Source organism: Sodalis sp. RH15 (assembly GCF_047324255.1).
GTDB classification, from domain to species: domain Bacteria; phylum Pseudomonadota; class Gammaproteobacteria; order Enterobacterales; family Enterobacteriaceae; genus Acerihabitans; species Acerihabitans ligni.
Window position 1 is genome coordinate 2,301,356 of record NZ_CP178738.1, and the last position, 113,752, is coordinate 2,415,107.

At 57.4% G+C, this 113,752-nt stretch carries 103 protein-coding genes and 4 pseudogenes (2 of these 107 cut by a window edge); 58 read left to right on the forward strand and 49 right to left on the reverse strand.

Annotated features, from left to right (window positions below):
* The 14 genes from ACL2XO_RS10750 to phnF all read right to left on the reverse strand — a co-directional run.
* Positions 1-936, reverse strand: the 5' portion of a protein-coding gene (locus ACL2XO_RS10750; protein ID WP_243701439.1) for an ABC transporter permease. Its footprint begins 135 nt before the window's first position; the window shows 936 of its 1,071 coding nt (coding positions 1-936); it begins with the start codon at positions 934-936; its stop codon lies beyond the left edge, outside the window.
* Complete coding sequence (xylB, locus tag ACL2XO_RS10755; protein WP_413742667.1) at positions 923-2,380, reverse strand: xylulokinase; 1,458 nt, start codon at positions 2,378-2,380, stop codon at positions 923-925. Before xylB ends, ACL2XO_RS10750 begins: the two co-directional genes overlap by 14 nt.
* A 4-nt stretch (positions 2,381-2,384) precedes the next feature.
* Positions 2,385-3,026, reverse strand: a complete 642-nt coding sequence (locus tag ACL2XO_RS10760; RefSeq protein ID WP_413723895.1) for an SIS domain-containing protein — start codon at positions 3,024-3,026, stop codon at positions 2,385-2,387.
* 355 nt (positions 3,027-3,381) lie between these two features.
* On the reverse strand, positions 3,382-4,338 hold the full coding sequence (locus ACL2XO_RS10765) for a sugar-binding transcriptional regulator (RefSeq protein ID WP_132922400.1): 957 nt from the start codon (positions 4,336-4,338) through the stop codon (positions 3,382-3,384).
* Between the two features lie 163 nt (positions 4,339-4,501).
* On the reverse strand, positions 4,502-5,104 hold the full coding sequence (locus ACL2XO_RS10770) for a DapH/DapD/GlmU-related protein (RefSeq protein ID WP_413742668.1): 603 nt from the start codon (positions 5,102-5,104) through the stop codon (positions 4,502-4,504).
* Positions 5,101-5,655 (reverse strand): ribose 1,5-bisphosphokinase, encoded by a 555-nt coding sequence (phnN, locus tag ACL2XO_RS10775; RefSeq protein ID WP_132922398.1) that lies wholly within the window; start codon positions 5,653-5,655, stop codon positions 5,101-5,103. The genes ACL2XO_RS10770 and phnN overlap by 4 nt, the downstream gene beginning before the upstream one ends.
* The gene (gene phnM, locus ACL2XO_RS10780) at positions 5,655-6,791 is read right to left on the reverse strand and encodes an alpha-D-ribose 1-methylphosphonate 5-triphosphate diphosphatase (protein ID WP_413723898.1); all 1,137 of its coding nucleotides are present in this window, start codon (positions 6,789-6,791) and stop codon (positions 5,655-5,657) included. Before phnM ends, phnN begins: the two co-directional genes overlap by 1 nt.
* Positions 6,788-7,510, reverse strand: a complete 723-nt coding sequence (gene phnL / locus ACL2XO_RS10785) for a phosphonate C-P lyase system protein PhnL (protein ID WP_413742669.1) — start codon at positions 7,508-7,510, stop codon at positions 6,788-6,790. The genes phnM and phnL overlap by 4 nt, the downstream gene beginning before the upstream one ends.
* A 12-nt stretch (positions 7,511-7,522) precedes the next feature.
* On the reverse strand, positions 7,523-8,311 hold the full coding sequence (phnK, locus tag ACL2XO_RS10790) for a phosphonate C-P lyase system protein PhnK (protein ID WP_132922395.1): 789 nt from the start codon (positions 8,309-8,311) through the stop codon (positions 7,523-7,525).
* Positions 8,311-9,177, reverse strand: coding sequence for an alpha-D-ribose 1-methylphosphonate 5-phosphate C-P-lyase PhnJ (locus ACL2XO_RS10795; RefSeq protein ID WP_132922394.1), 867 nt, complete (start codon positions 9,175-9,177; stop codon positions 8,311-8,313). The genes phnK and ACL2XO_RS10795 overlap by 1 nt, the downstream gene beginning before the upstream one ends.
* Positions 9,170-10,252, reverse strand: coding sequence for a carbon-phosphorus lyase complex subunit PhnI (locus ACL2XO_RS10800; protein ID WP_413742670.1), 1,083 nt, complete (start codon positions 10,250-10,252; stop codon positions 9,170-9,172). Before ACL2XO_RS10800 ends, ACL2XO_RS10795 begins: the two co-directional genes overlap by 8 nt.
* Positions 10,252-10,833: a phosphonate C-P lyase system protein PhnH gene (gene phnH / locus ACL2XO_RS10805; protein WP_413742671.1), complete on the reverse strand. Its 582-nt coding sequence runs from the start codon at positions 10,831-10,833 to the stop codon at positions 10,252-10,254. The genes ACL2XO_RS10800 and phnH overlap by 1 nt, the downstream gene beginning before the upstream one ends.
* A complete protein-coding gene (phnG, locus tag ACL2XO_RS10810; protein WP_413723902.1) occupies positions 10,833-11,279 on the reverse strand; it encodes a phosphonate C-P lyase system protein PhnG in 447 nt (148 codons plus the stop codon). The genes phnH and phnG overlap by 1 nt, the downstream gene beginning before the upstream one ends.
* Complete coding sequence (gene phnF, locus ACL2XO_RS10815; RefSeq protein WP_203522067.1) at positions 11,280-12,008, reverse strand: phosphonate metabolism transcriptional regulator PhnF; 729 nt, start codon at positions 12,006-12,008, stop codon at positions 11,280-11,282. It lies immediately after the preceding gene.
* A 519-nt stretch (positions 12,009-12,527) separates the two neighbouring features.
* On the opposite strand from phnF, the gene phnC reads away from it, so the two are divergent.
* The 4 genes from phnC to phnE (ACL2XO_RS10835) all read left to right on the forward strand — a co-directional run bounded on the left by phnC (position 12,528) and on the right by phnE (ACL2XO_RS10835) (position 16,268).
* Positions 12,528-13,361: a phosphonate ABC transporter ATP-binding protein gene (phnC, locus tag ACL2XO_RS10820; RefSeq protein ID WP_413742672.1), complete on the forward strand. Its 834-nt coding sequence runs from the start codon at positions 12,528-12,530 to the stop codon at positions 13,359-13,361.
* Positions 13,362-13,472: 111 nt separating this feature from the next.
* Positions 13,473-14,402: a phosphonate ABC transporter substrate-binding protein gene (phnD, locus tag ACL2XO_RS10825; RefSeq protein WP_132922389.1), complete on the forward strand. Its 930-nt coding sequence runs from the start codon at positions 13,473-13,475 to the stop codon at positions 14,400-14,402.
* A gap of 79 nt (positions 14,403-14,481) precedes the next feature.
* On the forward strand, positions 14,482-15,345 hold the full coding sequence (gene phnE, locus ACL2XO_RS10830) for a phosphonate ABC transporter, permease protein PhnE (RefSeq protein ID WP_132922388.1): 864 nt from the start codon (positions 14,482-14,484) through the stop codon (positions 15,343-15,345).
* Entirely contained in the window at positions 15,345-16,268 is a 924-nt protein-coding gene (gene phnE, locus ACL2XO_RS10835) for a phosphonate ABC transporter, permease protein PhnE (protein ID WP_413742673.1), read from the forward strand. Before phnE (ACL2XO_RS10830) ends, phnE (ACL2XO_RS10835) begins: the two co-directional genes overlap by 1 nt.
* 140 nt (positions 16,269-16,408) lie before the next feature.
* Here phnE (ACL2XO_RS10835) and ACL2XO_RS10840 read toward each other — a convergent pair whose 3' ends face one another.
* Positions 16,409-17,044, reverse strand: coding sequence for a transglycosylase SLT domain-containing protein (locus ACL2XO_RS10840; protein WP_132922386.1), 636 nt, complete (start codon positions 17,042-17,044; stop codon positions 16,409-16,411).
* A gap of 338 nt (positions 17,045-17,382) precedes the next feature.
* Here ACL2XO_RS10840 and dksA point away from each other — a divergent pair, with 338 nt between their 5' ends.
* Complete coding sequence (gene dksA, locus ACL2XO_RS10845) at positions 17,383-17,820, forward strand: RNA polymerase-binding protein DksA (protein ID WP_132922385.1); 438 nt, start codon at positions 17,383-17,385, stop codon at positions 17,818-17,820.
* A gap of 49 nt (positions 17,821-17,869) precedes the next feature.
* Here the strand turns inward: dksA and ACL2XO_RS10850 are convergent, their stop codons facing one another.
* Complete coding sequence (locus ACL2XO_RS10850; protein ID WP_413742674.1) at positions 17,870-18,706, reverse strand: serine hydrolase; 837 nt, start codon at positions 18,704-18,706, stop codon at positions 17,870-17,872.
* 371 nt (positions 18,707-19,077) lie between these two features.
* On the opposite strand from ACL2XO_RS10850, the gene ACL2XO_RS10855 reads away from it, so the two are divergent.
* The 4 genes from ACL2XO_RS10855 to ACL2XO_RS10870 are packed head-to-tail and all read left to right on the forward strand — an operon-like array spanning position 19,078 to position 21,687.
* Positions 19,078-19,218: a hypothetical protein gene (locus ACL2XO_RS10855; protein WP_413723906.1), complete on the forward strand. Its 141-nt coding sequence runs from the start codon at positions 19,078-19,080 to the stop codon at positions 19,216-19,218.
* The gene (locus tag ACL2XO_RS10860) at positions 19,215-19,928 is read left to right on the forward strand and encodes a metal ABC transporter ATP-binding protein (protein ID WP_207917823.1); all 714 of its coding nucleotides are present in this window, start codon (positions 19,215-19,217) and stop codon (positions 19,926-19,928) included. The genes ACL2XO_RS10855 and ACL2XO_RS10860 overlap by 4 nt, the downstream gene beginning before the upstream one ends.
* Positions 19,925-20,812 carry a metal ABC transporter permease gene (locus tag ACL2XO_RS10865; protein ID WP_132922383.1) on the forward strand — a complete coding sequence of 296 codons (888 nt, stop codon included), beginning with the start codon at positions 19,925-19,927 and terminating at the stop codon, positions 20,810-20,812. Before ACL2XO_RS10860 ends, ACL2XO_RS10865 begins: the two co-directional genes overlap by 4 nt.
* The gene (locus ACL2XO_RS10870) at positions 20,809-21,687 is read left to right on the forward strand and encodes a metal ABC transporter substrate-binding protein (RefSeq protein ID WP_132922382.1); all 879 of its coding nucleotides are present in this window, start codon (positions 20,809-20,811) and stop codon (positions 21,685-21,687) included. Before ACL2XO_RS10865 ends, ACL2XO_RS10870 begins: the two co-directional genes overlap by 4 nt.
* A 379-nt stretch (positions 21,688-22,066) precedes the next feature.
* Here the strand turns inward: ACL2XO_RS10870 and ACL2XO_RS10875 are convergent, their stop codons facing one another.
* Positions 22,067-22,945: an NAD(P)H-binding protein gene (locus ACL2XO_RS10875; protein ID WP_413742675.1), complete on the reverse strand. Its 879-nt coding sequence runs from the start codon at positions 22,943-22,945 to the stop codon at positions 22,067-22,069.
* Between the two features lie 93 nt (positions 22,946-23,038).
* Between ACL2XO_RS10875 and ACL2XO_RS10880 the strand changes: the two genes are divergently transcribed.
* Positions 23,039-23,659, forward strand: a complete 621-nt coding sequence (locus tag ACL2XO_RS10880; RefSeq protein ID WP_413742676.1) for a TetR/AcrR family transcriptional regulator — start codon at positions 23,039-23,041, stop codon at positions 23,657-23,659.
* 55 nt (positions 23,660-23,714) lie between these two features.
* Here ACL2XO_RS10880 and ACL2XO_RS10885 read toward each other — a convergent pair whose 3' ends face one another.
* The gene (locus tag ACL2XO_RS10885) at positions 23,715-24,683 is read right to left on the reverse strand and encodes an Rpn family recombination-promoting nuclease/putative transposase (RefSeq protein WP_413742677.1); all 969 of its coding nucleotides are present in this window, start codon (positions 24,681-24,683) and stop codon (positions 23,715-23,717) included.
* Positions 24,684-25,123: 440 nt separating this feature from the next.
* On the opposite strand from ACL2XO_RS10885, the gene ACL2XO_RS10890 reads away from it, so the two are divergent.
* Entirely contained in the window at positions 25,124-26,551 is a 1,428-nt protein-coding gene (locus tag ACL2XO_RS10890) for an aldehyde dehydrogenase family protein (RefSeq protein WP_413742678.1), read from the forward strand.
* On the forward strand, positions 26,548-27,498 hold the full coding sequence (locus ACL2XO_RS10895; RefSeq protein WP_203522059.1) for an AraC family transcriptional regulator: 951 nt from the start codon (positions 26,548-26,550) through the stop codon (positions 27,496-27,498). Before ACL2XO_RS10890 ends, ACL2XO_RS10895 begins: the two co-directional genes overlap by 4 nt.
* Before the next feature lie 144 nt (positions 27,499-27,642).
* On the opposite strand, the gene ACL2XO_RS10900 is transcribed toward ACL2XO_RS10895, so the two are convergent.
* From ACL2XO_RS10900 to ACL2XO_RS10910, 3 genes are all read right to left on the reverse strand, one after another.
* Positions 27,643-29,790: an ATP-dependent helicase gene (locus ACL2XO_RS10900; RefSeq protein ID WP_413742679.1), complete on the reverse strand. Its 2,148-nt coding sequence runs from the start codon at positions 29,788-29,790 to the stop codon at positions 27,643-27,645.
* Between the two features lie 48 nt (positions 29,791-29,838).
* Complete coding sequence (locus tag ACL2XO_RS10905; protein WP_132922375.1) at positions 29,839-30,792, reverse strand: CHAD domain-containing protein; 954 nt, start codon at positions 30,790-30,792, stop codon at positions 29,839-29,841.
* A gap of 116 nt (positions 30,793-30,908) precedes the next feature.
* Positions 30,909-31,469 carry a flavin reductase family protein gene (locus tag ACL2XO_RS10910; RefSeq protein ID WP_203522056.1) on the reverse strand — a complete coding sequence of 187 codons (561 nt, stop codon included), beginning with the start codon at positions 31,467-31,469 and terminating at the stop codon, positions 30,909-30,911.
* 594 nt (positions 31,470-32,063) lie between these two features.
* Here ACL2XO_RS10910 and scpA point away from each other — a divergent pair.
* Genes scpA through ACL2XO_RS10930 form a run of 4 tightly spaced genes read left to right on the forward strand, consistent with a single transcriptional unit; the run spans position 32,064 to position 37,507 of the window.
* Entirely contained in the window at positions 32,064-34,208 is a 2,145-nt protein-coding gene (gene scpA, locus ACL2XO_RS10915) for a methylmalonyl-CoA mutase (protein WP_132922373.1), read from the forward strand.
* Entirely contained in the window at positions 34,201-35,196 is a 996-nt protein-coding gene (meaB, locus tag ACL2XO_RS10920; protein WP_132922372.1) for a methylmalonyl Co-A mutase-associated GTPase MeaB, read from the forward strand. The genes scpA and meaB overlap by 8 nt, the downstream gene beginning before the upstream one ends.
* An 11-nt stretch (positions 35,197-35,207) precedes the next feature.
* Entirely contained in the window at positions 35,208-35,993 is a 786-nt protein-coding gene (gene scpB / locus ACL2XO_RS10925; protein ID WP_132922371.1) for a methylmalonyl-CoA decarboxylase, read from the forward strand.
* Positions 35,994-36,049: 56 nt separating this feature from the next.
* Positions 36,050-37,507, forward strand: coding sequence for a succinate CoA transferase (locus ACL2XO_RS10930; RefSeq protein WP_413726912.1), 1,458 nt, complete (start codon positions 36,050-36,052; stop codon positions 37,505-37,507).
* 142 nt (positions 37,508-37,649) lie between these two features.
* Here ACL2XO_RS10930 and srsR read toward each other — a convergent pair whose 3' ends face one another.
* On the reverse strand, positions 37,650-38,570 hold the full coding sequence (srsR, locus tag ACL2XO_RS10935) for a LysR family transcriptional regulator SrsR (protein WP_413723915.1): 921 nt from the start codon (positions 38,568-38,570) through the stop codon (positions 37,650-37,652).
* A 189-nt stretch (positions 38,571-38,759) separates the two neighbouring features.
* On the opposite strand from srsR, the gene ACL2XO_RS10940 reads away from it, so the two are divergent.
* The 5 genes and pseudogenes from ACL2XO_RS10940 to ACL2XO_RS10960 all read left to right on the forward strand — a co-directional run bounded on the left by ACL2XO_RS10940 (position 38,760) and on the right by ACL2XO_RS10960 (position 43,817).
* Positions 38,760-39,638 (forward strand): NAD(P)-dependent oxidoreductase, encoded by an 879-nt coding sequence (locus ACL2XO_RS10940; protein ID WP_413742680.1) that lies wholly within the window; start codon positions 38,760-38,762, stop codon positions 39,636-39,638.
* Between the two features lie 360 nt (positions 39,639-39,998).
* On the forward strand, positions 39,999-40,538 hold the full coding sequence (locus ACL2XO_RS10945) for a DUF2058 domain-containing protein (protein ID WP_413742681.1): 540 nt from the start codon (positions 39,999-40,001) through the stop codon (positions 40,536-40,538).
* 454 nt (positions 40,539-40,992) lie between these two features.
* Entirely contained in the window at positions 40,993-42,435 is a 1,443-nt protein-coding gene (locus ACL2XO_RS10950) for an IS1182 family transposase (protein WP_413742682.1), read from the forward strand.
* Between the two features lie 213 nt (positions 42,436-42,648).
* Positions 42,649-42,732: pseudogene (locus tag ACL2XO_RS10955) on the forward strand (hypothetical protein); the annotation flags it as partial.
* 374 nt (positions 42,733-43,106) lie between these two features.
* On the forward strand, positions 43,107-43,817 hold the full coding sequence (locus ACL2XO_RS10960; RefSeq protein ID WP_413742683.1) for an RES family NAD+ phosphorylase: 711 nt from the start codon (positions 43,107-43,109) through the stop codon (positions 43,815-43,817).
* 38 nt (positions 43,818-43,855) lie between these two features.
* Here the strand turns inward: ACL2XO_RS10960 and ACL2XO_RS10965 are convergent, their stop codons facing one another.
* Positions 43,856-44,500: a DNA-binding protein gene (locus ACL2XO_RS10965; protein WP_413742684.1), complete on the reverse strand. Its 645-nt coding sequence runs from the start codon at positions 44,498-44,500 to the stop codon at positions 43,856-43,858.
* Between the two features lie 640 nt (positions 44,501-45,140).
* Between ACL2XO_RS10965 and ACL2XO_RS10970 the strand changes: the two are divergent.
* Positions 45,141-45,230 (forward strand): annotated as a pseudogene (locus ACL2XO_RS10970) (hypothetical protein); the annotation flags it as partial.
* Between the two features lie 53 nt (positions 45,231-45,283).
* Positions 45,284-45,757: a hypothetical protein gene (locus ACL2XO_RS10975; protein WP_243701571.1), complete on the forward strand. Its 474-nt coding sequence runs from the start codon at positions 45,284-45,286 to the stop codon at positions 45,755-45,757.
* A gap of 179 nt (positions 45,758-45,936) precedes the next feature.
* Here the strand turns inward: ACL2XO_RS10975 and ACL2XO_RS10980 are convergent, their stop codons facing one another.
* The gene (locus tag ACL2XO_RS10980) at positions 45,937-46,497 is read right to left on the reverse strand and encodes a TetR/AcrR family transcriptional regulator (RefSeq protein ID WP_413742685.1); all 561 of its coding nucleotides are present in this window, start codon (positions 46,495-46,497) and stop codon (positions 45,937-45,939) included.
* A gap of 90 nt (positions 46,498-46,587) precedes the next feature.
* Between ACL2XO_RS10980 and ACL2XO_RS10985 the strand changes: the two genes are divergently transcribed.
* On the forward strand, positions 46,588-47,331 hold the full coding sequence (locus ACL2XO_RS10985; RefSeq protein ID WP_413742686.1) for an SDR family NAD(P)-dependent oxidoreductase: 744 nt from the start codon (positions 46,588-46,590) through the stop codon (positions 47,329-47,331).
* A gap of 140 nt (positions 47,332-47,471) precedes the next feature.
* Here ACL2XO_RS10985 and ACL2XO_RS10990 read toward each other — a convergent pair whose 3' ends face one another.
* Positions 47,472-47,693 carry an isocitrate lyase/phosphoenolpyruvate mutase family protein gene (locus tag ACL2XO_RS10990; RefSeq protein WP_413742687.1) on the reverse strand — a complete coding sequence of 74 codons (222 nt, stop codon included), beginning with the start codon at positions 47,691-47,693 and terminating at the stop codon, positions 47,472-47,474.
* Between the two features lie 300 nt (positions 47,694-47,993).
* Here ACL2XO_RS10990 and ACL2XO_RS10995 point away from each other — a divergent pair, with 300 nt between their 5' ends.
* From ACL2XO_RS10995 to ACL2XO_RS11005, 3 genes are read left to right on the forward strand one after another with little or no spacing between them, the layout of a single operon-like run.
* On the forward strand, positions 47,994-48,227 hold the full coding sequence (locus ACL2XO_RS10995; protein WP_413723923.1) for a hypothetical protein: 234 nt from the start codon (positions 47,994-47,996) through the stop codon (positions 48,225-48,227).
* Positions 48,228-48,236: 9 nt separating this feature from the next.
* Positions 48,237-48,854: an MFS transporter gene (locus ACL2XO_RS11000; RefSeq protein WP_413742688.1), complete on the forward strand. Its 618-nt coding sequence runs from the start codon at positions 48,237-48,239 to the stop codon at positions 48,852-48,854.
* Between the two features lie 3 nt (positions 48,855-48,857).
* Positions 48,858-49,607 carry an SDR family oxidoreductase gene (locus ACL2XO_RS11005; protein ID WP_413742689.1) on the forward strand — a complete coding sequence of 250 codons (750 nt, stop codon included), beginning with the start codon at positions 48,858-48,860 and terminating at the stop codon, positions 49,605-49,607.
* Between the two features lie 479 nt (positions 49,608-50,086).
* Here the strand turns inward: ACL2XO_RS11005 and ACL2XO_RS11010 are convergent, their stop codons facing one another.
* Both ACL2XO_RS11010 and ACL2XO_RS11015 read right to left on the reverse strand, forming a co-directional pair.
* Positions 50,087-50,344 (reverse strand): hypothetical protein, encoded by a 258-nt coding sequence (locus ACL2XO_RS11010; RefSeq protein WP_413742690.1) that lies wholly within the window; start codon positions 50,342-50,344, stop codon positions 50,087-50,089.
* A 288-nt stretch (positions 50,345-50,632) separates the two neighbouring features.
* Positions 50,633-50,815: pseudogene (locus tag ACL2XO_RS11015) on the reverse strand (IS3 family transposase); the annotation flags it as partial.
* 133 nt (positions 50,816-50,948) lie between these two features.
* Between ACL2XO_RS11015 and ACL2XO_RS11020 the strand changes: the two are divergent.
* From ACL2XO_RS11020 to ACL2XO_RS11030, 3 genes are read left to right on the forward strand one after another with little or no spacing between them, the layout of a single operon-like run.
* On the forward strand, positions 50,949-52,412 hold the full coding sequence (locus ACL2XO_RS11020; RefSeq protein ID WP_413742691.1) for an amidase: 1,464 nt from the start codon (positions 50,949-50,951) through the stop codon (positions 52,410-52,412).
* Positions 52,412-52,603: a hypothetical protein gene (locus ACL2XO_RS11025; RefSeq protein ID WP_132922361.1), complete on the forward strand. Its 192-nt coding sequence runs from the start codon at positions 52,412-52,414 to the stop codon at positions 52,601-52,603. The genes ACL2XO_RS11020 and ACL2XO_RS11025 overlap by 1 nt, the downstream gene beginning before the upstream one ends.
* Positions 52,604-52,654: 51 nt before the next feature.
* Positions 52,655-53,407 (forward strand): GntR family transcriptional regulator, encoded by a 753-nt coding sequence (locus ACL2XO_RS11030; protein ID WP_203522045.1) that lies wholly within the window; start codon positions 52,655-52,657, stop codon positions 53,405-53,407.
* A gap of 52 nt (positions 53,408-53,459) precedes the next feature.
* Here ACL2XO_RS11030 and ACL2XO_RS11035 read toward each other — a convergent pair whose 3' ends face one another.
* The 9 genes from ACL2XO_RS11035 to ACL2XO_RS11075 form a co-directional block, all read right to left on the reverse strand.
* Positions 53,460-54,590 carry an AbrB family transcriptional regulator gene (locus ACL2XO_RS11035; protein ID WP_413742692.1) on the reverse strand — a complete coding sequence of 377 codons (1,131 nt, stop codon included), beginning with the start codon at positions 54,588-54,590 and terminating at the stop codon, positions 53,460-53,462.
* Positions 54,591-54,680: 90 nt separating this feature from the next.
* Positions 54,681-55,451: a sulfite exporter TauE/SafE family protein gene (locus ACL2XO_RS11040; protein WP_203522043.1), complete on the reverse strand. Its 771-nt coding sequence runs from the start codon at positions 55,449-55,451 to the stop codon at positions 54,681-54,683.
* A gap of 16 nt (positions 55,452-55,467) precedes the next feature.
* Entirely contained in the window at positions 55,468-56,787 is a 1,320-nt protein-coding gene (locus tag ACL2XO_RS11045) for an amidase (RefSeq protein ID WP_413742693.1), read from the reverse strand.
* Between the two features lie 13 nt (positions 56,788-56,800).
* On the reverse strand, positions 56,801-58,099 hold the full coding sequence (locus tag ACL2XO_RS11050) for an amidase (protein WP_413742694.1): 1,299 nt from the start codon (positions 58,097-58,099) through the stop codon (positions 56,801-56,803).
* Between the two features lie 17 nt (positions 58,100-58,116).
* Positions 58,117-59,016 (reverse strand): ABC transporter ATP-binding protein, encoded by a 900-nt coding sequence (locus tag ACL2XO_RS11055; protein ID WP_413742695.1) that lies wholly within the window; start codon positions 59,014-59,016, stop codon positions 58,117-58,119.
* A complete protein-coding gene (locus ACL2XO_RS11060) occupies positions 59,013-60,092 on the reverse strand; it encodes an ABC transporter ATP-binding protein (RefSeq protein ID WP_203522039.1) in 1,080 nt (359 codons plus the stop codon). The genes ACL2XO_RS11055 and ACL2XO_RS11060 overlap by 4 nt, the downstream gene beginning before the upstream one ends.
* Positions 60,089-60,982, reverse strand: coding sequence for an ABC transporter permease (locus ACL2XO_RS11065; RefSeq protein WP_203522038.1), 894 nt, complete (start codon positions 60,980-60,982; stop codon positions 60,089-60,091). The genes ACL2XO_RS11060 and ACL2XO_RS11065 overlap by 4 nt, the downstream gene beginning before the upstream one ends.
* Positions 60,979-61,926, reverse strand: coding sequence for an ABC transporter permease (locus ACL2XO_RS11070; protein WP_132922354.1), 948 nt, complete (start codon positions 61,924-61,926; stop codon positions 60,979-60,981). The genes ACL2XO_RS11065 and ACL2XO_RS11070 overlap by 4 nt, the downstream gene beginning before the upstream one ends.
* 12 nt (positions 61,927-61,938) lie before the next feature.
* Entirely contained in the window at positions 61,939-63,540 is a 1,602-nt protein-coding gene (locus ACL2XO_RS11075) for an ABC transporter substrate-binding protein (protein WP_413742696.1), read from the reverse strand.
* A gap of 593 nt (positions 63,541-64,133) precedes the next feature.
* Between ACL2XO_RS11075 and ACL2XO_RS11080 the strand changes: the two genes are divergently transcribed.
* Genes ACL2XO_RS11080 through leuD form a run of 6 tightly spaced genes read left to right on the forward strand, consistent with a single transcriptional unit; the run spans position 64,134 to position 70,577 of the window.
* On the forward strand, positions 64,134-64,520 hold the full coding sequence (locus tag ACL2XO_RS11080; RefSeq protein WP_413742697.1) for a VOC family protein: 387 nt from the start codon (positions 64,134-64,136) through the stop codon (positions 64,518-64,520).
* Positions 64,521-64,574: 54 nt separating this feature from the next.
* A complete protein-coding gene (locus tag ACL2XO_RS11085) occupies positions 64,575-65,654 on the forward strand; it encodes an ABC transporter substrate-binding protein (RefSeq protein ID WP_165934138.1) in 1,080 nt (359 codons plus the stop codon).
* Between the two features lies 1 nt (position 65,655).
* On the forward strand, positions 65,656-66,765 hold the full coding sequence (locus tag ACL2XO_RS11090; protein WP_413742698.1) for an ABC transporter ATP-binding protein: 1,110 nt from the start codon (positions 65,656-65,658) through the stop codon (positions 66,763-66,765).
* Positions 66,762-68,558, forward strand: coding sequence for an ABC transporter permease (locus ACL2XO_RS11095; protein WP_132922350.1), 1,797 nt, complete (start codon positions 66,762-66,764; stop codon positions 68,556-68,558). Before ACL2XO_RS11090 ends, ACL2XO_RS11095 begins: the two co-directional genes overlap by 4 nt.
* A complete protein-coding gene (gene leuC / locus ACL2XO_RS11100) occupies positions 68,545-69,975 on the forward strand; it encodes a 3-isopropylmalate dehydratase large subunit (RefSeq protein ID WP_413742699.1) in 1,431 nt (476 codons plus the stop codon). Before ACL2XO_RS11095 ends, leuC begins: the two co-directional genes overlap by 14 nt.
* A complete protein-coding gene (leuD, locus tag ACL2XO_RS11105; RefSeq protein ID WP_413723935.1) occupies positions 69,972-70,577 on the forward strand; it encodes a 3-isopropylmalate dehydratase small subunit in 606 nt (201 codons plus the stop codon). Before leuC ends, leuD begins: the two co-directional genes overlap by 4 nt.
* A gap of 209 nt (positions 70,578-70,786) precedes the next feature.
* On the opposite strand, the gene ACL2XO_RS11110 is transcribed toward leuD, so the two are convergent.
* Positions 70,787-71,719, reverse strand: a complete 933-nt coding sequence (locus tag ACL2XO_RS11110) for a LysR family transcriptional regulator (RefSeq protein WP_413742700.1) — start codon at positions 71,717-71,719, stop codon at positions 70,787-70,789.
* A gap of 129 nt (positions 71,720-71,848) precedes the next feature.
* Between ACL2XO_RS11110 and ACL2XO_RS11115 the strand changes: the two genes are divergently transcribed.
* On the forward strand, positions 71,849-72,622 hold the full coding sequence (locus ACL2XO_RS11115; protein ID WP_413742701.1) for an SDR family oxidoreductase: 774 nt from the start codon (positions 71,849-71,851) through the stop codon (positions 72,620-72,622).
* Positions 72,623-72,780: 158 nt separating this feature from the next.
* Positions 72,781-73,683, forward strand: coding sequence for a lipid A hydroxylase LpxO (gene lpxO, locus ACL2XO_RS11120; RefSeq protein WP_413742702.1), 903 nt, complete (start codon positions 72,781-72,783; stop codon positions 73,681-73,683).
* 3 nt (positions 73,684-73,686) lie between these two features.
* Here the strand turns inward: lpxO and ACL2XO_RS11125 are convergent, their stop codons facing one another.
* Entirely contained in the window at positions 73,687-75,084 is a 1,398-nt protein-coding gene (locus ACL2XO_RS11125) for a PLP-dependent aminotransferase family protein (protein WP_413742703.1), read from the reverse strand.
* Between the two features lie 383 nt (positions 75,085-75,467).
* Here ACL2XO_RS11125 and ACL2XO_RS11130 point away from each other — a divergent pair, with 383 nt between their 5' ends.
* The 11 genes and pseudogenes from ACL2XO_RS11130 (at position 75,468) to tauC (ending at position 86,126) form a co-directional block, all read left to right on the forward strand.
* Entirely contained in the window at positions 75,468-75,950 is a 483-nt protein-coding gene (locus ACL2XO_RS11130; protein WP_132922344.1) for an MSMEG_0572/Sll0783 family nitrogen starvation response protein, read from the forward strand.
* 12 nt (positions 75,951-75,962) lie between these two features.
* Positions 75,963-77,048, forward strand: coding sequence for a Nit6803 family nitrilase (locus ACL2XO_RS11135; RefSeq protein ID WP_413742704.1), 1,086 nt, complete (start codon positions 75,963-75,965; stop codon positions 77,046-77,048).
* A complete protein-coding gene (locus tag ACL2XO_RS11140) occupies positions 77,023-78,117 on the forward strand; it encodes an MSMEG_0568 family radical SAM protein (RefSeq protein ID WP_207918045.1) in 1,095 nt (364 codons plus the stop codon). The genes ACL2XO_RS11135 and ACL2XO_RS11140 overlap by 26 nt, the downstream gene beginning before the upstream one ends.
* A gap of 13 nt (positions 78,118-78,130) precedes the next feature.
* A complete protein-coding gene (locus tag ACL2XO_RS11145) occupies positions 78,131-78,694 on the forward strand; it encodes an MSMEG_0567/Sll0786 family nitrogen starvation N-acetyltransferase (RefSeq protein WP_413742705.1) in 564 nt (187 codons plus the stop codon).
* Positions 78,694-79,653 (forward strand): sll0787 family AIR synthase-like protein, encoded by a 960-nt coding sequence (locus ACL2XO_RS11150; protein ID WP_413742706.1) that lies wholly within the window; start codon positions 78,694-78,696, stop codon positions 79,651-79,653. The genes ACL2XO_RS11145 and ACL2XO_RS11150 overlap by 1 nt, the downstream gene beginning before the upstream one ends.
* A 21-nt stretch (positions 79,654-79,674) precedes the next feature.
* Complete coding sequence (locus ACL2XO_RS11155) at positions 79,675-79,974, forward strand: MSMEG_0570 family nitrogen starvation response protein (RefSeq protein WP_413742707.1); 300 nt, start codon at positions 79,675-79,677, stop codon at positions 79,972-79,974.
* Positions 79,975-79,989: 15 nt separating this feature from the next.
* A complete protein-coding gene (locus tag ACL2XO_RS11160; RefSeq protein ID WP_413742708.1) occupies positions 79,990-81,258 on the forward strand; it encodes an MSMEG_0569 family flavin-dependent oxidoreductase in 1,269 nt (422 codons plus the stop codon).
* A complete protein-coding gene (locus tag ACL2XO_RS11165) occupies positions 81,245-83,086 on the forward strand; it encodes an AMP-binding protein (protein WP_413742709.1) in 1,842 nt (613 codons plus the stop codon). The genes ACL2XO_RS11160 and ACL2XO_RS11165 overlap by 14 nt, the downstream gene beginning before the upstream one ends.
* Positions 83,087-83,316: 230 nt before the next feature.
* On the forward strand, positions 83,317-84,297 hold the full coding sequence (gene tauA, locus ACL2XO_RS11170) for a taurine ABC transporter substrate-binding protein (RefSeq protein WP_413742710.1): 981 nt from the start codon (positions 83,317-83,319) through the stop codon (positions 84,295-84,297).
* 52 nt (positions 84,298-84,349) lie between these two features.
* Positions 84,350-85,120: pseudogene (gene tauB, locus ACL2XO_RS11175) on the forward strand (taurine ABC transporter ATP-binding subunit); the annotation flags it as partial.
* Positions 85,121-85,280: 160 nt separating this feature from the next.
* Positions 85,281-86,126, forward strand: coding sequence for a taurine ABC transporter permease TauC (tauC, locus tag ACL2XO_RS11180; protein ID WP_413742711.1), 846 nt, complete (start codon positions 85,281-85,283; stop codon positions 86,124-86,126).
* Positions 86,127-86,214: 88 nt separating this feature from the next.
* Here tauC and ACL2XO_RS11185 read toward each other — a convergent pair whose 3' ends face one another.
* The 7 genes from ACL2XO_RS11185 to ACL2XO_RS11215 form a co-directional block, all read right to left on the reverse strand.
* Entirely contained in the window at positions 86,215-87,555 is a 1,341-nt protein-coding gene (locus tag ACL2XO_RS11185; RefSeq protein ID WP_413742712.1) for an aminotransferase class III-fold pyridoxal phosphate-dependent enzyme, read from the reverse strand.
* 58 nt (positions 87,556-87,613) lie between these two features.
* On the reverse strand, positions 87,614-88,756 hold the full coding sequence (gene ssuD / locus ACL2XO_RS11190; protein ID WP_132922333.1) for an FMNH2-dependent alkanesulfonate monooxygenase: 1,143 nt from the start codon (positions 88,754-88,756) through the stop codon (positions 87,614-87,616).
* Positions 88,757-89,120: 364 nt separating this feature from the next.
* A complete protein-coding gene (locus tag ACL2XO_RS11195) occupies positions 89,121-90,164 on the reverse strand; it encodes a glycyl-radical enzyme activating protein (RefSeq protein ID WP_413742713.1) in 1,044 nt (347 codons plus the stop codon).
* Positions 90,151-92,625: a glycyl radical protein gene (locus ACL2XO_RS11200; RefSeq protein WP_413742714.1), complete on the reverse strand. Its 2,475-nt coding sequence runs from the start codon at positions 92,623-92,625 to the stop codon at positions 90,151-90,153. The genes ACL2XO_RS11195 and ACL2XO_RS11200 overlap by 14 nt, the downstream gene beginning before the upstream one ends.
* 153 nt (positions 92,626-92,778) lie before the next feature.
* Positions 92,779-93,573, reverse strand: a complete 795-nt coding sequence (gene ssuB / locus ACL2XO_RS11205; protein WP_132922330.1) for an aliphatic sulfonates ABC transporter ATP-binding protein — start codon at positions 93,571-93,573, stop codon at positions 92,779-92,781.
* Entirely contained in the window at positions 93,570-94,361 is a 792-nt protein-coding gene (gene ssuC / locus ACL2XO_RS11210; RefSeq protein WP_413742715.1) for an aliphatic sulfonate ABC transporter permease SsuC, read from the reverse strand. Before ssuC ends, ssuB begins: the two co-directional genes overlap by 4 nt.
* Before the next feature lie 38 nt (positions 94,362-94,399).
* On the reverse strand, positions 94,400-95,338 hold the full coding sequence (locus ACL2XO_RS11215; protein ID WP_413742716.1) for a sulfonate ABC transporter substrate-binding protein: 939 nt from the start codon (positions 95,336-95,338) through the stop codon (positions 94,400-94,402).
* A 389-nt stretch (positions 95,339-95,727) separates the two neighbouring features.
* Between ACL2XO_RS11215 and ACL2XO_RS11220 the strand changes: the two genes are divergently transcribed.
* The 5 genes from ACL2XO_RS11220 to ACL2XO_RS11240 all read left to right on the forward strand — a co-directional run bounded on the left by ACL2XO_RS11220 (position 95,728) and on the right by ACL2XO_RS11240 (position 103,022).
* Complete coding sequence (locus ACL2XO_RS11220) at positions 95,728-96,699, forward strand: aliphatic sulfonate ABC transporter substrate-binding protein (RefSeq protein WP_413742717.1); 972 nt, start codon at positions 95,728-95,730, stop codon at positions 96,697-96,699.
* Positions 96,696-98,150, forward strand: a complete 1,455-nt coding sequence (sauS, locus tag ACL2XO_RS11225) for an acylating sulfoacetaldehyde dehydrogenase (protein WP_413742718.1) — start codon at positions 96,696-96,698, stop codon at positions 98,148-98,150. Before ACL2XO_RS11220 ends, sauS begins: the two co-directional genes overlap by 4 nt.
* Entirely contained in the window at positions 98,147-99,919 is a 1,773-nt protein-coding gene (locus ACL2XO_RS11230; protein WP_413742719.1) for a class I adenylate-forming enzyme family protein, read from the forward strand. The genes sauS and ACL2XO_RS11230 overlap by 4 nt, the downstream gene beginning before the upstream one ends.
* A 59-nt stretch (positions 99,920-99,978) precedes the next feature.
* A complete protein-coding gene (locus ACL2XO_RS11235; RefSeq protein ID WP_413742720.1) occupies positions 99,979-101,271 on the forward strand; it encodes a rhodanese-like domain-containing protein in 1,293 nt (430 codons plus the stop codon).
* Between the two features lie 638 nt (positions 101,272-101,909).
* A complete protein-coding gene (locus ACL2XO_RS11240) occupies positions 101,910-103,022 on the forward strand; it encodes a GGDEF domain-containing protein (protein WP_132922324.1) in 1,113 nt (370 codons plus the stop codon).
* Between the two features lie 10 nt (positions 103,023-103,032).
* On the opposite strand, the gene ACL2XO_RS11245 is transcribed toward ACL2XO_RS11240, so the two are convergent.
* Entirely contained in the window at positions 103,033-105,027 is a 1,995-nt protein-coding gene (locus tag ACL2XO_RS11245; protein ID WP_413742721.1) for an LTA synthase family protein, read from the reverse strand.
* A 532-nt stretch (positions 105,028-105,559) separates the two neighbouring features.
* Here ACL2XO_RS11245 and ACL2XO_RS11250 point away from each other — a divergent pair.
* Entirely contained in the window at positions 105,560-106,255 is a 696-nt protein-coding gene (locus ACL2XO_RS11250; RefSeq protein ID WP_413742722.1) for an alpha/beta fold hydrolase, read from the forward strand.
* A 120-nt stretch (positions 106,256-106,375) separates the two neighbouring features.
* On the opposite strand, the gene ACL2XO_RS11255 is transcribed toward ACL2XO_RS11250, so the two are convergent.
* Positions 106,376-107,392, reverse strand: a complete 1,017-nt coding sequence (locus ACL2XO_RS11255) for a zinc-dependent alcohol dehydrogenase family protein (RefSeq protein ID WP_413723954.1) — start codon at positions 107,390-107,392, stop codon at positions 106,376-106,378.
* Positions 107,393-107,693: 301 nt separating this feature from the next.
* Here ACL2XO_RS11255 and ACL2XO_RS11260 point away from each other — a divergent pair, with 301 nt between their 5' ends.
* Positions 107,694-109,106: an MFS transporter gene (locus ACL2XO_RS11260; RefSeq protein ID WP_413742723.1), complete on the forward strand. Its 1,413-nt coding sequence runs from the start codon at positions 107,694-107,696 to the stop codon at positions 109,104-109,106.
* A gap of 91 nt (positions 109,107-109,197) precedes the next feature.
* Here the strand turns inward: ACL2XO_RS11260 and ACL2XO_RS11265 are convergent, their stop codons facing one another.
* Both ACL2XO_RS11265 and ACL2XO_RS11270 read right to left on the reverse strand, forming a co-directional pair.
* Positions 109,198-110,163: a YhfZ family protein gene (locus ACL2XO_RS11265; RefSeq protein WP_413742724.1), complete on the reverse strand. Its 966-nt coding sequence runs from the start codon at positions 110,161-110,163 to the stop codon at positions 109,198-109,200.
* Complete coding sequence (locus ACL2XO_RS11270) at positions 110,147-111,481, reverse strand: MFS transporter (protein WP_413742725.1); 1,335 nt, start codon at positions 111,479-111,481, stop codon at positions 110,147-110,149. The genes ACL2XO_RS11265 and ACL2XO_RS11270 overlap by 17 nt, the downstream gene beginning before the upstream one ends.
* A 131-nt stretch (positions 111,482-111,612) precedes the next feature.
* On the opposite strand from ACL2XO_RS11270, the gene ACL2XO_RS11275 reads away from it, so the two are divergent.
* A complete protein-coding gene (locus ACL2XO_RS11275; RefSeq protein WP_413742726.1) occupies positions 111,613-113,064 on the forward strand; it encodes an FAD-binding oxidoreductase in 1,452 nt (483 codons plus the stop codon).
* Positions 113,061-113,752, forward strand: partial view of a 4-hydroxythreonine-4-phosphate dehydrogenase PdxA gene (pdxA, locus tag ACL2XO_RS11280; RefSeq protein WP_413723959.1) — the 5' portion only. 313 nt of this gene lie beyond the right edge of the window; the window shows 692 of its 1,005 coding nt (coding positions 1-692); its start codon is at positions 113,061-113,063; its stop codon lies beyond the right edge, outside the window. Before ACL2XO_RS11275 ends, pdxA begins: the two co-directional genes overlap by 4 nt.

The window sequence follows — 113,752 nt, forward strand, 5'->3', positions numbered from 1 at the left end:
CACGCCGAACAGAATGATCAGGCCGATAACCAGCGGTTGCCAGTAGGCGCTGACATTCATGACATTCATCAGGTTGGAGATAGCGGCGATAAGCATCGCGCCTATCATGGCGCCGATAATGCTACCGGTGCCGCCGAACAGGCTGACGCCGCCCACCACGGCGCCGGCGATGGAAAAGAAGAGTTCGTCGCCACGTCCGGCGGTGGGGTAGCCGGTCATCAGCCGGGAACCGTAAATCAGTCCGCCGCAGGCGGCGCATAGCCCGGAAATGGCGTAGACCAAGAGGGTGATGCGCGGGATACTGATTCCCGCCAGGCGCGCCGCGTCGGCATTTCCCCCCACCGCGTAGATATGGGTGCCGGTGACGCTGCGCTTAAGAAAAATGACCGCCATAATCACCGCAATCAATAGAGCCAGCACCGGGAAGGGAATGCCCAGGGGCTTGGACTGGCCGATAAGGCTGTAGCCGATTTGGGTTACCCGGATGGACTCCGCGCCGGTGATGATCTGCGGTATTGATGCCGCCACCCCCATCATGGCGAACGTGACAATAAAGGGCGGTACGCCGGTGCGCTCGATGATTAAACCGTTCACCAGCCCGGTCAGGGCGCCGGCCGCGAGGACAATGGGCACCGCCAGTTGCCAGGGCAGGCCGAAATTCTCCATCAGCAGCGCCGCCAGCACGCAGGTCATGGCGACGATAGAGCCGCAGGAGAGATCGATGCCGCCGGTGAGCAGCACAAAGGATTGGCCCAGGCAAAGAAAACCGATTACCGCGCCGTTAAGCAACAATACCATCAGGTTCGATACGGTAAGAAAGTTGGGGGAGGCGATAAATCCCCCCAGCATAACCAATAGGAACACCGCGGCAATGCCCGCTTCCGGAGGAATACGGATCGGCTGCTTTTGCACCGTCGCTTTATCAGGTTGACGCATGGTGACTCTCCAGGAATGAGTGAGCGCTGCGGACATAATTTTTCAGCACCGGGCCGGCATCCGCCCGCGGCTGCGCCGCCGCCTGCAGAGGCACGCTCCAGCGGCCGGCCATGTCGTCGTTGCTGCAGCCCGCGGCTATCGCCGCCGCCTGGATCGCCGCCCCGGCGGCGGCGGTTTCCGCCACCGGACTGACCCAGACGTCCTGCCCGCTAAGATCCGCCAATATTTGCCGGTATGCCCTGGAGCGCGCGGCGCCGCCGGTAAGCAATAACCGGCCGGACATGTTAAAACCGTAGCCAAGCAGCGTTTCGCGGCCCATTAATAAACCGCATAACACGCCTTCCACGGCGGCGCGAGCCAGGTGTTGAGGGGTGGTGGTGGTGCGCAGGCCATCCAGCCGGCCGTGGGCGTCGGGCAGATTCGGCGTCCGTTCGCCGTCCAGATAGGGCAGCAATACCAGTCCGCCGGCGCCCGGTTCACACGACAGCGCCAGGGAGTCAAAACCTTCGGTGGAGACATTCAGCAGCCGGCGGAAGGTATCCGTCACCTTGGCGGCGTTAAGGGTGGTAATCATCGGCATATAGCGCCCGGCGGCATCGGCATAGACGTTCAGGGTGCCGGTGGGATCGATGATCCCCTGCGGAGTGATACCGTACAGGGTGCCGCTGGTGCCGATGGAAATAGCCACATCGCCGGGCTGCACGTTCATGCCCAGGGCCGCCGACATATTGTCCCCGGTGCCGACCCCCACCAGGGCGCCGGTGAGTTCGGGCAACCCCGCCGCTGCCGTAACTTCCCCCGCCAGGCCGTGGGAAGGAATAATCTCCGGCCAGCGCGCCGGCCAGTCGATATCAGGATTAACCAGTGCGGCCAGCTGCGGCTGCCAGCTGTTGTCGAACGGGTTGAAATAGCCGGTGCCCGACGCGCCGCCGCGTTCCGTAACGCTGCGGCCGCATAACCGGTATACCAGGTAATCGAAGGGCAGCATGATGCGCCGGCTGCGGGCCAGCAGACCGGGGTGATGCTGCTCGGTCCAGGCCAGTTTGGCGATAGTCATTGCCGGGCCGGGTACCGAACCGGTGGCACAGGCCCATTCCAAAGGGGTCAGTTGCTGTAATAACCACCGGGCCTGCGGTGCGGACTCGGTATCGTTCCATAGCTTGGCCGGTCGCAGCGGGCGGTCGTTTTCATCAAGGATCACCAGCCCGTGCCCCTGTCCGCCGACGGACAGGGCGGCGATTCGCGGCCAGTATTCCCTCAGTTCCCCCAGCGCGAGGCATAAGGCCTGCCACCAGGCTTCCGGATCCTGCTCGCTGCAGGGCGGCGTGGTGGGGGGATGGGGCGCCCGCGCTTGGGCTATCACCCCCCCGTCGCCAAGGCTGCGAAGTAAAACGGTGCAGGATTGGGTGGACGAATCAATACCGGCGGCGATATCGCGTATCATGCTGCTACCTCTGTTCGCTTTTTTGCAAACGCTTGAGACTGTCCGCCGCATCTTTGCCTACCGCGCCGGCGGGGTGGGTGAAAAAAAAAGACTCCCACTCATAGCCGCGCAGACGCCGGGAAATCTCCACCAGAACATCCGTCAGCGCTGAAAACGCCAGCGTACAGCCGGTGGCGATAACGCCCCCCAAATCGCAGTCTTCCTCCAGGGGAATCGACAGCGTCATGTCCGCCATTTGGCTCAGGGGCGAGTCGGGGTTTGCCGTGATGACCACCAGATGACTGGCCAGGGTCTGCCCGCGCCGGCAAAAATCGTTCAATTCCTCCGAATTGCCGCCTTTTGAGAAGGCCAGGATAATATCCTCCGCCGTCAACGCGCCCAAACCGCCGTGTAAACCGTCCCCGGGCGAGAGAAAGAACGCGGGCGTGCCGCTGACGGAGAGTAAATGCGCGGCCCGCCGCGCCACGGAACCGCTGGTGCCGCTGCCGGTGACTAAAACCTTGCCATTGCAGGCGGCCAACAGAGCAGTGACGCGATCGAATACCGGCTGGTCAAAGAGTTTTTTAATGGCTGCTACCGCCTGGATGTCCGATTCGGTCACCTGCGCCGCCACGCCGGCGGCATCAAAAAAGTCTCGATTGCTCATATGTGCGTTCACTCCGCTCGATTGATGTACGCAATAAATTACTTTATTCAAATATTCGCGCAATTGCTGCCTGTTATTTATCCGATATCAATCACATTTTTCATCACTGAGGCGTTGTTAGGCACATAAAACAGTGAATCAGGTCTGAATTTTTTTACCATTGCCTTTTTTAGCATCGCTCAAATGAGCATGTTAAAAAGGAGCACACCAATTGCGGGTTTCCACCGGCGGCGCTATATAAAGCGCCGCTTGCCCCGGCCGGCCGGCGGGGGCAGATTTGCAATGTAACAAAAAGTTAATGAGGGCAGCGGCATCAGGGCCGGGGGGAGGGGGATTTCCCTTTTAGAGAAGCGGGCTATTTCAGGGGCAACGGGTCCAGGGCCAGCAGATAGCGTGCCGTACCGGCATCGGTGATAAGCGTAGTGACCCATTTTCCGATCAAGGCCGCGGCAATGGCGCCGTATTTTTCCTGGCCTCCGGCAATGGCCACGACTTCCGGCACGTTGCGCACCTGCTCATCCCTCATGGACAGGCTGAGCTTATCCAGCGGCGAGGGCACCACCTGGCCGTGCTTGTCCACAATGGTGGTGCAGATATCGGCGCAGACGCCGGCGGCCAATACCTGCCGGCGCCAGTCATCCGGAAAGGTGGTGAACATGCATGATGCCGGCGGATTCCAGGAGCCGATGCCGGTTATCAGTACATCCAAGTGATTATAACGCTCGTGCACCGCCGCCACGCTGGGTTCCCGCAGCAGGTTGCGCGCCGTTTCCTCGTTGTCCACCCACATGGGAATATAAATCGGGTGCGCCTTGCCGCCGCTGATATTGGCAATGCGATGTATCAGTTCGATGGAGTTATGGGAGAATTCCATGCCGGGCTGCGCGCCGGCGGCCTGTACCACATCCAACACCGGCAAATGGGTCAGGGCGTCGGCCACCGCCGACAAGACCCGTCCGGAGGCTACGCCGACGCTCATGCCGGGCATCAGCAATTCCTCCAACGCCGCCGCGCCGAGAACACCCAACTGCTGGGTAAGGGCGCTGGCGGGCAGATCCGGCCCCACCATCACCACCGCTTGATGGAGGCCGAATTTTTTTGTCAGTTGCTGGGAAAGGGCAATGTCTATATCTTCCTGCTCGGCGATGACAAATTTTACTAAACCCCGCTCAATGGCGTTATCGAGGATGCGAGCCACGCGAAACCGCGAGATGGTCATTTCATCGGCAATCTGGCTTTTGGTCTTGCGGTCGATAAAATAGGCGCGCGCCACGGTAATCGCCTGGATTTTCTGTAGGGGAAGAAGGGGCATCAAAAGATCTCCCGGCGCAAAGGACACAGGCCGACCACCGGAGGCCGGCCGTTTGTGATAATGTTGATATTGTCCGTTGCGCCGTCTTGTTTGCTCATTTGAGCGTAATCTTAGCTCATTGTATCCTCGCTGTCAGCTAACTTCTGCCGGCCATGGCGTGATATCAGAGGTAACGAGCGATAAATTTTTCCATATCGCGAAAATCCGCCATCCGTTCCCGCAGGGTCTCGTGATCCCAATGCCACCACTGGCTGCGCTCGATACGTTCGATGAGGGAATCTGAGAAACGGCTGCCGATTTGTTTCGCCGCCACGCCGGCGACAATAGCGTAAGGGGCGACATCCTTGGTCACCACCGCCGCGCTGCCCACCACCGCGCCGTTGCCGATGGTGACGCCCGGCATGATCACCGCGTTATGGCCTATCCAGACATCATGGCCGATGGTGACGTGCTGGGCGCGGCGCCAGTCAAAAATGGCTTCGTCGTCCTCACCGAGATCATAGTCCGAACCGCGGTAGGTGAAGTGGTGCTGGGCGATACGCTGGTAGGTGGGATGATTGCCGGGATTGATCCGGACATAGGTGGCGATGGAGACGAATTTGCCTACGGTGGCATAGGAGATCTGGTTGTGGCCGGCGGTATAGGAGTAATCCCCCATCTCCACCTCCTCCAGTATAGCGTCGTCCCCTAAATGGACGTACTGACCCAACCGGGATTGGTTCAGCGTCACGTTATTGCCTATCTTGGGTTGCGCTTCGATATTCATATTGATTCCTGTGGCGGATTAATCAGGGCCAGAAAGGCCGTTACGGTGTCGGCGATGGGGCCGTTGTTATCAAGCCAGGCGCAGCGGTCCGGCAAAGACTGCTGGTACTCAGCCGCTCGGGCCAGCCGCTCGGTAATCTCCTTGGCGGTTTCCCGTCCCCGCTGGCGCAGCCGCTGCCGAAGGTTGGCCGGCGAGACCCGCAGGCAGACCGGCAGCAGGCGCTCTCCGTAGCGTTGCTGCGCCTGGGCAAGATGGGCGCGGGAACCATTCACCACTACATGGCTGTCCCGCAGCAGCCATAAATCGATTTCAATGCCCAGGCCGTAATAGTAGCGGTGCGCCTGCCAGTGCAGCGCGAACAGCCCCGCGGCGCGGCGCTGCATGAACTCGCTTTCGCTCAGGGCAATGTGGTTCTCGCTGCCGTCGCCGGGCGGACGGGTAATGTAGCGATGCGAGACCAGCACAGAAGGCACCGGCCGGCTGCGCATCGCCGCCAGCAGGCTGTCCTTGCCGGATCCCGACGGGCCCATAAGATAAATGAGGCGGCTCATCAGTAAACCTGCCGGCCCTGGCGCCAGACATTTTTCACATAGATATGGCCGTCGTGGCGATTGACCAAAACCAGATCCCCGCGCTTGCCTTCGGCGATCAGCCCGCGATCGCTAAGTCCCAGGGCGCGCGCCGGATTCAGCGTGACCATTTTAGCCGCCTGCGGCAGGGTGTAGGCGTTGCTCTCGTCATGGGCAATGCGAAATACGGCGTCCATCAGGCTGGCGGGGTAATAATCCGAGGAGAGGATATCCAGCATGCCGAGAGTCGCCAGGTGTTGGGCCGCCACATTACCGGAATGGGATCCTCCCCGCACGATATTCGGCGCGCCCATCAAGACCTGCAGACCGTGGCGGCGAGAAGCTGCGGCGGCGGCTTCCGTGGTGGGAAATTCGGCAATGGCCGCGCCCAGGACGGCGGATTCCGCAACGTGTTCCTCGGTGGCGTCATCATGGCTGGCCAGGGCAATGTCGCGCCGGCGGCAGTGTGCGGCAATGGCCGTGCGGTTGGGCGCCGACCAGCGCTGCGCCAGGCCGGTTTGCTCCTCTTCGAACGCAGCCATCTGACCCGGAGTGAAGTGATATTTGCCCTGGTAATATTCGCGGTACTTCTCCAGAGAGGCGAACTGGCGCTGACCCGGCGAATGGTCCATCAGCGAGACCATGGACACGCCGGGTTTATCCACCAATTGCTCGAACAGCGGCAGGGTGCTGTGATGGGGCAGCTCGCAGCGCAGATGCAACCGGTGTTCGGCGCGGTTGCGCCCCGCCTGCTGGCTGTTGATAACCGCATCGATCATTTTTTGCAGGTTGCCCAGCCGGTGGCCGCCTTCGCGGACATCGCCCACCGCCACCGCATCCAGCACCGTGGTGATGCCGTTGGCTATCATCAGCGCATCATGGCTGCTCATGGCGGAATGGGACGGCCAGTCCACCTTCGGCCGCGGATTGAAATATTTATCCAGGTTGTCGGTATGCAACTCGATGAGACCGGGCAGCAGCCAGCCTCCTTCGCCGTCCAGGGCCTGCGGCAGCCGGCTGGGGCTCTCGCCGATGCGGCGGATAATACCGTCTTCCGTCTCGATGGCGCCCTCCACCACCTCGTTTTCCAAAACCAGCTTAACGTTATTGATGATCATTTTGACATCTCCAACCCATGGGGAGGCTGCATGGCATATAAACGGTCGGCTACCCGCGCCCGCACCCCGTCGTCGTGAAAGATGCCGACGATGGCGGCGCCGCGCTGTTTGGCACGTTCAATCAGCCCCACCACCGCCGCGCTGTTGCGGTTGTCCAGAGAGGCGGTGGGTTCGTCCAGCAACAGCACCGGGTAGTCGACGATAAAACCGCGGGCGATATTGACCCGTTGCTGTTCCCCACCGGAAAAGGTCGACGGCGCCAGAGGCCAGAGCCGCCGCGGCACGTTGAGAAGGGCCAGCAGCCCCTCGGCCCGCTCGCGGCAGATGCCCTCATCGATACCCAGCTCCAGCAGGGGCTGCATAACTACCTGCAGGGCGCTGATACGCGGAATGACCCGTAAAAACTGGCTTACCCAGCCGAGGGTATGGCGGCGTACCGCCATGATCTGCCGGGCGTCGGCGGGTACCATATCCAGCCACTGGTCCTGATGACGCAGCCAGATATGGCCGCTGTCGGGCAGATAGTTCGCGTACAGCGATCGCAGCAGGGTGGATTTACCGCTGCCGGAATGGCCGTTCAGCACCAGGCACTCCCCGGCGCTGACCGTCAGATTGGCATCCTCCAGCACCGGCAGGCGTACGCTGTCCTGGTTATGCAGCACAAAGGTCTTGCTCAGGTGTTCCACTTGTAATAGCGCGTTGTCTGGTAAATTTTGCATAAATTCTCTCGTTCAGGACAAAATGGACGACACCAGCAGTTGGGTATAAGGATGATGGGGATCGTCCAGCACCCGATCGGTCAGACCGCTTTCCACCACTTCCCCGTGCTTCATTACCAGCAGCCGGTGGGCCAATAAGCGCGCCACGCCGAGATCGTGGGTCACGATCACCGCCGCCAGCTGCATCTCCACCACCAGGCCGCGCAGCAGATCCAGCAGCCTTGCCTGCACCGATACGTCAAGCCCGCCGGTGGGTTCGTCCATGAACACCAGCTTCGGGTGGGTCACCAGATTGCGGGCGATTTGCAGCCGCTGCTGCATTCCGCCGGAAAAGGTGGTGGGAACATCGTCCAGGCGCGCCAGGGGAATTTCCACGTCGGTGAGCCATTGTCCGGCCTGGCGGCGGATGTCGCCGTAATGACGCTCCCCCACCGCCATGAGCCGTTCGCCGATATTGCCGCCGGCGGATACCCGCGCCCGCAGCCCGTCGAGGGGATTTTGGTGCACCACGCCCCAGTCGGTACGCAGCAGGCGGCGGCGATCGCTCTCGGCCATCCGGTAAAGATCGTGCTCCTCGCCGGCGCCGGGGCGGTAGATAATCCGCCCTTCCTGGGGCGCCAGTCGGGCGGAAATGGCTTTCAGCAGGGTGGTTTTGCCGGAGCCGGATTCGCCGACGATGCCGAGCACTTCGCCGGGGTAAATCTCGAAGGAGACATTGCCGAAGCCCTTGCCGGGGGTATAAAAATAGGTCAGGTTTTCCACCGACAGCAGCGGCGTTGAAGAAAGGGTTGCAACATTCATCAGCGGGACGCCTCATGTGGGGGTTGGGATAACGCCAGTTGCTGCCGGCAATAGTCGGTATCCGAGCAAATGAACATCCGGTTGCCCAGGTCGTCCAGTACCACTTCGTCCAGGTAGCTGTGGCGGGAGCCGCAAATGGCGCAGGGCTCGTCCCACTGCTGGACGGTAAAGGGATGGTCGTCAAAATCCAGGCTTTCCACCTGGGTAAACGGCGGCAGGGCATAGATGCGTTTTTCCCGTCCGGCGCCGAACAGCTGCAGCGCCGGCATCATATGCATCTTCGGATTGTCGAATTTCGGGATCGGCGACGGGTCCATGACATAACGGCCGTTGACCTTTACCGGATAGGCGTAGGTAGTGGCGATGTGGCCGTAGCGGGCGATATCCTCGTACAGCTTCACCTGCATCACGCCATACTCTTCCAGGGCGTGCATCTTGCGGGTCTCGGTCTCCCTGGGCTCGATAAAACGCAGGGGCTCGGGATTGGGCACCTGGTAAACCAGGATTTGATCTTCCGCCAGCGGCGTTTCCGGGATGCGGTGGCGGGTCTGGATAATGGTGGCCTCCACGGTGCGTTCGGTGGTGGCCGCGCCGGCTACCCGCTGAAAGAAGCGACGGATGGAGACCGCGTTGGTGGTGTCGTCCGCCCCTTGGTCGATGACCTTAAGCACATCGGTCGTGCCGATGATGCTGGCGGTCACCTGGATACCGCCGGTGCCCCAGCCATAAGGCATCGGCATTTCGCGGCCGCCGAACGGCACCTGATAACCGGGGATCGCCACGCCCTTTAAAATAGCGCGGCGAATCATGCGTTTGGTCTGTTCATCCAGATAACCCGGATTGTAGCCGGTCAAAATATCACTCATGGTTTTCCCCTCCGGCGGCGTATTCCCGGCGCAGGCGTTTAAGCAGCTCCAGCTCCGCCTGAAAATCCACGTAATGGGGCAATTTCAGGTGGGAGACGAAACCCGATGCTTCGACATTGTCGGCATGGGCCAGTACAAACTCTTCATCCTGGGCCGGGCTGGCGACGGGTTCGTCGTAATCCCCGGCCTGCAGGGCGCGATCCACCAGCGCCATGGACATGGCCTTGCGTTCGGCGCGGCCGAACACCAGACCGTAGCCCCGGGTGAAGTGGGGCGGTTCATCGCCCGGGTCGACAAAACCGTTGACCATTTCGCATTCGGTCAGCAGGATTTCACCCACCTCAACGGCGAAACCCAGCTCTTCCGGCACCCATTGCACGCTGAGATAGCCGCTGCGGATCTCGCCGGCAAACGGATGGCTGCGGCCGTAACCGCGCTGGGACGAATAGCCCAGGGCCAACAGGAATCCCTCATCGCCGCGCACCAGCCGCTGCAGCCGCGCCGAACGGGAGCCGGGATACACCGGCGGATGGCGGGTGATGTCATCCGGTTCGCTGCCGTCGTCCCGCTCGGCCCGCGCCAATCCTTCCCGGTTCAGCAAATCGAATACGTGGGCGCAGCTTTCCGGCAGCGGATCGTCCGCCTGGGGCGCCGTGGGCGCTTCCCCCTCCGCCAGCAGGGCAAAATCCAGCAGGCGGTGGGTATAATCATAGGTGGGGCCCAATACCTGACCGCCGGGCAAATCTTTGTAAACCGCCGAGATCCGGCGCTCAAGGCGCATGGTTTCGGTGCACAGCGGTTCGCTGACCCCCAGGCGCGGCAGGGTGGTGCGGTAGGCGCGCAGCAGAAAAATCGCCTCCACCAGATCGCCGCCGGCCTGCTTTATCGCCAGGGACGCCAACTGCCGGTCGTAAATGCCCCCTTCGGTCATGACCCGATCCACCGCCAGGCCCAGCTGTTGATCGATCTGTTCGCAATCGATGGCCGGCAAAGCGCTATCCCCGCGGCGCAGATGCTCCTGTAATTGATGGGCGGCATCAATGGCCTTCTCGCCCCCTTTCACTGCGACATACATCAGCACACCTCCACGTGGGTGGTTCGCGGGATTGCCAGCAACTGGTCGTCGCACAGCAGGATAAAATCAAGGCCCAAGGGAAAACGCCGGGACGGGGTCAATAAATAGTCCTTTACCGCCGCGGGCAGCGCCGGGGCGATATCGCGCCGTTCCTTGATACCCGGCCCCCTAAGGCGCAGCGGCGTTCCCTCATCCAGGGAGGCCACCTGCACCAGCACCGTGGCTCCCGACTCGGGCGAGGTTTCATCGCCACAGGGCAAGGCCAGCAAATCCGGCCCGGTAATCCGGTCATCGAACAGCGCAAAGCCGGTGCCCGTCAGCGCCTGCACCAGCGGAGCGCCGGTATGAAAACGCAGCGTGGCCTGCACGCTGTCGCTGCACAATGACGGCGTGATATATAAAGGCGTTTCACCGTCAGCCAGGGTCAGCAGCACGCCGGCGGCGGCGGGAACGACGGCGTCCCAGCGGGGACAATCGTCGAGGGTAATACGGTGGCCCGGTTCGCTCAGCGCTTTGAGCAGCAGCCTGAACGACCGCTGCGCCTGGACAACGGGATGGGTAAAGCCGGCAAGAAGCGTCATTAGCTGTCCCCCCTTACCAGAGTAAAGAAATCCACCCGACTGGCGGCGACGGCGCGAGCGCGCAGCTGTTGCTGTTCCCGTCGCCGTGCGGCCAGCGGCTCGATCAGCTGTGACTGCAAACGCTCCCGATACTCTGTTTGCTGCATCAGGGCGTCAATCAGCGCGCACAGGTCGGCGTGGGCCTTGTCGCGTCCGGCGATATAGCCGTAGCCATAGGTACCGTTATCCAGCTGAACAACCGCCCGGGTGACGGTCATATCCCCCAGCACAAAGCGGCGGCCGGTGGCGCCCATACGGGCCTGTAGCTGGGTGAGCCCGATTTCCGGCGCCCGGACGGCGCGATAGGCGGGATGCAGATCCAGTCCCTGCCAATGGTCCCGCAGCAGGGCGGCGGGACTGGACGCCAAAACCGACATCCAGCGTTGCCTGGCCTCTAAGGTATGCATTCAGTGCTCCATGGTCAGTTCAATCATATCGGCGCGCGTCAGGGTGACGGAGTATTCCGCCACCTTGTCGCCGCCGGCGCAGGTGTTGAGGGTGCGAACGCACAACAACGGAGTTTGGTTGGCCGCTTCCAGCAACTGGCTCTCTTTGGCCTGTGCGCGGCGGGCGCTGATGCGCGTCTGGCGGCGCACCAATGGCTGGTGTAATTCCTGCCGGATAAAATCGTGCAGCGAACCGCTGCGAAACCGTTGCAGCGCCGGCCACCAGAGCAGATCCGGCAGATAGTGATCGATGACGCTCAGCGGCACGTTATTCACCCTGCGCAGGGTGCGCAGGTGTATAACGTTTTGCCCCTCTTCGCAGCTCAGCGCGGCGGCGATGGAACCGCTGGCGGGACGCAGCACCGCCAGCAGCAGTTCGCTGGTGGGGTGGCTGCCCTGATCCAGCAGGTTCTGGCTGAAGTGGGCGCGGGCATGCAGGGGATAATCATAAGGCCGCATCAGCACCAGGGTGCCGATGCCCTGCCGGCGCTGCAGCCAGCCTCGATCCACCAACTGATCCACCGCCCGGCGCAGGGTATGGCGATTGACCTCATACCGTTGCGCCAACTGCTGCTCGGACGGCAGATAGTCGCCGCAGCGGTAATGGGAGCGCAACTCCTGCTCAAGCAGCGCGGCGATTTGCTCGTAGCGGGTAGGATAACTGGTCGGATGTCTAGACAAGTGCAGCATAATTAAAATCTCCGCTGACCGGATCATTCAGGTTTATTAAAAGAGGCAAGCCAGATGTTCTCGGGTTCAATGCCGACATAATGCACACCTTGCCGTGGAATGGGATTTATCATGCAGACGCTAAATGACAGCCGGGTTAATGGAATATGACGGAATCATGAACTCTGTAAGCGGGCGAATTTATTTTCTGGTAAGAGTATTAAAGATAAAAGAAAATTCGGAGAAACAATCAAAGTCTCTCTTGTTTAATTAATGATTAATTGCGTTTGAATGATGTCTCATCGGGGTCTAGGGAAGGGGGGGTATTAGCAGGCAAGAATAAAAGACTTTCCTGTTGCATACTTACCGTGATTTTTGTTAAATTTTCATCCCGGAAAAACGTAAATTAATACAATATTTTTTTTATCGCCGGCTGGATCAAGTCATTATTATGTCACCGGCAGGTCATCTTATCATCATTAAGTTGTCATAATTTAATCCGTTAATACCAACCATATCGCTGACCTCCGGAGAAATAATATGGCCCAGCCACTCCTCAAGCTTGCGCAGACACCCATTCCCGGCCAACAGCCGACGCGACAACAGCAAGTACTGGCGGTAAAAGGATTATATAAACATTACAAATCCCAGCAGCCGGTCCTGTCTGATATCAATTTCAATCTCTATGCCGGTGAATTTGTGGCGGTTATCGGCCGATCCGGCGCCGGCAAATCGACGCTGTTGCATGTATTGAACGGCACTATCCCTTCTTCCAGCGGTGAATTGCTGCATTATCGCCAGGAGGGGGATATTCTGGATATCGCACGCCTGACTCCACGGCAAATGCGGCGCTGGCGGGCGCAATGCGGTATGATTTTCCAAGACTTTTGCCTGGTTCCGCGGCTCGATGTTTTAACGAATGTATTATTGGGACGCCTGAGCCACACGTCGACGTTAAAATCCTTTTTCAAGATTTTCACCGACAGCGATCGCGCCAGGGCCATTGAATTACTGCAGTGGCTAAATATTTTACCCCATGCCTTGCAGCGGGCGGAAAATCTTTCCGGCGGACAGATGCAGCGGGTAGCCATTTGCCGGGTGTTAATGCAAAACCCGAAAATTTTGCTGGCGGATGAACCGGTAGCTTCTCTCGATCCGAAAAATACCCGTCGGATTATGGACGCCTTGCAAAGCGTTGCCGAAAGAAATATTGCAGTCGTGGTGAATTTGCATTCCGTGGAATTGGTAAAAGAGTATTGCAGCCGGGTTATCGGCATCGCCCAGGGACAGATTATTTTCGATAATCATCCCTCATTATTAACTGACGGAATATTGCATCGTTTATATGGCGACGAAAAAGAACAGTTACATTGATGGATTTTAAAATACAATCATGGCTATGGAAGAATGCATTTCGGGTGGTAATCAGGGTTAATTTATTGTATCAGCGAACTATTCTCTCTCTTTAAACATAAAGGCTATTTAATGAAAAAAATATCTTCTCTGGCTGCCCTTGTGGTCGGCTCCACCATCATGTTCAACGTGGCGGCGGCCGATGCGCCGAAAGAGCTTAACCTGGGCATTTTAGGCGGGCAAAACGCCACACAGCAAATTGGCGATAACCTCTGCGTAAAAGAATTTTTTGATAAAAAATTACACGTCGATACCAAATTGCGTAATTCTTCCGACTATGCCGGCGTAATCCAGGGTTTATTGGGAGACAAAGTTGATATGGTATTGAGTATGTCCCCGTCGTCCTATGCGTCGGTTTATCTGAATAAACCTGATGCCGTCGACCTGGTGGGGATAGTGGTGGATGATACCGACCAATCCCGCGGCTATTATTCCGTGGTGGTCGTGAAAGCCGACAGTCCCTATAAAAAACTGGATGACCTGAAAGGCAAATCCTTCGGTTTCGCCGACCCGGATTCCACCTCGGGCTACCTGATCCCGGATTTCGTGTTCAAGAAACAGTTCGGTGGCAATACGGATAATAAATATAACAATACCTTCTCCAGCGTGACCTTTTCCGGCGGCCATGAACAGGATATTCTCGGCGTGCTGAACGGCCAGTTCGAAGGGGCCGTGACCTGGACTTCCATGACCGGGGATTACAATAAAGGCTATAACACCGGCGCTTTCGGCCGTTTGATCAGAATGGACCATCCGGATTTGATGAAACAGATTCGCATTATCTGGCAATCGCCGATGATCCCCAACGGTCCGATCCTGGTGCGTCATTCTTTACCGGCGGATTTCAAAGCCAAGGTGGTTGACACCATCAAACAGCTGGACAAAGAAGATCACGCCTGTTTCGTCAAGGCCGTGGGCGGTACTCAGCATATCGAGCCCACCTCTATCGCCGAATTCCAGAACATTATCGACCTGAAAAAAGCGCTGACGCAGAATCGCTAATCCATGTTCGGGTCCGGCTCTTTGCCAACAGCCCAGCCGGTCCTTTTGTCTGGGACCGGCATTTTACCGGTGACGCATATTGAATACCGATTTCAACCACTATTACCATCAGGTGCGGCGCAAGCAAAAACGCGACACCCTGCTATGGTCATTGACCCTGGTGGCGCTGTATCTGGCCGCCGGCAACATCGCCGAATTCAATTTGCATACGGTATGGACCGCCATGCCGCACTTTTTCGATTATCTGGTACAGACCGTACCGATACTGCACTGGCAACAGCTGTTCGGCAATGTGCATACCGCCGGCTCGCTGGCGTATTGGGGCTATCGGCTGCCCATCCAGCTGCCCTTGATCTGGGACACGCTGCATATGGCGCTGGCCTCCACCATTTTATCCGTGCTGGCGGCCACCGTGCTGGCGTTTCTGGCGGCGAATAATACCCGAAGCCCGTTTTATCTGCGCTGGTCCATACGTACGCTGGTGGCGTTCCTGCGCACCATGCCCGAACTGGCCTGGGCGGTAATGTTTGTCATGGCGTTCGGTATCGGCACGTTCCCCGGCTTTCTCACGCTGGCGCTGCATACCGTCGGCAGCTTGACCAAGCTGTTTTACGAAGCGGTGGAAACCGCCTCGGATAAACCTGTTCGCGGCCTGGCCGCCTGCGGCGCCGGGCGGATATCCTGCATGCGTTTCGGGCTTTGGCCGCAGGTGAAACCGGTCTTTTTATCCTATAGCTTTATGCGGTTAGAAGTGAATTTCCGGCTGTCCACCATCCTGGGACTGGTGGGCGCGGGTGGCATCGGCCAGGAACTGATGATTAATATCAAGCTCGATCATTATGATCAGGTCAGTATGACTCTGCTGTTGATTGTGCTGGTGGTTTCGGCGCTGGATTACCTTTCCGGCAAATTGCGCAAATGGGTCGTCGAGGGGAACAACTGATGTTTACCGATACGCTGTCGCTGCAGGCGATACGGGAAATCAAGCAGCAAAACCGGCACATTTTCGCCCGGCAAAAAAAGGACGTGCTCAAGCTGGCTTTGGTCGGCGCGGCGATAATTATTTATTACGTCTTTTTCTTTAATCAGTACGGCATCCCTTGGCCGCGCCTGATGAACGGCTGCCAGCAGATTGGCCACTATTTTTTACGCATGTTTGTCTGGCACGATTTCGCCCAATGGCCGTTCGGCTACTATCTGCAGCAGATTTTCATTACCCTGGCCATTGTCTGGGTGGGCACACTGACCGCGACCGTTGTCGGCCTGGCGATATCGTTCCTGGCGGCGCGCAATGTCATGGTGTCGCCGCCGCTGCGGCTGGTGGCCATCGTGGTACGGCGTCTGCTGGATATTTTTCGCGGGGTGGATATGGCCATCTGGGGCATGGTATTTGTGCGCGCGCTGGGGATGGGGCCGCTGGCCGGCGTACTGGCGATATTTATGCAAGACGTCGGGCTGCTGGGCAAACTGTTTGCCGAAGGCCACGAAGCGGTGGATAAGTCTCCCGGCCGCGGGTTGACCGCTTTGGGGGCCAATAGTCTGCAAAAACACCGTTATGGCATCTTCACCCAGTCATTTCCGGTTTTTCTGGCGCTGAGCCTGTATCAGATTGAATCCAACACCCGCTCCGCGGCGGTGCTAGGATTTGTCGGCGCGGGCGGGGTCGGCCTGGTATATGCGGAAAATATGCGGTTGTGGAATTGGGACGTAGTGATGTTTATCACCCTGATCCTGGTGGCGATTGTCATGGCCATGGATAAAATTTCGGCCATTCTGCGCAAAAAGTACATCGCCGGGGAAGATATTCCGCTGTTCGGTCAACACTCCCAGACCGGCACCTCCCAGACCGGCACTCCACGCAAATAAAACCTTTAATCAACACCACGATGTTTGCCTTGGCGACCACTTGAGATATAAGCCATTCCCCTGGCGCCCCAGGCCGGCCCGAAACGGATTCGGCCATGGTTAAAACCATGGCCGATGGGGATGAAAAGGGTGGCGGCGTCTTAACGCATTGCCAGATAGGCGTTGTTCACTTTCCAGAGATAGCGTGTCGCCTGGGGCGCCGGATGCCGCGTCTGCACATGACGGTAGAATTGATCAGGCGTCATGTCGTTGATCATGGCGATGGCCCGCCCGCGATCGCTGGAGAAGGAACGCAGCAAAGCCCCTGCGCCGTTGACATAAGCCACTGTCAGGGCGTAGCGCAGCGTCTGCGGGTTGGATATGCCGGAGAGCTGTCGCTGCAATATGCCAAGGTAAGCGGTGCCCAAATCGATATTAATCGCCGGATCTTTTAATTCATACGCGCTGGGCTGGCCGTAGCGGCCCTTGAACCGGTAGGCATCGCGCCCGGCGGTTTCCGCTTTAAGCTGCATCAGGCCTATGGCGTTGGACCGGCTGACGGCGGAAGGGTTAAAACCGGATTCAACCTGGATAATGGCTTTCACCAGGTTTTCATCCACGCCATAAACGCTGGCGGAATCATGAATATAGTCGCCATAGGTGCCGCTTTTGGGCGCCGGAGCGGGCAGCATTGTCATCGGTGTGCTGGTCACCAGGCTTATCGTCCGCGGGGGGGGTTGCTTGGCACAACCCGCTAATATGAGCGCGGCCATAAGAAGTATGATTTTCGGCTTCACTGAGGTCTCTCGCGACGGGAACGTTCGCCAGCATATACAAGATTTCAAGTCAGCAGAATAAATTTATTGATTTCTAGGATTAATCCTCAAAAAAATCAGAGCGCTGTCACAGTTTATTTCTTCACCATTTCCTAACGTCGGCTACCGGCTATTTCATTGGCCTGGGCGTCAGGGCAGCACAATCAGGTCATATGCCGATAGATAAAATGGGTTGTTATGTTATACTATATCGCCTTAATTTAGGCCGGGCATTAACGCTGTAAGCCGCTTGCTGCCGTGTCCCCACGGGCAATTGGCACGTCGCTACCGGAGTTTTCAAACGCTGTTGGGAGGGAACTATGACCGATTCAATCCAGATACCTGAAATAGACGAACAGACACTCTTGTCCATGGATGAACGGGAATATATGAACGCAGCCCAGCTCGATTTTTTCAAACGGCGGCTGGCAACTGAACGGCGCGGGCTGTTGGATCATATCGATGGGCTGAAGACGGAAATCAAAAAGAGTAACGACGCCAGCGGCGATGAGGCGGACAAGGCCATGCGCGAAGAGGAGTTACGCTTTCTCTTCCGGCAAATCGACCGGGAAAGCCGTTTACTGCCTAAATATGATGCCGCCCTGCGCCGTATTGAAAACGGCACCTACGGCTATTGCATCGAAACGGACGAACCCATAGGGCTGCCTCGGCTGCTGCTGCGCCCCATCGCGGAAAGAAGCATTGATGCCAAGGTCACGCAGGAAATGCGTGAACCCTTGTACCGTCGGGCGGACTAACGTTGGCCGGGATGTGGCCTTGCGCAGCTTGCATCCCGGTTTGCCGGCCTTAGGCAATATGCGACAGCCAGTTCTTGATATGAATGGCATCGGTGTAGTGGGTATAGGAGCCGGTCCCCCCCATGATGACGATCAGGTAGGTATGCCGGCCGCTGGTGGTCCGGATCAGCAGGCAGTGGCCGGCCTCATCGGTAAAACCGGTTTTCTGCAGTTCGATATGCCATGAGGGATTGTTGATTAACCCATTGGAATTGCGGTAAACCAGAGGCCTGTCCCCCGGATAGACGGTATAGGTCTTGTCCACGGAAAATTGCCTGATAAGCGGAAACCGGTAGGCGTAGTTAAACATCCGCGACAGGTCAAAGGCGCTGGCGGTATTGCGGGGCGTCAGGCCAGTGGGATCGTTGAAATGCGTTTGCCGCATGCCCAACTGCCTGGCTTTTTGGTTCATGCGTTTGACAAACGCGGCGCGGCCGCCGGGATAGGCTCGGCTCAGCGCGGACGCCGCCCGGTTTTCCGATGACATCAGGGCGATATGCAGCATATCCCGCCGCGTCAGCACCGAACCGATGGTGAGTCTGGAATGGGTCCTTTTCAGCACATCGCGATCGTCCGGCCTGACCTCTATTTTCTGTTCGAGCTTCGGCTTGCTTTCCATTACCACGACAGCGGTCATCAGCTTGCTCAGCGAGGCGATGGGATAAGCCTGGCGAGCGTTTTTTTCAAAGAGTATCTTGCCGGTATTCTGATCAATGACCAAAGCGGAGCGGGATTGCACCGATGGTCGGCTTATCATTTGGGCCTGGGACAGAGAACTTATCACGAAACCCAACAACAACAGGGACAGCCGGATATATCCCCGATAAACTGAGTTGATCCTTAACATCGTAATTCTTAACCTGACTTTGTAGAGAGGAATGTCGTATCTAACGCGTTGGATAAACAACGTAATAGACATCTGCTGGCCGTCGCGGAGTCCGGCGGAATGCAAGGGTACAGATCCCGCAGTCACTTGTATAGTAACGTTATAACATACAAAACAATTTAATATGTAACGTAGTATTAGCAATCGTTTATTCGCCGTTTAATCCCGGCGTCCCCCTGCCGCCTTATTATTCTAGCGGCGGGGCGCATTCCCCGCCACAGTTGGTAGCGGAGCAGCGCGCTACCGCAAAAAAGCGCGATCGGCCGATGTGTCTTGGCAAAGAACCCTTTGAGTGTTATGTTATACTGTATCAATAATAATTCGGCCTATTTATGAATCCCATTACTTTTCTTTTACGCCGCCAGGCAAGCCTCAACCTGCTTACCGCTTCCGGCATAACGCGCATGCTGGCCGCCTGTGCGGTGCTGGCCGTTCTGTGGGCCGTCATTTATTGGGCGTCGTTACTGCCATGATTACGCTGAATAATCTCGTTCTGGGCTATCAAGGACAGCGTATCAGCCGTCCTCTTAACGGCACCTTTGAAACCGGCAGTTTGACCGCTATCATCGGCGCCAACGGCACCGGTAAATCCACGCTGCTTAAAACGCTTGCCGGCCTGTTGCCGCCGGTGGCGGGCAATCTGGCCTTCGCTGCCGCGCGGCCGCCGCGCATCGCCTATTTGCCGCAGCAGTCGGAACTGGATCGACAGTTTCCGGTCAATGTTTTTGACGTGGTGTCCATGGGGTGCTGGCCGGCTACCGGATTGCTACGCCGCATCGGCGGGACGGACAAGGCCCTTATTCATCATGCGCTGCAGCGGGTGGGGCTGGAGGACATGCCCACCCGTCCCATAGATGCGCTCTCGGGCGGACAGTTCCAGCGCATGCTGTTTGCCCGCCTGCTGGTGCAGCAGGCTCCGCTGGTGCTGTTGGATGAGCCATTCACCGGCATAGACCGGCAGACCTGCGATCTCCTGCTGGAGGTTATCGGTCAGCTCCACCGGGCGGGGCAAACCATTATTGTGGTGCTGCACGATCACGGCCAAGTGGCCCGTCATTTTCCGCAAACATTGCTGTTAACCCCCGAACAAAACCGGTGGGGACCTTCCGCCGACATCCTGTCCCATCGGACACCGCAATCGGAATCCTGTTTTTGCTTTCAATCCTTTGATCGGGTCGGCTGATAATGCTGCATTTTTTTATTGATCCGTTTAACGCCTACGGGTTTATGCGCCGGGCGCTGGCGGCCTGTTTCGCCTTATCGTTAAGCACCGCCCCTCTGGGCGTGTTTTTACTGCTGCGGCGCATGAGCCTGGTGGGGGACGCCCTATCCCACGCCATTCTCCCCGGCGTGGCCATCGGCTACCTCATCTCAGGCATGTCGCTGATGGCCATGGGCATCGGCGGTTTCGCCGCCGGATTGCTGGTGGCCTTGCTCTCCGGCTGGGTAAGTTCAATGACCCAATTAAAAGAGGATGCCACCTTTGCCGGCTTTTACCTCGGGTCACTGGCATTGGGCGTCACCCTGGTATCGCTTCGCGGTTCCAGCGTCGATCTGCTGCATCTGCTGTTCGGATCGATCCTGGCCGTGGATATCAATGCCATCAAATTTGTCGGGCTGATTGCCGGTTTTACCTTTCTGTGCCTGGCGCTGCTGTATCGCGCGTTGGTAATTGAAGCCTTTGACGTGGCTTTTCTGCGGGTGAACCGCCAGGGCTATCCCCGCGTGATTCACGGCATATTCCTGGCGCTGGTGGTGTTGAACCTGGTGGCCGGATTCCAGATCCTCGGCACCCTGATGTCCGTAGGCCTGATGATGCTGCCCGCCGTGGCCGCCCGCTGCTGGTCAGGACATTTGCCGGTGATTCTGCTGATTGCCGCGGCCATCGGATTGCTGAGCTCCTGGGTGGGGTTGATGTGGTCGTTTTACGCCTCGCTGCCGGCCGGGCCGGCCATTGTCCTGTCCGCCAGCGTGATTTTTTTTCTATCGGTGTTATTGGGCCCGCGCGGCGGCTGTGCGCTGATGCTGCGGCGGCGAAGAGTACTTATCAATGAGGAAAAAGAATGAAACGTTTACCGGTATCCCTGGCGGTGGTGATGATAATGGCAAGCCCTGCGGCGCTGGCCAAAACCGTGGATACGGTGGCCAGCTTCTCCGTGTTGGCTGATATCGTGAAGGAAGTTGGGGGCGATCATGTGAAAGTGACCAGTCTGGTGGGGCCGGATGGAGATCCTCATAGCTTCGAGCCGTCGCCAAAGGACAGCCAGGCGTTGAGCCGGGCCGACGTGGTGTTTGTCAGCGGCCTGGGTTTGGAAGGATGGATGGGGCGCCTGGTGACGGCCTCCGGTTATAAAGGCACCATTATCACGGCCTCTGACGGCGTGACTACGCGCCATATGGATGAGGACGGTAAAACCATAACCGACCCTCACGCCTGGAACAGCGCCAAAAACGGTGCTATCTATGCGAGAAACGTAATGAATGCGCTGATTGCGGCCGATCCGGAAGATGCGGACTATTTCCGCCGACAGGGGGGCGCCTATATCCAGCAATTGGAAAAGCTCGACAGCTGGGCCAAGGCGGAATTTGCCGCTATTCCGCAGTCCAGGCGTAAAGTGATCACCAGTCATGACGCCTTCGGTTATTTTGGCGCGGAATATGGCGTTTCATTTTTGGCGCCGGTGGGTTTTTCCACCGAATCGGAAGCCAGCGCCAGCGATGTGGCCGGATTGATTAATCAAATCAAACAGCAGCATATTAAAACGTATTTTTTTGAAAATCAGACCGACCCGCGCCTGGTGAAACAAATTGCCTCCGCCAGCGGTGCGAAACCGGGTGGTGAGTTATATCCCGAAGCGTTATCTAAAGCGGACGGCCCCGCCGCCACTTATATCGCGGCATTTAAACATAATGTAGAGGCCATCGCCGACAGCATGAAATAAAATATCACGCCTACTCTTTGGCGGATTGATATAAATTCATGACCCTGTACGCCCAAGCGGAATAATAAATACGGAACATATGTTGTTTTTTTGCGTATAACACTATATGTTGCGTTTTATTAGCCCGTTGGGGCTAATATCTTGTACGTCACCGCATTGTCGGCGGGAACCATTCGGGGGCGTTTGGTATCCCGCCAGCAGCGAGGCTCCCCATGCTCCATAGCGAGGGGACAAACGGCGTCCCAATTTAACCGCCAGCACCAGCCCGGTGATGCCGAAAAATATCAATTCAGGGAATGTTATTTTCCGGCATGGCAATGGCATCGTGGCATCTCGCCCGTCAATATTCTACCGGCGAGATGCCGGCCTGGCCTCTGCCCTAGTGAGTGACGGCGGGTTTCAATGTGTCCTCGCACCATTGGCGGAAGCGGGTGGGACTACCGGACTGCGGCGTGCGCTGCACGGTGTTGTCCATGCCCTCGTTCTTGGCCGCCATCATGTCGACCATGCCTTGGACCATGGCCTCAGACATGCCGAATCCCAGGAGCCTGGCCTTAAAGGCATCGAAGGGGATTTGCTGGAAACGCACAAGTTTCCCCAATACCTCGGTCATGATGCCCGCCATATCGTTGAAGGAGAGATCTTCGGGACCAAGTATCGGGACGCTGTCCTGTCCGCTCCAGGAGGCGTCCAGCAGCAAATCGGCGGCAACGGCGGCGATGTCGCGGGTAGCGCAGGTAGGTGATTTACGGTCCCCGTCGATGGGGGAAAAGAACATGCCCTGATTTTTGATGGACTCTATTTGCATTAGCATGTTATCCATAAACGAGGGCATGGTCAGCGCACGGAAGCTCACGCCGGTGCTGGCGATCAGGTCGTCCATTGCCAGCGATGCCGAGACGAATCCGGCGTGGCGGGGCCAACCGCGACCCAGGGCCGATACCGTCACCACCCGTTTGACGCCATGGCGCTTGAGGGCGTCGCACGCCGGCCGGGTGAAGTCCACGTAGGCGGCCTCCAGGCTCGCGGCCTGCATGTTCGGCGGCACCAGCCAGAACACCGAGTCGGCGCCGGCGAACGCCTGATTGACGATGGCGCTGTCCCCATGGGAACCTTGAAAAACCTCCACGCGTTCGCGGAAAGAGGCGGGCAGGCGCGAGGGATCGCGGGCGATAACACGAATAGGTTCGCCGTTGTTCAGGATCTTTTCAAGAACCTGTGTGCCGATGTTGCCGGTGGGGGTTGTTACGACAATCATAATTAAATTCCTCTGCTGGGTAGCCAAGTAAACTATACCGTACCGTTTACTTTTTTGTTTGTCAAGGCAGGGCGAGGTACGTTACAATCAGGCATGGCAAGAAGAGGCGATGAATTACGTGAACACATTCTGTGGATAGCCAAGGATGTGTTTCTGGAGCTGGGGTTCGAGCGGGCGTCGATGGATGTGGTTGCCCGGCGCGGAGAAACATCGAAACGTTCCCTGTATGCTCATTTTGAGAGCAAGGAAAAACTGTTCCTCGCGGTCATAGACCTGGTGCGCGGGCTTTTTCTCGGCAGGCTGAGAATGCCTGGCGACTATTCAAATGAACCGGCGCAAGCACTGGCGATGTTTTGTGGCCGCTATCTGGAAACGTTGCTTTACCAGCCCTCGATACAAATGTGCCGCGTCAGTATGTCTGAAACCAACCGCTTCCCGCAGGGGGCGGCGCAGCATTACGACGTGATGTTTACCGAGGTTGAAAGACGTCTGGGCGCTTATCTGCAGACGACGTTCGGTGTGTCGGCCCAGGCCGGCGCCGAGGCGGCGCACCGGCTTATCGGCCAGGTTATCTATCCGCGATACGTGCGGGCTCTTTTCGGTATTGATGAATTGGCGACAAGCTTCGACGGTGACGCCTTGGCGTCGGATTTTGATTTGGCGCCAATAAGACGCGCCGTCGCTGATTTGATTGAATCATTAACGAAGCAGTAGCATTAGACGGCCGCGGCCGGTACAGGGAGTCTGCCCGGCGGCGGGGGATTATTTCTTATTTAGTCAGCAAACAGTCCAAGTCCATATCGGAAAGCCCCGTCCATTTTTTAACCAGCGCACGATCCGTACCATCTGCAAGAGACTGCCGGGCTACCTCCAGCTTGCCTTTCAAAATACCTTCCTGACGGCCTTCCTGACGGCCTTCTTGCCGGCCTTCTTGCCGGCCTTGCTGCCGACCTTTTCGCTTGCCTTTTCGCAGTCCTTCCCGTTCAAAATGTTGTGCTATGGTCAGCATTTCTTTTCCCTCCACATTAAGCGGCGCATGTTGATACAGCACCTGCACAAAACGCTCGATATCATCGGTTTTCCCCGCTCGCGCGATATAGGTTATCAGGCTTCTACGCAGCTTCCTTGAGGGTTGCCACCGGTTTACCAAGGTGCCGATATCCTTCACCAGCAACGCCATATCCCGCAGCCGGATATGCTTTTGTATCAGTTCGAGTAAAGCTACCCGCTTATGAGTCAAGATCTCCTTATCCGGTATGACCGAGAGATCGATCAGCGGGAAGGGACGTGTATAGATATCCCTGGCCAACTCAATATCGTTAAAGCAGTTAAACCAATCATTGTCATAAGGGTAGCCGCCCTTACGACCGCCTTGATAAAAAAGCAACGGCACCACCACCGGCAGATCTTTATGCCCTTGATCAAGATGCTGCTGCATGGCCGCAAGGCAGTAACGCATTAAACGAAACGCCATTAACCTTTGTGGCGTGCTTTGGTGCTCTACTAGACAATAAATATAGCCGGAACCTTTGCGGGTTTGCACCGAATAAAGCATATCCGAGCAGTGATGACGTAAATTCTCTTCCACAAAAGAACCGGAACACAGGGATAGTGTATTAAAATTGCAGCGCTGTCGTAAAGAAGAAGGTAAATGTATTTCAAAAAAATCACGGGCAGTGGCGGCATCGGTTAAAAACGTCTTGAATATTGCATCATGATGTGAATAATTAATTACCATATAAGATATCTATTTCATTATTAAATGTTTTCCTCGATACTGTGAATATTAACAGTGAGAGAATTAAAGTCTAATCAAAAAAAATATAAAGAATGATTAAAAATATTCGTTCAATAAAATATAAAAGAAGTGTTTTAAAAGTTATTAAACTTAATTAATGGAGAGGGTATTTATCGATTTAAAAATAAAATAATGATAGCCACTAATCGAACAATCCCCACCGCCGCAGGAATACTACAATATCGTGGCCACAGCGTCAGGCTTGCGCCGGCCACAATCTGACAGCTTTAGGCAATCTTGTCATGGGATTGGTCTATCCCCCTCCGCCGATCGCTGCTTAACATTAAAGCCACATCAACTTATATCCCAAGTAATCCGAGTTGCAGGACAGCCAACCTACCTGCAACTTGAAGTATGACGGGTATAGCGGCGGAGCCCATATGAAAACGGTCAATCAGGTCTATATCAACGGTCGGTTCGTCACGCCTCACGGCGAGGAACTGTTCGATTTATACAATCCCGCCACCAAGACGGTTATCGGGCGGGTGCGGTTGGCGGACGAGGTGGACGCGCAAACGGCGATTGCGGCGGCCAAGGCCGCTTACCCGGAGTTCAGACAGACCACCAAAGCCGAGCGAATGGACTATCTGCAGCGGCTGCATGACGCTGTGGCGGAAAAAACTGCCGAACTGGTGGACAGGATGGTGGAAGAGTATGGCGCGCCGCTGTCCATGAGCAGCGGAACGGTGGCCCGTGCCGCCGAGGCTTTCCGGCTCGCTAAAGTCCTGTTGGAGACCTTCGAATTCGAGAAACAGGCGGGCGCCGCCAGGGTAGTGCTGGAGCCGCTGGGGGTGGTGGGCCTGATTACCCCCTGGAACGCCAACTATAGTTTTATCTGCAGTAAGCTGGCGATGGTTATCGCCTCCGGCAGTACGGCGGTCATCAAGCCCAGCGAGATGAGCGCTCTGCAGACGCAATTACTCACCGAATGCCTGCATGAGGCCGGGCTTCCTTCGGGAGTATTCAACATTGTGACCGGGCGCGGCGATACGGTGGGTGCGGAAATCGTCCGTCATCAGGATATCGCCAAAATTTCATTTACCGGCTCTACCCGGGTGGGCAAGCGAATTGCCCGAGAGGCGGTGGAGACCATGAAGCGCGTTACGCTGGAGCTGGGGGGGAAATCACCCAACGTGATTTTGGAAGATGCCGATCTGGAAAAGGCTATTCCCCTGGCGCTCAGCGCGGTGTCCATCAACAGCGGACAAGCCTGTATCGCCGGCAGCCGGTTGCTGGTCCCCGAACGGCTGCTGGATGAGGTCATCAGATTGATTAAACGCCACAGCGCCGATTTAACGGTGGGGGATCCCCGTCAAAAGAGCACCCGCATCGGACCGCTGGTGAGCCAGATTCAATATGATCGGGTACAGGGCTATATCCGCAGCGGCATAGCGCAGGGCGCTGAATTGATAGTAGGGGGCGAAGGCCATCCCGAAGGCCTGGAGCAGGGCTATTTCGTCAGGCCCACCGTGTTTGCCAGGGTGACGCCCGAAATGACCATCGCCCGGGAGGAGATCTTCGGGCCGGTGCTGTCCGTACTGACCTATAAATCAGAGACCCAGGCTATTGAAATGGCTAACGACACCGTCTATGGTTTACAAGCCTATGTCAGCGGCACCGATCTGCAAAGGGCGCGGCGGGTCGCCGAACAGCTGGTGGCGGGGCGCGTTTTTATCAACGGACTGTACGATTTGCCACAGGCGCCGTTCGGCGGCTTCAAGCAGTCGGGCATCGGCCGCGAGTTCGGCGCTTACGGGCTTGAGGAATATCTTGAACCCAAAACCATTGCGGGCCATGAATCATCTTGACGAAAATAATCGGTGAATCAGACGCGGGCGGGCAGGACGGCGTAACGTTGGCCTTGCTATGTGAAGAGGTGCGGGGCTGGTTCGACGGCGTGCCCGTTGAGCAGCGTTTTGTGCACACTGAATTGCCGGGCCTGACCTTTATCCGGTTTTGTCATCCAACTGAGATGGGGCGGGGATTGCTTTCGCCTTCCCTTTGCCTGGTGTTGCAGGGGAGCAAAAAAATCCTGCTGGGTAAAGCCTTTACCGCCTACGGCGGCGGCAGCTATCTGCTTTCCACCCTCGATATGCCCATCTCCGGCCAGGTGGCCGAGGCCACGCCGGCCACACCCTATCTGGGGTTGAGAATCGAGCTGGATGTCAGGGAAATCGCTGCGTTGATTATTGATATGGGCATCGAGGTTGTGCCCCGGGGGGCGGAAACCACCGGGGTCTTCGTGGATAAATCCGACGCCGAACTGCGGGATGCCTTTTTGCGGCTGGTGCGGCTGCTCAAAAAACCCGAGGACAGCGCAGTCTTGTTACCCCTGGTGAAGCGGGAGATTTTTTACCGGCTGCTGAAGGCAAAAAGCGGCTCGGTGCTGTATCAGGCGGTAGTGTCCCACGCCAACGACCGCGGCGTTCATCAGGCCATCCTTTGGATCAAGGATCATTTCAAGGAGCCCATGCGGGTAGATACGCTGGCGAAACTGGCCAATATGAGCGCCTCGGTGCTGCATCGCCGCTTCAAGGAGATGACGGTGATGAGTCCGTTGCAATACCAAAAGCACCTGCGATTGCTGGAGGCCCGCAAGCTGCTGCTTAACGGCAGCCTGGATGCCGCCAGCGCGGCATTCTCGGTGGGATATCAAAGCCCCTCGCAGTTCAGCCGCGAATACCGGCGCTATTTTGGCATTTCTCCCTTACGGGACAGGGAAGGCCTGAAGTCGCGCGAAGCCGATTATGAATAATGCCGCCGGGCGTGAAACCGCCGGATGAGTTTACTTATCTAAGCTTGCTGGGCTTGTTGGCAAAGTGCCCGGACGGTTTACTCTTCTGGCAGCCAGTCCCGCCTTTTTAACTCCGAGGACGGTTGTCAGCAGTCTGGGATCAGTTCACTCACCTTTATGCAATGCGCTGAACTGGATATTGCGCTCGGTAGGCAGCGCATCGAACTTGACCGCATAATAGGCATCCCGTTCATGTACGCTGATAATGACCCCGCCGCCGAACACCGGATGATCCACCCGATCGCTGACATCATAGCGCGCCGCCATGTTCCCGAGCTGTTCATCCCCGGCGGTAATAGCCCGCAGCAGCCCGGTTTTTAAACCCTCTTCGAGGGGAACGACATACTCGATATTCTCCTCGCCGGCGTCAAAGATAAACCTTGAGGGATACTTCACCAGATTATCATTGGCGACCCCTTCCGCATCGCTCAGGTACAGCCGGTCCATGGCCCGGGTCATCGCCACATAGGCCAGGCGGCGCTCCTCCTCCATTTCCTCCAGCGAGCTTATGCGCCGGCTGGGGAAAACCCCCTCGTTCAGGCCGCAGATAAATACATAAGGGTATTCCATGCCTTTGGCGCTGTGGATGGTCATCAGCTTTACCGTATCGGGTTTCTCTTCGCTGTCGAGATTGCTGAACAGCGCGATTTGCGCCAGGAAATCTTCCAAGGTGGCGTCTTCATCCAAGGCGGCGCGCTGCACCGCGCGTTTGAGCTCCGCCACGTTATCAAGCCTATCCTGATCCCCCTGCAGCCGCAGATAGGCTTCATAACCGCTTTGATCCAGCAGGGTTTGCAGGGCGGTATCCATGGCCAGTGTCTGGCGGTGTTGCCGAAGAGCGTCGATGGCCGCAACGTAGCTCTTGGCCCGGGTGCCTTTGAGCATGTCGGTATCGAGGTTTTCCCGCAGGGACTGGTAGAGGGTCAGGCGATGTTGTTCCCCATACAGTGTCAGCGCCTCAAGCTTCTTTTTGCCGATTTTACGCGGCGGCACGTTGACAGTACGCAAAAACGCCAGGTCGTCACCGGCGGTGACCATGCGCAGATAGCAGATGATATCCTTGATTTCCCGGCGCTCATAAAAGGCGATGCCGCTGAAGATTTTATAAGGCAGCTTGTTTTCCACAAACCGCTCTTCCAGCATACGGGTAAGATAATGGGCGCGGTAGAGCACGCCGATGCTGCCGGCGGCAACCCCGGCGGCGCGCAATGTCTGTATCTGTGCCACCACCCAGTCCGCTTCATCTTTATCGCTTTTGGCATGGAAATAACGCGCCCTGGGACCGCTGGCCTTCACCGCATGCAGGGATTTAGGGAAGCGGACCTGATTCTTTTCAATCAGCGTATTGGCGGCGGTGAGGATTTCCGGTGTGGAACGGTAATTGGTGGTCAGCGCCACGGTAACCGCGGCCGGATAGACCTGATTGAAATCCAGAAACAGCCGCAGGTGCGAACCGCGCCAGGAGTAGATGGTCTGATCGGGATCGCCGACGATAAACAGGTTGCCGTGTTTGCCTGACAGCAGCTGCGCCAGTTTATACTGCCGTTTACTGACGTCCTGAAACTCATCCACCATAACGTATTGCATGCGATCCTGCCATTTTTGGCGCACGTCGGGGAAGTGCTCCAAAATCCAGGTGGCGAAGTTAATCAGGTCGTTAAAGTCCACGCCGAAGCATTTTTTCTGTTCATACAGATAACGCAGGAAAATCTCTTCATCACGGTCGCGGGCGTCGGAATAGCGTGCCTTCAGCTGTTCGTTGTCCAACTGGTAAATATCGTCGATATAACTAGTGGCATGGAGCTTTTTGGCTTCCAGCACCTCGTCCAGGGTTCGCTTGATTGTGGTATCCCGCAGCGTCAGCCCCATATCGGTAAAGATTTTCTGCAGTATTTGCTTGAGGTCCTCCATATCCAGGATCGTGAAATTGCGGGGATAATTCAGAACATGGATGTCTTCTTTCAACAACTGCACGCAAAAAGCGTGGAAAGTGCAGATATAGCCGAGATCGCGATCCCCCAGGACGGCGCGCACCCGGCGCTTCATCTCGTTGGCGGCCCGATTGGTGAAAGTGACGCACAGGATATTCTTCGGCGCGATGCCCAGGGTGGACACCAAATAGCAATAGCGTTCGATAAGAGTACGGGTTTTTCCGGTGCCCGCGCCGGCGATAACCCTAACCGCGCCCTCGGTGGTGGTGATGGCTGCCCGTTGTTCGGTATTGATGTCGTTCGGCAGGTGAGTCAAAAACATTACCCCTTTCTATAATAAAACCCGTTTCCCTGCCGAAGGCTCGCCGCCTCAGGCCTGCACCGGGGTTTTCAGCGGTTTAAACGCCTGCCAGCAGCGCTGGATATTGTGGTCCTCGCCCTTAGCTCCGGCCGCCAGATAGCCGCGCAGATAGCTGATGGTCTCCGCCAGCGGCGGATGGCTTTCCTGCAATTGCCGCAATAATCCCCCCGCGGTGGCGGCATCGTTAAGCCGTCCCAGCGTATCCTGCAACCCCGTCAGCGCCGTGACAAACGGCGCCATGGTTTTATCTCCATACAGGGATTGAAAAAACTCCGCGCTGTAGCGGGTTTTTTTGGCGGCGATGCGCACTTTATGACGCTCGGTCGGCGCTGCCCCGGCGAGTTTTTTGCCGTGCTTTTTCAGCCGGCGGCGATAGTGCTTGAGCATCTCGTCGGCAAACGGCGATATGCGGCTTTTCAGCCGCTTTTGTTGCGAGGCGGAGGTTTTGTCGCGCCAGCCGCGCTGGTTGATCCACTGGGTCAGCGATAACACCAGCCGTTCGTAGCGTGGCGAACTGACGGCGGCGGCGGCGCTTTTGTCATTTTTTTTCGCCTGGCGGGAGGCCGCCTGTCGCACATATTCTATGGGCAGCGGTTCATCCAACTCGTCGGTCAGGGCGCTTAACACGGGACCGGCGAGGATATCCCAGTCACGGGCCATGCCCAGTTGCCGGGTCAGCCAATCCAGTTCCTCTTTTAACGGCTCGTTGGGTAGCAGCACCGCTTTGAACAGGCCGATGGCCGAGCGCAGCCGGCGTAATCCCACCCGCATCTGATGAACGCTTTCCCCATCCTGCCGCCGCACGCCGGCGGCGTTGGCCAGTATTTGCGCCAGGCAATTGGCGGCAATCAGCTGGAATACGTGTCCCACCGTCATGGCTTTTTTAAGCTGCAAAGGCGCCGCTTTTACCGCCTCGGCAGCGGGTAATGACCGAACAGGATCGGACGTTGACAGATTTTCCATCGTTTTTTTCCGGCAGTTTAACTGATTGGCCGCACCCTATGTCCGGGGCGGATGATACCGACAGATAGGGCAAATTCCTTGCTGTCCGGTCATTATCCCACCGGACAGGCGCACCTTTACAGCATTTCAGGCCGAAACTGTTGCCGCCGGCTGATGATCTTGCCCGACACCATAAACACCCCGTCACCGGTATAATGCAGCGTTTCGGGGTGTTTGGGCGATGGGGCCGCATGGGCTTTGACAATCTCGAAGATAAAAAAATTATAGCGCTCAATCAGCACGTCGTCGTAGAGGCGGCACTCAAAATTGGCATGGCATTCGCGGATAAGCGGCGCCTTTACCTGCTGTGCAGGTGCGGCGGTCAGGCCGAAATGGCTGAATTTATCGATATCGGCGCCGCTGGTATTACCGATGCCCACCACGGTATCGGTTATGGCGGTGGTGGGAAGATTGATCACGCATTCTCCGCTGTCGCGTATCATGGCGAAACTGTGATTACCGCTGGAGATCAAGCAGCCGATGAGGGAAGGGGTGAATTCAAGTACCGTATGCCAGCCCAAGGTCATGATATTGGTCTTGCCCTGCCAGAATGAGGATACCAGCACAATGGGGCCGGGTTCCAGATAGCGGCGCGCCAGGTTCACCGGAAGGTCTTTTTTAGCGGGAAATGCGGTCATAAGCTCTCCTCCTGCGGATGTCATCTGCCTACTATGACCCTAGCAGGTTTACCGTGATTGTGATCCAAAGCGCTAAATAACCTTGGCATCCCAAGGCGCCGCCTTACGCAATCGGCGGGAAAGGTACAAGGGAATGACAAGAAACCGGTACGGGATTCCCAGACACAAAAAATAAAAAAATAAGCGTGAATTCCATCACGAAACTGAAAATAAGTTATTTTGCTGAATGGTTTTTGCTTTTTAATCGCCATTTAATTAGATCCCGATCACATTTTAAAAAAGGCTTAGCCCTCTACGTCGGGGTTCCTCCAGTGACCTGCGCCATGCGGCAAATAATGATTGCTCAGCGTTCATTTTTTGAGGCGGAAAACCCACCGGGAAAGTGATATTTATAATACCAGGTATTTCATTCAATATTACGCGGATCATAATTAATGAAATAATTTTTCATTTTCATGAATAAAGGTGATTAGTCGCCAAAATATCTTTTACCGGCCGGTACCGATTTCGGTTTATATCGGTAAGGGACACTGCGCGCGCGGAACGTGGACAGGAATGAAATAAAATTTATCATATTCCATCAGGAGTTCAATAATGGCTCAGCTAGAGGCATGGGAAAAACTTGCCAATAAGGAATTGTCCCGGTTAGGGAAAAGCGTTGATGACCTGCATACCCTTACCGCGGAAGAGATCAGCATCAAGCCCCTCTACACGGAGGCTGACCTTGCCGATTTGGAAGTGACCGGTTCATTGCCGGGCATCGCGCCCTTCGTCCGCGGTCCGCGGGCCACCATGTATGCCGCCCAGCCCTGGACCATACGCCAATACGCCGGCTTCTCCACCGCCACCGAGTCCAACGCCTTCTATCGCCGCAACCTGGCGGCCGGGCAGAAGGGGCTGTCGGTGGCGTTTGATTTGCCCACGCACCGGGGTTATGACTCCGATAATGAACGGGTATCGGGGGACGTGGGTAAAGCCGGCGTGGCCATCGACAGCGTGGAGGACATGAAGATACTGTTCGATCAGATCCCGCTGGAGAAAATGTCTGTTTCCATGACCATGAACGGCGCGGTTATTCCCATTATGGCGTTTTATATTGTCGCCGCGGAAGAGCAGGGGGTTAAGCCCGAACTGTTAACCGGCACTATCCAGAATGATATTCTGAAAGAGTATCTGTGCCGTAATACCTATATCTATCCGCCGAAACCGTCGATGCGGATTATTTCCGATATCATCGCCTATTGTTCGGCGAATATGCCGAAGTTCAATACCATCAGTATCAGCGGTTATCATATGGGTGAAGCGGGGGCCAACTGCGTTCAGCAGGTGGCTTTCACCATCGCCGACGGTATTGAATATATCCAGGCGGCGCTGGCCGCCGGTCTGGATATTGATGATTTTGCCCCGCGTCTGTCATTTTTCTTCGGTATCGGCATGGATTTGTTCATGAACGTCGCCATGCTGCGGGCCGCCCGGTATTTATGGAGCGAGGCGGTGAAAAGTTTCGGTTCCACCAACCCGAAATCCCAAGCGCTGCGCACCCATTGCCAGACCTCCGGTTGGAGCCTGACGGAGCAGGATCCCTATAACAACGTGATCCGCACCACCGTCGAGGCAATGGCGGCCGTCCTCGGCGGCACCCAGTCGCTGCATACCAACGCCTTTGACGAAGCCCTGGGCCTGCCCACCGATTTCTCCGCCCGTATTGCCCGTAATACCCAGATTGTCCTGCAGGAGGAATCGGCGATTTGCCGTACCGTCGATCCGCTGGCCGGCTCCTATTATGTGGAAAACCTGACGGATCAGGTGGTGAAAGCGGCGCGGGACATTATCCAGCAGATCAAGGAAGTGGGCGGCATGGCCAAGGCCATTGAGGCGGGTCTGCCCAAACGCATGATCGAAGAGGCCTCGGCGCGCCAGCAGTCGCTGATTGACCAGGGCAAACGCGTCATTGTCGGCGTGAATAAATACAAGCTGGCGAAGGAAGACGCCACCGCTGTACTGGAAATCGATAACGTCAAAGTGCGCCAGGAACAGGTGGAACGCCTGCGGCAAATCCGCGCCGCCCGCGACAACGCCGCGGTGGCCGATGCTTTGGGCCAACTCACCCATGCCGCCATGAAAGGCACCAATTTACTGGAAGCCGCAATCCATGCCGCTCGCCTGCGGGCTACGCTTGGGGAAATCTCTGATGCCATTGAAGAGGCGTTTGGTCGCTACCTGGTACAGACCAATTGCGTCACCGGCGTTATCTCCAACAGCTATCATCAGAGTGCCGAAGGCACCGCGGAATTCGAAGAGATCAAGACCGCTACCGATCGCTTCCTGGCCGAACACGGCCGGCGTCCGCGCATCCTGGTGGCCAAGATGGGGCAGGACGGCCACGATCGCGGCGCCAAGGTCATTGCCAGCGCCTATTCGGACCTGGGCTTTGATGTGGACCTGAGCCCGATGTTCTCCACGCCGGAGGAGATCGCCAAGCTGGCGGTGGAAAACGACGTGCACGTCATCGGCGCCTCCTCCCTGGCCGCCGGTCACAAGACCCTGATCCCGGCGCTGGTTGAAGCCTTGGGCCGCTACGGACGCGAGGATATCAAGGTCGTGGCGGGGGGCGTGATACCGCCGCAGGATTATGACTATCTGTACGAACGCGGCGTGGTGGCGATTTATGGACCGGGTACGCCCATGCTTACCAGCGTGCGCGACGTATTAAGCAAAATAAGTGATTACCATGATTAACGCTGACCGACTCGATGGCGCCGTTGAACGGTTGCTGGCGGGGGATCGGGTAGCGCTGGCCCAGGCGATGACCCTGGTGGAAAGCACCTTCCCCGCGCATCAGGGATTGGCCTCCGACCTGTTGGACCGGATCATGCCCCATACCGGCCGGGCAAAACGGGTGGGGATCACCGGCGTGCCGGGGGCGGGCAAGAGTACGTTTCTGGAAGCCCTGGGCGGCTATCTGCTGACCTGTGATATGAAGGTGGCGGTGATTGCCATCGATCCCAGCAGCCCCTTGAGCGGCGGCAGCATCCTGGGGGATAAAACCCGCATGCTGATGCTGTCCCGGGCGCAAAACGCCTTTATCCGCCCGGTGCCCACCGGCGGCTACTTGGGAGGCACCAGCCGCCGTACCCGGGAGCTGATGCTGCTATGCGAGGCGGCGGGCTATGACGTGGTCATTGTGGAGACGGTAGGGGTGGGCCAGTCGGAAGTGGATATCGCCCACCTGGTGGACTGTTTCCTGTCGCTGCAGCTGGCCGGGGCCGGCGACGAACTGCAGGGCATTAAAAAAGGCATTATGGAAATGGCCGATATTATCGTTATCAATAAAGACGACGGCGATAATCACCCCCAGGTCATGATGACTCGACAAATGTATCAGGCGGCGCTGCATATTATGCGACGGAAATATCCGGCATGGTCACCACCGGTATTAACCTGCAGCGCGCTGCAACAGCAGGGTATTGACGATATCTGGCGCTGTATAGAGGATTTTTACCGGCAAATGGCGCTGGATAATCAGCTCGATGCGCTGCGTAAACGGCAATATCTGGAATCGATGCATAAGCAGATTGAAGAAAATACGCTGCAAGCCCTGTTTGCCCGCGGTGATATTCAGGACCGTTATCAGCAGGCTTTGCAACAGGTGGAAAATCACTGCTTATCGCCGCGAGCCGCGGTGAATAGCGTCGTTAATTATATTTGCGAAAAAATTTCTGACTGAGGGTGACAACGATGGCTTACGACTATGTAAAAGTATTGATAGAAAACCGCGTCGGTATAATTGAATTCAATTATGGAAAAAAATTAAATGCCCTGAGCGCGGTTTTTATTAAGGATATTCTTCAGGCATTGGAAGATCTAAATAATATTGATATCCGCTGCGTGATTTTGCGCGCCCAAAAAGGCACCAAGGTCTTTTCCGCCGGCCATGATATCCATGAGCTGCCGAAAACCCGCCGCGATCCGCTGGCGTATGACGACCCGCTGCGCCAGATTACCCGCGCCATCCAGAAATTTCCCAAGCCGATCATTTCCATGGTGGAAGGCAGCGTCTGGGGCGGTGCGTTCGAGCTTATCATGAGCTCCGATATCATTATCGCCAGCAATCAGTCCACCTTCTCCATGACGCCGGTGAATCTCGGCGTGCCTTATAACCTGGTGGGTATCCACAACCTGATCCGCGACGCCGGATTCCATATCGTCAAAGAGATGATATTCACCGCCTCGCCCATCTCCGCCCAGCGCGGCCTGGCGGTGGGCATTCTCAATCACATCGTCGACCCGCAGGATTTGGAAGAGTTCACCATGAAGATGGCGAATACCATTGCCGAAAAAGCGCCGCTGGCGGTGGCGGTGATAAAAGAAGAACTGCGGGTGCTCGGCGAGGCGCACACCCTGAATTCCGATGAGTTCGAACGCATTCAGGGACTGCGGCGCGTGGTATATGACAGCCAGGATTACCAGGAAGGCATGGCGGCGTTTATCGAAAAACGCAAGGCGAACTTCCTCGGCCATTAATCATTTTTTGTTAACTGGATCATGGAGTATTGACGATGGATCAGGACTTCGCAGTGATGACCGCCGATGAAGCGGCGCAGTTGATTTTGCATGGGAATATGGTGGCCTTCAGCGGGTTCACCCCGGCCGGCGCGCCAAAAGCGCTGCCGGAAGCCTTGGCCCGGCGGGCGATGGCGCTCCATGAACAGGCGATACCCTTCAAGATAAAACTGCTGACCGGCGCGTCCATCGGCGCGCTGGCGGATAATCAGCTGGCGGAGGCCGAGGCCGTTGAATGGCGCGCGCCGTATCAGACCGCGTCGGCGCTGCGGGATAAGATCAATCAAGGAGAAATCAACTTCGTTGACCTGCACCTCAGCGAAGTGGCGCAAATGGTGAATTACGGCTTTTTCGGCCCGATAGATGTGGCGGTTATCGAAGCCTCGGAGGTGACTAAAGAGGGCCGCGTCTATCTTACCAGCGGCATCGGCAATGCGCCGGTCTTTCTGCAAAAGGCGCGGCAGGTGATCATCGAATTGAACAGCTATCATTCGCCGCGTATCAAGGAAATGATTGATATCGTTTCCCTGGGCGCGCCGCCGCTGCGCAGTATGGTGCCGATTTTCCATACCCTCGACCGGGCCGGGGAAAACTATGTGCAAATCGACCCGAAAAAGATCGTCGCGGTGGTGCATACCCATCTGGCGGATCAGATTAAGGAGTTCGGCGACGAGAACCCCCTCTGCCGGCAGATTGCCCGTAACGTCGAGGGTTTTTTGCTCAAGGAACTCCATGCGCAGCGTATTCCCGAGGGTTTTTTACCGCTGCAAAGCGGGGTAGGCAATATCAATAACGCGGTGCTGAAGGCCCTGGGAGAAAATCCGGATATTCCACCTTTTATGATGTATTCCGAAGTGCTGCAATCGTCGGTAATAGACCTGATGGAGCAGGGCCGGATCATCGGCGCCAGCGCCTCCAGCCTGACCGTGCCGCCGGATGTTCTGCAGCATATCTATAAGAACATGGATTTCTTCAACGAACGGATTGTCCTGCGGCCGCAGGAAATTTCCAACAACCCGGAAATCATCCGCCGCCTGGGTGTCATTGCGCTGAACGTGGGCCTGGAGTTCGATATTTACGGCCATGCCAACTCCACCCATGTGGCCGGGGTGAATCTTATGAACGGTATCGGCGGCAGCGGCGATTTTGAGCGCAATGCCTATTTGTCCATCTTTATCGCTCCGTCCATTGCCAAGGGCGGTAAAATTTCCACTATTGTGCCGATGTGTTCCCATGTGGATCACAGCGAACACAGCGTTAAGGTCATCATCACGGAAAACGGCGTCGCCGATTTACGCGGGCTGTCCCCAATACAGCGGGCGCAAACCATTATCGCCAATTGCGCGCATCCCATGTACCGCGATTGCCTTAATCATTATCTCAGCCTGGGCAAGACCGGGCATATTCATCATGATTTGGCCCATGCTTTTGATATGCATATGAGCCTGATTGAACATGGGACCATGCTGTCGTAAAGACGTTCCCGCATTCACCATTCGTGATCGGGGGCCTGGGGCGCCACGCGGCGCCCGGCCTCCTGGCTTGCTAGTAGGTTAACATTGTGTGGAACCTGCTGCCATCATGGCCGCCGCGTCGGTTTGAATACGCACCGGGCTGTTAGAGAGCCGGGGCCGACGCGGCTAGGTTGGTGCCGTTACGATCGTCCTGCACCGCCTCCACCAGCTTTTCAATCATTTTGCAGCTTTTCAGCGAATAGAGGTACTCCGGCATATACATGGGTTGGTTGGGAGCGTCGAAATATTTCAGGCTGGCGGGATTGACGAACCGATAAGCGAAGTGCGGCACCACCGTAATAAATTGTCCCCGGCTGACGGCGCTGATTTTCGCCAGGAAACTGTAGGGCCGGTAGATAATGGTGGGCGTAATGCCGGCGTGGCGGAAGTGGGAGTCGATAAGCGATTCGAAATTCGCCCGATGCTGAAAACGCATTTGCAGCCAGGGCAGGGTATGCAGCAGCACGCTGGCCTGGACATTGTCATGGATACGCGACGCCAGAAAGCCCAGCCGGATGGGCTCCAGCGGGGTGATAAGCATACTGGCGATCTCCGCAATGCGGGTTGATGCCTGCTGGGGTGAAATGATCATATCCACGTCGTGGTCCAGCAAGCCGGACACCAGATCGCTTTCGTTAAAATCAAAGGGTTTGGTGGTGAAACCGTCAAATTTATCCCCCAGGCTGATGAGCTGATCAAAAATCATGGTGGGATAAGCGGTATCAATGCCGATAACGCAGTTTTTCTGGTGGTGGTTTACCGCCAGCATAATATCCGTATCAATGCTGGCCAGCCGCTGATAAATGGGATAGAGCATCTGATACAGTTCCTGCCCGGCTTTATTCAGGCTGATGCTGTTATCAGTACGTGAAAAAAGTTCATATCCCACCATTTCTTCCAGCGCGGCGATGCTTTTGCCAAACGGCGAGGCGGTCATATGCAATTTTTCGGCGGCTTTGGCGATATTATTGGTTTGAGCCAGCACGATAAAATTAATTAACTTCTTTGATACAAAAATGCCCATTTATTGCTACCCGCTTACAGCCACGCATCCATCGATAACGGCCGGATTGCCAAACAAAACCCATAGGAAGAGAGCGACAGAGCCTGCCGCCAACGTTAGAATTATCAAATTACCTTTCCGTGGAAAGAGAATTTCATCACACTCTGCTAATCCCATAAGCAAACAGTACAGTAAATAAGGGTGACATTAATGAACAATCTTCCAGTAGTTGCCGTGCTTGGATTAGGCGCAATGGGCCATGCCTTTGCGGCCAATCTGTTGAAAAAAGGGTTCACCGTGCGGGGCTGGAACCGTTCTCCCCACAAGGGAGACGATCTCGCGGCGGCGGGGTTGACGTTGTGCAATACGCCCCGGGAAGCGGTACGGGACGCCGATGTGGTTATCTCGATGCTGACCAATGCCGCCGCCACGGAAGAGGTGATTATCGGCGATAAAGGCATTGTTGAGCATCTTAAGCCGGGGGCGGTTGTGGTGCAGATGGGCACGATCGGCATTACCTCCACTGAGAAGCTGGATAAAACCATCGCCAAGGCGCGCGCTGACGTAGTCTTTGTGGATGCGCCGGTGTCCGGCACCAAGGCCCCGGCGGAAAATGCCCAGATTACCGTGCTGGCCAGCGGCGATCGCGCACGGGCCGCCGCCGTAGAGCCGGTATTCGGCGCCATCGCCAAGGGCACAAAATGGCTGGGCGGCGCCGGTGCCGGTTCCCGTATGAAGCTGGTGGTGAATGCCTGGCTTATCTCTATGGTGCAGGGAATGACGGAAAGTCTGTTTTTAGCCAAAACCCTGGGCTTTACGCCGGACGATTTTTGGGCAGCCCTGGAGGGCGGTCCCCTGGCCGCGCCTTATGTGAAGAATAAGCTGGAGATGATCAAGTCCGGCGATTATACGCCGCAGATGCAGCTGTCGCTGGCGCTGAAGGATGCGAACCTGGCATTAGACGCGGCGGGTTCCGAGGATCTGCCGGGGCTGAGCGTTATCAAGGAGTTCTGGCAGAACGCCGTGGACGCCGGCTTGGGCGAGCAGGATCTGGCGGTGGTGTATCGGTATCTGAGCAGCGGTAGATAGGCCCCCGCCGAGTGGGAAAACCATGCCCGCTTCGACCACATTGTCACGGTCGCCCTTCAACAGGTTCGTTGCACGGCCGGTGATGGCGGGCCTACCATGCCAAGGGGCGCTCTGGCGGGCGGGAAAACCACGCCCGCTTAGACCCCTTCGGCATGCTCTCCCTTTCACACGCTCGCTTTCACCTTTGGCGATGGCGGGCCGACCTAGCCTGCTGGGGTACTTATGTCGTATAACGCGCCACCCCCTGCGTTATCCTAGGTGAATACTCAAGCTACACTGAGATCAGGTCCTGCAATCTGGTACAGTCTCAAAAATTACGGGTATAATCCCACACATTATTCAACTGGTTTAGAAACGAAGATGACAAAACTCACCTTACAAGAGCAGATGCTGAAAGCTGGATTAGTAACCAGCAAAAAAATAGCCAAAGTCGAAAGAACGGCTAAAAAATCGCGGGTTCAGGCGCGTGAGGCACGAGCGGCGGTGGAAGAGAATAAAAAAGCCCAGCTTGAGCGTGATAAACAGCTAAGCGAACAACAAAAACAAGCGGCTTTATCCAAAGAGTATAAAGCCCAGGTGAAGCAGCTCATTGAAATGAACAGAATCGACGTTTCAAAAGGCGATATTGGTTTTAACTTCACTGATAATAATGTAATTAAAAAAATAGACGTGGATAAGCTTACTCAGGCTCAGCTGATCAGTGGTCGTCTCGCCATTGCTCGTTTGGTGGTTGATAACAACGGTAAAAGCGAATACGCAATTATTCCCGCGAGCGTAGCCGATAAAATTGCGCAGCGCGATGCGAGCAGTATTGTATTAAACAGCGCGCTGAGTAAGGAAGAGCAAGATGAAGACGATCCGTATGCCGATTTCAAGGTGCCCGATGATTTGATGTGGTAATTACCATTTTGCCGATGCTGATGAATGAAAAGTCCCCCGGGGCTTTTCATTAAGATTTATTGTTCTGCCGGTTCAGGGAAAACGCAGGGTTTTTTGGATATTTTTCAACGCCTTTGCTGCCAGCTGCGTGTTTCGCTGATTGCGATCACCGATTTACCCCTATGTCAGGGTAGTTGTCGCCTTATTTTTTCATAGGGACGAAACATGCAGCCAGCCCCCACTGGATGAGGTCTTTTGGCTTCTCGGCTTTATCGTATCTAGGCGGGTGCCTATTGCTGTTCCGGATGTAATGGGGGTGAGCGTCAAGTTTGTGCCCAGGCTGTGTGAAAACGGCTGATCACGTTTTGGTCTAAGCAGTGGCTTTATATGATCAACCATTCTTGATAAACCCATGCGGTAACCTACTTTATTTAATAAAATTAAAAGCATACGATTAAATATTACGGGTGCAGATATGACTCACCACATTAAAGGTCAAGGCAGACATCAGGTGACGTTGCTCCCTGAAGTGCTGGATGATTTTGTCACAGAAGACAACCCTGTCAGGGTTATTGATGTCTTTGTTGATGAATTACAGCTTGATGCTCTTGGCTTCGAGCGCGTTAATTCAAAACAAACCGGGCGGCCAGGATATCACCCCGCAACCATGCTGAAGCTGTACATTTATGGATACCTGAACCGCATTCAGTCATCCCGCAGGTTAGAAAAAGAAGCCCATCGTAACGTTGAATTGATGTGGTTGCTTGAGCGATTAACTCCTGATTTTAAAACCATTGCAGACTTCAGAAAAAGCAATGGTAAAGGAATCAAAAATGCTTGCCGGGCTTTCATTGATCTATGTCGGCAGTTGCAGATGTTCACCGATGTGGTGGTTGCCATTGACGGTAGTAAGTTCAAGGCAGTAAACAGTAAATCGAATAACTTCACGCCCCAGAAAACAAAAGGCCACATCGAAAGGGTAGAGCAAAGTATCGCTCTTTACCTGAATAAGCTCGATGAAGCTGACAAGGCTGCGGAGTCCGAAAAAAATTCAGGTTTAACCGCTGCAAAACTGGCATGGCTGCAAAAACGTTTGAAAGAACTCAAGCAAATCCAGCAGGCCGTTGTGCAGCACCCTGATAAACAGCTATCACTGACAGATCCTGATTCCCGGCTAATGAAGATAAACAATGTTAACCGCCAGGTTAGCTATAACGTTCAGACTGCCGTTGATGCTAAATATCACCTGATTGTTGCGCATGAAGTAACGAATACACCAGACCGTGGGCAGCTAACAGCGGTGACAAAATTAGCGCAAGACGCTGTTGGCAAAGCGGATATTACTGTACTGGCTGATAAAGGTTATTACAGCCGGGGTGATATTAAAGCAACGCAGGACTTAGGTGCCGTAGCCTTAGTACCAAAAGGCGATACCTCTGGCGCTGACCGCAAAGGTCTTTTTAATCGTTCATTGTTCAAATATGACCAGGAAAAAGATATTTATATTTGTCCGATGGGTAGCGAGCTTCAGAACAGATTTACGGTGGTTGAGGATGGTTTAGAGCAGCAAATGTACTTTAACAATATTGCTTGTCGCGATTGCAGTCAGCGGTCAAGGTGCACCACATCAAAACGCGATCCGAGACGTATAAGGCGCTGGGTTCATGAAGCAGAAATGGAAGACATGCAAGCCAGGCTTAACGCATTACCACAAACAGCTGTCGTGCGAAAGCAAACGGTAGAGCATCCGTTCGGGACAATTAAAATGTGGATGGGAGCGACTCACTTCCTGACGCAACGGTTTAAAAACGTCAGCACAGAAATCAGTCTGCATGTGCTGGCTTATAATCTGAAAAGGATGATGTCCATCTGGGGTACCGAAGGATTGGCCATTAAGCTGCGAGAGCAATGTAATTAGCGGGAGTGGCCACCTTAACTCCTAATAACAAACTATTAGCACTCCATATCAAGCCACAAAAGCCTCGTTCTGCCTTTACATACAAATCACAGCGAATACAGTCAATATCAGGAATATCTTGCATCCCTGACTGAGGATAGTACTCAGATACTGCAAAAAACGAGTTTTTACACAGCCTGTGCCAGGAGCGGACGTATTATGCCTGCGACGGCTGCGGAAAACGCTCGGCAAACGGTGTGTCTGGGTCGACAAGATTATCTGTTCTTCGGCTCGGATCACGGCGGCGTTCGTGGCGCGTAGCTGTACGGGTTGATCGGGAGCTGCCGTCTGAACGGCATCGATCCCGAACTCAAACTCTCTTCACTAAAAATACAGTATCCAGTGAAGTTATCATTTCTAATTCTCCTGATAAGGATCTGTATGGTCCTCCTTTCGGTAAAACCCTCGGCGTTGTTTCAGATTTTCAAACCTATCAATACATCGAGAAGGAATGCGAAGTATTTTAAAAAAACCTTTTAAACTTCCGAAACATAAAAAATTTGCTTGGTATAATCGAGATTGAGATGCATGTGGTCTCGCGAACCCTGCCGGGCAAGCACGGCAGGGATTATTTTTCAATCAATATGGAGTGGAGCCTATGGCTTAATCTGTTTGTAGAAGGAGTAGTAAAAATGACCAAATGGAAATTTGATAAAACCGTTATTGCACAAGGAATTGCTGCACAACAAAAATCTGGACGTATTCCGGCGATTGACATTCAACAAGGCCCAGGTCTTTTGATGCGTCATCAAAGGAAGTTGTATGAAAGCGCAATCAACTTCAGCGCGCCAATTGAGAAAGACGACTGTGGGCGATACAACCCTCCCGGGGGAAGTGTGGCGGTATGGTATGCCTCTGACTCTGCGTTAACGGCGGCAGCGGAAGCATACGGGCGCTTGTTCCATCTCAAAGGAAAGAAATCTTATCCTGAATCGGTACTTTCACAACACTATATGTGCTCTGTGGATGTCATGAGGACGGTGAAAGTGATTGATGTTGTAGCACTCTGTGAGTTGTTACATATCCCTTTGGATAGCTTAGAGAACGAGGATTACGCCTTTACTCAATGGCTAATGGAACATCTTTATACGCATTTCGGGCGTGACTATGACGGGATTGCCTATACCTCAAGACATAAACGCTATAAGCGTTGTTATGCCTTTTGGGAACGACCGGGTAGTACATCAGCCTTTACCGATACCCCTCAGGGGATGTGGCCTTATGCCAGTTACGTTGAAACTGACGTAGGCATGTTCCCTAAGGGGTGGCACAAAGGAACGATATCAGGTGAAGAGATGTTCGAAGAGTTGCTTGGATTCGAAATTACGCCAGAACCCATGTAAACCAAAGAGGGGCGGGCTGGCCCCTCTTTTTAAACCAGTTAACTGGCTACATGATTTCCGAACTGTTTAGCAGCACGGATGACCAGACTAAGTTCACTCTTTTTAGCACCGTCCTGCATGATTTGAATCGGCGTCTTTTGCAGGCCTTCGCTATTAACCTCTATCGGTGATTTCAGCACACTCAACCGCAACATTGGATGGGTATCCTCTTCGAATGCCGCCATCACGTCTTCAAAGCCGGGAATCGGCCCATTATCAGTGAATTGAAATTTCGGGAAAATAAAATCACCGTTCTGCTTGAATGCTAAAAGCTTGTTCTTCTTAACGCGAATGTTGATCGCCTGGCGGGTGATGCCAAGGATATCGGCCACGTCGTTCACCTTTAGCGTACCGCCCAACTCCTGGAGCTCACGATAAAATCTTTCCAGATTTTCGCGACGACGGCGCACTTTACGCAGTTCGTAGTCATTGACGCGAGTCTTCTGTTCGAGTTGAACGGTGTAGAGCAATTGCATCAGTGAACCGTCATCCAGCGTGATAGCATTCATAGCCTGGTTTTTGTCTTCAAATTCAGGCATCAGGGAAATAGCGAGGTTGTTAATCCTTTTCAGAAGGGTCAACTGGGACTCATTCAGCTTAGCTAATGTATTGATTTCTCTTTCTGCTGTGGTGTGTTTAATCATTATGCACCTCCATTTGACGATTATAATAATTCATTTTTGAGTAATGGTCAAATTCAGGGTGTTTTTCAAACAATCGATGGCCGAGAAAGGCGTAAGGCTTTGACCTGCTCCCGGTCGATTCATACACCGTGATGTCAGCATGCACACAATTATGGATGTCCGCTCATCGCTCTAAGCGGTCTGTCAGATTAGGCATAGACTGTCTCCATATATCACCGGACACTTAGCCTCTTTTGAATAAAATAAGAAATAGCATTTGAACCATGTTTAACAGCGGTTAGAAGCGAGCGTTATTTCCCAGAATAAGTCTGGCTGTCAAATCATCAAGATGCTGACCTATCATCCAGCGCTAAAGAAACCATAAATTTTATTCATCCACACAGGGGGCATTTGCTGGTCTTTGCTTTTCAGGGGCTAGAACAGTTAGGATCTTTATTCACTAACTAACTGATAAATAATATTAAACTTAGGTTCTTAATAAACGTTTTTCTGCCGAAATTTCTTGCGGTTCATTGCCGTTAACGGTATCTTTTAGCCGCGCCTGCAAAATCAGGCGTCGGGATTAGCCTCCTGCATAACTTCACTGACGACATAAGGCGCGTCTGCGCTTTTTTTGTGTCGTGCGTTCGGCTACCTTTCAATGGTGGGCCGGACGGGGGCGTCGAAAGACGCGCCGGTGTCAGTGAGGCCGGTAAGGCTAACCCCGTTCGGTTCCACCACCCGCGAGATTAGCCTCTCCGGTGGTGGGAAGAATTTATTACTCACTGAGGCTGCCTTATGTCTATGGCTACGATCCCTACACAAACTCACGCGTTACTTTCCATTCCTGTCGATTCAACCACCGATTTCACCGTTCTGGCAGGCCATTGTGAAAACCTGGCCGACGCTTTGTTGCATAGAGACGAACCGGCGTCGCGTCAGGCGCTCTGCAGACGGCTTGCTTATTGTTTGGGGCAGTTGCGTCCCACGTTGGATGACGCGATCCCGCCGCATTTGATTGAAAGCCTGACCGTGGATGAGCGCCCGATGAACTCGCCTCGCTTTGAGCCGGATGCCGATTTGCTCTGCGGGTATACCCATGCGCTGGCGCGACTGTTGACGGAACGGACGTTATCGGCGGAAATGGAGCCCATACTGACCGGATTGCTGTTTGATTTGGTGAGTTATTTCGCTGACGAACTGCGGGCGCCGCGCTGGATACGTACCGCTGATGGGGTAAAATTTATAGAGGAATTAGATATGGTTAAGGAAAACTGAATGCCTTGAACGCAAAGAACCCGCCTGCCTAATGGCGGGTTCTCGCGCATGGTTGCCCGGACAAGGAAATATTCAATTATCTATCAAATGGGTGAGTGGCGGCTGCCCCGATTGCTGAATGACTGGGGGCTGGAAAAGCTGTCACTAAGGAAGTTTTGTGCCGCGAGCGGTCATTTGGCTCACTCATTGCCCTTTTTAATCCCATTCATGAATACTCCAACCAAATGAGCAATATGTGATTGAGGTGAACTGTGTTGCTCAGTAGCGAGTGAAATTGCAGTGGCTATGCATACCAAATCATCAAAACTGATATCAGACCGAATTGATCCCGCCTTTTGCCCGCGCAGTAAAAGCCGGCAGCCCTCCTCGCTGGTAGCAAGACATCCTGGAGTTCCTATCTGTAACACCGTTCCGAGCGACACCGCAATGCCACGATATAAATTTGTATATTGGACGAGTTCTTCGAGATAAAGACGCAAAGCGCTCAGCGGATCAAGCGCAGAAGCTCTTGCGCGGCTGGCCTCTGCAAACTCAAGAAATCGATCACTGTATGTGGCTGCTAATAATACTTCGCGTGTGGGGAAACGTCGGTAGAGCGTTCCAATTCCGACACCGGCGCGCTTTGCGACGTCTTCCAATGAAACGCCAGCTCCTCTCTCAAGAAAGACTTCCTCAGCGGCGGCAAGAATCCGTTCCCTGTTTCGCTGCGCATCGGCCCGCAATGGGGTTTCATTAGCCAAAATTATTTCCTCGCTAAACTTGTTAAATGGAGGATACCTCCACATAATATATGGAGCAACCCTCCACTTCATAGTTAAGCGAGTAGAGATATGACGATGAGATTTGAGAATAAGGTCGTGGTGATTACTGGCGGTACAGACGGTATCGGTTTGACGACGGCCCAGATGTTCGCGGCAGAAGGCGCCTACGTGTATATCACAGGCCGCCGTCAGGAGCGCCTTGATGAGGCGCTAAAAGAAATCGGCAACCGGGCAATCGGTGTACAAGGTGATGTCAGCCGTATTTCCGATCTTGATAAGCTTTATTCAAAAATACGCAGCGATCACGGCCGCGTAGACGTGGTATTTGCTAATGCGGGAGTGTCCGAGTCCGCCCCAATCGGCGGTATTGAGGAAGATCACTTTGATCGGGTATTTGGCACTAACGTCAAAGGGTTGGTATTTACTGTGCAAAAGGCGCTGCCACTGATGTCTGCCGGCAGCGCAATTGTGCTGACCGGCTCAGGCGCGGGTAGCAAAGGCTTTGCTAATCTGTCTATTTACAGCGCAACAAAGGCTGCGATCCGCTCATTTGCACGAACCTGGACGACCGATCTGAAAAGCCAGGGTATTCGCGTGAATGTGGTTTCTCCCGGCATGGTATTGACTCCGGCTATGCAGACGTATTTGCAGAACAATGCCGGATCGGAGGAATGGATGCATCAAGCCATCCCTTTTGGCAGGCTTGCCCAGACCGGGGAAGTCGCCAGGGCAGTACTGTTTCTGGCATCAGATGAAAGTAGCTTCATTGGTGGAGAAGAGCTATTTGTTGATGGTGGCTTCGTGGCAGTCTGAGGGGGCAATGGCTTCGCCGCAAAGTTCTTTCGAGGATATCAAAGCTGTGCGGCGGAGTTTTTATCAAGTAATGGCGCTGAATTTGTCCGTTACTTGTTCGATATTAGGTTATGAACACGTTGAAACGTCCCCTTCTCGCTCTAATAGGGGATTTTTACATGGTCGGTCATAAATACAACAACATCAAGCACCTGTGTCCAAGAGCCTTCGTTGCGATCGGATAGCCACAAAGCTGCAGATATAGTGAGTCCTGAAGCCCATAACCCAGAGAACCCTGCCTGTTCGGCGATTTTGGCACTGAGCGCATTATGGCTTTTCATCAAAAATTCTGATCGGAGCCAACGAACATCTTCGTCAGACATAGTCATTCATCCATTATTGATGTTAATATACAGTTTACCTTTTTTTAAGTTAATCGGTGTCATCCTTATTCGTCAATAATTATTTTTAACATTATTTTTTATTCTTATGTACCAATGATTTGACGAACGTCACAATTAATTATTGATTAATAATTACTTTTTAATATTTGAATGTAATATCATGAATATTTAATAAAAAATGCATATCATGCTTAGAGTTAACATCGCTCAAGCATTACATAAAATCTAAAAAGGAATTGTTCTACCTGTATCTAATGGTAGGCTATTGATGAGAAATATATGAAAAATCGCACTACACCATACAGTGATGTCCTGACAATGAGACAGACCCTGGCCACCTTTCCCGAAAATGTCTCCATCATGCTATTTTTTACGTTGCTCACACGGCTTAGCTACTTTATGGCGTGGCCTTTTCTATCCATTATTCTGACGCGTAATTTTCAATTGTCACCGCTTGTGATTGGAAGCGTGATGTCCGGCTGTGCGTTAATTTCTGTTGTTCTGGGGATTTAGGGCGGTTCTTTGTCAGACCGCTTAGGAAGAAAAAAACTGCTGATATTAGGATGTCTGTTGGCAATAATTGGTTATGCAAGTATTGCGCTATCAGAGAGTGTGTTTTTATTCGCTAGTGGCCTTTTATTGACGGGAATATCGTTTCCTTGGATAGATGCCCCCAGTCGAGCTCTGATGAGTGATTTATTGCAGGATCAGAAGCGGCGAGAATTAGCGCTGCAAATTCGCTACTTGATGGTCAATATTGCTGCGGACAGTGGATCGCTAATAGGCATTATCTGTTATCTGGTTTACGCGCAGAAAGACTCAGTTGTATCGCAATATTTGTTGGCTCTGGACGCTGTGCGTGCAGTCGAGTTAGTGACAGTTATGTTGGTCATCAACGCGATTACCGTACTGGTAGCCCAGTTGTATCTGACCGTTGTTGGCAAATATGTCACCAGAGCAACGCATTATAATTGGGGCGCTGATTTTCGCAACTTCCCAGCTCTTGTTTTGGTTCAACGATACAACGAGTCCACTATGGTGGGGGAAAGGCGTGTTTTTTTCATGGCGCTTCTTTGCCTGTACATTGCTGCACTGATAGTGATAAATAAGAAAAGAATAAGGTTTCGACTGGAAGAATAATTTATGAAAAACAACATTACTTTGATCACTGGCGGGGATCGTGGCATTGGTCGGGCGACTGCACTCTGTCTTGCAAATAGAGGACACAAAGTTTGTATCGGATATCGGACACGTGAAGATTGTGCTCACGAAGTTGTGGAAAATATTCTTCATGCAGGCGGTACAGCCATAGCCGTACGAGCTGATATTTCTCAGGAAGAGCAGGTTGAGGCATTGTTTCAGCAAATAGATAAAGATCTGGGTCCTATTTCAGGCTTAGTCAATAATGCCGGAATGTTGATGCTTCAGGCTTCAATAGAAGAGGTAAATGAGCAGCGTTTAGCCACACTTTTTGCGACTAACGTCAGCGGTAGTTTTCTCTGTGCGCGCGAAGCGGTAAAACGTATGGCGTTTCGCCATGGTGGGCAGGGTGGTGCCATCGTTAATGTTTCTTCTGCCGCATCGCGCCTCGGTTCACCACATGAGTATGTGGATTATGCCGCTTCAAAAGGCGCTATTGATACGCTGACTATTGGCCTTTCTCTGGAGGTTGCCGGGCAGGGTATTCGAGTCAATGCCGTTCGTCCGGGTTTTATCTATACTGACATGCATGCCGATGGTGGTGAGGCGTCCCGTGTCGACCGAGTCAAAGACAGTTTGCCAATGAAGCGCGGTGGCCAGCCGGAGGAAGTGGCTCAGGCCATAGTATGGCTTTTGTCAGATGAGGCTTCTTACGTGACGGGCAGTTTTATAGACTTGGCCGGTGGTAAATGAAGTTCTATATACATACTAATGCATTAACGTTCTGTAAAATCGGGGGGTCTTCCGGAAGCTTTTTTTTTGCTGAACGTAATCTTTCATATGAGAAACAAGGTGGGTTTTGATGAGGTGGTTTTCAATGAAGATGCGTGGTTAAAATTTAGCCTTAACGTACGATAATTTTCGATATCCAAACTGCTCCCTGTTGTCTTTCTAGCAATGATAGTTGTTCCGATTGCCTAGCAGAATTTAATAATCGACGTATTCACGAAAGAAAAGCTTTTGTCCCGGAATTTGTCAAAGCTTGGGCAACCTCTGAAAAACTTGCATAGGTTTAGGACATGCAGGCAAATGACTCCACTAATGTGTGCTCTGCTGCATTGCCTCTCTGGCGGCCTCGAACAATAAAATTCCGCGCGGGGTGAGGGTATAACTGACGTCGGCACGATTGTCCAAGTCTAGTGCTATAGCCACCACGTGTTGTAGTCCTGGGTCTATGCCCCGGTCATTGAGGCGCAGCTTTCAGGCATTGCCAGACGCTGAAGGGTGTCGTCGACTTCCTGTGAAGATGGAGGTATTTTGCGCTGTAAGGTGGGGGAAAGGGTGAGCAATTCAGCCTCTGTCGGCGTCTGCACTTCAATGAAACGGTTAATATGCATGGGCAGAACGGAGGTTATTTTATCTTCGTCCTTGATATAGAGTAAGCGGCTGGTGAACTCACCTTGCCGTTTAATAATGACCGGATAATACATTCCGCGTCTTCGTTAATGCTGATTTGACAACCTTAGGAACGTTAAGGAACCATTTAGACCGGCCATGCCACTCTACAACCTCACTCTTATTCCTTTGCTGGGAGCCTGGGGCAGAGAGGGGGCAACGAAGTGCCGGTCGGACTTTCGGGTCCGACCACCCACGATGGGGGCAGGTCAGGCGGATTCCTTATTGTTTGGGGCAGTTGCGTCCTACTGTCGCCATCGGTGCAAAAGTGATCCATCGGGGGTGCGGATGTTTTCTTGGACTGGTATATATTAAAATTCCCTTTATTGTCGGTATGTTACAGGACTCATTCCACCTAATGACATTTTGATCCTGCGCTCGTTATACCAACCGATATAAGTCCCAACGTTCTGCATAAATCCTTCCAGCGTAATGCCTGTCCAGTCACGGCCGTAATACATTTCATTTTTCAGCCGACCGAAGAAGCCCTCGCAAGCCGCATTATCCTTACACGCCGTCCCAATGAGGCGCTGCATTTTTTTGCTTTGCCATAAGAATAAGGAAGTTGACTTCTTCTTAAAACTCTATAGTTTTAATGATAGTGTTAAAACAAGGTTTATTTTGGCGGAGCAAAAAAGCATGGCGGAAGAATTACTGCAGCTCGGGAGTGCGGAACAGGCCGAGTTGATCCGGCAAAGGAAGATCTCGCCGGTTGACTTGGTTGAATCCAGTTTTCGCTGTATCGAACGTTGGGATCCGGTGCTGCATGCCTGGATAACCACCGATCGCGAGCGGGCGCTGGCGCAGGCGCGCCAGGCGGAGAAAGAGATTGCCGGCGGGCTGTATCGCGGACCTCTGCACGGTTTGCCTTTTGGCGTTAAAGATCAGATGCACGCGCTGGGGTTCCCCACGACCCTCGGCACCAGAGTGCTGAATGAAGATGAGACGGTGGCCCCCTGTAACGCGGCGGTGATTGAAAAACTCACCGAGGCCGGAGCGATTTTGATCGGCAAGCAGAACCTGCATGAGTTCGGCAAAGGGGGAACCATCAACTTTGCTTATGGTGAGCCGCGCAACCCTTGGAATCCCGATTACTCGGCGTCCAGTTCCTCCACCGGTTCAGGCATAGCCGCGGCGGCGGGCATGTGTTCGTTTTCCATCGGCGAGGATACCGGCGGGTCCATTCGCGGTCCCGCCGCGTTCAATGGCGTGGTGGGCCTGCGGCCGACCTTTGGCCGCGTGAGCCGTTTCGGTGCGGTGATGGAAGGCTATACCACCGACGTGCTGGGGCCTATCTGCCGGCGGGTGGCGGATGCCGCGCAAATCATGACGGCGATTTCCGGCTACGACGCGCGGGATAATCTCTCGAGCCGCCATTCGGATCTGGATTTCATGCCGGAACCCGGTAAATCCCTGAAAGGACTCAAGCTGGGCATCGTGCGGGAAATCGCCTATAACGACAGTACCAGCGATGAAGTCAGCGCTGCCTTTGAGACCTCTATCGAGCTGCTCCGGCAGTTGGGCGCAGACGTGACGGTTATTTCGCTGCCCCTGACGCTGTTCGCCGTTCCGCTGATTCTGCTTAGCCTCGACGCCGATGTGGCCGCCTGGTTTGTCAGCAAGTATCTGCGCGATCGCTATGACCGGTTCGATACCGGCACCCGTACCCGGCTGGCCGCCGCATCGCTGATTCCGGCCACGGTGTATAACCGGGCGATGCGCGGCCGGTTCCTGGCGCGGCGGCAACTGCTTGACGCCTTTAACCAGGTTGATATTCTGGTTTGTCCCACCGTGCCCACGGCGCCCAAGCCCATCGATCAGATGCAGGAACGCCTGGATACGGGGGATGATGCCGTAAGGCGGCTGATGGAACGGCGAATCGGGCTCTATCCGTTCAGCCTGGCCAATGTTCCCGCAATTTCTCTGCCGATGGGATTCTCCCGTCAGGGCCTGCCGCTGGCATTGCAGTTCGCCGGCCGGCCTTTTGATGAAAAAACCGTGCTGCAGGTGGCCGACAGCTATGAGCGCGCGGCGGGATGGCACGCCGTCAAACCCGATCTTGCCAAGACAGTGGCGGGATTCATGGCACAGGAGAACCAATAATGCATCTGACTCTTGACTACGTTCGTTCGGCGCTGGCTCTGCAGGGCATTCCGGTGCACGAGGATGAAATCGACAATATTCACCGCCGGCTGATCATTTGGTTCGATGCGCTGGCGGCCATTGAAGCGCACATGGGCAAAGAGATGGATTTGGCCGAACCCATTCCGCCCATTGACGCCGATCGGTACTGATTTTCCGTTTTTGACGTGCAACCGCACTTTAGGGGCGACACTGGGCACATTATGATTGAACAAACCAAGGCATCGGATCCGAAGCAACCCAAACCCCGCAAGCCGATTTATCTGACGGTAAAAGAAGATTTGATCCGCCGGGTGCTGAGCGGCGAGTGGCGGCCGGGGGATCTGGTGCCCAGTGAAATCGCCTTGGCCGAAGAGTATTCCGTCAGCGTCGGCACCGCGCGCAAAGCGGTGGAAAAGCTGGTGCAGGATAACGTGGTGGTGCGCCAGCGCGGCCGGGGCACCACCATCGCCACCTACCGAGGGGGCAAGGCGGCCAAGCCCTATAAGTTTCTGAATTTCTATTCCGAGCAGGGCGAACGTACGGAGCGGGCGACCTATCTGGATTTTGCGGAAGGGACGGCGACGGAGTTTGACGCGCAGCAGTTGGATATTGCGGTGGGATCTCCGGTAAGCCGGGTGACCCGTCTGCGTTCGGCGGGCGGGCGTCCGGCGATTATCGAGCATATCGTGGTGCGGGGGGATTTTTGTCCTAATGCCGCCGAGCGTTTTGCCCGGCTTCGTCCTTCCAGCATCGCCAGTTTTTTTGACCGCCAGTATAATCTTTTGATAGTGAGGGTGGATGAGAAGGTTTACGCCGCCCTGGCGGATCAAGAGGATCGAGAGCATCTCGGATCCGCTGAGGGGGAGCCGGTGCTGGAGGTGATTCGCTCGGCTTATGACCTCGGCGGCTTTGTTATTGAATATCGCTTGATTCATGCCCGGCAGGGTGTGTATTACACCAATACCACGCGTTAAGACAGTTCATGCCTCGGTGATCGCGGGCCTGGCGGGCCTGCCCTCACTCCGATCAGATCTCCTTATCCATCGCCCCTTTGCGCAGTACGTTCTCCATGCGATCGGACAGCACGACCCACAGCGGCACCAGGGCGTTAACCATAATCTGCCGGACAACCTGCGCGGTGACCACGATTTCCAGATGGGTGTTGAGGGTTTTGGCCAGGACAATCATTTCCGCCGCGCCGCCGGGAGCGGTGCTGAGGATGGCGGTTTGCCAATCTACATCCGCCACCAGGCGGAACAAGGCGGCGATAGCCACCGCAAACAACAGCAGCAGGACTATGGAAAACAGGCCGATAATCAGATCCCGCAGCTTGATGAAGAATAAGCGTGAAATGATGCCGTGGCCGATAGTGACACCCAGTAATATTTGAGCAATATGGGACAGTAAGGACGGCATCGTGATGCTTAACTGGCCGGGCATAAGATTATTGACGATGATGGCCAACAGCATCGGGCCAATTAACGACGGCGACGCGATATGTAATTTTTTTCCCATATAATAGCCGGCCATGGCAAACAATAATATCAATACGGCGCTGAAAATATCACGTCCGCTATGGCTTTCGCCATGAATTGCCGGAATGGCGTCAATATCGATATGCAGAAGATTGCGCAGCAGAAAAGGAATAAACACCACCACGGATAATATCCGTACCGACTGTAGTATCGCCACCAGTTCGGCATTGGCGCCATACTCTTTGGCCAGGTTGGCCATGATGCCGATCCCTCCCGGCAGGGTGGAAAAGAATGTCGTTTTGACGGTTTGCCGGGTGGAAATGAGAGAATAGAGTACCGCCAGGACAAAAGAGGAAATGAGGGAGATGACCATCATGAAAAAGATATCGAAAAAAAACCAGCCCAGTCGGCCGATATCGCTGAAATGCAGCAAGCAGCCGATTCCTCCGCCCAGAATGGCCTGTCCCGCCTGGCGCATATTGCCTATATACAATTTCCCGCTTAAGGTCATTGCCGGCATTAAAAAATAGGATGTCAACGCCGCGCCGCACACCCCGCCGAACATCCAGCCCAATTTGAAATCAACGGCTTCCAGCGCGGCGCCTATTAATGCGGATAACAGCAGCATCATGCTTAAATAAGCAAAACGATGGGATGTCTGGGGTATCGTCATATTAACCATTTATAGGGCATTCTCTCTAATAATATAAATACAGCATGTATTGCCGAAACCATTTCACTAAAATATCTTGCCGGCTCAATAGGCCTGGCATCAGGCCTGTTCGATAATAAAACTGTATAAAAAAGATAATCCGCTGAAAAAAATCAATGCCTCAATAATATAGGTATGGATTTTGACGTGCAGATGGCCCAGCAGCCACCGGGCCAGGTAGGTTCCGGGTATCATGCAGAAACCGATTAACAGGCCATATAATAAATAGCGCGTGCTGAGCAATGAAAAAAGCAGGAAAAATACCACTTTGAAAATATTGGTGGCCATGCCGATGCAGGCATCGGTGCCGATGACGCCGCCCCCTACCAGGCCGATACCCAGCAGGATGGGCAGTAATACCACGCCGCCGCCGGGCAGCGCGCCGGAAATAAAGCCGAATAAAACCGACATCATGATGATCATGGCGGGGGTGGGGACGATTTGTTTATGGGCCATATAGCGCCGTAGCGGCAGGATTACCAGCAGGAACAGGCCGATAATCAGTTCGAGCATGTGCTGGGAGAGTATCTTGTAAAGATAGGTTCCCAGCAGCAGGCTCGGCAGGGCGGGAATCATGATCTGCAGGAGGGTATGGGTCTGGATATCCTTTCGGTAGACCCACATCCTGGAGAGATTGCCGAACGTCATGGCCACGGCCATCACCGGCACCACCGCTTTGATGCCGATCACCGGCGTCATGGCGGGCGTCATGATAAGGCTGGCGCCAAAACTGCTGATGCCGCCCAGAATCGCGGAAAAGAACGCTACCCCACCCAGGAAAAAATACTGCAACGGTCCGTTGGACGACAGGTCCATGGAAGACATCAGCATTGAACAATGCCCCTTATTATCTATCGGCAATGTGTTCTTCCACCAAAAGCGCCGCGGCAAACAGCGCTTCGTCTTCGAAACGCCGTCCCACCAGCTGAATAGCGAACGGCATGCCTGACGGGCCGAATCCGGCAGGCAGGGTGATGCAGGGCGTATATAACAGCGTCCAGAGGGAGTTGAAAACGGCTGTACCGGTATCATCCAGCCCTATGGGGGCTTCATTGGCGGTTGATAACGTTAATATAACATCAATATTTTCCATATAATGGTGGATAAATGTGCGTAATGTCTCGGCCTCGCGCTGGGCGGCGATATATTGCTCAAGGGTGATGTTTTCACCATCCCTGATGCGGCCCTGGTATAGCTTGGCGCTGAGCTGGTGGCGATGCACGGTTTTTTCAAACGCCAGGTTGCGCGCCGATTCGAAATTGGCGATGGTGCTGTGGATCCTGAGCCAGCCGTTAAAATCGGCGGGCAGCGCCGGTTCACTGAGGTGATGGCCTTGCTTCGCCAGCAGGGCGGCGCACTCCTCTGCCCGCCGGCGGACGGCGGGGTCGGCCTGCTCCCATTCCGGCGGACGGCAAAAGGCGATGCGCAGGGGACGTTCCGGTAGGGGGGCAGGCCGGTAGTCCGTGCCGATAAGCACGGTGCGCAGCAGTTCGGCGTCACGTACGTTTCTGGCGTACAGTCCCAGGGTATCCAGCGATCCGGACTGCTGTTTTACCCCCACCCGGGTGAATTCGCCGAAGGTGGGTTTGTAGCCGACAATGCCGCAGTAGCCAGCGGGACGAATGACCGATCCGCTGGTTTGCGTGCCCAGGGCCAGCGGGACCTGATAATCCGCTACCGCCGCGGCGGAGCCGGAGGATGAGCCTCCCGGCGTGCGTCGGCGGTCATGGGGATTCATGGTTGGCCCCGGTTCACGATTGGCGAATTCGGTGGTGACGGTTTTGCCCAGGAGTATGCCGCCGGCGTTGCGGATCATCGCGACGCTGCCGGCATCCATGGAAGGGAAGTAGTGGGGATAAACCGGCGAGTTGAACGCGGTCCGCATGCCCCGCACGTCGATAATGTCTTTTACGCCCACCGGGATGCCGTGCAATAGCCCTTTGGATGCGGATCTGTCCGCCTGGCGGGCCTGCGCCAGCGCCTGTTCACGATCCAGATAGGCCCAGGCGCGGACATCGCCGTCCCGTTGTTCTACCCGCTCAAGGCAGGCGGCCACCAGGGTTTCGCTGGTCAGGCTGCCCCGAGACATGGCGGCAAGGGCTTCCGTTACGGACATGCCGGCGGCTGACTGCGCCGGAGGAATGGATGAAGCGGGGTTGTTTTTCATAATATCCCTTGGATTACGACCATAAGCCGGCGACGGAAGAGGCGACGTTTAACAGATGCTGGTCGGTATATTTCCGGCCCACCAGCTGGACGCCTACGGGCAAGCCCAGCGGTCCGGTGAAGTGAGGCAGCGTGATGGCGGGGGTGTATAGGAACGTCCAAAGGAAATTGAACACCACGTTGCCGGTAAAAGCGATGCCGCGGGGGGCTTCCCCCTGGGCGCTGGGGGTGAGGAGGGCGTCAACGCGCCGCTCGGCGAACCACCGGTCCAGCCAGCTCCGGCAGCGCTCCCCCAGCATAATGGCCCCACGGAACATCTCAAGGGTGGTCTGTTCGCCGAGAACCACCCTTTGCGTGATGAAATCATCGCTCACCAGTTCCCGGAACCGGCGCAGCTCATCGGCATAGTTACGCAGGATTTCAAAGGCGCAGATCTGCCGGTGGGCTTCCTCAAGCCCGGCGAACTCCCCGGGCAGCACCAGTTCGGTAACCGTTGCCCCGGCGGACGCCAGCAGTTCGGAGGTCTGCTCCAGGGCGCGGCGGGACTCGTCGGCGGCCCGGTCCCAGTACGGGGTGCGGCACAGGGCAATGGAGAGCGCCGACAGGGGCGGGGTATTAATGGCGATATAGGGCGTTTCGGTGAGAGCCGCCTTGAACAGCGCCAGATCGTCCACGGATCGGGCCATCAGGCCGACGGTATCCAGCGCTTCGGTATTGGTGCGCACCCCGGCGTTGCCGATGAGTTGAAAACTCGGTTTATAGCCATAGACGCCGCAGTAGGACGCCGGGCGAATCACCGAGCCGCCGGTTTGGGTGCCCAGGGCCAGCGGAACATGAAAATCCGCCACCGCGGCGGCGGAGCCGGAAGAGGACCCTCCCGGCGTATGTTCGAGATCAAGGGGATTGCGGGTGGGTCCGGCGTGGCGGTTGGCAAACTCGGTGGTCACGGTTTTGCCCAGCACAACGCCGCCGGCGGCCCGGGAAAGGGCTACCGAAGCCCCGTCCCACTGCGGGTGGTGGTGCTGGTAGATGGGGGAGCCGTAGCGGGACGGCATATCATGGGTGTCGATGATATCTTTGACCCCCAGCGGAATGCCGTGCAGCAGGCCGCGGGACGGGCCGGCATCCAGCTGCGCCGCCTGTTTGCGCGCTCCAGCCCGATCGAGAAAGGTCCACGCCCGGACATCGTCTTCCCGCGCGTCGATGCGCTCCAGGCAGGCTTCCAGCAGCCGGCCGGCGGTGAGCGTGCCGGCATCTATCGCCTGCCTGGCCGCGACCGCCGTTAACCGTTCAAAATTGATTTTATCAGCCATGGGTCTGTCTCTTTATGTTAAACCGGCTGCTGCCGGCCCAGGGTATTTTGCCGGTAATGCCCGTATACCGAGCAGCCGGTGAGCAGTTTGGTGTACTCATGTTCGGGACGGAGCAGCACTTTTTCCGCGCTGCCGGTTTCGATAATCTCGCCGTGGTACATTACCGCCACGTCGTCGGCGATTTCCGCCGCCACTCCCAGGTCGTGGGTGACGAACAGGATTGACATGCCGAACTGTTGCTGGATTTGCCGCAACAGCAGCAGAACCTGCACCTGTACCGTGGCGTCAAGGGCCGTGGTGGGCTCGTCCGCCAGCAGCAGCTTCGGCTCACAGGAAACCGCCATGGCTATCATGACCCGCTGGCGCAGGCCGCCGGACAGTTCCGAGGGATAAGACCGCAGCCGTCGTTCGGCGGAAGGAATCTGCACCAGATCGAATAAATCCTTCACCTTGGCCAGGGCATCCTTACGGTTGATGCCTTTGTGTTTCATCAGCATTTCGGCGATTTGATCGCCGACCCGAAACACCGGATCGAGAGCGGTCATCGGCTCCTGGAAGATAAAACCGACGTCGCGGCCGCGGATTTGCGCCTGCTGCGCGGGGTTCATGGCCACCACATCCCGGCCGTTGAGCATGATACGGCCGCTGACCCGGGTGGTTTTCTGCGGCAACAGCCCGAGGATGGATCGCAAGGTGACGCTTTTGCCCGAGCCGGATTCCCCCAGCAGGGTCAGGACCCGGCCGTGGCCGATGCGCAGATTGATATTGCGCACGATGGACCGCCACTGGCCGCCGGTATGGAAAGCGATATTGAGCTGCTCCAGCGCCAGCAGGTCCGCCCCGTTGCCGGTCGCGTTGTTAGCCGCCGCGCTATCAGTGGCAGCGTCCGCGCCCGTTTTGGCGGTGATATCGGTCATGATGTGGTCTCCTTGCCGCCGGCGGCCAGGCTGTGGCCGGAATCCGGCACGTGAATCCAGCATGCCACCCGATGGTCCGGATGGGATCCCGGTTTGGCCTGCAGATGGGGAGTTTTGGCCGAACAGACCCCTTCGGCAAAAGCGCAGCGGGTGTGGAACCGGCAGTGCCTGGGAGGATTGATGGGGTCGGGGGGATCGCCGGTGAGAGGCGGCGCGGCGATTTTTTCCCGCGGGTCCGGCGAGGGCTTGGAGGCCAGCAGGGCACGGGTATAAGGATGGGCGGCGGAGGAGAACAGCGTATCCGACGGGGCGGACTCCACGATTTGCCCCAGGTACATTACTACCACCCGATCCGAGATATAGCGCACCACATTGAGATCGTGGGAAATGAAGATATAGGTCAGGCCGAGGCTTTCCCGCAGCTCCACCAGCAGGTTCAGCACCTGCGCCTCGACGGACTTGTCCAGTGCGGACACCGGTTCGTCCAGCAGCAGCAGACGGGGACGCAGGGCGATGGCCCGGGCGATATTAATCCGCTGGCGCTGGCCGCCCGACAGCTCGATGGGATAGCGATCGGCAAACTCGGCCGCCGGCATGCCCACCGCATCCATCAGACGGCCGGCGTAATCCACGGCGACGGCCCGATCAATGCCATGGGCCAGCAGCCCGAAGGCCAGGGTATCCACTACCGACATGCGCGGGTTCAGGGAGGAGTGGCTGTCCTGGAACACCATCTGTACCGCGCGTCTGGCTTCGGCGCTGATTTTCTTGCCCGGTTGCCAGAAGGTTTCGCCGTCCAGGCTTATCTCCCCGGCGTCCGCCTGCATCATGCCGGTGATAAGCCGGGCCGTGGTGGATTTACCGCAGCCCGACTCCCCGACAATCCCTAAGGTTTCACCCTTGAGCACCTCGAACGACAGGCCGTCCACCGCGCGCACCTGCTGGCGGCTGCCCAGCCAGCCGTCCTTGAAACGGAAATGCTTGCGCAGCCCGGACACCCTCAGCAGCGGCTGCGCCGGTCCGCCTTTATCAGTAATGGGCGGCAGCGGCGAGTCGTTATAAATCACCTTGTTCATCGACGGATCTCCATGGCTTTGCGCACGCCATCGCTGATGACGTTGAAACAAATCGAGCAGAGAAAGATCATGACGCCGGGCATGGCCGCCACGGCCGGATTGACATAAATCGACTGCCGCAGCGACGAGAGCATCAGGCCCCAGTCGGCGGTGGGCGGGCTGACCCCGAGGCCGAGGAAGCTCAATCCCGAGGCGGTGATGATCGAGATACTGATCTGGCTGGAGGCGAACACGATAATCGGCCCGGCGACATTGCTCAGCACATGCTGCCGGATGATGCGCCAGGTAGAGGCGCCGGACAGCATGGCCGCCATGACGAATTCATAGCCCCGCACCTGGGTGGTGACGCTTTCGGAAATACGGGTGATGGGGGGAATGAAAATCAGCGACAGGGATAAAATCGCGTTCAGCAGCCCCGGCCCCAGAGCGCCGGAAATGGCCACCGCCAGCAGGACGGAGGGGAAAGCATAAAAGATATCCATGCTGCGCATGATGGCGGTATTGACCCGGCCGCCGGCGTAACCGGCCAGGATACCGAGAAAGCCGCCGGCCAGCAGGCCGATCATCACCGGCATAAAAGCCATCAGCAGCGATACCCGTCCGCCGTAAATAAGGCGCGACAGCAGGTCGCGGCCCAATTCGTCGCCCCCCAGCAGCCGATGAGAAGTGCCCATGTCCGCCATCCTCATCAGGATACTGGTGGCATAGGGATCCTCGGGGGCTATCCAGTTGGCGCCGATACAGGAGACCAGGATAATCAGCAGCACCAGGGATGCCGCCAGGGAAACCGGCTGATGTAGGAAGCGGCGCAAGACCCGGGCGCTGTAGCTTCCCGCCTTGGGCCGCCGAACGGCCGGCGCGGTCAGGGTCACTGAAACCTGCTTTATCATCCGATCCTCCTCAGGCGCGGATCGGCCCAGCTTTGCAGCAGGTCGACCAGCAAATTCAGCAGTACAAAGGAAATGGACAGTACCAGCATGGTGCCCTGCAGCAGAGGCAGGTCGCGCTGGAAAATGGCGGTGGCCATCAAAAAGCCGGTGCCGGGCCAGGCGAAAACCGTTTCCACCAGGACCGATCCCCCCAGCATATGGCCGATTTGCAAGCCCATTACCGCCATGGAACCGGGCAATACGTTACGGATCACATGCCAGAAGATACGGGAGCGGGTGAGTCCTTTCGACCATAGGGTGGTGATGAATTCCTGATCCATCACTTCGGCGACGTTGGCCCGTACCGTGCGGGCAATCACCGAAATGGGAATGGCGGCCATGGTCACCGTGGGCAGGATCATATGCTGAACATGCACCCAGTCCAGCCGCCACTCATTCGGCCCCATGCCCAACGGCGGCAGCCACATATGGTTTACCGAGAAAATGATCACCAGCACGATGGCCAGCCAGTAGTGGGGCACGCTGACCCCCGCCAGGGTAAAAAAGCTGATGGCGTGATCGGGCAGGCGATCCCGCCACACGCCGGCGGCGATCCCTAAGGTAAACCCCAGAACGCAGCTCAGCAAACCGGCGCTTACCGCCAGCACCAGGGTGTTTTTCACCGCGGTCATGGTCTCCGTCGCCACCGGCCTGCCGGAGCCCAGCGACATGCCCAGGTTGCCCCGCAGGGCGTTGCCCAGCCAATAGAAGTATTGCACCGGCAACGGTTTATCCAGCCCGTACTCATGGCGGATCTGATCCACCAGTTCCTGCGACGCCTCATCCGGCACCAGGGCGTTTATGGCATCCCCCGGCGCCAGGTGCACCAGGGAAAACACCACTATCGTGACCGCCAGTGAAATGGGGATGGCGTACAGGAGACGACGAATAACATACGACAACATGGCTGTGCCTCGTTACTGCTTCATTGATACCGGTGAATAATCGGAATACCAGCTCTGCGCATGGACATAACCCTGTACATTGGGCGACATGGCGCGGGAACCCACATCATGTACCACCCAGATGAAGTAGGCCTGATCCACGAAGCGGGTATGGATTTGCGCCAGCAGCTTGTCCTGTTTCGCCGGATCGAATTCACCCTGCACCTGCCGGATGAGCGGCGTAATCACCGGATCGTTGATGCCGCCCCAGTTGGTGCCTTCCGGCGGGACTTCTTTCGGATCCAGGTAGCGAATCAGGGCATAATAAGGGTCGGTGGTGGACCAGCTGTTATTGATGCCGTCGATGCCTTTGTTTTCAGGCGCCGCGGCCCCGCCTCTTCTGCGGCCGCGCAGGGCCTCCCACTCAAAGACATCAAACTGCAGATCGACGCCGATCTTGCGCATGTCTTCCTGGATGAATTCATTCATCATCAGCGGATACATTTGGCCGGAACCGGAGGTGGAAATGGCGATTTTCAGCTTCAGCGGATGGTCCGGGCCGTAACCGGCTTCTTTCAACAGGCGCTTGGCTTCTTCCGGGTCATACTTGATCTTGAAGCTGGGATTGCCGTACCAGGGATTGCCTTCGGCCATTTGGGCGGTGGCGGGGGTGGCGAGACCATGCAGCAACTGCACCATGCCGTCGCGATCGATGCCGAGGTTAACGGCTTTACGTACCCGGATATCGGCGAACGGGGAACCGGGCAGCACGCTGACCGTATAAGGCCAGACATGGGGAATGGTATTGGTGGAGATCACCATGCCGGATTTTTTCAGGCGGTCCACGGTATCCGGCGCCGGGCTTTCGATCCAGTCCACGGTACCGGACAGCAGGGCGGCGGTGCGGGCGGACGGCTCGGGAATCGGCAACAGGACCAGCCGGTCAAGCTTGGGTTCGCGGGCCTTATCCCAGTAATCCTTGTTCGGCACCAGATCGGCTTCCTGGTGCGGTATCAGCTTATCCAGCTTCCAGGGGCCGGTGCCCGACGGGTGCTGGCGGAATTGCGGCCAGCTTTTGCCCATTTTTTCCCACTGCGCCGGCGAGGCAATCAACAGCCGGGTCATCTGGTAAGGGAAAAACGCATCGACCTTTTTGGTTTCGATTTCAATCTTGTAGTCATCCAGCTTCTTCCAGCTTTTAACGTCATTGATATAAGGCACCATCTGCTTTTGTATCGACACGTCATAGGCGGGAAAATCTTTATTGAACACCCGTTCCAGGTTAAAAATTACCGCATCGGCGTTAAAATCCGATCCGTCATGAAATTTCACGCCCTTTCTTAATTCAAAAATCCAGTGTGAATTATCCTCCGGCGAGATATACCATTTGGTGGCCAAACCCGGCCGCAGCACCGAGGCGGCATCTCTTTTGGACAGATCCCATTCAATCAGCGGATCGAATACGGTGTATCCCCCGAAGGACACGCCTTCGGTGCCCTGATCCGGCGCGCCGTCCATTACCGGGATATCCGCCAGCGTCATGGCGATCCTGAGCGTCCCGCCGGCCTGGGCCCATTGCGAACATATCAACATCGCGCCCATCAATGAAAAAGGCAGCAATTTTTTCAATGACATAATCAATCCTCATGGTAAGGGAGTGTGAGTTTGTGGGTACCCGCCGTCAGGGACAGCGACTTATAGTTTTAATACTATATAGTTTATACTGTACTTTTTTAGACGGTACAAGATGCTGGGTACGGATAAAATAGCGGCAAATATTGGATGTTTATATCGTGGACGCCCGGTTGAAGACGGGGAAAAAGAGAGGCTAAAATCGTATTAATCTATTGAAATTAAATAGTTTTTTGTTGATCGGCGGCGTTTTGAGCAAAAGGGCGGTCATTTAGCGAACCGTAATTTCCTCCGGCGGAGGGGGATGGGTGATAGCAAAAACGTATGGTTGGCGGATTCGGCGGCAAAGAAGTCGCCGTTTATGCCGTGCCGGATCCGTCCTAGAACGGACCCAGGCTTATGGCGTTATTTAACTATCGTTATCTCAAATTGTGCGTTAACAGTCATGACCCCAACTGTTAGTCTATTTTTGCCGGCATTTAAATTAAGCGTTAACGGCTGAAAATAATCCCGAAATGTTTTGTCCACCTAAAAGAAAATGCTGAAAAGGCGCGATAAATAATGATGCCTTTCACCTTACGGATCAGGAGAATAATATGGCCGCTTCGCGCATCGTTCATCTCGCACTTAAAGTTGATGATCTTGATTATGCCACCAAATTTTATGAACAGGTGTTCGGTTTTAAACAAATCAAAACGGAACATAAGCGCCAGCATACCTCCCGGCATCTGACCGACGGGCATATTGATTTTACGCTGGTGCAGTACGATAACGAGGATCACGAAGAGGCATTGCTCTCCGGGCCGGGGCCGCGTCTGCATCATTACGGCGTATCGGTGGATGATCAGGACGAAATAGCGGAAAAGATCAGGGCGCTGGGGGGCGAAATCCTTTCACCGCCGGGTTCCGGGGCGCTGAAGTTCCGGGCGCCGGACGGCACCCTAGCCGAAATAGTAAAAGAAGGGCGTTATTCCATCGAATGAGTTCCGATCAAATATAAATCTGTGTATCAGATGTTTAGCAAAGGCATTCTTATTATGGCGTTTACAGTCGTGAAAAATATCCTGCTGGGGACCGCACTATTGTTTTCATTATCATCCGCGGCGTTGGCGGCGGATAATCTGAAATTAACCGGCGGCGTGTATGAACAGTTATATACCTCTGCCATTGCCAATAATGAAAAAGAAGTTATTTTTTATTCTCCGGCCAGTCGCGAGGAATCAAAGCTGCTTAGCGAGTTATGGAAAACCAATTTTCCCAAGATTCATCTGACCATCGTCGGCAAAAAGGCGCCGGACCTGATTACCCAGATAGAAGCGGAACGCGCGGCGAAACAATACCGTGCCGACGTGACCGCCATGAGCCAGCCTTATGTCGCTGTTTTATGGAAACAAAAGGGGTATTACCTGCCCTATAAAGTCTCCACCTTCGATAAGCTGAGTCCGGATTATGCTGATACCGACGGCGCCTATTATTCCATCGGCGTGTTTTTGCTGCCCGCCGCCTATAACAGCCGCGCTGTGCCGGATAAAGCCAATCTGCCCCATTCGCTGGCGGATTTTCTCGATCCAAAATGGAAAGGAAAAATCGTTCTGGCGGATCCTTCCACCGCCGGCAATAGCCTGACCTTCTTTTTAGCCCTGCTGCAAACCGGCAAAATCGACTGGTCTTATATGGAAAAGCTGGCCAAACAGGACGTGCTTTTCGTGCGCGGCAATCCCGAAGCGGCGCGGATACTGGCTTCCGGCGAGCGCAGCGTGTCCCCGATGGTATCTTCCTTTAATGTCATGACCTCCAAAGAGCAGGGTCAGGCCATCGATCTTTACAACCTGGACGAAGGGACGCTGGTGACACAGCAGCCAAGCGGCATCATGTCCAATCCGCCCCATCCGACGGCGGCCAAGCTGCTGATGGAAGTTCTCACCAGCGCCCAGGGCCAGGAACTGCGTGCCGAAGCCGGTAAATTCTGGCCTACCAATGCCGATGCCGGCTCGGTGGACGGCCTGCCCAAGCTGGCGGACTTCAAGCCTTATAACGTTGATCTTTCCAAACTGTCCGATGAGAAGACCACGCAGGATTTCCTGGCCCGTTTTAATAAAATTTTCGGTCGCGAGTAATATGATGGCTATTGATAATTCCGTTCCACGTCCGGCCCGTCTGGAGCTTATCGGCCTGAGAAAACAGCTGGGGGATACCCCTGTGGTTGACGGGGTCGACCTGAGGGTAAACGAGGGGGAGAGCCTGGTATTGCTGGGGCCGAGCGGCTGCGGCAAGACCACCACCCTGCGGATGGTGGCCGGTTTTATCGAGCCCGACGGCGGGGAGATCCATCTTTCCGGCCTGCTTGCTTCCGGGCGCGGCGCCTTTGTGCCGGTGGAGCGCCGCCAACTGGGCATGGTGTTCCAGAACTATGCCGTCTGGCCGCACAAAACCGTTTATGACAACGTGGCGTTCAGCCTCTCCATCGCCGGCGACAACCGGGCCGCCATCCGGCGCAAAGTTGACGACGTGCTGAAACTCGTTCATCTGGACGGCCTGGCCCAGCGTTATCCCGGCTTTCTGAGCGGCGGCCAGCAGCAGCGGGTGGCGCTGGCGCGGGCCATTATCGCTGAGCCGAGCCTGCTGTTATTCGATGAGCCGCTGTCCAACCTGGATGCCGGTTTACGGGAAGAGATGCGTTTTGAGCTTAAGCGCCTGCATAGCCAAAACGGCATCACCATGTTTTATGTCACCCACGATCAGGAAGAAGCCTTGGTGATAGCGGACCGGATTGCGGTCATGAACAAGGGACGTATCGAACAGTGCGACGTGCCGGAAGCCATTTACCGACGGCCCCGCTCGCGCTTTGTCGCCTCCTTTGTCGGCACCACCAATCTTATTGAGGGCACGGTGGCGGGACTGGATGCCAATACCCGCCGCCTGCTGGTTCAGTCCGCCCTCGGGGAGCCTTTCTGGGCCGCCGCGTCGGATCAGGTCATTGCCACCTGCCGCACCGGCGACGGGGTGGCGGTATCGGTACGGCCGGAGAATGTCTCTTTCGATCCGGACGCCGCTGGCGGCATGCGCGGCCGGATTATCGATTCCGCGTTTCTGGGCAGCCGCTACGACCTGGTGATTGACGTGGCGGGCCATCCGTTGCGGGTGCAAACGCCGCGGCAATGGTCCGGCTCGGTTGCCAACGGCGTGACCGTTTCCTTCCATCCCGATGAGGCCTGGGTAATACCATGATGAAATCGAGCACCGCGCCGGCGCCGAAACAGATGCGCCCCTATGCCGGATCCGCGACCCTGGCGCAAAAGGTCACCGGCCGGTGGCGCCGGGTGGCGGCGGAGCCGGGAAAAATCATCATTCTCACCGCCGCGCTGCTGGTGCTGGGCGCGCTGATACTTTATCCCATGGCGAGGCTGGTGCTGCTGGGCCTTGCCGGCGATAGCGGCGCGGGCGCCCTGCGGCCGTTGATAAACGCGTTTTCCGACCCGGGCATGGTGAAGGCGGTGGGGAATTCAGCCTTGCTGGCGATAAGCGTTACCGGCGGATCGCTGGCCCTGGGGCTGCCCATGGCCTGGCTGGTGTCGCGCACCGATATGCCGGGAAAAGCCTTGATCCGCATCAGCGCCGCCATTGCTTTTGTGGTGCCCTCGTTTATCACCGTTATCGCCTGGATTTTCCTGGCGGCGCCGAATTCCGGCTACCTGAACAAGCTGCTTAACGGGCTGTTGGGCACCACCACGCCGTTTTTCAATGTCATCAGCTTTAGCGGACTGGTGTTTATCGAGATAGCCCATTTGTATCCCCTGGTGTTTTTCACCGTCTGCGCCGCGCTGGTGAACATCGATCCCGGCTATGAACAGGCCGCCCGCGTGCTGGGGGCCGGACGGGTGCGTACCGCCCTGCATGTGACCCTGCCGCTGGTGAGGCCGGCGGTATTATCCAGCGCCATCCTGGTGATACTGGACGCCCTGTCATCCTTCGGCGCGCCGGCGGCTATCGGCACCATGGCGAATTTCTCGGTTATCACCACCAAAATCTACAAGCTGCTGACGTTCCCGCCCCATTTCGAACAGGCGGCGGCGCTGGCGTTTCCCATTGTGGTCTTCACCCTGGCGAGCCTGCTGCTGCAACGCCTGCTGATTCGGGATATCCGCTACCGCACCCTCTCCGGCAAGGCCGGGGCAAAGGCCCTGCCGGTGCGCCTCGGCCGGGGACGCTGGGCGGCGGCGGCCTTTTGCGGTACGGTATTTTTTGTTACCGCGTTTTTACCGCTGGCGGCCCTGGTGCTGCTGTCATTATTAACGGCGTTTGGCGACGATGTGACCTTTGCCAACCTGACGCTGGATCATTTCGCGATGATCGTGGATTCCACCTTCGGCGTGTTCGATACCGTTAAACACAGCCTGTTCCTGTCCGCCGGGGCGGCGTTTATCTGCGTTATCCTCGGCGTGCTGTTCGCCTGGTTTGTGGAGCGGACGACCATTATCGGCCGGGGTCTGGTGAGCGCGACGATTTTCATCGCGTACGGCTTTCCGGCCATTACCTTCGCGGTGGCCATCATGCTCGGCTATCTCAACTGGTTCTACGGCACCTTCACCATCTTGTTGATTGCCTATGTCGCCAAGCAATTGCCCATTTCCTTCGTGCTGTCCCGGTCGGTGCTTAAGCAGATTGCCCCGGAACTGGAGGAGGCCGCCCGGGTGGCCGGCGCCGGCTGGCTGCGCACGCTTACCGCCGTGACCCTGCCGCTGCTGAAGCCGAGCATGTGGGCCGGGGCGCTGCTGGTGTTTGCATTTGGCCTGCGGGAATTGACCATGTCGGCCATTTTGGCGCAGCCGGCCACCCAGGTGATGTCCACCAAAGTGATTGAATATCTGGAAACCGGCGAGGTGGAGCAGGCGGCGGCGATGGCGCTGATTATCGTGGTGCTGAGCCTCGCCTCCCTGGTTCTGTATCGCCTGGTGTCCGGCGGAAATTTGATCGATATGAAAAAAGTAACCTCGTGGAGCAAAAAGCATGGGCACGATTGACAACGGGCAGGGCAAGACCCTGGCGGAAAAAATCTGGGATCGCCACCGTATAGTGGATATCGACGGCGAGCAATTGCTCTATTTGGACAATCTGCTGGTGCATGAAGGGTCCAGTCACGCCTTTGAAGCGCTTAACGCCCTCGGCAAGCACGTTTACCGGCCGGATCAGATTATCGCCTGTTCAGATCACTATCTGCCTACCGCCGGTCGGGAGCGGGGAGTGGAGGGTATCGCCGATCCGGCCATCCGCAACATGATCCTCAGGCTCGGCGAGAATGTCCGCCGCCACGGCATCCGTTATTTCGGACCCGAGGATCCCAACCAGGGCATTTTGCATGTGGTGGCGCCGGAGCAGGGTATAACCCAGCCCGGACTGCTTATCGGCGGGGCGGATTCACACACCACCACTCACGGCGCCTTCGGTTGCCTGGCCTTCGGTATCGGCGCCTCGGACGCCCGCCACGTGCTGGCGACCCAGACCCTCTGGCTGCGCCGTCCGAAAACCATGCGGGTACGACTGGTGGGGGAAGCGGCCCCTTATGTATCCGCCAAGGATATCAATCTGGCGCTTATCGCGCTCCTCGGCGCCGGGGGCGCCCTCGGACATATTATCGAGTATGCCGGACCGGCGGTGACCCGCATGTCCATGGAGCAGCGCATGACGCTGTGCAACATGGCGGTAGAGGCGGGAGGACGGGCCGGTATCGTCGCGCCGGATGAAACCACGTATGCCTATCTGAAGGGCCGGCCCTTTGCCCCCGCCGCAAAGGAGTGGCGGCAGGCCGTGGCCTACTGGCGGACCTTGCCTTCCGACGATAACGCGGTATTCGATAGGGAGGTCACTCTTGATTTACATGGGGTCTCCCCTACCGTCACCTGGGGCACCAGCCCCGAGCATGCGCTGGGCATCGGCGGCCATCTGCCCGACCCGGCCGCCATTGAAGACGACGACCAGCGTCAGGAGGTTGCGGCGGCTTTGGATTACATGGGCTTGACCGCCGGCGCCCCGCTGACCTCGATAAAAATCGACCGGGTCTTTATCGGTTCCTGCACCAACGGGCGTATCGAGGATCTGCGGGCGGCGGCCGGTATCGCTTTTCGGGGCCGGGTTAAAGTGCCGTCCTGGGTGGTGCCTGGTTCGACGTCGGTGAAGCGGCAGGCTGAGCGGGAAGGGCTGGACAAGATTTTTATCAATGCGGGATTCGAATGGCGCGACGCCGGCTGTTCCCTTTGTACCGCCATCAACGGCGACGTATTGGCGGAGGGGGAACGCTGCGCCTCTACCAGCAACCGTAACTTTCGCGGCCGGCAGGGGGTTAACGGACGTACCCACCTGGTGAGTCCGGTTATGGCCGCCGCCGCGGCCCTCACCGGCTATTTGACCGATGTTCGCTCCTTTGAGGAGACAACCTTATGACCTCATTACTGGCTATCGACAGCATCGGCATTCCCTTTGATGAACCCAATGTGGATACCAATCAGATCTGTCCCACCCGCTTTAACAAGGTACCGCGCGGTCCGGCCTTTGCCCGCATCGCTTTTCACGATCGGCGTTTTGACGGGCAGGATAACGAGAAGGATTTTATCCTTAACCGGCCGCCTTATCGGGAGGGCGGCATTATCGTGGCGGATCGCAATTTCGGCTGCGGTTCCTCCCGGGAAACGGCGGTGTATGCGCTGGTGGAATTCGGTATCCGCGCGGTTATTGCGTCCAGCTACGGGGATATCTTTGCCAATAACTGCTATAAGAACCGTTTGCTGCCGGTGGTACTGCCGAACGAAACCTGCATTGCGCTGCGCCATCAGCTGCATGACGATATTGGCGCGCGCCTGCGTATTGATCTTGAACATCAGGTGGTTTGGGATCTGAACGGTGAGGGGTATGCCTTCGAGATCCATCCCCTGCGGAAAAAGAGTTTGATTGAGGGTATTGATGATATCGCTCTGACCCAGGGGTATGCCGAGACCATTGTGGCGTTCGAACAAGAGTACCGGGCCGCCTATCCATGGATTAAGTAGCTCGTGGCGCCCCATCAGCGCGGTCTCCCTTTAACACGGCTCGTTTTGCCCTGGGTGATAGCGGGCTTACCGCGCTGTGGGGCGCTCCGGCAGGCGGTAAAACCACGCCTGCTTCGGCCCCATCGGCGCGGTCTCCCTTTAACCGGCTCGCTTTGCCCTGGGTGATAGCGGGCCTACCGTGCTGTGGGGCGCTTGACCCGGTATGTCTGTTAACGTTTCGCGGGATCTGGATTTGGCTCGTTCAGCAGCAGTTTCTCCCTGAGGAGAGGCTCAGCCCAGGTTATAAACGTCTGTAGCGGGCGGGAAAGGTGTTTGCGGTGTGGATAGAGTAGCTGGACCGGAAGAGGGCGGGGGCGGTAGGCGGGCATGACCTCAATCAGGTCTCCTGATTCGAGGTGGGTTTGTACGTCATATTGGGGTATCTGAATCATTCCCATACCGGCCAGGCAGCAGGCGATGTAGGCTTCGGCGTTATTGACCGTTATCCGGCCGCGCAGGACGGCGGACTGGTAGCTGCCGTTTTCCGGCCATTCCCAGCTCTCGACCCGGCCCGTGGTGGGGGAGGCATAGTTTACCGCCAGATGGCGGGGCAGATCTGAAGGCGTATCGGGTCTGCCATGCAGGGCGATATAGGCCGGCGCCGCCACATTGATGAATTTCAGGAACCCGAGTTTGCGGGCCACCAGACTTGAGTCGGTCAGTTTTCCCACACGCAAGGCACAGTCTATTCCCTCTTCCGCCAGACTGACATTGCGGTCAGATGCTCCCATTTCCAGCATCATGTGCGGATAGCGGGTAAAGAATTCAGGCAGTGAAGGCGCGATGATCAGCCTGCCAATGCGTCCCGGCACATCAAATCTGATTTTCCCCACAGGCTGGCTATCGTTTTGTCTGAACAGATTTTCCGTTTCTTCCACGTCCGGTATCACTCTCAGGCAGCGTTCATAAAAAGCCCGGCCATCGGAGGTGAGGGAGACGCTGCGGGTGGTGCGGTGAAGCAGGCGCGTTCCTACCCGGGATTCAAGCTCCGCAACCGCAGCGGAAACGGTGGATCTGGGCATATTCATTACGTCGGCCGCGCGGGTGAAACTGCCGCAGTCCACCACCCGTATAAAAATGCGAAAGAGGTCAATTCTGTCCATAAAAATTACATTGTTCGTGTTTTATGGACAGTATAATCAGAATTGCGGCCTTTATACAGAAAATGCAGGCGCTATTCTCAGGGGGCACCATCTTTGGCTGTTATACCCATAGAGAAGAGGACTGACGTCATGACAGAGCACAGTATCAAAGGCAAATCCGTCATTATTGCCGGCGGCGCGAAAAATCTGGGCGGGCTGATTGCGCGTGATTTTGCCGCGCACGGCGCGAAAGCCATCGCCATACATTACAACAGCGCGGGAAGTAAAGATGACGCCCAAGCCACCGTGGCGGCGATCATAGCCGCCGGGGCGCAGGCTGTGGCCTTTCAGGCCGACCTGACCACCGCCGGCGCCGTGGAAAAGCTCTTTGCGGACGTGACGGCGGCCATCGGCAGGCCGGACATTGCCGTCAATACCGTGGGCAAGGTGCTGAAAAAGCCCCTGTTCGATATCTCGGAAGCGGAGTATGACGAGATGAGCGCGGTGAACGGCAAGTCGGCCTTTTTCTTTCTTAAAGAGGCCGGGAAGCACCTCAATGACAATGGGAAAATCTGTACCCTGGTGACTTCCCTGCTTGGAGCGTTTACGCCTTTTTATGCCGCTTACGCCGGCACCAAGGCGCCGGTGGAGCATTTTACCCGCGCGGCGGCGAAGGAGTTTGGCGAGCGGGGGATTTCCGTCACCGCTATCGGTCCGGGTCCTATGGATACGCCGTTCTTTTATCCGGCTGAAAGCGCCGAGGCGCGGGATTACCATAAGACGGCGGCCGCGCTCTCACCTTTCAGCAAAACCGGCCTGACGGATATCGCCGATATCGTTCCCTGGATACGTTTTCTGGTGACGGAGGGATGGTGGATGACCGGCCAGACCATTCTGGTGAATGGCGGCTATACCACCAAATAACCTCGGCTGGCGATTAACAAGTTATGTAGCACCGCTTCGCTGCGTTCGACTAATATTGCATCACCTCCCGGGACGGGGGGTGAGGATCAGAGTCAATGCCACTGTAAAAGTTCTGTGTGTTCCTGATGTTTTTAACTCATCCCTGATGAGGTATGGATATGAAATACATCATTTTACTGCTGTTGATTGCTTGTGCGGTCTATGTGCATTATCGCGGTCGGGTGCGTTTTGGTTTTTGGCGCCAGTTGGCGGATCACTCTTCCTTTGTATCGCCGATGAATGTCTTTATGTATCTGTTTTCCGCCATTCCCCTCACGCCTTATCTCAAGCCGGATACGCTGCCGGAGCTGGAAATCCTCAGGAACAACTGGCGGATGATCCGTGACGAGGGGCTGGCGCTGATGGCTATGCGCGAAATCAAGGTGTCCGATAAATATAACGACGCCGGATTTAATTCTTTTTTCAAAACCGGCTGGAAGCGGTTTTACCTGAAATGGTACGAGGACAGCCATCCTTCCGCCAAGGCGTTATGCCCCCGCACCACCGAGCTGCTGCGGACGTTGCCTTCGGTGAAAGCCGCCATGTTCGCCGAACTGCCCGACGGCAGCCGGCTGCCGCGCCATCGCGATCCCTATGCCGGCTCCCTGCGTTATCATCTCGGTCTGATGACGCCCCAGGACGACCGCTGCTTTATCGAGGTGGACGGTAAGCGTTACAGCTGGCGCGACGGGGAGGATGTGCTGTTTGACGAAACCTATATCCACTATGCGGAAAATTCCAGCGGTAAGCAGCGCCTGATCCTGTTTTGCGATATTGAACGGCCCATGCGCTACCGTTGGGCTCAGGCGGTGAATCACTGGCTGGGACGTCATGTGTTAAGCGCCGGGGCGGCGCCTAACTGGGACAGCGACCGCACCGGCGGCGTCAGCAAGGCGTTCAAGTATATCTATGCGGTGCGCAAGGTCGGCAAATACCTGAAAAAGAAAAACCGCGCCGGCTATTACCTGATCAAATGGCTGCTGTTCGGCGGTATCGCAGTGCTGGTTTTCACAAATTTATAATGGTTACAGCGCCACCGTGGACAGCCAGGCGGGGTACTCCAGCATGTCAGCCACGTTTTTCAGCATTCCCTCGCACTGCTCGCGGCTGTTGGGGCCTCCCAGGCACAGGCGCAGCGCGTCGGGGGGATTATTGTCGGTACAGAAGGCGGCGCTGGAGACCGCGCTGACCCCCTGATGGCGCAGTTTCACCGCCACATCCGACGGATTCCAGCCCTGGCGGTGCGGCAGCCGCAGCCAGAGATGGAAACCTTCGGCATCCGCCTGCAGGCTGTAATTGCGCAGCAGCCGGGCGGCCATCCGCTGGCGCAGGACCGCTTCTTCCCGCACCGCCAGCAGCATTTTTTCCGCCGTACCGTCGTTAATCCACTGGGCCGCCAGCGCATTGGTAAACGGGCTGGACATCACCGTCAGCGCCCGCATGGCCCCGGCCAGGTGCTGCCCCTGGCGCACCGTGGGGGCGTGCACCCAGGCAATGCGCAAACCGGCGCCGAAACATTTCGACAGGCCGGTAATATACCAGGTCAGTTCCGGCACCAGCTCCGCCATGGCGGGCAGGGAGGCGGAGGGCAGCATGCCATAGGCGTCGTCTTCGATAATCGGTACGCTGTAGCGCAGGGCCACATCCGCCAGCTTTTCCCGCCGGCGCAGCGGCAGCGTCAGGGTGGTGGGATTATTGATGGTGGGATTGAGATACAGGGCGCGGATTTGCCCGGTCTGGCAGGCGTTTTCAAACGAGCGCGGCATCGGGCCGTCCCCGTCGCACTCCAGGGCGTGCAGGGTGATATCCAACTGGGCGGCGATGGCTTTGAGCCCCGGATACACCAAGCTGCCGACGCAGATTTCTCCGCCCCGGCGCGCCAGCAGGGTCAGCAATCCCACCAGCACGCTGTGAATGCCGGGACATACCAGCAGCCGCTCGGGGGCCACCGCCGGTAAACGGCGCCCCAGCCAGCGGCATCCCGCCTCTTTGTCGTCATGGTTGCCGCCGAAATCGTGATAGCGCAGCAGGGGAAACAGATCTTTGTGGGCAAACAGATTCAGGGCGCCCTGGCGGATTTGCGCCACGAGATCCGGCGAATCCGGTTCCACCGGCAGATTCATGGTCATCTCATAGCTGCTGCCGTTGCGGGGCGGGATCGACGGCACTTTGCCGCGGATAAAGCTGCCGGTACCCGGACGGGAATCAATGAGTCCGCGCTTGCGCGCTTCGGCGTAGCCGCGGGTCACCGTGGTGTAATTCAACGAAAGTTTCACCGCCAGGTCCCGCAGGGGCGGCAGGCGATCCCGCGGCTGGAAATCACCGCTTTCAATGGCGTCATGGATCAAATCGGCAATCAGCAGATAAGCCGGACGCTCCGGTCGTTCATGCATATAGTGCGTCCAACGATCGAATCGTTTCATTGTTTCTCTCCAGGTGGCGGACTTCCACTTTAGCGGATCCATCCGTGCCCATGCAATCATTGATGTAATGATTGTGTTTAATGATTGCATCAGATTGTTTGCAGTGCGTTAGATTGGTGCAATCAAAGGTTATACATGCGTTGTCATTGTGCAGCGAATTGGTTAATAGTTGCGCTTATATTTGCCTGTAACCTGAAATGCGGGTCGGTGAAAATTTTTTTTGCTCAGAAGTTGAGCGATTGATTGGCCGATGATTGCATGGTCCCTTTCCGCCCCTGGCATAACCCTTGCTCCATGAATGATGACGCGTCCGTTAGCCGGCGCGATACATCATCCGCCGCGGCTGTCGGCGATGCCAGTAAACCTGCGAAGAGACTAAGACTATGCCAACGGTAACCCTGCCCGCACATCAATCCGGCGATTTCCTGGTGGATTACGAAGAAAAGGTGTTTGAAGACGTGAAGGCCGAACCGGGCCAGAAAGCGCTGGTGACCTTCCATACCGTCGCGTTCGAAGGCTCCATCGGCTTCGTGAATATGCTGCAGGCCACCCGGCTGCAGCGCAAAGGCTTTGAAACCTCGATTCTGTTATACGGACCGGGGGTGACCCTCGGGGTGCAGCGCGGCTTTCCCAAGCTGGGAGACGAAGCCTTCCCCGGCCATATGAACTTCAATAACCAACTGCAAAAATTCATGGCCGAAGGCGGCAAGGTTTTTGCCTGCCGTTTCGCCCTGCAGGCGTTGTACGGCCACGGCGAGCCCTCGCTCATTGAGGGCATCCGCGCCATCAATCCGCTGGATGTGCTGGATCTGAAGCTGCTGCACATCCGCGACAACGCGGTGATTCTCGATACCTGGACCGTGTAAGGAGCCGACGTTATGGCACAGGACCGTATCATCCGTGCCGCCGCCGTGCAGATTGCGCCTGACCTCGGCCAGGCGCAAAAAACGCTGTCGCGCGTGCTGGATGCCATTGATGAAGCCGCGGGCAAGGGGGCCGAGATTGTGGTATTTCCCGAAACCCTGGTGCCCTGGTATCCCTATTTTTCCTTTATCGCGCCGCCCATGACCGCCGGCGCCGAGCACCTGCGGCTTTACCAGCAGGCGGTGGAGGTGCCCGGGCCCATTACCCGCGCGGTGGCCGACAGCGCCCGCCGCCACGGCATGGTGGTGGTGCTGGGGGTGAACGAACGGGACCATGGCAGTTTGTTCAACACCCAGCTGGTATTCGACGCCGACGGCGAGCTGGTGCTGAAGCGGCGCAAGATCACCCCCACCTATCACGAACGCATGATCTGGGGGCAGGGGGACGCCTCGGGGCTGAAGGCGGTGGATACCGCCGTCGGCCGGGTAGCGGCCCTGGCCTGCTGGGAGCACTACAACCCCCTGGCCCGCTATGCGCTGATGGCGCAGCACGAGGAGATCCATTGCAGCCAGTTTCCCGGCTCGCTGGTGGGCCAGATCTTCGCCGATCAGATGGAGGTCACCATTCGCCATCACGCCCTGGAGTCCGGCTGTTTTGTCATTAACGCCACCGGCTGGCTGCGGGAAGATCAGATTGAATCCATTACCGCGGATCCCGATTTGCAGCGCGGACTGCGCGGCGGCTGCCATACCGCCATTATTTCGCCGGAAGGGCGGCATTTGGCACCTCCCATCACCGAGGGAGAAGGCATTCTTATCGCCGATCTGGATATGAAGCTTATCGCCAAGCGCAAACGCATGATGGATTCCGTGGGGCATTATGCCCGGCCGGAACTGTTAAGCCTGCTGATCAATGACCGGCCCGCGGAGTACTGCCGCCAGCAAGCGCCTTATGGCCAAACAGGCCAACAGCAAACTGCGGCGCCTCGGCAAGCGCTGCCACAGCAAATTACCGCGCCTTGGCAAGCCGGCGGGCAGTCCTTTACTTCCGACCCCACAGGAGGGCGCCATGAGCCTGAGCAACCAGCGACTGATTACTGAACTGCAAACCCACGGCCTGAAGGTGGTCAATCCCCAGACCACCCATGTCAATCGCCAGGGCGGAGCCGGTCCGTCGGATCACCAGGCGGTGACCATCGACGGCATGACGGTCATGGTGCCGGTGTATACCCAACAGGCGCACCAATCCCCCTGGAGCGTGACCCACGACGGGGCCGGCGGCAGCCATTTGTTGAGAGACGCCATTCCGGTGCGGGATATCAGCTTTGTCTCCCAGCCGAACTTCTACCGGCTGAGCACCGCCGACGGCGTCCCGTACTCTCATATCGCCACCCTGCACGGCGCCGATGTGCTGGCCACTACCGTACTGCAAACCTGCATCCGTTATGAAAACCGGCGCAAGGCCTGCCAATTTTGCGCCATCGGCCAGTCCCTGGCGGCGGGCAAAACCATCGCCCGTAAAACGCCGCAGCAGCTGGCGGAAGTGGCCAAGGCCGCGGTGGAACTGGACGGCGTGCGGCATATGGTGATGACCACCGGCACCCCGTCCGGCAGCGATCGCGGGGCGCGGGTTCTGTGCGAAAGCGCCGAGGCCATTCGGGCGGCGGTGGATCTGCCGTTACAGGGGCAATGCGAGCCGCCGGGGGATGCGCTGTGGTTTAGCCGCATGAAGGAGGCGGGCATCGACGCGCTGGGCATGCATCTCGAAGCGGTTACCCCGGCGGTGCGGGCGCGCATTATGCCGGGCAAGGCCGCCGTTACCGTGGAGCAGTACATGGCGGCGTTCAAGGATGCGGTGCGGGTGTTCGGCCACGGCCAGGTGAGCACCTATATCCTGGCGGGACTGGGGGATACCCGTGAGGCGATATTGTCTACGGCGCGGGAGCTGATTGATATCGGCGTGTATCCCTTTGTGGTGCCGTTCGTGCCCATCCGCGGCACGCCGCTTGAGGATCATGCGCCGCCGGCAGCGGATTTCATGGAGTCCATTTTGCAGCCCCTGGGCAGCATGCTCCGCGGCGGCGGCCTGCGTTCCGCCGATATCAAGGCCGGCTGCGGCCGTTGCGGCGCCTGTTCGCCGTTGTCCAGCTACGAGCGGGCTTCGGCCTGAGGGGAGTGACAGCATGTTCTATCCCGAATACCGCATCAAATGGGTGACCTTGCCCTGGGAACGCGAACAGGCCTATCTGCTGCGCCAGCGGGTGTTTTGCCAGGAGCAGGGGCTGTTCGAAGGGCATGACCGGGATGCTATCGACGAACGCGCCCGGCTGCTGGTGGCTATCGGCAGCACGGCGGGCTGGCCGGAGCAAATCGTCGGCACGGTGCGCATCCACCGGGAAGAGGGGGATATCTGGTACGGTTCGCGGCTGGCGGTAGACCGGCACTTTCGCCGCCAGGGCCAACTGGGGCCGACCCTTATCCGCCTGGCGGTGTCCAGCGCCTGTGCCTTGGGCTGCAAGGCGTTTTACGCCCGGGTGCAGCAGCAAAACGTGCCGCTGTTCCGGCGCATGCACTGGTCATCCCTGTCCACCGAACGGCTGCGGGGTATCGATCATGAGGTTATGCAGGCGGATCTGGCGTTTTATCCGCCCTGTTTCGACCCCAACAGCGGCATGGTGCTGAGCGGGCGTCCGCTGCGGCCGGCGCGGGAACTGGCGCCGCTGCTGATGAGCCTGGAGGGCGGCTGATGGATGATTTGCACCTGATGCTGGCGGAGGTGCGCCGGTACGGCGGCATCGACCAAAAGCGGGATATCCGGGAGATTGCCGGAGAACTGCGCGAGGCCTGGCCTCTCGCCGGCTGCGACAACGGCGATGACTGCGCCGCCATTTTGCAGGAAGAAGGCTATAGCCTGCTGGCCATGGAGGGGTTTATCAACCGGTTTGTGGCGGACGATCCCTGGTTCGCCGGCTGGTGCGGACTGATGGTTAACCTGAGCGATATCGCCGCCATGGGCGGCACGGCGGTGGCGGTGGTAAATGCCCTGTGGAGCGCCGGTCCGGAACAGGCGCGCCGGTTAATGCAGGGCATGGCCGCCGCGTCACGCGCCTATCGGGTGCCCATCGTCGGCGGCCATACCAATTTACGCAGCGAGTCGCCGCAGCTGGCGGTGGCGGTGCTGGGAAAAGCGAAACGGGTGCTGCGGGCCTCCGGGGCGAAGCCGGGACATACCTTAATCGCCGCCATAGATTTACGCGGCGCCCGACGCGGGCCCTGGCTGAACTGGGACGCCGCGACCCGCGCCGACCCGGCGGCGCTGCGCGACGCCATGGCGCTGCTGCCGATGCTGGCGGAGCAGGGGCTGGTCCAGGCGGCCAAGGATATCAGCCAGGCCGGCCTGCTCGGCACCCTGGTCATGCTGCTGGAGAGCGCCCGGGCCGGCGCGGACATTGATTTAACGGCCATACCGCGTCCGGCGGAGATCCGCTGGCAAGAGTGGCTGTGCATGTTTCCCAGCTACGGGTACCTGTTGACGGTCCATCCCCATCAGGCAGACGAGGTGCTGGCGCATTTTCACCGGATCGGTATCGGCGCGGCGGCCATCGGCGGCATTACCGCCGACCCGAGGCTTTGGGTAGGCCACGATTCACACCGCCACTGTTTCTGGGATCTCGATACGACGCCGCTTACCGGCATCAACCCCTGACTTTTTATTCTGGAGGCGCTTATGCCCGCAATGCATTTTACCGTCCGCTGGCCGGACAGCTCCGTGGACGTGTGCTATTCACCATCCACCGTGATTGAACAGCATCTGGAGGTGGGCAAAGAGTACAGCGTGGAGGAGTTTACCGGACTGGCGCGCCTGGCGCTGCAGGAAGCCAGCGACCGGGTAGCGCTGAAGTTCGGCTATGCCTGTTCAAGCGCGCAGGATCAGTCCGGCGCCATCGAACTCAAGGCCGAGGGTTTTTTGCCCGATGCCCGCCCGGTGCGCGTCGAGAAAATCGAAGCGCTGCCCGTCAATCACTAATTCAGGAACGGCACCATGGAACAAACACACTATCCGGTGATTATCATCGGCGGCGGGCAGGCGGGACTGTCTATGAGCTACTGCCTGACTCAGCGGGGCATCGGGCATGTGATATTTGAGCGCCACCAGCTTGGCTGGGCCTGGCGGGCGCAGCGCTGGGACAGTTTTTGCCTGGTGACCCCAAACTGGCAGTGCAAATTGCCCGGTTTCCCCTATGACGGCGATGACCCGGACGGTTTTATGGTCAATGATCAGATCATCCATTACCTGGAGCGCTACGCCGAGCGTTTCGGGCCGCCGCTGCTCACCGGCATCAACGTGGAGCGGGTCGGCCGCCACGGCGGCGGGGGCTTTGTTCTGCGTACCAGCCGGGGAATTTTCACTGCCGATAACGTGGTCGCAGCGGTGGGCAATTATCACCGGCGGCGTTTCCCCGCCCTGGCGGCCCGTTTGCCGGGGGCGATCCACCAGCTGCATTCGGCGGATTACCGTTGCCCCGCCGCCTTGCCCGAGGGCGAGGTACTGGTGGTGGGGTCGGCCCAGTCCGGGGCGCAAATCGCCGAAGATCTCCATCTCGCCGGACGCCGGGTGCATCTGTGCGTCGGTAGCGCGCCGCGGGTGAATCGTTTTTACCGCGGCCGCGACGTGGTGGCCTGGCTGGAGGACATGGGGCATTACCGGCTGACGGTGGACCATCATCCCCAGGGCGAAGATGCCCGCCGTAAAACCAACCATTACGTCACCGGCCGCGACGGCGGTAGGGATATCGATTTGCGGCTGTTCGCCGGGCAGGGCATGCAGCTGTACGGGCGGTTGCTGGACATTGATGAGGCGCGGAGGGTGCTGGTCACCGCCGACGATCTGGCGGCCAATCTCGATAATGCCGACGATACCGCCCGGCGCATCAGGGAGAGTATCGATGAGTGGATTGCCGCGCAGGGCATCGACGCCCCCCGGGAACCCCCTTATCAGCCGATGTGGTTCCCGCCGCCGGGCCAGGGCGCTATCCCTTTGGACAATCTCGCGGCCATTATATGGGCTGTGGGTTTCCATACCGATTTCAGCTGGATTGACCTGCCGGCGTTTGATGACAAGGGATACCCCCGCCACCGGCGCGGCGTGTCAGTGGAAGAGGGACTCCATTTTCTCGGTCTGCCCTGGCTGTGGACCTGGGGCTCGGGACGGTTTGAGGGGGTGGGGGAAGATGCGGAATACCTGGCGGAACACATCGCCGCCCGCCTGACGGTGCCGGCGCCGCAGGAGGCCCGTTATGCCGTTCGCTAACCGGACTGACTGTTTTCCGCTGGATTGGTCGGCAGACTTCCCAGCGGATTCGCCAGTGTCTTCCCCGTTGGATTTATCGCTGGATCCACCGGCCTCTTCCCCGGTGGATGAGGCTTTCTGGCGGCGTGAGGCGCAGCGCATCCACTGGCAGCGGCCGTTTCGCCAGGTGATGGCTTTAGAGCAGGGCGGACCGCACTGCCGATGGTTTGAGGGCGGCGCCACCAACCTGTGTTATAACGCCGTGGACCGGCATCTGCCCTTGCGCGGCGGCCAAACGGCACTCATTTGCTGTGACCGGCAGGGCGCGGAACGGCGATTCAGCTATGCCGAACTGCACCGGGAAGTGGTGGCCATGGCCTGGATCCTGCAACGGCAGGGGGTGCTGGCGGGAGATCGCGTGCTGCTCTGCCTGCCGGTAATGCCGCCGGCCCTGTTCGCCATGCTGGCCTGCGCCCGGCTGGGTGCTATCCATGTGGTGGTCTCGGCGCAGTTGAGCGCGGCGGCGCTGGCGGAACGCATTGACCTAAGCCAACCCCGTTTGCTGATCCTGGAGGATAAAATCAACCGCGTATTGCTGCAGGAGGGACTTGCGCCGCCCGCCGTTCGCCGGATCATTGTCGGCGACGGCGGATTGGAAGCCATGCGCTATGCTGACGGCGCCGGCGATAGGGAGGCGGGTGAACTCCCCGGCGAGGGTGAACTCAGTTACCGGCGGCTGCGGGCGGCTTATAACAATGAGCCGATACCTTGTCGCTGGCTGCCCGCCGAGGCGCCGTCACAGCTGCTGTTCACCTCCGGCACCACCGGCACGCCCAAAGGCGTCGTGCGGGATACCGGCGGCTACGCCGTGGCGCTGTGCGCTTCGCTACCGCATATTTTCCATACCGGCGAGAATGAGGTTTTTTTCACCACCGCCGATATCGGCTGGGTGACCGGACACAGCTATCTGGTGTGGGCGCCCCTGCTGGCCGGTTTCACCACCCTGGTGGTCACCGGCGGCGGCACGAATACCCCGGGGCGGCGCTGGTGGCAGCTGATTGCCCGCCACGGCGTCACGCGCCTGCTTACCGTACCCGGCGCCATGCGTCTGGCCCGCATGCAAAGTGAAGCCCTTGATCCGCCGCTGCCCTCCCTGCGCGCCGTCTATCTGGCCGGCGAGCCGCTGGACGCCAAAACCCGTCAATGGCTGGAGCAGGGCGCCGGAGTGCCGGTGTATGATCACTATTGGCAAACCGAAAGCGGCTGGCCGATCCTGGCCGGGCAGGGCGGCGCCCTGCGTCCGGTGATGGATCGCCGGGTAAGCATTGTGGATGAGCAAACCGGCCGCCCGGCGGCAACGGGCATGCTGGTGCTGCATGACCATCTGGGGCCGGGGGGCATGCAAACCCTGTGGGGCCATGACGATGAGTTCGTGGCGCGCTATTGGCATCATGACGGCGAGGGCTGGCGCTATCTGACGCAGGATCGCGCCCGCCGTGATGAACACGGCGGCATAACCATTCAGGGACGCATGGACGACACCATGAATATCGGCGGCAAGCGGCTGTCCACGGCGGAAGTAGAGCATGCGGCGCTGACGGTGCCCGGCGTCGCCGAAGCGGCGGCGGTGGGCATAGCGCATCCGCTGTTGGGCCAGATGGTGCGGCTGTTCATCGTCACGACGCCGGAGGTGCCGGCAGCGCGGCATGCCGACATGCGCCGGTGCCTGGCGGCGGTTATCGTGGCCCGCTGCGGCCGCCATGGCCGGCCCCGTAGCGTGATTTTCCTGGACAGCCTGCCCAAAACCTTCTCCGGAAAAATCATCCGGCGCTTCCTGCGGCGCCCGTAACCCTTTCGGTTTTAGTGAATTTTCCGGCAAAGCATAGCGGAAAAAAATCGTTGCCCCGCTTTGAGATAACTCCTTAGAGTAAACAAATACCGGCTGCCCCCTGGATGTTCGGCTCCCCCTTGCCGATACCTATCCGGCGCGGGCCGCCGATTAATGTAAAGAGCGGCTTTCCGGCGTAGTGGTTTCTCTCTGCCGGCAGGCGGGGTGTTGACGAAAAAAAAAGGATATTTATGAACGTTTCGCTATTTTCCCGGCGCTTCTCCGCGGCGGTGATGTTAAGTATACTCGCCTGCACGGCCCATGCCGCAGATGTGACCATCGGCTACCAAACCGTCCCCAATCCGTCCCAGGCCGCGCAGGCCGGCGGCGAATACGAACGGGCCACCCATGCCAAGATCGACTGGCGCAAATTCGACGCCGGCGCTGAAGTCATCACCGCGGTGGCCTCCGGCGATGTCCAAATCGCCTATCTGGGGTCCAGCCCCTTTACCGTCGCCGCCAGCCGCAATCTGCCCATCGAGACCATACTGATTGCGTCTAATCTGGGCACCAGCGAGGCGCTGGTGGCGCGCAATGGATCGGGCATCAACAGCCCGGCGGATCTTATCGGTAAAAAAATCGCCACGCCGTTCTCTTCCACCAGCCATTACAGCCTGCTGGCCGCACTGAAGCATTGGCATATCGATCCCCATCAGGTGACCATCGTCAATCTTACGCCTCCCGCCATCAGCGCCGCCTGGCAGCGGGGCGATATCGACGCCGCCTATACGTGGGATCCTGCGCTGGGCGTCGCCAAAGCCACCGGCAAGGTGCTGATTACCTCCGGCGAGCTGGCCAAACTGGGAGCGCCGACCTTTGATCTCTGGCTGGTGAGAAAGGATTACGCCAAGGCCCATCCGGATGTGGTCAAGGCCTTTGCCAAAGTTACTCTCGACAGCTATCAGACGTTTCACCAGGATCCCAAAGCCTGGCTGGGGGATAAGCAGCACATCGACCAACTGGTGAAGATAACCGGCGCGAAGCCGGAGGACATTCCCGGTTTGCTGGAGGGCAATACCTATCCCCTGGCGGCTGAACAGAAAACCGCCCTGGGCGCGCCCATCGTCAAGGGTATCTCCGATACCGCGCTGTTCCTCAAAGAGCAGGGGCGTATCGATTCGGTGCTGCCGGATTATTCGCCTTTCGTCACGGCGGCTTTTATTCCCCAATAAACCGTTTTCGCGATAAACTGCCGGTAGATAAGGCACTTTCCACAGGACCGCTATGACTCAATTAATCCTGGAACACGTCGCCGCCCATTATCCGGAATCGCCGCAGCCGGTTTTGCAGGATATTTCGTTCAGCCTGGGCCCCCGTGAGCTTTGCGTGGCGGTGGGGCCCTCCGGCAGCGGCAAAACCACCTTGCTTAATCTTATCGCCGGCTTTATCGCCCCCAGCGGCGGTTCCATCACTTTAGACGACAAGCCGGTCACCGGACCAGGGGCCGAGCGCGGAGTGGTATTCCAGGACGATGTCCTGCTGCCCTGGCAAAATGTTCTGGAGAATGTCGCCTTCGGCCTGAAGCTGGCGGGCGTAGCCCGCCGGCAGCGGGAAGAACGCGCTCGGGAACTGCTGGCCCTGGTGGATTTGGAGGGTTTCGCCCCGCGCAGCATCTGGCAATTGTCCGGCGGACAAAAACAGCGGGTGGGCATTGCCCGCGCCCTGGCCGCCGAGCCCAGGGTCTTGCTGCTGGATGAGCCCTTCGGCGCCCTGGACGCCTTTACCCGCGAACAGATGCAGGAATTGCTGCTCCAGGTTTGGCGGCGCACGGATACACCGGTGTTTTTGATCACCCATGATATCGAAGAGGCCATCTTTTTAGCCACCGAGCTGGTGTTGCTGTCGCCGAATCCGGGGCGCATCATCGAACGCCTGCCGCTGGACTTCAGCCGCCGCTATGCCCAGGGCGAAAGCGCCCGGTCGCTAAAATCTGATCCGCTGTTTATCGAGACCCGCGAACATATCCTGGCGCGGGTGTTCGCCACCCGCGATGCCGATCGTCGCGATAAACAGGCCGCCGGGCCGCTGACGCCCGTCCCTTCCGCCGGCGATGAACGTCAGGCTTATGGCGCCGGCAGATGATCCCTGTCCGCAGCGTAGACCAAAAGCATCCGCGCCGCCCTCATACGAAATTCCTGACCCATGGTGTTAAGCGATGACCGATACCCGCCACGTCCATAATGAAGCATCCGGCAACCCCCTGCCGTCGTCACGGGCCAAGGCCGTAAAAAAAGGCTTGCCTCTCAGCGTGCTGGGAATCATCAGCATCGGCAGCCTTTTGGCGATTTGGTGGCTGGTGACCTGGCTGAAATTCATCGATCCGCTGTTTCTGCCATCCCCCTGGGCGGTCATGGGCAAATTCTGGCAGGTAGCGGTGAACGGCTATCTGGATGCCACCCTGTGGCAACATGCATGGGCCAGCCTGCAGCGAATCGGCATCGCTCTGATCGCCGCCCTGTTCACCGCCATTCCCCTGGGGATCGCCATCGGCCGCTACCGGCTGGTGCAGGGACTCTTCGACCCGCTGATTGAATTCTACCGGCCGATCCCCCCGTTAGCCTATCTGCCGCTGATCGTCATCTGGTGCGGCATCGGCGAGCTGTCGAAAATTTTGCTGATTTACCTGGCGATCTTCGCGCCGGTGGTGATTGCCACCGCCAACGGCGTGCGCAGCGTTGATCCGGCCAAGATCAGGGCGGCCCAATCCCTCGGGGCCACCACCGGACAACTCACCCGCTATGTCATCATCCCCGCCGCCCTGCCGGATATCCTGACCGGTATTCGCATCGGGCTGGGGGTGGGCTGGTCAACGCTGGTGGCGGCGGAGCTGATTGCCGCCACCCGGGGCCTGGGTTTCATGGTGCAGTCGGCGGCGCAGTTCCTGGTGACGGACGTGGTTATCATGGGCATCTTGGTCATTGCCGTGGTGGCCTGCATCATGGAAACCGGCCTGCGCTATATCCAGCGCAAATGGGTACCCTGGCACGGACGCTTCCACTAAACCGGCGCCGATAAGCCCGCGATCGCCGAGCGCGCAACGAACGTGTTAAAGGGAGACCGTGCTGACTGGGGCCGACGCCATCCAAATGCTAGGGCTTAATAGTCGATAAGACCCTGGTCAGAATTTCGAACAGCCGGTCGATGCGTTCGGGACCGGTCACCAGTATCGGCGCGATAATCAGCGCGTCGCCGGTGGATTTCAAATGCAGCCCGGCATCAAACAGCTTTTTTTGCACCTCATAACCCCGCTGGCCCGCATTCGCCGCCGGCGCCAGATCGATACCTCCCAGCAAACCGTAACCGCGGATATCCGTCACCAGCGGCTGCCCCTGCAATGCAAACAACCGTTGCAGAAAATGGCCGCTCAGCGCGTCGGCGGCGGCGAACACGTTTTCCTCCTGATAAATCGCCAGCGTGGCCAACGCCGCAGCGCAGGCCACCGGATGCGCGCTCCAGGTATAGCCATGGAAGAACTCGATCTCCCGCTCGCCGCCGGCGTTGATAATGCTGTCATGAATATCCCGGCTCACCGCCACCGCGCCCATAGGCAATGCGCCGTTGGTGATGGCCTTGGCCAGGGTGATGATATCCGGCCGGATATTAAAGGACTGGCTGGCGAAAGCCCGGCCGGTCCGGCCGAAGCCGCAGATCACCTCGTCCATGATCAGCAGAATGTCATGCCGGTCGCAGATCTGGCGCAGCCGCTCCAGATAGCCCACCGGCGGCACCAGCACGCCGGTGGACCCGGCGATGGGTTCCACCACGCAGGCGGCAATATTTTCCGCCCCGTGCAGCGTTATCAGGCGTAAAAGATCGTCCGCCAGGAAGTCGCCGTGCCCGGGCTGACCGCGGCTGTAGCGGTTCTCCGCCAGCCAGGTATGGCGCATATGCACCACCCGCGGCCCGACGCCGTCGAAATTCCGCCGGTTGTTGGGCAGCCCCGACAAGGAGACGCCGCCGAAATTGACGCCGTGATAAGCACGCTCCCGCGACACGAAAATATTCCGGCCACCCCGGCCCTTGGCGCGGTGATATGCCAAGGCGATTTTCAGCGCGGTATCCACAGCCTCCGAGCCGGAACCGACAAAGAAAATCCTGTCAAGTCCGGGGGGCAGCAGCGCCGATAAGGCCTTGGCGGCGGCGAAGGCTCCCGGATGGCCGCGATAAAAGCTGGCGGTAAAATCCAGGGTCAGCATTTGCCGGTGAACCGCCTCGGCAAGCTCCTTACGCCCGTGGCCCAAGGCCGAGGCGAATAAACCCGACACCCCGTCCAATATCGCCCGTCCGTCCGGATCGTAATAATAATCCCCTTCCGCCCGGACGAATAACTTGGGATCGTTGCGGAAATCTTTATTTGGCGTAAACGGCAGCCAAAAATTATCGTTGAGAATATCCTGGTAATGGGCCGTCATCATTGTCACCAAAGTCATCTGCAGACTCGCCCCATGTCGGACTGAAAATAGGCCCGATGGGAACATTAGTCAGCATTTAATGGATTTTATCCGGCGCGAAATCGTTGGCGATCACTTCCCCCTGCGGCCGGATGGCGTCGCTTGCGGCGGCGGGACTGTTCGTCGCCACGTCCAGATGGGGGAAGACCAGTTCCGACACCCGATAGGCTTCCTCCAGATGCGGGTAACCGGACAGGATAAAGGTATCGATGCCTAAATCCGCATACTCGGCGATGCGCCGGGCGACGGTGGGACCGTCCCCCACCAGGGCGGTGCCGGCGCCGGCCCGCACCAGCCCGACCCCGGCCCACAGATTGGGGCTTATTTCCAAATGGTCCCGGCTGCCGTCGTGCAGTGCCGCCATGCGCTGTTGCCCCACCGAATCAAACCGGGCGAACGACGCCCGGGCGCGGGCAATGGTTTCATCGTCCACATGGGCAATCAGCCGCCGGGCATCCTGCCAGGCCTCTTCCGTGGTTTCCCGCACAATCACGTGCAGGCGGATGCCGAAGCGGACTTGCCGTCCCAGCGCGGCGGCCTTCTCCCGTACCTGGGCGATTTTTTCCGCCACCTGCGCCGGCGGTTCGCCCCAGGTCAGATAAAGCTCCACCTGTTCCGCCGCCAGATCCTGCGCCGCATCGGACGAACCGCCGAAATAGAGCGGCGGCCGGGGCTGTTGCACCGGCGGAAACATCAGGCGCGCCCCTTCCACCTGCACATGCTTGCCCTGGAAATTCACCGTCTCGCCTTCCAGCACCCGCCGCCAGACGCGGGTAAACTCCGCCGCGGCTTCATAACGTTCGGCGTGATCGAGAAATACCCCTTCCGCCGCCAGTTCGTCGGGATCGCCGCCGGTCACCAGGTTGAACAGCGCCCGGCCTTGGGACAGCCGATCCAGCGTCGCCGCCTGACGGGCCGCCAGGGTAGGAGAGATAACCCCCGGCCGCAGCGCCACCAGGAACTTTAGCCGCTGGGTGACGGGAATCAGCGACGCCGCCACCAGCCAGGAGTCTTCACAGGAGCGGCCGGTGGGGATCAGTACGCCGCCGAAACCCACCCGTTCCGCCGCCTGGGCAATCTGCTGCAGATAAGCGTGATCCACCGTGCGCGCGCCGCGCGGCGTGCCGAGATAGCGTCCGTCGCCATGGGTGGGGAGAAACCAGAATAGATTGAGGCTCATGGACGGCTCCTGCTGAATAAAACTACGTGTAAACGTTATGATGGACAGCCGGAGCCGGTGCTCCAACTGATATATATGGCATTCCAAATGCGTAAAACATCTATACCCGTCATAATTCACGCTGCAGGTGCGTTGGCTTCCTCGCTCATCCCAGTCACTTACTGGAGTAAGCTCCTGGGAGTTCGCTGCGTCGCCGCCTTCCTGCAACACGAATTATATAGGGTATGCACCCGTCATAATTCACGCTGCAGATGCGTTGGCTTCCTCGCTCATCCCAGTCACTTACTGGAGTAAGCTCCTGGGAGTTCGCTGCGTCGCCGCCTTCCTGCAACACGAATTATATAGGGTATGCACCCGTCATAATTCACGCTGCAGATGCGTTGGCGATACTCGGCTCATCCATGGGCCTCGTCCCGTCGGGGCCGTATCGGCGGCCGAGACGCCGGCGGGTGCGGGTAATGATTTCCTCGACGGTTTCCACCGGCAGTCGGATGTCCCCCGGCAGGTATGGCCGTCCCAGCAGCCGGTATTTGTCGCTGCCCAGCCGGTGATAGGGCAGGATTTCATAGCTGACGTCCGCCAGGGGCAGAATAAAATCAATGATGCGGGCGATATCGTCCCAGCTATCGTTAAACGCCGGAATCAGCGGCGTGCGGACATGTATCGGCAAATGGGGGAAATGCCTGCGCAAAGCCAGCAGATTAGCCAGAATCCGGCGGTTGGAACGCCCGGTAAACCGGCGGTGTGCGGTGTCGTTCAGGTTTTTGATATCAAAATAGACGCCGTCGCAATAGCCCGCCAGCGCCTGTAACGCCGGCCAGGGGCCGTAACCGCAGGTTTCCAGCAGGGTGTCGATATGCCGTTTTTTGGCTTCCCGCAGCAGGGCCAGGGCAAAATCCGCCTGCATCAGGGGTTCGCCGCCGCTGAGGGTAATCCCGCCCCGTGAGCGCGCATAAAACAGGCTGTCCGCCTCGGCAATATCCATCACCCGCGCCGCCGTTATCCGCTGGCCGAACGCATGCAGGGCATGGCTGGAACAGGCGGGCAGGCATTGCAGGCATTGCCGGCAGGTATCCGTGTTCAGCCGGACAATTCCGTCGGCCCCATACGCCAGGCTGTGGGCAGGGCATTGGACAAGGCACAGGCCGCAGTCCCGGCCGAGGCATTTTTTTTCATCCAGCGTGATTTCCGGCAATAGACCCTGGGATTCCGGATTGCTGCACCAGGCGCAGCGCAGCGGACAGCCTTTCAGAAAAACCAGCGTGCGGATGCCGTCGCCGTCATGCAGCGAATAGCGCTGTATATTGAAAATCCAGCCCGCATCAGCCCCGTCGGTCCGGCTCGCCGGAGCCGGCAACGCCGTGGCGGGGATTCGCAGCGGCAATGCCTGCGGATCAGAAGATTTCATGGCCGGTCCTGGCAATCAAATCATCCTGCAGGTCCGGGGAGAGGTCAGTGAAATAGGCGCTATAGCCGGCAATCCTGACAATCAAGCCGCGAAAGCGTTCCGGGTCGGCCTTGGCCGCCAGCAGGGTTTCCCGGTTGATGACGTTGAACTGGATATGCCACAGCTTCAGGTCGCACCAGACCTTGATGAAATCGCACAGCTTGCGGGTGCCCGCCTCGCCGGCCAGTACCGAGGGGGTGAACTTGACGTTGAGCAAGCGGGCGGCGCGCTCGCGAAACCGGTAATTCTTGGTGTGGTAATTGGACAGCAAAACCGCGGTGGGGCCTTGGCTGTCGCAGCCCTGTGAGGCCGACGAACCGTCCGATAGCGGACTGTAGGCCCTGCGGCCGTTGGGGGTGGCGTGCACCACCTTGCCGAACGGCACATGCGAGGTAAACGGCACCAGCCGCAGATCCATATGCACGCCCAGAGAGCGGGAGTAGCGCTGGGTGTATTCCAGACATATTTTATCCAGGGCCTTGCCGATATCATCGGCGTAGGGATCGTTGTTGCCGTATTTGGGCGCGTCCCGCAGCAGGGCGCGGACCACGGGATGGCCGTTGAAATCGTCCGCCAGCGCCGCCAGCAATTGCCCCATGGAAAGACGTTTTTCGTCATAGACCCATTTTTTTATTGCCGCCAGGGAATCAATGACCGTGCCGTAGCCCATAAACTCGAAATAACCCAAATCGATACCGCCGTCGATGTCCGGCTGGTGGATATCCTTACCGGCGTCCATCGCCAGATCGTGCAGGGCGGAACCCAGCGGCCAGGCAAAATGCCGGGCGCGCAAATCAATGATGATTTTTTGCTGGATAAACGCGTGGCGAAGGAAATTCAGATGCTGTTTTACATAGGCCTGCCAGAATGCCTCCCAGTCCGCGAATTCCCCCGGATCGCCGGTTTCGATACCCAGCAATTCCCCGCCGTAGCGTTTCATCCGGCCGTTGTACAACGTCATCTCCAGCGCCGCCGGGAAGTTGATATAGGCGCAGGGGCTGGTATAGGTATCGCGGTTCGGCATCCGGCACTCGGCGCAGCCGGATACCGCGAAATCATAGGCCTCGCTGAACGCGGCTCCCTTCGCCAGCAGCAGCGGCACCACCTCTTCATCGTTGATGAGTTTCGGAAATCCGGCGCCGTCTTTAATGGTTTGCGCCACTTCATAGAGAAAACGCGGCGGGGTGCGGCTATGGATGCGAGCCGCCAGGTCCGGATAGTGCAACGGGAATTCCCGCTTCGAACGCAGGAACAGATAGGATAAGGCATTGACCGCATCCAGGCCTTCCGGCGTCTGGCCGCCGATAGTGACCGCTTCCCAATGGGCGTAGCCTTCGTTGAAGGCGCCGCCGGTGGGGGAGATGTACAAATCCACGAACTGCGCCATGGCGACCCACATGCAGGCCAGCCATTCAAGGGCCTGCTCTTCGGTGAGCAGGCCGCGCTCCAGATCCCGCCGGTAATAGGGGTAAAGATACTGATCCATGCGGCCGTTGGAGATAATGGTGCCGGTTTTCTGCTCCAGGCGGGAAAACATCTGGGTGAACCACTGCGCCTGCAGCGCATCGCGGAAATCCCGCGCCGGATGTTCCGGCACCCAGGCGCAGCGCTCGGCGATGGCCGCCAGCTCCTGGCGCCGAACGGGATCGGGCTCCCGAGCCGCCAGATCCCGCGCCAGCGCGGCATGGCGTCCGGCCCATAGGATCACCGCCTCGGCGCTGAGGATAATGGCCTGAAGGAACGGTGCCTTTTCAACATTGTCCGACGGATCGAAGGGATCCAGCGCCGCCAGCCGGCGCTGTGCATCCTCCTTTATCCCCTTAAATCCCAGCCGCAGCACTTTATCGTAATCATGTACCCACTGAATGGAGGACCGGAACGACGAGGTTTCGTTGACGATAAAACGGGAGGTCAGGGCGTCGGCGGGATCGTAGGTGAGGCGCAGCGTCTCCTCGGGCAGGGCGCGGGCCAGGTCTTCATGGTAGGTTTTGCCCTGCCAGTAGGGGGATACCACCCGTTTGATGATATCCACCTCCGCCGGTTCGACGGTAAACGGCGATTCCACCCGCCGGGGCAACTGCTCCAGCGCCCGCTCCAGAAAATCGCCGTCCAGTTCAGGATAAAGAATGCCGTAGCGGCCGGGTTTGCCGGCCCGGCCGACTATCAGCTGATCTTCATCGATATACACCTGGATATGCCCGGCGATGTGATACATCGCCTTCGCCCAGCGCAGGATCAGTAATTCCCCTTCCGTTTGCGCCATGGACTCGGTGAAATAGCGCGCCCGTTCCACATCGATAGCCGGTTTGGCATGCTGGATACGGGCCAGCAGGCGATGGGTCCTGTCCGTGGCGACGGGCTTGCTGTCGGGATGCAGCAGCCGCGCTTCCTGCGGCGAAAGTACCAGGGCTTCCTGAGTCACGTTATTGCCTGCCTTAATTCGTTAATAATAAAAGTGTATTCTCTAGATAATCCGCGTTGCAGTAACGCCGCTTGCAGCGGCCTTAAAAGGGCGAGGCTTACGGATGAGCCGAGTAACACAGCCAACACGCCTGCAGCTTGAAAGATGACGGGTCTATTGATTGGAACTCCCGGAGCGCAGCGTGCCGTCGCCTTGCGCGCCCTGGACGCCGCTGGAAAAGATGCGTTCCAGGATTTCACTTTCCAATGCCGCCTGCCGGGCCTGCCCGTGGCTGCGGGGACGCGGCAAATCGATGGCGATATCCAGGCCGATATGCCCCTGCTCCAGCAGGATGACCCGATCCGCCAGGGTCACCGCTTCATGCACATCGTGGGTCACCAGCAACAGGGTAAAACCCTGTTCTTGCCACAGGGTCTCAATCAGGCGCTGCATCTCGATACGGGTTAACGCATCAAGCGCCCCCAGGGGTTCATCCAGCAGCAGCAGGCGCGGACGGTGAATCAATGCCCGCGCCAGCGCCACCCGCTGCTTCTGCCCGCCGGACAGGGTGGAAGGCCAGTCGCCGGCCCGCCCGGCCAATCCGACGGTGTCAAGAGCGGCCAGGGCGCGCTCGCGTGCGTCCTTGCCCAGGCCGAGGCCCACGTTATCCACCACCTTTTTCCAGGGTAGTAGCCTGTCGTCCTGGAACATCAGCCGTATATCGTTTTGTCTGGCGCGCAGCGGGGTATTGCCGGACGAGAGGGAGCCGCGGTCCGGCCTGTCAAGACCGGCCAGCAGGCGCAACAGAGTGCTTTTGCCGCAGCCGCTGCGCCCGACGATGGCCACGCACTGTCCGGCGGGGATGGCGAGATCCACATTCCCCAGCACCCGGTGGCCATGGAAAGACTTCTCCAATTGGCGCAATGCCAGGGGGATGCCGCGGTTAACCGGGTAGACATTGACGCTCATGCCGTTGCCCTCGTCTTCTGGTAAGCCGGATGCCAGCGCAGCCAGACGCGCTCCAGCGCCCGGGCGGCGCTGTCCGCCGCCTTGCCGAGGATGGCGTATAAAATAATGGCCACCACCACCACGTCGGTTTGCAGAAATTCACGGGCATTCATGGCCAGATAGCCGATGCCCGAATTGGCGGAGATGGTTTCCGCCACAATCAGCGTCAGCCACATGAATCCCAGCGCGAAACGGACTCCCACCAGTATGGAAGGGAGGGCCCCGGGCAAAATAACCTGATAAAACAGCGAAAATCCCGACAGCCCGTAATTTCGGGCCATTTCCACCAGGCCGGCGTCCACGTTGCGCACGCCGTGGTAGGTATTGAGGTAAATGGGGAACAGCGTGCCGAGGGCCACCAGGAAAATCTTTGCCGATTCATCAATGCCGAACCACAAAATCACCAGCGGGATCAGCGCCAGATGCGGTACGTTGCGGATCATCTGCACCGTGCTGTCCAGCAGCAGCGCCCCCCAGCGGGACAGGCCGGTGATAAAGCCCAGCAGCAGTCCGATGGAGCCGCCGATGGCGAATCCCACCGCGGCGCGCCAACTGCTGATGGCCAGATGCTGCCATAGCTCGCCGCTGTAGATTAACCGCCAGGCCGCGGTGATAACCGCGCTCGGCGCCGGCAGGATCCGGCTGGACAGCCAGCCGGCGCTCACCGCCAACTGCCAGGATGCCATCAACAGCACCGGCAACAGCCAGGGCGCCAGACGTTCGGAAAACTCGAGGGAAATGCGTTTCATCCCGTGCTCCTGTAAAGTGCGCATCGGATGGTCCGCCGCTACTGTGCCGGCGGCGTCCAGACGGCCTGTGAGACATTCAGGCTTTGCGGAATCAATTTCAACCGGGTGAACGTATCCGCAATACGCTGCTGGCCGGCGGTCACCTCCGGGGTGATAAATGCCGCCTGATAATGCTGCCGCTCCACCGCGATGCGGGTGATGTCCTCCGGCAGCCCCAGCAGGGGCGCCACCTGGCGGGTCACCGCCGCGGGGTCTTCGACGGCCTTTTTATCCACCAGCCGGATTTGCCCGACAAGCTCGGTAATCACCCGTGGATGGGCCGTGGCGAAATCCCGGGTGGCGAGGTAGAACTGATAGTTATTCACGATGCCCTGGCCGTTTCGCAGGGTACGCGCCTGCAGCTGTTGCTCGGCGGCGGCGGCGAACGGATCCCAAATCACCCAGGCATCCACGCTTCCCTGGATAAAGGCCGCGCGCGCGTCGGCGGGGGAGAGATAGACCGGGGTAATATCGCCGTAGCTCAGGCCGGCTTCCTGCAGCGCCCGCACCAGCAGGTAATGCACGTTCGAGCCTTTATTCAGCGCGACTTTTTTACCTTTTAAATCCCCCACCTTGCGCAGGGCGGACTCTTTCGGCACCAAAATGGCTTCCGCGGTCGGCGAGGCCGGTTCATTGGCGATATATACCAGATTGGCCCCGGCGGCCTGCGCGAATACCGGCGGCGTTTCGCCGGTGAAACCAAAATCGATGGAGCCGACGTTCAATCCTTCCAGCAATTGCGGGCCGCCGGGAAACTCCGTCCATTTCACCTTCACGCCCTGCGAGGCCAGGCTTTTTTCCAGCGTTCCTTCCCCCTTCAGCAATACCAGGGTGGTGCCGGATTTCTGATAGCCGATACGCAGGGTATCGGCGGCGCAGGCACCGGCCGAAACGGCCAATGAAAGCAATAATGCAATACCGCCGCGCAGATTCATCATTTCTTTCCATCTTCAATTACTGAAAAGAAAATCCTAACAGCGCGGGAAATTGTTCGGTAAATGTTATTTTCAGCTTTGAATAGATATTATTTTGCTAAAAGAAAAATCACATTAATAAATGCCGAACCTCTGTTAATAACCGGTATGAAAATATTCCAATAAAGAAATGTTGTTATATGGATGTTTATCTTAAAGGACTTTTGTGTTGATGAAAGGCCGGATTTGCGGCGGCGGGGAGCGTTTTTCCCCATGGCGAAAGCCTGCCGGCAAGGCCGGCGACCGGACCTGGGATTAAGGGATAAAATAGACTATCTAAAGCTGATTATATACTTTGACAGTGCCGGGCAAGTCTTGGAGCTTACTATTACCTATTCTTGTCGGATACCGTTATGTCTCGCTTTACGTTTACCATGCGCCGTCTTATTTTTATCGCCGTTCCTTTATTGGCTTTATTAATTCAATTCAATGCACGGGCGGAAACCGCTCTGCGTATCGGTTATCAAAAATCCTCCACCTTGCTGACCCTGGTAAAATTGCAGGGCACGCTGGAAAAAGAGCTGGCTCCCCGGGGAATAAAGGTCAGCTGGTATGAGTTTTCCAGCGGACTGCCGCTGCTGGAGGCCCTGAATATCGGTAATGTGGATGTCTCCGCCGATGTGGCGGATACCGTGCCGGTCTTTGCCCAGGCGGCCGGCGCCGACTTGACCTATTTTGCCCGCGAAGAGCCCTCGCCGGATGCCCAGGCAATCCTGGTGCCGCAAAATTCACCGCTGAAAACCCTGGAGGATTTGAAAGGCAAACGCATCGCGGTAACCAAAGCGGCGGGTAGTCATTACTTGCTCATCGTTGCCCTGGCGAAAGCCCACCTGACGTTCCATGATATCACCCCGGCTTACCTGACCCCGGCGGACGGCCTGGCGGCGTTTGAAACCGGCCAGGTGGACGCCTGGGTAACCTGGGAACCCTTTGTCGCCGCCGCCGAGCGCCGGCAGCATGCCCGCGTTCTGGCGCCGGGGCAGGGACTGGCCAGCTATCAGCGCTATTATCTGGCGTCCGCTTCCTTTGCGCGGCAGCATCCCGAAATTCTGGATCTGATTTACCGGCAGCTGGAACAAACCGGCGCCTGGGTCAAGTCCCATCCCGCCGACGCGGCGAAATTGCTGGGACCATTGTGGGGCAATCTGGATGTAGCCACCGTGGAACAGGCCAATGCCCATCGCACCTATCAGGTCAAGCCGGTGACCCTTGAGAGCCTCGGCGAGCAGCAGCGCATCGCCGACGCGTTTTTTGCCGCGGGATTATTGCCTAAACATATTAATGCCCAGGCGGTGCCGGTCTGGCAGCCGGCCGCCGCGAAATGAGTCCGGCGACGCCTTCGCCGGCCCCGCTCGCACCGGACGGGGAGGAAACGGCGCCGGCCCGGCTTGTTCACGCCCTGGTGGTGCGGGCGCGGGAGGCGCAGCGGCAGATAGACGGCTACAGCCAGGAGCAAATCGATTTGGTGGTGAGCGCCCTGGGCTGGGCGGTGATCAATCCCGCGAATAATCGGGCCTTGGCGACCCTGGCGGTAGAGGATACCGGCCTGGGCAATGTCGAGGATAAGGTCAGCAAAAATCATCGCAAGACGCTGGGTCTGCTGCGGGATCTGCACGGTAAAAAAACCGTCGGCGTGATAGGCGGGGATCCGCGGCGCGGGATCGTCGACATTGCGCGGCCGGTGGGGGTGGTGGCCGCCGTGACGCCCTCCACCAACCCGGTGGCTACGGTCATCAATAACATCATCAACGCCGTCAAATGCCGCAACGCCGTTATCGTGGCGCCATCGCCGAAAGGGGCGGCCAGCTGCGCCCGGTTGCTGGAGTTGATCTATCCCGAGCTGGATGTCCTGCGGGTTCCCCGCGACCTGGTGCAAATGCTGCCTGCCCCTGTCCGCCGCGAGCAAACGCAGTTGCTGATGGGTGCGGCGGATCTGGTTATCGTTACCGGTTCCCAGGCCAATGTCCGGGCCGCGACGCAGAGCGGTACGCCCACCTTCGGCGTCGGCGTCGGCAACGTAGCCGCCATTATCAGCGAATCGGCGGATTTAACCGCGGCCGCCCGCAAGATAGCGGATTCGAAAACCTTTGATAACGCCACCAGCTGTTCCGCGGAAAACAGCGTTATCATCCCGTCCGGCCGCTACCGGCCGATGCTGGACGCTCTGGTGGAGCAGGGCGGCGTGGTATTGACGGCGGAGGAAAAAGCCCGGCTGCAGCGCGTCCTTTGGCCAGACGGCGGCGGCAAGCTGGCGCGGGATCGGGTGGGCCATTCCGCGCAGTTCCTGGCTGAAGCGGCCGGATTATCGCGAGCGGCCTGCCAAAGCGCCCGTTTTTTCATCGTCGAGGAAGAGGGGGTGGGCGAACGCTTTCCCTTTTCCGGTGAAAAGCTCTCGCCGGTTTTAACCGCCTACCGGGCGGATGATTTTCATCAGGCATGCGACCGGGTCAGGGCGCTTTATGCCTGGCAAGGAGCCGGGCACTCCGTCGGCCTGCACGGCACCGATCCGGCGGAGGCGCTGACGGCGGGACTCACCCTGCCGGTGAGCCGCGTTATCGTCAATCAAGCCCACAGTTTTGCCGCCGGCGGCAATTTTGATAACGGATTGCCCTTTACCCTGACCCTGGGCTGCGGCACCTGGGGTAAAAATCATTTCTCCGACAATCTGAATTACCGGCATTTTTATAATAAGGTCCGTATCTCGCGCCCTATAGAGGAAGATATTCCCTCGCTGGATATGCTGTTCGGCGATTATCTGCGCAGGAAGGGATCGTGAAGGGCAGCGGCGAAGCAACGCTGAACGGCACCCAGGCGGAGTACGCAGCGCCGGACGACACCGGCGCCCAAGCAAAGGGAGCAACGCGGGACGACACCGGCGCCCAAGCAGAGTACGCAGCGCCGGACGATACAGGCGCCCAAGCAGCGGTAGACGCCGCCGACTCGCTGCCGGCGGTGCTGGCCCGGCATCTGCGCGAGGGCGCCGATCGGGTTTTCCTGATTTGTCCGGAGACCGGGCGCACCCTCACCTTCGCCCAGCTGGCCCTGGCCGCCCGGCGCCAGGGCCAGTGGTTACTGGCCGCCGGCCACCGGCCCGGTGATCATATCGCTCTGCTGCTGCCCGGCGGCTTTGACACCGTGGCGCTTTGTCTGTCATGCATGCTGACGGGCTACGTGCCGGTGCCCCTTAACTTGCTGGCTGCCGACACGGCCCTGGCGTGGATTATCACCCATTGCGGCGCTAAAACCGTCATCACCAGCCGGGAGTACGCTCCCCGCCTGCGGGGGGTGCTGGACAGCCTGCCGCCGGCGGGACGTCCCTTGATGGCGATCCGCGAACGGGATTTGCCGACGGGCGGCGCGAATCGTCCGGAGCCGGAGGATTTTCCATCCCGGACGGGGGATAACCCGTTCATACCTATACCGTCCGCGACGGACGAAGCGGCCATCTACACACCGCACCCCGCCGACGATCCGGCCGCCTGCGGGCAGCCGCTGTCCGCCCGAAGTCCGGCACTGCTGATTTATACCTCGGGCACCACCGGCCTGCCCAAAGGGGTCGTCATGACCCACGGCAATATGCTGGCCGCGGCGGAACGCATCGCTCGCTGGCATCGGCTTACGCCGCAAGATCGCCTGCTGTGCGCGTTGCCCCTTTATCACATCAACGGCCAGGTCATCGGGACGCTGGTTCCCTTTGTCAGCGGCGGCAGTCTGGTGGCGCCGCGGCGTTTTTCCGTCTCCCGCTGGTGGGGCATGGTGGAACGTTATCGCTGCACCTGGCTCAACCTGGTGCCCACCATGATAGCCTTTCTTTTGCACGACGCTTCCGACGGCGACGCCCGCTATCCCTGGGTCAAATTCGCCCGATCCGCCTCCGCGCCGCTGCCGCCCGCCCGGCACCGGCAATTCGAGCAGCGCTTCGGCATAGCGGTCATCGAAGGCATGGGTATGACGGAGTCGGGGTCGCTGGCGTTCTGCAATCCCCATACCGGCCGGGTCTATGGCAGCGTCGGCTTGCCCTGCGGCATCGAGACCGCCATTGCCGGTCCCGGCGGAGAGCGGCTGGCGGATAATTGCGGTGGCGAAATTATCCTGCGGGGCCCCAACATCATGGCCGGCTATCATCTGGACAGCGCACAAACCGCGGCGGCCATTGATGCCGGCGGCTGGCTGCATACCGGCGATCTGGGCTATCGCGACGAGCGCGGATTCTATTTTATTACCGGGCGGATGAAAGAGATCATCATCAAGGGCGGAGAAAATATCGCTCCGCGGGAAATCGACGAGGCGCTGGCGGATTTCCCCGGTCTACGTGAAGCGGCTGCTTTTGCGATACCCGATGCCGATTACGGCCAAAATATCGCCGCGGCGCTGGTATTGCAGACCGGCATGGCTTTGGATGAGGCCGCGTTGCGGGCATGGTGCCTGGAGCGGCTGGGGAGTTTCAAAGCGCCGGTGCGTTTTTATCTCGTTACGGCATTGCCCCGGGGCGGTTCGGGCAAAGTGCAGCGATTAGCGCTCTGCGCCAGGTTCGCCGAGGGCTGACGGAGCCCGGTCGCTACTGGTATTGATCTGATTTGGGACTGATTTGGGAGTATAGCCATATGACCGACTCGTTTTTCCCCCGCCGGCAGGCGGACGATATCCGCCTGGCCTTGCTGAACCGGCATGAAGTGGCGCTGGTGGACGTACGCGAGGAAGCGTCTTACGCCGAAGGGCATCCCTTGTTTGCCGCCAATATCCCCTTGTCACGGCTGGAGGATGAGGTCCTGGCGCGGATTCCCCGGCGCACCGTCCCCGTGACCCTGTATGATAACGGCGAGGGGCTGGCGGCTATCGCCGCGCGCCGGCTGCTGGCGCTGGGTTACCGGGATGTGGCTTTGCTGGCGGACGGACTGGCCGGCTGGACGGCGGCGGGCGGCGAACTGTTTATCGACGTCAATTCGCCCAGCAAAGCGTTTGGCGAACTGGTGGCCCACTGCCGCCAGACGCCGTTTTTGGCGGCGGAAGAGCTAAAGCGGCTGCTGGACGCCGCCGGGGATATAGCGGTGCTGGACGTACGGCGTTTTGATGAATACCAGACCATGAACATCCCCGGCGGCATCAGCGTACCGGGGGCGGAGCTGGTATTGCGGGTCCGGGATCTGGTGCCGTCGCCCGCCACCCGCATTATCGTCAACTGCGCCGGACGTACCCGCGGTATTATCGGCGCCCAGTCGCTGATTAACGCCGGTATTCCCAACCCGGTGGCGGCATTGCGCAACGGCACCATCGGCTGGATGCTGGCCGGGCTGCCGCTGGAGCGCTCGCAGCGGCGCCGCTACCCCGCCGCGAGCGAAACGGCGCGCCGGGCGGCGGCCGTCGCCGCAAGGGAGGTGGCGGATCGGGCCGGCGTGAAACGCCTGGACGCAGGCGAACTGCAGCGCTGGCTGACAGAGCCGGATCGCACCACCTATGTCTTTGACGTCAGGCAGCCGGAAGAGTATGCCGCCGGTCATTTCCCGGCGGCCCGTCCGGTCCCCGGCGGACAGCTGGTGCAGGAGACCGATCACTACGCCAGCGTACGCGGGGCGCGTATTGTCCTGACGGACGGCGAGGGCGGGACGCGTGCCGATATGACCGCCTCCTGGCTGGCGCAAATGGGTTGGCAGGTTTGGGTGCTTGACAAAGAGCACGCCGATGTTGCCGTGTCCGGCTCCTGGGCCGCGCCGGTGGCGGAACCGTCGCCGGACGACGCGGCATTCCAATCGCAGCGTCCTTTGCCCCGGCGCTATCGCCGTCCCTATGAAGGCACCGGTAATTCCCCCCGGGCCATGCAGGATTATATCACCTGGGAACTGGGACTGGTGGCGCAGCTGGAGCGGGACGGTAGCCATGGATTTTTTGTGCTGAAATAAAAAGAATAAAATTTTGCTTATTTCTTTTAGTAGGCGATATTATCTTTCCGGATAAATAAGGATATTCATCTGGAAAGAAAAACCGCTGCCAAATGGTTAAATCATTTAATCCATACTCTATTGGAATGATGTTATTTTAGCTAAAACGGATCGGTGGTCTCGAATTTCTGCTGAATAAAGGAAACCAGCAATGAAAATTCTCTGACCCTCCTCTCGAATTATCGCTATTTCCCTCATCGGCTATAAAGATTTTCACAAAAAATTGACCCATTTTATTGTCCGATTTATTTGTGATAAATACGCATTTAATGCTATTTAGGGACAAAATGGCTGACAAAACCGGTTAAAAAGCCGCCCATTGTCTTTTATGATCGTTTAGAACCATAGTTAGGTTAAAACTGATAGATTTTATCAATCAGTTGGGCTTTTATAAGTGAAATAAACGATTAGCTTAATCAATATCTGTAGTGTTTACTTCATAAAAATATATATCACTTTTCCCCTACCTCCAGCATGTGCTTAATGAGAATCAACCTTATTAAAATGTTATTCATGGCAGGTGAGTATTAAATAATAACCGATCAAAATCGATAATAGAATATTGCTGAATTGTTATTATTTAATTAAGGTGCGCAGGAATGGGAATTTTGACACTGGGTGTTTCTGTCTATGTTACCGCCTGTATTATTTATGCCACGTTATCTTTAGCCTATTTTTTTCTCAGCCAGCATAAAGCTTTTTCTTGTGATTCCTCTTGTCAAAAACGCGTTTTTTTCGGTTTGGCGGGGGGCGGCATTTCCCTTTGCTTTTTGCTTGGGAACGCTATCTTGCCCCAGACGGCGCTGGGGGGATTCGCCGCGCTGCCCGTTATTCTCACCACGATTCTCGGCGGCTGGCTCAGCGGGCTCATCGCCTTGATTATTACCTTGGCAAGCCACGGCGTCGCGTTATCCGATAAGTTTGCCATCGGGCTGGTGTTCCTTATCCTTTTTGCCGGTAAAATATGGCGTAAAAGACCCATCATCATCGCCTTGGCCATTGTATTTGTTATTCTTGCCTGCCGGTTAGGTTCAATGCTCCTGCTCGATCCCACGCGATTTTACACCAATATCCGCCTGGTCTATCCGCAGATGGTCTATCCGTTAATGGAGTGCCTGTGCTTTTTCATCACCTATTTCGCCCTGGTGGTAAAAAAAGAGTATGTGGAAGCCAGTATTTCCATGAAAGACTTTGCCATGATAGACAGCGTCACCAGCCTCAATAACCGTAAGAGAATCGACCAGGAAATTATCAAGCTGTCGTCTGAAACCCAGTCATTCGGCGTCGGGCTTATCGATCTGGACGATTTTAAACAGGTGAACGATCGCTACGGCCACCTGATTGGCGATCGGTTGCTGTTTGAAACAGCTGAAATTTTCCGCAGTACCACCCGCAGCAGGGATTTTATCGGCCGCTACGGCGGCGAGGAATTCCTCATATTTGTCCGCAATGCGGATCCGTTGACGGTGTATCAGGTTTGCCAGCGAATTCGCGCGGCCGTCGCCAATACGCTATTTCTGGCCAATTCGCCGCAGCCGTTCAAGCTCACCGTCTCTATCGGGGTCGGTATGTATCATGCCGGCGATGACCTGATGACCTGCATCCATCAGGCCGATATCGCCCTATATCAGGCCAAGCGGCGGGGTAAAAATACCGTGGTGATGGCCAATGGCGCCCATCGTTTTAACACTGTCCAGTTCTGGGAGGATTAACGAAGCCGGTTCAGCCGGAAAATCCTTTTATCCTGGCATTCAGCTGCCAGCGGAGCAGCGCGGGATAGGCGGTAAAACGCTGCATCCGCGATGTATCCACCGACCCGGCGGCGGGCTGTAACGTCAGGCCGCCGTCCGGGGTCCAGGGATAAAACGCCGGCCGTCCGGTGAGGGGATAGACGCCCCGATCGTCAACCCACAGGTCAACGTTATAACCGAAGGCCCGGCTGCCGTCGTCCACCGGCGCCAGCATATTCCTGCCCCCCAGCGCCTGGTAAGGGGTGTCCGACAGGGAATAGGCATAGAGGGTCGGCATAATGTCTTTGTGGGAACCGATGCGGGACGGGTCGTAGCGCCAGGGGCTGTTGTCCAGGATGATTTTGGGTATGTAGAGATAAAACGGCACGGCGCGATCCAGGAACTGTTCCCGCGGATTAAACGCTTTCAGCCGCCGCATTTGATGATCGCCGGCGGCGGCAATGAGGGTATTATCCCCGAGGGGGGAGTCTTTTATCGTCGCGATAAACTCGCCCAGTGAGTCGGTGCCGTACTGATAGGTCCGCAGAATATTTTCCTGCGCCTGCCGGGGAACTTCGGCATGGGCCATCATTTGGGCCGATGCGTACACCGGCTTGGGATGATAGTGCGGGGGAACGATATACGGCGGATGATTGGTCACGGTCAATATAGCGATAAATGTCGGCTGCGTGGCCTGGGCCAATAATTTGGCCGCCAGGCGGAAGGCATAATCATCCGGTACGCCCCAGTCCGTGACCTCTTGCCTGGATTCGGGATACAGCGATTCCAGGGTTTCCTGGCCGAAAACCCGATCCACTCCCTGGAAAGGCAGATAATTGCCCAGATTGCGCCACATCAAACTGCCCGAGGTAATAAAAATCACGTTATAGCCGGCTTTTTTGTAAACGGCGAACGGCGTATCTGCCAACGGTACCCGCTGGGCCGAAGAGTGGCTGATATTCTGTACCGGACTGTGAAAAAACAGCGCCGCTAAAGAGGGGGCGGTGCCGTTGCCTTCCGAAACAAAACGGCGAAAGACGAAATCGTCGGCAAAAGGCTTGCGCAGCGCGCCGAGTAAATCATTGTCCGGCATATGGTCAAAAACGAGCATATTACTGCCCATGCTCTCCATCAGGGCCATTACCACATTGGGTCTGTGATCCCTCAGCCAGGGATTGTCTGGGGTACGGGCATCCAGGGAATTCAAGCCGGACTGCCGTAATAAAACCGCGCCGGCCCGGCGGGAAACCGGCGTGAACTTCACATCCAGGTTATGATCCCCCACGGCCCAGGACAGGGCGATTAAACCGTTGGGTGTCATCTTATTCAGGGCGGTAATGGTGGAGATCTGGGAGTCATTGCGGCGCAGCGGGAACGTCGCCAGACTGCCGCGCGCCATGGCGGCGAACAGCAGCAAGGTCAGGAACAGATAAAGGGCAAACAGGCCCACCGGCCAGCGGGAGGCGTCCCGCCGGCGGCGCGGCGTTAAATAATGCCGGGTCAGGACGGTATCAAAAGCGGTGATCGCCGCGGCCGCAAACAGCGCCGAGAGGATGGGGTAGTCCTGCCAGATACTTTTCAATACGGCGCTGGATTCGTCATCCACCAGGCCGAAGGCAAAAATATCAATAAAGTCATGATAGGTCTGGTAATAGTAATAATTAACGATGGATACCATGATGACCACGAACGCCACCAGGCCTAAATAGATTCGCGCGCAGCGCGCCAGCCACCGCCAGCCCTTTTCCCGGGCGGCAATCAGCAGACCCAGCACCAGGCACGGAGAGAGAAGAATGGCCGTCACACGCAGATCAAAACGTATGCCTGTCAGCCACATATGTTCAATGGCCGCGGCATGTCCGCTGATTTGCCGCGGATCGATAAAAATGTGGAACATAAAATAACGCGCACCCGCCAGCAATAAGGTGAGTACGCCAATCTGGCACCACAGGGCGCTTAACAGGGCGCGGATTCTCAGTTGATACATTTACTTCTCTATTATTAATACTTATTGATTAATGAATATTTGTAATTATTTGCTTGCTACATTTTTTCAAATGGAACTTCCACCGAACGTCAACGGGGTGGGGATAGAGACGGGGTTTTTTGCCAAAATGTGCCATAGGCACATCCGGTCCATAGCCCGCGGCGGGATGTGACAACGGCGCCGGGCTGCTTTTGGGCGCCGCCGGGTTCGGCGCAAAAACCTTTCCATGGCTATAGAGTCTTTGCCGGCGGGGAATTTGACTTCCCCTGCGGCGGGGAAGAGCGGGCGGCCGGCACCGGTTTGTTTCTTGTGTTGAAACAGGGAATTATCAACAAGGCAGTGATTGCAATTCGGCCCGGGCCGGGCGAGTGCCGATAGCGGCGCGGGCTCCAGGGCGTTCTTGACAGAAAAAAGGCAGTACGCCAGCTTTAGGTTATTCGCCGGGGCAGCGCCTGACGCCTTCCCGCAACTCGACATTTATCGGGCGTGGCAGTAATCACTTTCATCACGCTGCTGATTGAGGAGACCGCAAATGGCTACATTCATAAAAAATGTTGTTCTGGTTCATGGCGCCTTTGCCGACGGATCGAGCTGGGCCAAGGTCATTCCCCGGCTGACCGCACGGGGAATCAAGGCCGTCGCGGTGCAAAACCCCCTGAGTTCGCTGGTGGATGACGTGGAAGCCACGGTGCGGGTGATAGAAATGCAGGAGGGTCCGGTTCTGCTCGCCGGCCATTCCTGGGGCGGCGGGGTGATTACCGAAGCGGGCAATCACCCCCAGGTGGCGGGACTGGTGTATATTGCCGCCGGCACTCCTGATAGCGGCAAAAGCTTCAATGACTGGTGGGATGACTATCCGCCGATGCCCGGCGTCGCCGAAATCGAGCCTTATGGCGAGGACTATGTTGCGATGACGCGGGAAGGAGTGCGGAAATATTTTGCCGGCGATCTTCCCGAGCAGGAAGCCGACGTCGTTTACGCCACCCAGGGACCCCTTGCCGTCCGGTGCTTTGACGATCTCATCACTACCGCCGCCTGGCGTGCCAAACCCTCATGGTATGTCATCGGCGAGAACGATCAAACCATTCCCCCCAAGGTTCAGCGCGACTCGGCGCAAAAGCTGGGGGCAAAGACCCTCAGCCTGCCCACCAGCCACGTGCCGATGCTGTCCCGGCCCGACGCCGTCGCCGATTTTATCGCCGAGGCGGCAAGCTCGATGGTGTTTTGACTTCATGCCTCCGGCGGGCTTGAAAACGGCTATTCTCCGCCGCCCTCAATGCTCCCCGAACCGAGCCGGGAATACCGACGATCCTGAAAGCGGTATTGCCCGGCAATGACGCTTAACCCATCAGGCCGGGCCCGATATGACCACTTTGCCCAGATGTTTGCCGCTTAACAGATAATCATAGGCGGCACGGGCCTCTTCAAACGGGAATACCGTATCAATGATCGGATGCAGGGCCCATTGCTCCAGGGCTCGGTTCATTTGTTCGAACATATCCCGGCTGCCGGTTGAAATCCCCGTCAGCGTCAAGCGCTTTTGCAGGATCGGGGCGGGATTGATGGTACCCGGTCCCGCCAGCACCCCGATAACCACCACCCGGCCGTGCATGGCGGTGGCCTGGAGGGAGCGTTCCAGCGTACCGGGGCCGCCGGTCTCGATAACACGGTCAACCCCGATTCCCCCGGTGGCGGCCAGCACCTCATGCTGCCATTCGCCATGGGCGGCATAGTTAATCACCGTATCGGCCCCCAGGGCGCGCAATTTGGCGGCTTTTTCTTCGCTTGAGGTGGTGGCGATAACGTTGGCCCCCAGGCGTTTGGCCATTTGCAACGCAAAAACGGACACCCCGCCCGACCCCAGGATCAGTATCGTCTGGCCCGGCAGCAGAGGGGTTCCGTCATGCAATGCGCGCCAGGCGGTGACGGCGGCGCAGGGCAGGGTAGCTCCCTCCTCGTAGGAGAGATGTGCCGGCAGTTTTACGATGCCCTCTTCATACAGCACCACCTGCTGCGCCAGCACCCCGTCCCGGTTGCCGCCGAGATCGGCCGGCACGGCGCGCAGCGGCATCGGTCCGCCCTGCCAATTCTGGCGGAAAATGCCGGCTACCCGATCGCCGACGGCAAAGCCCCGCACCTGGTGGCCGACGGCGATGATATCGCCGGCGCCGTCGGAGAGGGGAATGATGCCGGGCTGGATCTGCCCGACGCCATATTGATTGCGGGCAATGGCGATATCCCGGTAGTTGAGCGATGTGGCGCGGATACGAATCGATACCTCATGGGCGCCGGCGGTCGGCGCTTCTTCTTCACACATTTCCAGCCCGTCGAAGCTGGTCAATGTTTTCAAACGGTACAGTTTCATGTTCATCCTCTCCCTTGATGGTGGTGGATGGTGCCTTTTGGCTGAAGGCGCTGGGCCATCAAACAAGATAGACATGATGGAAAATTATTATCTTGGCAAAAGATGTTTTGTATCATATTGAAAAGATTCATGGCTTGTGATGACACGGCCGTTAAGGCTGGACTGAAGGATTATATGAGTAAATTTATTTGCACAGTATTTTATGCTGAATTTTTTCTATAACAAACAAATATAGAGAGATAATTCCAGTGAAGAGCCATTATTATGAAACATTATTTTTAATGTTGTGGCAGGGTTAATAATGAGTGACGCGTACGCCCCCCATGCCGGGATAGCGGCCCCATTAACGATATATGAAGAGGATTTATCGGTCCGCATCGATGCGTTGCCCGCGTCGGCCGGTCTGTGGCGCTTTATCATACTGCTGGCCCTGGGCGGCTTTTTTGAGCTCTACGATCTGTTTCAAACCGGCTATATCAGCGGCGGGCTGGTGGCCGAAGGCATTTTTCACGTCGGCGGGCAGGGGGTATTCGGCGTATCCGATCAGGCGGCCTTTGCCTCGGCCACCTTTCTCGGTCTGTTTATCGGCGCCAGCCTGCTCAGCCCCTATGCCGACAGATTCGGCCGCCGGCTGACCTTTATGTTCGCCCTGGCCTGGTACGGCCTGTTCTCATTATGCCTGGCCTTTCAGCATCAGGCTGAGTGGATCATTTTCCTGCGCTTTCTGGTGGGGGTGGGCCTGGGCATCGAGCTGGTGACCATCGATACCTACCTGGCGGAATGGACGCCCGCCGGTCTTCGCACCAAGGCGTTCGCCTTCTCGTTTTTCATTCAGTTTCTCTCGGTACCGGCGGTGGCGTTAATGTCCTGGTGGCTGGTGCCGCAAACCATTCTCGGCCTTACCGGCTGGCGTTATGTGGTTATCGCCGGCGCCGTGGCGTCGCTGATTATCTGGCTGGTGCGCAAGAAGCTGCCGGAATCGCCGCGCTGGCTTATTCAACAGCGGCGCTACCGGGAAGCGCGCCAGGTGATGATGGACATGGAAAGGCGCTGCGGCATTACCGCCGCCGCTGATTTTCCGTTGCGGGATCGGGAACCGGCAACGGCGAAGGTCGGCACCTTCAGGGATATCTGGGCGGCTCTCTATCGCAGCCGCACCCTGATGCTGTCGGTGATGAATTTTTTCCAGGCCATCGGCTTTTTTGGTTTCGGCAACTGGCTGCCGGCCTTGCTGGCGGGCCGGGGAACCACCATTACCCACAGTTTGCTGTATGCCTTTTTCATTACCCTGGCGTATCCCCTGGGTTCCCTGCTGTGCAGCCGGTATGCCGACAAAATGGAGAACAAATGGCAAATCGTTTTATCCTGCCTGGTGACGGTGATTTTCGGTTCGCTGTTCGCGGTGCAGAATAATCCGCTGCTGCTTATTCTGTGCGGCTTTCTGGTTACCTGGTCCAACGCCTGGCTGACCTACAGCTACCACTCCTACCAGTCGGAGGTTTTTCCCACCTTTATCCGCGCCCGCGCCGTGGGGTTCTGCTACTCCTTCAGCCGGCTGTCGACGGTGTTCAGCAGTATCATTATCGGACTGCTGCTGCAGCATACCGGGGTAACGGGGGTTATCATCTTTATCGTTATCAGCATGCTGATTGTCATGGGGGTTATCGCCATCTTCGGCCCGAAAACCCGCGGCCTGGATTTGGAAGATATCTGAGGCGCATCGGGCCTGCCGGGATGTGTTTTTCGCGTTTGCAGACTGACATCCCGTCCCCGCCATGCGCTTTGTCAACAGGCCTCGCTGCCCGCTAATAGGTGGGCAGCCTTTTCCCGTCGATAACCTCCCGCTGGATTATCTCCACCTGGCCGATGTTGATTTCATCCAGCACCGCGCGGGTCGCCGTATTGCCCTTATCAATCACCAGCGAGGCGGAAAACATCTCGTTGGTCAATAGCGCCATGGCCGAAGGGGACAACGGCCAGGTCACCAGTTCCTGGTGATGAAGGGAGAGGCCGAACGCCGAGTGATGCCAAACGGCCACATCGCAGGCACCGCTTATCAGGGCGGAGGGGATATGGGCGTAGGTGACATCCACGTATTCGCTGTCCGGAAATTCCAGCTGCGTCAGCATGGCATGATCGATGGACAGGCGATCGATGCCGACCCGCAAGGCTTTGGGCAATTGACTGCGGGGGGCGCGCGCCACGACGATGACCGAGCCGGCGGCGTAATAGCTGCCGGCGGAGTAGGTGGTATGGATGAAAAACGAGGGTTTGGCGGCGATAATCTTTTTGGCCGCATGGGTGGACATTACCGCTACGTTGGATAACGAGTCGCTCAGGGCTTTTGATCGCTGGGTGGAACCATGGCCGAAAATAAAGGAAGAGGGAATATTGTAATGGTCCAGGGCCACGCGCAGGCCGGTGGCCAAGCCCTGGAACTCCCAGCTCAGGGGCAGCGGCATGATAACCGACAGCGGATGGAATCCCGCCCTGGACCACAAGCCGCCCAGGTTTTTCTCCACGATAAATGTGCCCTGCCGCTGTTTGGATGTCAGGACCACCAGATTGTCGCTTTGCAATTCCTGCAGCGCTTTCTGGATGGTGCCGGCTCCCACGCCGATGGACACGCGCAATTCTCCTACATTGGGCAAACGCTCGCCGATTTTTCTTTCCAGAATGGTCCGGGCGACCATTTCAGTCGCCCGTTGTTGCGGGGATTCCACATCGCCTTTAATCCGGGGCGATGTCAGAGGTTCAGCTTTTAGATTCATTTCTTTTTAGATACACCTCTATTTTTCGTTCTCGACCGAAAAACGACACCAGGATACAGCCCAACAGGCAGATCCCGGCTGCGGTAAAGAAAACCAGCGTCCAGTTTCCCGTGCGATCGATGATTTCACCCGCCACCACCGGTGAAATGATCCCCGACAGGTTGGCGATGGCGTGGACATATCCCATGACCCCTCCCAGACGCCGACTGGGCACAATGTCGCCTATGATAGCAAAATATTGTGCCCCGGTAATGTAAAGGGAGAAGACCACCCCCGACATCAACAGTACCGCGCTCAGCGTGGTGGCGACGTAGGTGATGAATGCGAACTGTATGGCGGTTGCCACCAGGCCTATGACGATGACCGCCGATCTGGCCCCGATGGGCTTGCCGGTACGGCGCGCCAGTATGTCGGAGACAAATCCGCCGCTGGCGAAACCAATCACGCCGAACACCCAGGGCAGAGAGCCGGCGAACGCCAGGCCCTTCAGATCGACGCCGCGCACCTCGGACAAATAGACGGGAAACCAGGTTAAAAAGGTGAACAGCACCCAGCCGTAACCGAAAAACGCGACGGCGGTGGCAAGCAGCACCGGCATGCGGCAATAAAATCCGAGGGAAGGTTCTCCCTTGTCGTCCGCAGAGAGGATGGGCTGGGTCAGCTTTTCCCGCTGCAGATCGATATCCCTCTGCGTGGCCCAGGGATGCAGATCGGGACGATCCCGCACCACGGCAAACCAGGCGATGGCGATAAAAATACCGATAATCCCCAGGACGACAAATGACCAGCGCCAGTCGGCGATACCGATCAGCGCCACCACCAGCGGCGTGCCGATAGCGCCGCCAAGGGGCGTTGCGCCCTGGGCCAGACCCATGGCGGTGGACATTTGCCGCTGGGGAAACCAGTTGTGCATGGTTTTGGTGGAAACCGCCCCTTGTGGCCCTTCACCGAAACCAAACAGGAAACGAATGATAAACATGAGGACAAAGCTGCCGCCCAGAGCGGTCAGACCGGTGAACAGCGACCACCAGGCCACCGCGATGCCCATGACCGTGCGGGGGCCATATTTATCCGACAGCCAGCCGCCGATAAAGCAGAACGGGGAGTAGCTGAAAAAGAAGGCGCTGGCAATCAAGCCGAACTGGGTACCGCTGAGGCCCAGATCCTTGATGATATGGGGACCGGCCACGCCGAGAGCGGCGCGATCGGCATAGTTAAGCACCAGCACCAGCGCGGTCATACCTAAAATGATCCAGCGTAGCGTGGCTTTGTTTTGCGATGGCGGCTTGACTTTATTATCTGCGGTCTCGATTGACATAGCATTGTCACCTTGGTTGATTTCACGTTTGACGATCTGATATAAACAATATACAGTAATCTGTAAATACAAAACACGCTCCGCCTAACTTATGTCAATTGTTTGAAGCCACCCACAAATTAAGGACGCTTATGAACAGTCAAGCCGCCGTCAAAACCGATACGGACTCCCTTATTAACGCGCTGCGCAAGCATGCCCCCCGGTGCGTTATCGATAGCAGCCTTGAAACCCGAAAAGCCCGGGCGCATGACCGCTGGCCCATTGCGGCAAAGTGGTCCGAAGAAGAAATGAATAACCATATTCCGCTGGCGGTGGTGCGGGTCGGCTTTGCCCGGGATGTCTCGCAGGTGCTGACGTTCGCCGGCGCGCATCATATCCCGGTGGTGCCTTTCGGCGCCGGTTCCGGGGTAGTGGGGGGCGTGGTAAATCAGCGCGGTTATCTCTGTATCGATCTGTCCGGCCTCAACGGCAAGCCCGAACTGGACGCGGAAAACGGCGAAGTCACCGTGCCTTCGGGAGTTTTGGGCGGTGACCTGGAAAAGATACTCAACGAGGCGGGCCGGCGTCTGCCCCATTATCCGCAGTCCCTGGCGCTGGCAAGCATCGGCGGCCTGGTGGCCACTCGTTCTTCAGGCACTTTCAGCAGTAAATACGGCAACATCGAGAATTTTGTCACGTCGCTGGAAGTGGTGCTGCCCGACGGCGCCATTATTCATACCCAGCGCTCGCCGCGCTCCTCCACCGGTCCTTCCGTCGCCCAGATGTTCGTCGGCAGTGAAGGAACGCTGGGCATTATTACCGCCGTCACCCTGCGTACCCTGCCGCTGGCAACGTCCCAACTGTTCCGCGGCGTGGCTTTCGAGGGCGTCGGCCACGGGCTGAACGCGGTGCGTCAAGTGCTGGACAGCGGTTTGATGCCGGCGGTTATCCGGCTTTATGATGAAAAGGAAGCGGTGCATATATTTGAAAAAAGCGGTATCGAGCCCGCTCACCGGACATTATTGGTGCTGGCCTTCGACGGTAATCCGGCGGTGGCCGCCGCCGAGCAGGCCGAGTCATTGAAAATCACCGCCGCCCTCGGCGGTGAAGATCTGGGATCGACGCCAGGAGAAATCTGGGAAAAAACCCGCTATGACGCCGGCTGGCTGGATCGCGGCAACGCCGGGGAGTTTGATTTTGCCGACGCCATCGAAATCGCCGCCGGCTGGCATACGCTGGAAGCCCTGCACGATAAGGTGCTGAATGCCATATCCCCTTACGCCGACAACGCGTTTGCCCATTATTCCCATTTCTACAGCAACGGCGGCGCCATCTACTTTATCTTTTTCATTGTCGGTAAAAACAAACAGGACGCGGAGAGCCGCTTCAACCAGGTCTGGGACATCACCATGCGCACGGTGCTGGAGCATGGCGGCTCCATCAGCCATCACCATGGCGTGGGGGAAGCGCGTAAGCATTGGATGGTGCGCGAACATGGCGACAGCCTGCGGGTACTGGCTAAGCTTAAACAGGCACTGGATCCCCGGGCAATACTCTCCCCGGGCAAAATGGGATTCGATGAACAACCGGAGGCGGGAAAATGAAGACCATCAAGCCCATTGCCATTACCGTCGGCGATCCGGCGGGCACCGGTCCCGAGTTAAGCCTCAAGGTGGCCTCTACCGAACTGCTGATGCCCCGGACTCCCGTCGTGCTTATCGGTTCAGCAGGACTGCTGCGGCGGGTGGCGGATCATATCGGACTGGAGGTGGAAATCCTTACCGTCGAACGGGCTGAGGAGGCCAAACGCCAGCCCGGCGTGGTCTGGGTAATGGATGTCCCCCTCGACTACCAGGACGTGGTCCCCTGCCGCATCAGCAAAATCTGCGGCCAGGCATCGGTGGATGCCATTCGGCTGAGCACCGGGCTGGCGCTGGCGGGGGAGGTGAGCGCCATCTGTTCCGCGCCGGCCAATAAAGAGGCCTTTCATCTGGCGGGGCACAAATTCGAGGGGCAAACCGAAATTTTCGCCCACCTCACCAACACGACCGCCTTTCATACCATTATGATCGGCGGTCCGCTGCGCGTCAGCCTGGTGAGCGCCCATTGCTCGCTGCTGGAAGCGGTGGCGCGGGTCAAGCAGCCGCGTATCGAACGTATCATGGGGGAACTGCACACCTCATTGCGGCAGGAATTCGGCTTACCCAATCCGCGCATCGGCGTGGCGGGCCTTAATCCCCATGCCGGAGAAAACGGCGTGCTGGGTATGGAAGAAATCGAGCACATCAAACC

Coding starts and splice junctions, on each gene's coding strand:
- xylB (WP_413742667.1), bottom strand. CDS start 2,380: ATGATACGCGATATCGCCGCCGGTATTGATTCGTCCACCCAATCCTGC.
- ACL2XO_RS10760 (WP_413723895.1), bottom strand. CDS start 3,026: ATGAGCAATCGAGACTTTTTTGATGCCGCCGGCGTGGCGGCGCAGGTG.
- ACL2XO_RS10765 (WP_132922400.1), bottom strand. CDS start 4,338: ATGCCCCTTCTTCCCCTACAGAAAATCCAGGCGATTACCGTGGCGCGC.
- ACL2XO_RS10770 (WP_413742668.1), bottom strand. CDS start 5,104: ATGAATATCGAAGCGCAACCCAAGATAGGCAATAACGTGACGCTGAAC.
- phnN (WP_132922398.1), bottom strand. CDS start 5,655: ATGAGCCGCCTCATTTATCTTATGGGCCCGTCGGGATCCGGCAAGGAC.
- phnM (WP_413723898.1), bottom strand. CDS start 6,791: ATGATCATCAATAACGTTAAGCTGGTTTTGGAAAACGAGGTGGTGGAG.
- phnL (WP_413742669.1), bottom strand. CDS start 7,510: ATGCAAAATTTACCAGACAACGCGCTATTACAAGTGGAACACCTGAGC.
- phnK (WP_132922395.1), bottom strand. CDS start 8,311: ATGAATGTTGCAACCCTTTCTTCAACGCCGCTGCTGTCGGTGGAAAAC.
- ACL2XO_RS10795 (WP_132922394.1), bottom strand. CDS start 9,177: ATGAGTGATATTTTGACCGGCTACAATCCGGGTTATCTGGATGAACAG.
- ACL2XO_RS10800 (WP_413742670.1), bottom strand. CDS start 10,252: ATGTATGTCGCAGTGAAAGGGGGCGAGAAGGCCATTGATGCCGCCCAT.
- phnH (WP_413742671.1), bottom strand. CDS start 10,833: ATGACGCTTCTTGCCGGCTTTACCCATCCCGTTGTCCAGGCGCAGCGG.
- phnG (WP_413723902.1), bottom strand. CDS start 11,279: ATGCATACCTTAGAGGCCAGGCAACGCTGGATGTCGGTTTTGGCGTCC.
- phnF (WP_203522067.1), bottom strand. CDS start 12,008: ATGCTGCACTTGTCTAGACATCCGACCAGTTATCCTACCCGCTACGAG.
- phnC (WP_413742672.1), top strand. CDS start 12,528: ATGGCCCAGCCACTCCTCAAGCTTGCGCAGACACCCATTCCCGGCCAA.
- phnD (WP_132922389.1), top strand. CDS start 13,473: ATGAAAAAAATATCTTCTCTGGCTGCCCTTGTGGTCGGCTCCACCATC.
- phnE (WP_413742673.1), top strand. CDS start 15,345: ATGTTTACCGATACGCTGTCGCTGCAGGCGATACGGGAAATCAAGCAG.
- dksA (WP_132922385.1), top strand. CDS start 17,383: ATGACCGATTCAATCCAGATACCTGAAATAGACGAACAGACACTCTTG.
- ACL2XO_RS10850 (WP_413742674.1), bottom strand. CDS start 18,706: ATGTTAAGGATCAACTCAGTTTATCGGGGATATATCCGGCTGTCCCTG.
- ACL2XO_RS10855 (WP_413723906.1), top strand. CDS start 19,078: ATGAATCCCATTACTTTTCTTTTACGCCGCCAGGCAAGCCTCAACCTG.
- ACL2XO_RS10860 (WP_207917823.1), top strand. CDS start 19,215: ATGATTACGCTGAATAATCTCGTTCTGGGCTATCAAGGACAGCGTATC.
- ACL2XO_RS10870 (WP_132922382.1), top strand. CDS start 20,809: ATGAAACGTTTACCGGTATCCCTGGCGGTGGTGATGATAATGGCAAGC.
- ACL2XO_RS10875 (WP_413742675.1), bottom strand. CDS start 22,945: ATGATTGTCGTAACAACCCCCACCGGCAACATCGGCACACAGGTTCTT.
- ACL2XO_RS10880 (WP_413742676.1), top strand. CDS start 23,039: ATGGCAAGAAGAGGCGATGAATTACGTGAACACATTCTGTGGATAGCC.
- ACL2XO_RS10885 (WP_413742677.1), bottom strand. CDS start 24,683: ATGGTAATTAATTATTCACATCATGATGCAATATTCAAGACGTTTTTA.
- ACL2XO_RS10890 (WP_413742678.1), top strand. CDS start 25,124: ATGAAAACGGTCAATCAGGTCTATATCAACGGTCGGTTCGTCACGCCT.
- ACL2XO_RS10900 (WP_413742679.1), bottom strand. CDS start 29,790: ATGTTTTTGACTCACCTGCCGAACGACATCAATACCGAACAACGGGCA.
- ACL2XO_RS10905 (WP_132922375.1), bottom strand. CDS start 30,792: ATGGAAAATCTGTCAACGTCCGATCCTGTTCGGTCATTACCCGCTGCC.
- ACL2XO_RS10910 (WP_203522056.1), bottom strand. CDS start 31,469: ATGACCGCATTTCCCGCTAAAAAAGACCTTCCGGTGAACCTGGCGCGC.
- scpA (WP_132922373.1), top strand. CDS start 32,064: ATGGCTCAGCTAGAGGCATGGGAAAAACTTGCCAATAAGGAATTGTCC.
- meaB (WP_132922372.1), top strand. CDS start 34,201: ATGATTAACGCTGACCGACTCGATGGCGCCGTTGAACGGTTGCTGGCG.
- scpB (WP_132922371.1), top strand. CDS start 35,208: ATGGCTTACGACTATGTAAAAGTATTGATAGAAAACCGCGTCGGTATA.
- ACL2XO_RS10930 (WP_413726912.1), top strand. CDS start 36,050: ATGACCGCCGATGAAGCGGCGCAGTTGATTTTGCATGGGAATATGGTG.
- srsR (WP_413723915.1), bottom strand. CDS start 38,570: ATGGGCATTTTTGTATCAAAGAAGTTAATTAATTTTATCGTGCTGGCT.
- ACL2XO_RS10940 (WP_413742680.1), top strand. CDS start 38,760: ATGAACAATCTTCCAGTAGTTGCCGTGCTTGGATTAGGCGCAATGGGC.
- ACL2XO_RS10945 (WP_413742681.1), top strand. CDS start 39,999: ATGACAAAACTCACCTTACAAGAGCAGATGCTGAAAGCTGGATTAGTA.
- ACL2XO_RS10950 (WP_413742682.1), top strand. CDS start 40,993: ATGACTCACCACATTAAAGGTCAAGGCAGACATCAGGTGACGTTGCTC.
- ACL2XO_RS10960 (WP_413742683.1), top strand. CDS start 43,107: ATGACCAAATGGAAATTTGATAAAACCGTTATTGCACAAGGAATTGCT.
- ACL2XO_RS10965 (WP_413742684.1), bottom strand. CDS start 44,500: ATGATTAAACACACCACAGCAGAAAGAGAAATCAATACATTAGCTAAG.
- ACL2XO_RS10975 (WP_243701571.1), top strand. CDS start 45,284: ATGGCTACGATCCCTACACAAACTCACGCGTTACTTTCCATTCCTGTC.
- ACL2XO_RS10985 (WP_413742686.1), top strand. CDS start 46,588: ATGACGATGAGATTTGAGAATAAGGTCGTGGTGATTACTGGCGGTACA.
- ACL2XO_RS10990 (WP_413742687.1), bottom strand. CDS start 47,693: ATGTCTGACGAAGATGTTCGTTGGCTCCGATCAGAATTTTTGATGAAA.
- ACL2XO_RS10995 (WP_413723923.1), top strand. CDS start 47,994: ATGAAAAATCGCACTACACCATACAGTGATGTCCTGACAATGAGACAG.
- ACL2XO_RS11005 (WP_413742689.1), top strand. CDS start 48,858: ATGAAAAACAACATTACTTTGATCACTGGCGGGGATCGTGGCATTGGT.
- ACL2XO_RS11010 (WP_413742690.1), bottom strand. CDS start 50,344: ATGTATTATCCGGTCATTATTAAACGGCAAGGTGAGTTCACCAGCCGC.
- ACL2XO_RS11020 (WP_413742691.1), top strand. CDS start 50,949: ATGGCGGAAGAATTACTGCAGCTCGGGAGTGCGGAACAGGCCGAGTTG.
- ACL2XO_RS11025 (WP_132922361.1), top strand. CDS start 52,412: ATGCATCTGACTCTTGACTACGTTCGTTCGGCGCTGGCTCTGCAGGGC.
- ACL2XO_RS11030 (WP_203522045.1), top strand. CDS start 52,655: ATGATTGAACAAACCAAGGCATCGGATCCGAAGCAACCCAAACCCCGC.
- ACL2XO_RS11035 (WP_413742692.1), bottom strand. CDS start 54,590: ATGGTTAATATGACGATACCCCAGACATCCCATCGTTTTGCTTATTTA.
- ACL2XO_RS11040 (WP_203522043.1), bottom strand. CDS start 55,451: ATGCTGATGTCTTCCATGGACCTGTCGTCCAACGGACCGTTGCAGTAT.
- ACL2XO_RS11045 (WP_413742693.1), bottom strand. CDS start 56,787: ATGAAAAACAACCCCGCTTCATCCATTCCTCCGGCGCAGTCAGCCGCC.
- ACL2XO_RS11050 (WP_413742694.1), bottom strand. CDS start 58,099: ATGGCTGATAAAATCAATTTTGAACGGTTAACGGCGGTCGCGGCCAGG.
- ACL2XO_RS11055 (WP_413742695.1), bottom strand. CDS start 59,016: ATGACCGATATCACCGCCAAAACGGGCGCGGACGCTGCCACTGATAGC.
- ACL2XO_RS11060 (WP_203522039.1), bottom strand. CDS start 60,092: ATGAACAAGGTGATTTATAACGACTCGCCGCTGCCGCCCATTACTGAT.
- ACL2XO_RS11065 (WP_203522038.1), bottom strand. CDS start 60,982: ATGATAAAGCAGGTTTCAGTGACCCTGACCGCGCCGGCCGTTCGGCGG.
- ACL2XO_RS11070 (WP_132922354.1), bottom strand. CDS start 61,926: ATGTTGTCGTATGTTATTCGTCGTCTCCTGTACGCCATCCCCATTTCA.
- ACL2XO_RS11075 (WP_413742696.1), bottom strand. CDS start 63,540: ATGTCATTGAAAAAATTGCTGCCTTTTTCATTGATGGGCGCGATGTTG.
- ACL2XO_RS11080 (WP_413742697.1), top strand. CDS start 64,134: ATGGCCGCTTCGCGCATCGTTCATCTCGCACTTAAAGTTGATGATCTT.
- ACL2XO_RS11085 (WP_165934138.1), top strand. CDS start 64,575: ATGGCGTTTACAGTCGTGAAAAATATCCTGCTGGGGACCGCACTATTG.
- ACL2XO_RS11090 (WP_413742698.1), top strand. CDS start 65,656: ATGATGGCTATTGATAATTCCGTTCCACGTCCGGCCCGTCTGGAGCTT.
- ACL2XO_RS11095 (WP_132922350.1), top strand. CDS start 66,762: ATGATGAAATCGAGCACCGCGCCGGCGCCGAAACAGATGCGCCCCTAT.
- leuC (WP_413742699.1), top strand. CDS start 68,545: ATGGGCACGATTGACAACGGGCAGGGCAAGACCCTGGCGGAAAAAATC.
- leuD (WP_413723935.1), top strand. CDS start 69,972: ATGACCTCATTACTGGCTATCGACAGCATCGGCATTCCCTTTGATGAA.
- ACL2XO_RS11110 (WP_413742700.1), bottom strand. CDS start 71,719: ATGGACAGAATTGACCTCTTTCGCATTTTTATACGGGTGGTGGACTGC.
- ACL2XO_RS11115 (WP_413742701.1), top strand. CDS start 71,849: ATGACAGAGCACAGTATCAAAGGCAAATCCGTCATTATTGCCGGCGGC.
- lpxO (WP_413742702.1), top strand. CDS start 72,781: ATGAAATACATCATTTTACTGCTGTTGATTGCTTGTGCGGTCTATGTG.
- ACL2XO_RS11125 (WP_413742703.1), bottom strand. CDS start 75,084: ATGAAACGATTCGATCGTTGGACGCACTATATGCATGAACGACCGGAG.
- ACL2XO_RS11130 (WP_132922344.1), top strand. CDS start 75,468: ATGCCAACGGTAACCCTGCCCGCACATCAATCCGGCGATTTCCTGGTG.
- ACL2XO_RS11135 (WP_413742704.1), top strand. CDS start 75,963: ATGGCACAGGACCGTATCATCCGTGCCGCCGCCGTGCAGATTGCGCCT.
- ACL2XO_RS11145 (WP_413742705.1), top strand. CDS start 78,131: ATGTTCTATCCCGAATACCGCATCAAATGGGTGACCTTGCCCTGGGAA.
- ACL2XO_RS11150 (WP_413742706.1), top strand. CDS start 78,694: ATGGATGATTTGCACCTGATGCTGGCGGAGGTGCGCCGGTACGGCGGC.
- ACL2XO_RS11155 (WP_413742707.1), top strand. CDS start 79,675: ATGCCCGCAATGCATTTTACCGTCCGCTGGCCGGACAGCTCCGTGGAC.
- ACL2XO_RS11160 (WP_413742708.1), top strand. CDS start 79,990: ATGGAACAAACACACTATCCGGTGATTATCATCGGCGGCGGGCAGGCG.
- ACL2XO_RS11165 (WP_413742709.1), top strand. CDS start 81,245: ATGCCGTTCGCTAACCGGACTGACTGTTTTCCGCTGGATTGGTCGGCA.
- tauA (WP_413742710.1), top strand. CDS start 83,317: ATGAACGTTTCGCTATTTTCCCGGCGCTTCTCCGCGGCGGTGATGTTA.
- tauC (WP_413742711.1), top strand. CDS start 85,281: ATGACCGATACCCGCCACGTCCATAATGAAGCATCCGGCAACCCCCTG.
- ACL2XO_RS11185 (WP_413742712.1), bottom strand. CDS start 87,555: ATGACTTTGGTGACAATGATGACGGCCCATTACCAGGATATTCTCAAC.
- ssuD (WP_132922333.1), bottom strand. CDS start 88,756: ATGAGCCTCAATCTATTCTGGTTTCTCCCCACCCATGGCGACGGACGC.
- ACL2XO_RS11195 (WP_413742713.1), bottom strand. CDS start 90,164: ATGAAATCTTCTGATCCGCAGGCATTGCCGCTGCGAATCCCCGCCACG.
- ssuB (WP_132922330.1), bottom strand. CDS start 93,573: ATGAGCGTCAATGTCTACCCGGTTAACCGCGGCATCCCCCTGGCATTG.
- ssuC (WP_413742715.1), bottom strand. CDS start 94,361: ATGAAACGCATTTCCCTCGAGTTTTCCGAACGTCTGGCGCCCTGGCTG.
- ACL2XO_RS11215 (WP_413742716.1), bottom strand. CDS start 95,338: ATGATGAATCTGCGCGGCGGTATTGCATTATTGCTTTCATTGGCCGTT.
- ACL2XO_RS11220 (WP_413742717.1), top strand. CDS start 95,728: ATGTCTCGCTTTACGTTTACCATGCGCCGTCTTATTTTTATCGCCGTT.
- sauS (WP_413742718.1), top strand. CDS start 96,696: ATGAGTCCGGCGACGCCTTCGCCGGCCCCGCTCGCACCGGACGGGGAG.
- ACL2XO_RS11235 (WP_413742720.1), top strand. CDS start 99,979: ATGACCGACTCGTTTTTCCCCCGCCGGCAGGCGGACGATATCCGCCTG.
- ACL2XO_RS11240 (WP_132922324.1), top strand. CDS start 101,910: ATGGGAATTTTGACACTGGGTGTTTCTGTCTATGTTACCGCCTGTATT.
- ACL2XO_RS11245 (WP_413742721.1), bottom strand. CDS start 105,027: ATGTATCAACTGAGAATCCGCGCCCTGTTAAGCGCCCTGTGGTGCCAG.
- ACL2XO_RS11250 (WP_413742722.1), top strand. CDS start 105,560: ATGGCTACATTCATAAAAAATGTTGTTCTGGTTCATGGCGCCTTTGCC.
- ACL2XO_RS11255 (WP_413723954.1), bottom strand. CDS start 107,392: ATGAAACTGTACCGTTTGAAAACATTGACCAGCTTCGACGGGCTGGAA.
- ACL2XO_RS11260 (WP_413742723.1), top strand. CDS start 107,694: ATGAGTGACGCGTACGCCCCCCATGCCGGGATAGCGGCCCCATTAACG.
- ACL2XO_RS11265 (WP_413742724.1), bottom strand. CDS start 110,163: ATGAATCTAAAAGCTGAACCTCTGACATCGCCCCGGATTAAAGGCGAT.
- ACL2XO_RS11270 (WP_413742725.1), bottom strand. CDS start 111,481: ATGTCAATCGAGACCGCAGATAATAAAGTCAAGCCGCCATCGCAAAAC.
- ACL2XO_RS11275 (WP_413742726.1), top strand. CDS start 111,613: ATGAACAGTCAAGCCGCCGTCAAAACCGATACGGACTCCCTTATTAAC.